Annotated in this window: 92 protein-coding genes, 1 tRNA gene and 3 pseudogenes (2 of these 96 cut by a window edge); 56 read left to right on the top strand and 40 right to left on the bottom strand. The window is 37.8% G+C overall.

Annotated features, from left to right (window positions below; translation table 11 throughout):
- The 3 genes in view from CDL10_RS04370 to CDL10_RS04360 are tightly spaced (at most 7 nt apart) and all read right to left on the bottom strand, a layout consistent with a single transcriptional unit that may run on beyond the window.
- Positions 1-370, bottom strand: the 5' portion of a protein-coding gene (locus tag CDL10_RS04370; RefSeq protein ID WP_100677410.1) for a diacylglycerol kinase family protein. Its footprint begins 8 nt before the window's first position; only the first 370 of its 378 coding nucleotides appear in the window; it begins with the start codon at positions 368-370; its stop codon lies off the left edge, out of view.
- A 7-nt stretch (positions 371-377) separates the two neighbouring features.
- Entirely contained in the window at positions 378-1,196 is an 819-nt protein-coding gene (gene kdsA / locus CDL10_RS04365) for a 3-deoxy-8-phosphooctulonate synthase (protein ID WP_100677409.1), read from the bottom strand.
- Positions 1,193-1,735, bottom strand: coding sequence for a DUF4199 domain-containing protein (locus CDL10_RS04360; protein WP_100677408.1), 543 nt, complete (start codon positions 1,733-1,735; stop codon positions 1,193-1,195). The genes kdsA and CDL10_RS04360 overlap by 4 nt, the downstream gene beginning before the upstream one ends.
- A 269-nt stretch (positions 1,736-2,004) precedes the next feature.
- Between CDL10_RS04360 and ppk1 the strand changes: the two genes are divergently transcribed.
- The 3 genes from ppk1 to CDL10_RS04345 all read left to right on the top strand — a co-directional run bounded on the left by ppk1 (position 2,005) and on the right by CDL10_RS04345 (position 6,134).
- Positions 2,005-4,095 carry a polyphosphate kinase 1 gene (gene ppk1, locus CDL10_RS04355; protein WP_100677407.1) on the top strand — a complete coding sequence of 697 codons (2,091 nt, stop codon included), beginning with the start codon at positions 2,005-2,007 and terminating at the stop codon, positions 4,093-4,095.
- Positions 4,089-5,000, top strand: a complete 912-nt coding sequence (locus CDL10_RS04350; protein WP_100677406.1) for a Ppx/GppA phosphatase family protein — start codon at positions 4,089-4,091, stop codon at positions 4,998-5,000. The genes ppk1 and CDL10_RS04350 overlap by 7 nt, the downstream gene beginning before the upstream one ends.
- Positions 5,001-5,063: 63 nt before the next feature.
- On the top strand, positions 5,064-6,134 hold the full coding sequence (locus CDL10_RS04345) for a hypothetical protein (RefSeq protein ID WP_100677405.1): 1,071 nt from the start codon (positions 5,064-5,066) through the stop codon (positions 6,132-6,134).
- Positions 6,135-6,140: 6 nt separating this feature from the next.
- Here CDL10_RS04345 and CDL10_RS04340 read toward each other — a convergent pair whose 3' ends face one another.
- Both CDL10_RS04340 and folP read right to left on the bottom strand, forming a co-directional pair.
- Positions 6,141-6,773 (bottom strand): hypothetical protein, encoded by a 633-nt coding sequence (locus tag CDL10_RS04340; protein ID WP_100677404.1) that lies wholly within the window; start codon positions 6,771-6,773, stop codon positions 6,141-6,143.
- Entirely contained in the window at positions 6,763-7,608 is an 846-nt protein-coding gene (gene folP, locus CDL10_RS04335) for a dihydropteroate synthase (RefSeq protein WP_243389287.1), read from the bottom strand. Before folP ends, CDL10_RS04340 begins: the two co-directional genes overlap by 11 nt.
- Before the next feature lie 81 nt (positions 7,609-7,689).
- Between folP and CDL10_RS04330 the strand changes: the two genes are divergently transcribed.
- The 14 genes and pseudogenes from CDL10_RS04330 (at position 7,690) to CDL10_RS04270 (ending at position 18,205) form a co-directional block, all read left to right on the top strand.
- Entirely contained in the window at positions 7,690-8,238 is a 549-nt protein-coding gene (locus CDL10_RS04330; protein ID WP_100677403.1) for a DUF1599 domain-containing protein, read from the top strand.
- Between the two features lie 6 nt (positions 8,239-8,244).
- Positions 8,245-9,342 (top strand): BT_3928 family protein, encoded by a 1,098-nt coding sequence (locus tag CDL10_RS04325; RefSeq protein WP_100677402.1) that lies wholly within the window; start codon positions 8,245-8,247, stop codon positions 9,340-9,342.
- 3 nt (positions 9,343-9,345) lie between these two features.
- Positions 9,346-10,419, top strand: coding sequence for an ABC transporter permease (locus tag CDL10_RS04320; RefSeq protein WP_100677401.1), 1,074 nt, complete (start codon positions 9,346-9,348; stop codon positions 10,417-10,419).
- Positions 10,420-10,421: 2 nt separating this feature from the next.
- Positions 10,422-10,985 carry a TlpA family protein disulfide reductase gene (locus CDL10_RS04315; RefSeq protein WP_243389286.1) on the top strand — a complete coding sequence of 188 codons (564 nt, stop codon included), beginning with the start codon at positions 10,422-10,424 and terminating at the stop codon, positions 10,983-10,985.
- Between the two features lie 7 nt (positions 10,986-10,992).
- A complete protein-coding gene (gene tpiA, locus CDL10_RS04310; protein WP_100677400.1) occupies positions 10,993-11,745 on the top strand; it encodes a triose-phosphate isomerase in 753 nt (250 codons plus the stop codon).
- Entirely contained in the window at positions 11,745-12,194 is a 450-nt protein-coding gene (locus CDL10_RS04305) for a hypothetical protein (RefSeq protein WP_100677399.1), read from the top strand. Before tpiA ends, CDL10_RS04305 begins: the two co-directional genes overlap by 1 nt.
- Positions 12,195-12,374: 180 nt before the next feature.
- The gene (locus tag CDL10_RS11490) at positions 12,375-12,647 is read left to right on the top strand and encodes an ATP-binding cassette domain-containing protein (RefSeq protein ID WP_243389285.1); all 273 of its coding nucleotides are present in this window, start codon (positions 12,375-12,377) and stop codon (positions 12,645-12,647) included.
- A pseudogene (locus CDL10_RS11485) lies at positions 12,623-13,099 on the top strand (ATP-binding cassette domain-containing protein); the annotation flags it as partial. The gene CDL10_RS11490 and the pseudogene CDL10_RS11485, both read left to right, overlap by 25 nt.
- A gap of 66 nt (positions 13,100-13,165) precedes the next feature.
- The gene (locus CDL10_RS04295) at positions 13,166-13,705 is read left to right on the top strand and encodes a YceI family protein (RefSeq protein ID WP_100677398.1); all 540 of its coding nucleotides are present in this window, start codon (positions 13,166-13,168) and stop codon (positions 13,703-13,705) included.
- A gap of 42 nt (positions 13,706-13,747) precedes the next feature.
- Entirely contained in the window at positions 13,748-14,467 is a 720-nt protein-coding gene (locus tag CDL10_RS04290; protein ID WP_100677397.1) for a pirin family protein, read from the top strand.
- Between the two features lie 140 nt (positions 14,468-14,607).
- The gene (locus CDL10_RS04285; RefSeq protein WP_100677396.1) at positions 14,608-15,876 is read left to right on the top strand and encodes a chloride channel protein; all 1,269 of its coding nucleotides are present in this window, start codon (positions 14,608-14,610) and stop codon (positions 15,874-15,876) included.
- A gap of 86 nt (positions 15,877-15,962) precedes the next feature.
- Positions 15,963-17,378 (top strand): alkaline phosphatase, encoded by a 1,416-nt coding sequence (locus CDL10_RS04280; RefSeq protein WP_100677395.1) that lies wholly within the window; start codon positions 15,963-15,965, stop codon positions 17,376-17,378.
- Positions 17,379-17,469: 91 nt separating this feature from the next.
- A tRNA-Ser gene (locus tag CDL10_RS04275) sits at positions 17,470-17,556 on the top strand.
- Positions 17,557-17,653: 97 nt separating this feature from the next.
- Complete coding sequence (locus CDL10_RS04270) at positions 17,654-18,205, top strand: hypothetical protein (protein WP_100677394.1); 552 nt, start codon at positions 17,654-17,656, stop codon at positions 18,203-18,205.
- 67 nt (positions 18,206-18,272) lie between these two features.
- On the opposite strand, the gene CDL10_RS04265 is transcribed toward CDL10_RS04270, so the two are convergent.
- The 3 genes from CDL10_RS04265 to CDL10_RS04255 are packed head-to-tail and all read right to left on the bottom strand — an operon-like array spanning position 18,273 to position 20,673.
- Positions 18,273-19,319: an o-succinylbenzoate synthase gene (locus CDL10_RS04265; protein WP_100677393.1), complete on the bottom strand. Its 1,047-nt coding sequence runs from the start codon at positions 19,317-19,319 to the stop codon at positions 18,273-18,275.
- Between the two features lie 32 nt (positions 19,320-19,351).
- On the bottom strand, positions 19,352-19,903 hold the full coding sequence (gene rsmD, locus CDL10_RS04260; RefSeq protein WP_100677392.1) for a 16S rRNA (guanine(966)-N(2))-methyltransferase RsmD: 552 nt from the start codon (positions 19,901-19,903) through the stop codon (positions 19,352-19,354).
- Positions 19,900-20,673: a DUF3822 family protein gene (locus CDL10_RS04255; RefSeq protein WP_100677391.1), complete on the bottom strand. Its 774-nt coding sequence runs from the start codon at positions 20,671-20,673 to the stop codon at positions 19,900-19,902. Before CDL10_RS04255 ends, rsmD begins: the two co-directional genes overlap by 4 nt.
- Positions 20,674-20,744: 71 nt before the next feature.
- On the opposite strand from CDL10_RS04255, the gene CDL10_RS04250 reads away from it, so the two are divergent.
- Both CDL10_RS04250 and kdsB read left to right on the top strand, forming a co-directional pair.
- Positions 20,745-22,154, top strand: a complete 1,410-nt coding sequence (locus CDL10_RS04250) for an ATP-dependent DNA helicase (RefSeq protein WP_100678635.1) — start codon at positions 20,745-20,747, stop codon at positions 22,152-22,154.
- 149 nt (positions 22,155-22,303) lie between these two features.
- Positions 22,304-23,038, top strand: a complete 735-nt coding sequence (kdsB, locus tag CDL10_RS04245; protein WP_100677390.1) for a 3-deoxy-manno-octulosonate cytidylyltransferase — start codon at positions 22,304-22,306, stop codon at positions 23,036-23,038.
- A 90-nt stretch (positions 23,039-23,128) separates the two neighbouring features.
- Here the strand turns inward: kdsB and CDL10_RS04240 are convergent, their stop codons facing one another.
- Positions 23,129-24,319, bottom strand: coding sequence for an aminotransferase class I/II-fold pyridoxal phosphate-dependent enzyme (locus CDL10_RS04240; RefSeq protein WP_100677389.1), 1,191 nt, complete (start codon positions 24,317-24,319; stop codon positions 23,129-23,131).
- Positions 24,320-24,434: 115 nt separating this feature from the next.
- Between CDL10_RS04240 and CDL10_RS04235 the strand changes: the two genes are divergently transcribed.
- The gene (locus CDL10_RS04235) at positions 24,435-24,893 is read left to right on the top strand and encodes an Lrp/AsnC family transcriptional regulator (RefSeq protein WP_100678634.1); all 459 of its coding nucleotides are present in this window, start codon (positions 24,435-24,437) and stop codon (positions 24,891-24,893) included.
- Positions 24,894-24,905: 12 nt separating this feature from the next.
- Here CDL10_RS04235 and CDL10_RS04230 read toward each other — a convergent pair whose 3' ends face one another.
- The 8 genes from CDL10_RS04230 to CDL10_RS04195 all read right to left on the bottom strand — a co-directional run bounded on the left by CDL10_RS04230 (position 24,906) and on the right by CDL10_RS04195 (position 31,348).
- Positions 24,906-25,250 carry an SdpI family protein gene (locus CDL10_RS04230; protein WP_100677388.1) on the bottom strand — a complete coding sequence of 115 codons (345 nt, stop codon included), beginning with the start codon at positions 25,248-25,250 and terminating at the stop codon, positions 24,906-24,908.
- A gap of 3 nt (positions 25,251-25,253) precedes the next feature.
- A complete protein-coding gene (locus CDL10_RS04225) occupies positions 25,254-25,679 on the bottom strand; it encodes a DUF3784 domain-containing protein (RefSeq protein ID WP_100677387.1) in 426 nt (141 codons plus the stop codon).
- Entirely contained in the window at positions 25,680-26,150 is a 471-nt protein-coding gene (locus CDL10_RS04220) for a hypothetical protein (protein WP_100677386.1), read from the bottom strand.
- Between the two features lies 1 nt (position 26,151).
- Positions 26,152-27,471, bottom strand: a complete 1,320-nt coding sequence (locus tag CDL10_RS04215) for a serine hydrolase domain-containing protein (protein ID WP_243389283.1) — start codon at positions 27,469-27,471, stop codon at positions 26,152-26,154.
- 90 nt (positions 27,472-27,561) lie between these two features.
- On the bottom strand, positions 27,562-28,920 hold the full coding sequence (locus CDL10_RS04210) for an alpha/beta hydrolase family protein (protein WP_100677384.1): 1,359 nt from the start codon (positions 28,918-28,920) through the stop codon (positions 27,562-27,564).
- Positions 28,920-29,501 (bottom strand): hypothetical protein, encoded by a 582-nt coding sequence (locus CDL10_RS04205; protein ID WP_133119453.1) that lies wholly within the window; start codon positions 29,499-29,501, stop codon positions 28,920-28,922. Before CDL10_RS04205 ends, CDL10_RS04210 begins: the two co-directional genes overlap by 1 nt.
- Positions 29,467-29,781, bottom strand: coding sequence for a DUF2089 family protein (locus CDL10_RS04200; RefSeq protein ID WP_100677382.1), 315 nt, complete (start codon positions 29,779-29,781; stop codon positions 29,467-29,469). The genes CDL10_RS04205 and CDL10_RS04200 overlap by 35 nt, the downstream gene beginning before the upstream one ends.
- Before the next feature lie 61 nt (positions 29,782-29,842).
- Positions 29,843-31,348 carry a sodium:solute symporter gene (locus CDL10_RS04195; RefSeq protein WP_100677381.1) on the bottom strand — a complete coding sequence of 502 codons (1,506 nt, stop codon included), beginning with the start codon at positions 31,346-31,348 and terminating at the stop codon, positions 29,843-29,845.
- Positions 31,349-31,438: 90 nt separating this feature from the next.
- Between CDL10_RS04195 and recR the strand changes: the two genes are divergently transcribed.
- The gene (recR, locus tag CDL10_RS04190; protein WP_100677380.1) at positions 31,439-32,056 is read left to right on the top strand and encodes a recombination mediator RecR; all 618 of its coding nucleotides are present in this window, start codon (positions 31,439-31,441) and stop codon (positions 32,054-32,056) included.
- Positions 32,057-32,124: 68 nt separating this feature from the next.
- On the opposite strand, the gene CDL10_RS04185 is transcribed toward recR, so the two are convergent.
- The 3 genes from CDL10_RS04185 to meaB all read right to left on the bottom strand — a co-directional run bounded on the left by CDL10_RS04185 (position 32,125) and on the right by meaB (position 37,219).
- Entirely contained in the window at positions 32,125-33,084 is a 960-nt protein-coding gene (locus CDL10_RS04185; RefSeq protein WP_100677379.1) for a Gfo/Idh/MocA family protein, read from the bottom strand.
- Between the two features lie 148 nt (positions 33,085-33,232).
- Positions 33,233-36,043 (bottom strand): M16 family metallopeptidase, encoded by a 2,811-nt coding sequence (locus CDL10_RS04180; RefSeq protein WP_100677378.1) that lies wholly within the window; start codon positions 36,041-36,043, stop codon positions 33,233-33,235.
- Between the two features lie 87 nt (positions 36,044-36,130).
- Complete coding sequence (meaB, locus tag CDL10_RS04175) at positions 36,131-37,219, bottom strand: methylmalonyl Co-A mutase-associated GTPase MeaB (protein ID WP_100677377.1); 1,089 nt, start codon at positions 37,217-37,219, stop codon at positions 36,131-36,133.
- Between the two features lie 138 nt (positions 37,220-37,357).
- Between meaB and CDL10_RS04170 the strand changes: the two genes are divergently transcribed.
- The 5 genes from CDL10_RS04170 to secDF all read left to right on the top strand — a co-directional run bounded on the left by CDL10_RS04170 (position 37,358) and on the right by secDF (position 46,122).
- Positions 37,358-38,575, top strand: a complete 1,218-nt coding sequence (locus CDL10_RS04170; RefSeq protein ID WP_100677376.1) for an MFS transporter — start codon at positions 37,358-37,360, stop codon at positions 38,573-38,575.
- Positions 38,568-39,974 (top strand): FAD-binding oxidoreductase, encoded by a 1,407-nt coding sequence (locus CDL10_RS04165; protein ID WP_100677375.1) that lies wholly within the window; start codon positions 38,568-38,570, stop codon positions 39,972-39,974. The genes CDL10_RS04170 and CDL10_RS04165 overlap by 8 nt, the downstream gene beginning before the upstream one ends.
- A 12-nt stretch (positions 39,975-39,986) precedes the next feature.
- Entirely contained in the window at positions 39,987-40,991 is a 1,005-nt protein-coding gene (locus CDL10_RS04160; protein WP_100678633.1) for a cation diffusion facilitator family transporter, read from the top strand.
- An 86-nt stretch (positions 40,992-41,077) separates the two neighbouring features.
- Positions 41,078-43,018, top strand: a complete 1,941-nt coding sequence (gyrB, locus tag CDL10_RS04155; protein ID WP_100677374.1) for a DNA topoisomerase (ATP-hydrolyzing) subunit B — start codon at positions 41,078-41,080, stop codon at positions 43,016-43,018.
- 110 nt (positions 43,019-43,128) lie between these two features.
- Positions 43,129-46,122: a protein translocase subunit SecDF gene (gene secDF / locus CDL10_RS04150; RefSeq protein ID WP_100677373.1), complete on the top strand. Its 2,994-nt coding sequence runs from the start codon at positions 43,129-43,131 to the stop codon at positions 46,120-46,122.
- A gap of 132 nt (positions 46,123-46,254) precedes the next feature.
- Here the strand turns inward: secDF and CDL10_RS04145 are convergent, their stop codons facing one another.
- Both CDL10_RS04145 and CDL10_RS04140 read right to left on the bottom strand, forming a co-directional pair.
- The gene (locus tag CDL10_RS04145; RefSeq protein WP_100677372.1) at positions 46,255-47,313 is read right to left on the bottom strand and encodes a 3-oxoacyl-ACP synthase III family protein; all 1,059 of its coding nucleotides are present in this window, start codon (positions 47,311-47,313) and stop codon (positions 46,255-46,257) included.
- 376 nt (positions 47,314-47,689) lie between these two features.
- The gene (locus CDL10_RS04140) at positions 47,690-48,910 is read right to left on the bottom strand and encodes a glycosyltransferase (protein ID WP_100677371.1); all 1,221 of its coding nucleotides are present in this window, start codon (positions 48,908-48,910) and stop codon (positions 47,690-47,692) included.
- 66 nt (positions 48,911-48,976) lie between these two features.
- Between CDL10_RS04140 and miaE the strand changes: the two genes are divergently transcribed.
- The 4 genes from miaE (at position 48,977) to CDL10_RS04120 (ending at position 52,954) form a co-directional block, all read left to right on the top strand.
- A complete protein-coding gene (gene miaE / locus CDL10_RS04135; protein ID WP_100677370.1) occupies positions 48,977-49,558 on the top strand; it encodes a tRNA-(ms[2]io[6]A)-hydroxylase in 582 nt (193 codons plus the stop codon).
- A 14-nt stretch (positions 49,559-49,572) separates the two neighbouring features.
- Positions 49,573-50,037 carry a GAF domain-containing protein gene (locus CDL10_RS04130; RefSeq protein ID WP_100677369.1) on the top strand — a complete coding sequence of 155 codons (465 nt, stop codon included), beginning with the start codon at positions 49,573-49,575 and terminating at the stop codon, positions 50,035-50,037.
- 120 nt (positions 50,038-50,157) lie between these two features.
- On the top strand, positions 50,158-52,104 hold the full coding sequence (locus tag CDL10_RS04125) for a T9SS type A sorting domain-containing protein (protein ID WP_100677368.1): 1,947 nt from the start codon (positions 50,158-50,160) through the stop codon (positions 52,102-52,104).
- Between the two features lie 94 nt (positions 52,105-52,198).
- Positions 52,199-52,954 carry a T9SS type A sorting domain-containing protein gene (locus CDL10_RS04120; protein ID WP_100677367.1) on the top strand — a complete coding sequence of 252 codons (756 nt, stop codon included), beginning with the start codon at positions 52,199-52,201 and terminating at the stop codon, positions 52,952-52,954.
- A gap of 116 nt (positions 52,955-53,070) precedes the next feature.
- On the opposite strand, the gene CDL10_RS04115 is transcribed toward CDL10_RS04120, so the two are convergent.
- Positions 53,071-54,609 (bottom strand): YifB family Mg chelatase-like AAA ATPase, encoded by a 1,539-nt coding sequence (locus CDL10_RS04115; RefSeq protein WP_100677366.1) that lies wholly within the window; start codon positions 54,607-54,609, stop codon positions 53,071-53,073.
- 233 nt (positions 54,610-54,842) lie between these two features.
- Between CDL10_RS04115 and CDL10_RS04110 the strand changes: the two genes are divergently transcribed.
- The 6 genes from CDL10_RS04110 to CDL10_RS04085 all read left to right on the top strand — a co-directional run bounded on the left by CDL10_RS04110 (position 54,843) and on the right by CDL10_RS04085 (position 64,471).
- Positions 54,843-57,854: a tetratricopeptide repeat protein gene (locus CDL10_RS04110; RefSeq protein WP_100678632.1), complete on the top strand. Its 3,012-nt coding sequence runs from the start codon at positions 54,843-54,845 to the stop codon at positions 57,852-57,854.
- Between the two features lie 7 nt (positions 57,855-57,861).
- Positions 57,862-59,589, top strand: a complete 1,728-nt coding sequence (locus CDL10_RS04105) for a TonB-dependent receptor (protein ID WP_100677365.1) — start codon at positions 57,862-57,864, stop codon at positions 59,587-59,589.
- Positions 59,590-59,661: 72 nt separating this feature from the next.
- Positions 59,662-60,318, top strand: a complete 657-nt coding sequence (locus CDL10_RS04100) for a DUF2461 domain-containing protein (RefSeq protein ID WP_100677364.1) — start codon at positions 59,662-59,664, stop codon at positions 60,316-60,318.
- 132 nt (positions 60,319-60,450) lie between these two features.
- Positions 60,451-62,652, top strand: coding sequence for a RelA/SpoT family protein (locus tag CDL10_RS04095; RefSeq protein WP_100678631.1), 2,202 nt, complete (start codon positions 60,451-60,453; stop codon positions 62,650-62,652).
- 64 nt (positions 62,653-62,716) lie between these two features.
- On the top strand, positions 62,717-63,175 hold the full coding sequence (locus CDL10_RS04090) for a Fur family transcriptional regulator (protein ID WP_100677363.1): 459 nt from the start codon (positions 62,717-62,719) through the stop codon (positions 63,173-63,175).
- 21 nt (positions 63,176-63,196) lie between these two features.
- Positions 63,197-64,471 (top strand): adenylosuccinate synthase, encoded by a 1,275-nt coding sequence (locus tag CDL10_RS04085; RefSeq protein WP_100677362.1) that lies wholly within the window; start codon positions 63,197-63,199, stop codon positions 64,469-64,471.
- Positions 64,472-64,512: 41 nt separating this feature from the next.
- On the opposite strand, the gene CDL10_RS04080 is transcribed toward CDL10_RS04085, so the two are convergent.
- Complete coding sequence (locus CDL10_RS04080; RefSeq protein ID WP_100677361.1) at positions 64,513-64,839, bottom strand: DUF6787 family protein; 327 nt, start codon at positions 64,837-64,839, stop codon at positions 64,513-64,515.
- A gap of 137 nt (positions 64,840-64,976) precedes the next feature.
- Here CDL10_RS04080 and udk point away from each other — a divergent pair, with 137 nt between their 5' ends.
- The 9 genes from udk to CDL10_RS04035 all read left to right on the top strand — a co-directional run bounded on the left by udk (position 64,977) and on the right by CDL10_RS04035 (position 73,595).
- Positions 64,977-65,585 (top strand): uridine kinase, encoded by a 609-nt coding sequence (gene udk, locus CDL10_RS04075; protein ID WP_100677360.1) that lies wholly within the window; start codon positions 64,977-64,979, stop codon positions 65,583-65,585.
- 5 nt (positions 65,586-65,590) lie between these two features.
- Positions 65,591-65,920 carry an FtsB family cell division protein gene (locus CDL10_RS04070; protein ID WP_100677359.1) on the top strand — a complete coding sequence of 110 codons (330 nt, stop codon included), beginning with the start codon at positions 65,591-65,593 and terminating at the stop codon, positions 65,918-65,920.
- Positions 65,921-65,931: 11 nt separating this feature from the next.
- Positions 65,932-67,287, top strand: a complete 1,356-nt coding sequence (locus CDL10_RS04065) for a methylmalonyl-CoA mutase subunit beta (RefSeq protein WP_100677358.1) — start codon at positions 65,932-65,934, stop codon at positions 67,285-67,287.
- A 27-nt stretch (positions 67,288-67,314) separates the two neighbouring features.
- Positions 67,315-67,545: a hypothetical protein gene (locus CDL10_RS04060; protein ID WP_100677357.1), complete on the top strand. Its 231-nt coding sequence runs from the start codon at positions 67,315-67,317 to the stop codon at positions 67,543-67,545.
- Positions 67,535-67,828, top strand: a complete 294-nt coding sequence (locus CDL10_RS04055) for a type II toxin-antitoxin system RelE/ParE family toxin (RefSeq protein WP_100677356.1) — start codon at positions 67,535-67,537, stop codon at positions 67,826-67,828. The genes CDL10_RS04060 and CDL10_RS04055 overlap by 11 nt, the downstream gene beginning before the upstream one ends.
- Before the next feature lie 10 nt (positions 67,829-67,838).
- The gene (locus tag CDL10_RS04050; RefSeq protein ID WP_207760136.1) at positions 67,839-68,117 is read left to right on the top strand and encodes a hypothetical protein; all 279 of its coding nucleotides are present in this window, start codon (positions 67,839-67,841) and stop codon (positions 68,115-68,117) included.
- A 281-nt stretch (positions 68,118-68,398) separates the two neighbouring features.
- Positions 68,399-70,558 carry a methylmalonyl-CoA mutase gene (scpA, locus tag CDL10_RS04045; RefSeq protein WP_100677355.1) on the top strand — a complete coding sequence of 720 codons (2,160 nt, stop codon included), beginning with the start codon at positions 68,399-68,401 and terminating at the stop codon, positions 70,556-70,558.
- 145 nt (positions 70,559-70,703) lie between these two features.
- Entirely contained in the window at positions 70,704-71,066 is a 363-nt protein-coding gene (locus CDL10_RS04040; protein ID WP_100677354.1) for a BlaI/MecI/CopY family transcriptional regulator, read from the top strand.
- A 3-nt stretch (positions 71,067-71,069) separates the two neighbouring features.
- A complete protein-coding gene (locus tag CDL10_RS04035; protein WP_100677353.1) occupies positions 71,070-73,595 on the top strand; it encodes a M56 family metallopeptidase in 2,526 nt (841 codons plus the stop codon).
- 85 nt (positions 73,596-73,680) lie between these two features.
- On the opposite strand, the gene gldD is transcribed toward CDL10_RS04035, so the two are convergent.
- Genes gldD through mutY form a run of 4 tightly spaced genes read right to left on the bottom strand, consistent with a single transcriptional unit; the run spans position 73,681 to position 77,111 of the window.
- On the bottom strand, positions 73,681-74,244 hold the full coding sequence (gldD, locus tag CDL10_RS04030; protein WP_100678630.1) for a gliding motility lipoprotein GldD: 564 nt from the start codon (positions 74,242-74,244) through the stop codon (positions 73,681-73,683).
- Complete coding sequence (gene gldE, locus CDL10_RS04025; protein WP_165772979.1) at positions 74,237-75,559, bottom strand: gliding motility-associated protein GldE; 1,323 nt, start codon at positions 75,557-75,559, stop codon at positions 74,237-74,239. Before gldE ends, gldD begins: the two co-directional genes overlap by 8 nt.
- 28 nt (positions 75,560-75,587) lie before the next feature.
- On the bottom strand, positions 75,588-76,028 hold the full coding sequence (locus CDL10_RS04020) for a single-stranded DNA-binding protein (protein ID WP_100677351.1): 441 nt from the start codon (positions 76,026-76,028) through the stop codon (positions 75,588-75,590).
- Positions 76,029-76,064: 36 nt separating this feature from the next.
- Positions 76,065-77,111 carry an A/G-specific adenine glycosylase gene (gene mutY / locus CDL10_RS04015; protein ID WP_100677350.1) on the bottom strand — a complete coding sequence of 349 codons (1,047 nt, stop codon included), beginning with the start codon at positions 77,109-77,111 and terminating at the stop codon, positions 76,065-76,067.
- Between the two features lie 145 nt (positions 77,112-77,256).
- On the opposite strand from mutY, the gene CDL10_RS04010 reads away from it, so the two are divergent.
- Both CDL10_RS04010 and CDL10_RS04005 read left to right on the top strand, forming a co-directional pair.
- The gene (locus CDL10_RS04010) at positions 77,257-77,547 is read left to right on the top strand and encodes an HU family DNA-binding protein (protein ID WP_100677349.1); all 291 of its coding nucleotides are present in this window, start codon (positions 77,257-77,259) and stop codon (positions 77,545-77,547) included.
- A 271-nt stretch (positions 77,548-77,818) separates the two neighbouring features.
- A complete protein-coding gene (locus CDL10_RS04005; protein WP_100677348.1) occupies positions 77,819-79,363 on the top strand; it encodes an Rne/Rng family ribonuclease in 1,545 nt (514 codons plus the stop codon).
- 117 nt (positions 79,364-79,480) lie between these two features.
- On the opposite strand, the gene CDL10_RS04000 is transcribed toward CDL10_RS04005, so the two are convergent.
- Positions 79,481-81,883 carry an alpha-ketoacid dehydrogenase subunit alpha/beta gene (locus CDL10_RS04000; protein ID WP_100678629.1) on the bottom strand — a complete coding sequence of 801 codons (2,403 nt, stop codon included), beginning with the start codon at positions 81,881-81,883 and terminating at the stop codon, positions 79,481-79,483.
- A 99-nt stretch (positions 81,884-81,982) separates the two neighbouring features.
- Complete coding sequence (locus CDL10_RS03995; protein WP_100677347.1) at positions 81,983-83,446, bottom strand: nicotinate-nucleotide adenylyltransferase; 1,464 nt, start codon at positions 83,444-83,446, stop codon at positions 81,983-81,985.
- Positions 83,447-83,529: 83 nt separating this feature from the next.
- On the opposite strand from CDL10_RS03995, the gene CDL10_RS03990 reads away from it, so the two are divergent.
- From CDL10_RS03990 to CDL10_RS03980, 3 genes are all read left to right on the top strand, one after another.
- Positions 83,530-84,297, top strand: coding sequence for an MBL fold metallo-hydrolase (locus CDL10_RS03990; RefSeq protein ID WP_100677346.1), 768 nt, complete (start codon positions 83,530-83,532; stop codon positions 84,295-84,297).
- A 123-nt stretch (positions 84,298-84,420) separates the two neighbouring features.
- Entirely contained in the window at positions 84,421-85,029 is a 609-nt protein-coding gene (locus CDL10_RS03985) for a GrpB family protein (RefSeq protein WP_100677345.1), read from the top strand.
- The gene (locus tag CDL10_RS03980) at positions 85,029-85,937 is read left to right on the top strand and encodes a helix-turn-helix domain-containing protein (RefSeq protein WP_100677344.1); all 909 of its coding nucleotides are present in this window, start codon (positions 85,029-85,031) and stop codon (positions 85,935-85,937) included. The genes CDL10_RS03985 and CDL10_RS03980 overlap by 1 nt, the downstream gene beginning before the upstream one ends.
- Here the strand turns inward: CDL10_RS03980 and CDL10_RS03975 are convergent.
- Complete coding sequence (locus CDL10_RS03975) at positions 85,934-86,293, bottom strand: DUF983 domain-containing protein (RefSeq protein WP_100677343.1); 360 nt, start codon at positions 86,291-86,293, stop codon at positions 85,934-85,936. The two genes, CDL10_RS03980 and CDL10_RS03975, sit on opposite strands and share 4 nt — an antisense overlap.
- Positions 86,294-86,362: 69 nt before the next feature.
- Here CDL10_RS03975 and CDL10_RS03970 point away from each other — a divergent pair, with 69 nt between their 5' ends.
- From CDL10_RS03970 to CDL10_RS03955, 4 genes are all read left to right on the top strand, one after another.
- On the top strand, positions 86,363-88,000 hold the full coding sequence (locus CDL10_RS03970) for an RluA family pseudouridine synthase (RefSeq protein WP_100677342.1): 1,638 nt from the start codon (positions 86,363-86,365) through the stop codon (positions 87,998-88,000).
- Between the two features lie 360 nt (positions 88,001-88,360).
- Positions 88,361-89,122 carry a DUF3108 domain-containing protein gene (locus CDL10_RS03965; RefSeq protein ID WP_100677341.1) on the top strand — a complete coding sequence of 254 codons (762 nt, stop codon included), beginning with the start codon at positions 88,361-88,363 and terminating at the stop codon, positions 89,120-89,122.
- The gene (locus CDL10_RS03960; protein WP_100677340.1) at positions 89,122-90,066 is read left to right on the top strand and encodes a tryptophan 2,3-dioxygenase family protein; all 945 of its coding nucleotides are present in this window, start codon (positions 89,122-89,124) and stop codon (positions 90,064-90,066) included. The genes CDL10_RS03965 and CDL10_RS03960 overlap by 1 nt, the downstream gene beginning before the upstream one ends.
- A complete protein-coding gene (locus CDL10_RS03955) occupies positions 90,059-91,321 on the top strand; it encodes a M23 family metallopeptidase (RefSeq protein ID WP_100677339.1) in 1,263 nt (420 codons plus the stop codon). The genes CDL10_RS03960 and CDL10_RS03955 overlap by 8 nt, the downstream gene beginning before the upstream one ends.
- A 54-nt stretch (positions 91,322-91,375) precedes the next feature.
- On the opposite strand, the gene CDL10_RS03950 is transcribed toward CDL10_RS03955, so the two are convergent.
- The 6 genes from CDL10_RS03950 to CDL10_RS03925 all read right to left on the bottom strand — a co-directional run bounded on the left by CDL10_RS03950 (position 91,376) and on the right by CDL10_RS03925 (position 98,831).
- Complete coding sequence (locus tag CDL10_RS03950; protein WP_100677338.1) at positions 91,376-91,834, bottom strand: energy transducer TonB; 459 nt, start codon at positions 91,832-91,834, stop codon at positions 91,376-91,378.
- Positions 91,835-91,836: 2 nt separating this feature from the next.
- Entirely contained in the window at positions 91,837-95,184 is a 3,348-nt protein-coding gene (mfd, locus tag CDL10_RS03945) for a transcription-repair coupling factor (RefSeq protein ID WP_100677337.1), read from the bottom strand.
- A 4-nt stretch (positions 95,185-95,188) separates the two neighbouring features.
- Entirely contained in the window at positions 95,189-95,764 is a 576-nt protein-coding gene (locus CDL10_RS03940) for a hypothetical protein (RefSeq protein ID WP_100677336.1), read from the bottom strand.
- A 298-nt stretch (positions 95,765-96,062) separates the two neighbouring features.
- Entirely contained in the window at positions 96,063-97,115 is a 1,053-nt protein-coding gene (locus tag CDL10_RS03935) for a sensor histidine kinase (protein ID WP_100677335.1), read from the bottom strand.
- On the bottom strand, positions 97,115-97,798 hold the full coding sequence (locus CDL10_RS03930; RefSeq protein ID WP_100677334.1) for a response regulator transcription factor: 684 nt from the start codon (positions 97,796-97,798) through the stop codon (positions 97,115-97,117). Before CDL10_RS03930 ends, CDL10_RS03935 begins: the two co-directional genes overlap by 1 nt.
- 169 nt (positions 97,799-97,967) lie before the next feature.
- A complete protein-coding gene (locus CDL10_RS03925; RefSeq protein WP_100677333.1) occupies positions 97,968-98,831 on the bottom strand; it encodes a sigma-70 family RNA polymerase sigma factor in 864 nt (287 codons plus the stop codon).
- A 255-nt stretch (positions 98,832-99,086) separates the two neighbouring features.
- Here CDL10_RS03925 and CDL10_RS03920 point away from each other — a divergent pair.
- A pseudogene (locus tag CDL10_RS03920) lies at positions 99,087-99,272 on the top strand (uL13 family ribosomal protein); the annotation flags it as partial.
- 4 nt (positions 99,273-99,276) lie between these two features.
- A pseudogene (locus CDL10_RS03915) lies at positions 99,277-99,528 on the top strand (translation elongation factor Ts); the annotation flags it as partial.
- A gap of 447 nt (positions 99,529-99,975) precedes the next feature.
- On the opposite strand, the gene CDL10_RS03910 reads toward CDL10_RS03915, so the two are convergent.
- The 3 genes from CDL10_RS03910 to CDL10_RS03900 form a co-directional block, all read right to left on the bottom strand.
- Complete coding sequence (locus CDL10_RS03910; protein ID WP_100677331.1) at positions 99,976-108,528, bottom strand: fibronectin type III domain-containing protein; 8,553 nt, start codon at positions 108,526-108,528, stop codon at positions 99,976-99,978.
- A gap of 220 nt (positions 108,529-108,748) precedes the next feature.
- The gene (locus CDL10_RS03905) at positions 108,749-113,539 is read right to left on the bottom strand and encodes an Ig-like domain-containing protein (protein WP_165772978.1); all 4,791 of its coding nucleotides are present in this window, start codon (positions 113,537-113,539) and stop codon (positions 108,749-108,751) included.
- Between the two features lie 252 nt (positions 113,540-113,791).
- A protein-coding gene (locus tag CDL10_RS03900) for an aconitate hydratase (RefSeq protein WP_100677329.1) crosses the window boundary here: on the bottom strand, positions 113,792-115,343 show its 3' portion. Its footprint extends 707 nt past the window's final position; only the last 1,552 of its 2,259 coding nucleotides appear in the window; its start codon lies off the right edge, out of view — the gene reads right to left on this strand; the stop codon is at positions 113,792-113,794.

The following is a 115,343-nucleotide window of genomic DNA, read 5'->3' as shown; positions in this document are numbered from 1 at the left end:
TAAAAATTTTCGGCAGATAAATAAACAAACCGATAGCCACAGCGGTTAATGCTGCAAAAGTAACTGCTCCGGCGGAAATATCTTTGATAAAACCTATTTTTTTATGGTAATCGGGGTGAATGAAATCTGCTGTTTTTTCCACAGCTGTGTTGAGTCCTTCTACTGCCAGCACCAAGCCTAAAGCCATGATTTGAAACAACCATTCTGTCCGGGATATGTCGAAATACCAGCCGGCAATCATGACCAATGCACCGATTGACAACTGAGAAATAATGCTGTCTTCGGTTGTACACAGTTTGTACAAACCGACCATAGCGTATTTCAGACTTCTTAACCGACCAACAAAAAATGAGACTTTCTTTTGCTCCATTACCTGATTATAAATTTACAATAGTTTGTCTGATTTTGACTAATTTTTCCATAAGTGCATCAAACTGGTCTAACGGCAGCATATTCGCACCATCGCTTTTTGCCTGACTTGGGTCAAAATGCGTTTCCACAAAAATTCCGTCCACACCGCAGGCAATTCCGGCTTTGGCAATGGTTTCAATCAACTCCGGACGACCACCTGTGACGCCGCTGTTTTGATTAGGCTGCTGTAATGAATGAGTGATGTCTAAAACAGTTGTAGCGAACTTTTTCATTATCGGAATACTGCGGTAATCCACGATTAAATCCTGGTAACCGAACATGGTTCCACGGTCGGTAACCATTATTTTTTCGTTGTGTGAATCCTGCACTTTTTTTACAGCGTGTTGCATACTTTCCGGACTCATAAACTGTCCTTTTTTCAGGTTGATTACTTTGCCGGTTTCAGCTGCAGCAACCACCAAATCGGTTTGCCGAACCAGAAAAGCCGGAATCTGTAAAACATCTACATATTCGGCTGCCAGTGCCGCTTCGTGGCTTTCATGTATATCGGTAACAGTAGGTAATCCGAAATGTTTGCCAACTTCCTGCAAAATTTTCAACGCTTTTTCATCACCGATTCCGGTAAAAGAATCGATGCGTGAGCGATTGGCTTTCCGGTAAGAACCTTTAAAAATCAACGGAATTTGATAGCGATTGGTAATTTCAACCAGTTTTTCTGCAATTTTATATGCCATGTCTTCGCCTTCGATAGCACATGGACCAGCCAGCAAAAAGAAATTATTGCTGTCGGTATGTTTGATATGAGGTATTTCGTTCAGGTTCATTTTCTCTTTTTGTTTTTTGATTTTTTGTTCGTTTCAACCACAACCGGCGGGGTATAATCTTTGGTTTTCATTAGATAAGACAGCCCGATAGTGAATATTATTCCGTATGAAAATGTATCGATAATTCCATTTCGGATATAGCCTGTCAGGTTGATATTTTCGATTAGCATTTCTGCATTAATATGATTTTCAGTTAAATGAGATTTAAGCTGTTCAAAATAATCCGGAGCGATAGATTCATACATAATGTACTGAGCAATCGGGTTGAGCATTGCCACCATACTGGTCAACAGCAATCCGAATTTGAATGCTTCTTTGATGCTCCAGTTATTTTGGTAAATAACTTTTTTCTTTTCCCTATAAGCAAAATAATAACAGGCAAAAACCAAGGCGTAAAACCCGATAATTCCAAATACTACCACCGAAACAGATCGGTTTGCGTTGTCGTGAAAACCTAATAGTTTTTCCCCTACAAACCACAACACTGTCAGGCAGGTAATGAGGGCAGCCCATTTGATTTCTATTCCTAATTTCTTCATTAAAAAAACATTCGAAATTTAGCTGTAAAAATACTTCATTTTTCTGTAACCTGAAAAAGAAAGACTTTTAAAATCATCACAAAGTGACGGAATGACAAAGTGACGGAGTAAAGAAGTAACAAAGTGACGGAGTAACGACTGAGACTACTAATGGCTTTTGGCTCTTGCCTAATCAACTAATCACAGAATTAAAATCTTTTTGAAAATCTTCATTAAAATCCTATAATTGTTGGTAAATTTGGGAACAGTAATTTTAAGGATATTTTTCTATGAAAGATACAAATGTGGCTCGTAATCATTATATAGACAGAGAGATAAGCTGGTTGAATTTCAATGAACGTGTTTTGCAGGAAGCTGCCGACAGCGAGGTGGCTTTGCTGGACAGAATTCGTTTTCTGGGAATATTTTCCAATAATCTTGATGAGTTTTTCCGGGTGCGTTATGCTTCTATCCGCAGGCTGGCAATGGATAAAAAAGGCAAACGTATTCTGGAAAGCGGTATGGAAGCTCATGAATTATTGAGCCGAATCACACAAATTGTTATCGAACAGCAAAGCAAAAGTTTGTATGTGCTTGAGCAAATACAAAATCAGCTGGCAGCAGAAAATATCCATATCATCAACGAAAAACAGCTGGATAAGGAGCAGGAAATTTTTGTAAAAGAATTTTTTACACATAAATTAAGTGCAGATTTGATAACGATTATTCTCAACGATTTGGCAGAATTTCCGTTATTGGGCGATACGCACGGTTATCTTGCCATAAAGCTGAAAATGGCTGGCAGCAAACCCGAAGCGAAGAAAAAAGTTCGGTATGCACTTATCGAAATTCCAAACCACGTCAGCCGGTTTGTTGTTTTACCGCAAAGAGGTAACAAGCAGTTTGTGATGCACTTAGATGATGTGATCCGTTACAATCTGCATCAGATATTTTCCATTTTCAACTATGAAAGTATCTCTGCCCACATGATTAAGGTAACCCGCGATGCCGAGCTTGATTTTGATTCGGATTTGCACAAAAGTTTCCTCGAAAAAATATCATCAAGCGTGAGAGACCGCAGGATAGGCGAGGTGGTTCGGTTTGTGTATGACAAAGATATTGAGCAGGATACGTTAGAATTCTTCTTGGATAAAATGGAAATCGAATCTATCGACAGTATCATTCCGGGCGGAAGATACCACAACCGCCGTGATTATATGAGTTTTCCGACTTTGGGCAGAAAAGATTTGATATTTCAAAAAGCCAATCCGTTGCCGGTTGAAGGTTTAGGGTTTGAAAACAGCATCATCAGTCAGTTAAAGAAAAAAGATTATCTGATACATACGCCATACCAATCATTCAGCTATATTGTCCGGTTTTTGAGAGAGGCAGCTTTGGACCCGAAAGTAACGACAATTAAAATTACTTTGTATCGTCTGGCAAGAAATTCTCAAATCATCAGTTCGTTGATTAATGCGGCAAAAAACGGCAAAAAAGTAGTAGCACAAATTGAATTACAGGCACGTTTTGACGAACGAAGTAATATCAATTATGCGGAACAACTGCAAACCGAAGGCGTACAGCTTATTTTTGGAGTAAAAGGACTCAAAGTGCATAGCAAAATATGTGTGGTAGAACGGATTGAGAGCAAAAAAGTAAAATATTACGGCATTATATCGACCGGAAATTTCAACGAATCTACTGCCAATATTTACACCGATGTGGCGTTGATGACTTCTCATCAAAAAATCATGAAAGAAGTCAATAAAGTGTTTGATTTTTTTGAAGTCAATTACAAAATTCAGCGATATAAGCATTTGATAACGTCGCCACACTACACCCGAAGTCGTTTTAACAAATTGATAGATAGGGAAATACAAAATGCAATGAACGGAAAGCCGGCGTATATCAAACTGAAAATGAACAGCTTGTCCGATACCAGAATGATAGACCGCTTGTATCATGCTAGCCGGGCTGGAGTGAATATTCAGTTGATTGTCAGAGGAATATGCTGTTTGATTCCGGGAGTTCCGGGAATGAGCGATAATATTGAGGCGATTAGTATTGTAGATAATTTTCTGGAACATTCACGAATTTATATCTTTGGCAATAACGATAATCCCGAAGTATTCATTTCGTCTGCCGATTGGATGACCCGGAATATTGATGATAGAGTTGAAGTCAGCTGTCCGATTTATGATGAAGAAGTTAAACAGCAACTATTGGATATTTTTGAGAATTACTGGCATGGAAATGTGAAAGTCCGGATTCACGAGAAAACGTTGTCTAACCAATATCGACCGCTTATCGGCGAAAAATATCGGGCACAGTTTGAAATGTACAAATATTATGAAAATCAATTGGAAGTCGAATTATCATGAATATAAAAAAATATGCAGCTATAGATATTGGTTCAAATGCTATGAGGTTATTGATTACCAATATTTTAGAAGATAACAAGGAAGTGGTATTCAACAAAAGTGAGATTATCCGTGTACCCATTCGTTTGGGGCAGGACGCTTTCACCGTTGGCGAAATATCCGAAAAAAATATCGGGCGTATGCAGGACGCGATGCAGGCTTTTCGGCTGCTGATGCAGGTTTATGGTGTGGAACGTTACGCTGCCTGTGCCACGTCTGCGATGCGGGAAGCATACAATGGTTCTGATCTGGTTAAATATATTAAAGAGAAAACCGGCGTCGATATCGAAATTATCGACGGAAATAAAGAAGCAAGAATAATTGCCAATTCACAGTTGAAAAAACTGATTGCTACAGAAGGAAATTTTTTATTCGTCGATGTAGGCGGTGGAAGCACCGAGCTAACTATTTTTTCTGAAGGTGAGCAGGTTACTTCCAAATCATTTAAAAACGGAACTGTACGGTTGTTAAATAATATGGTTAATCAGCAGGTTTGGGATAGCATGGAAGATTGGGTTAAAACCCAAACCGATAAGCTGAAAGATGTGGTATTGATTGGTTCTGGCGGAAATATCAATAAAGTATTTAAAATGTCAGGAAAAGCTCAGGGAAAATCACTTAACTATACTTACTTAAATAAACAGTTTAATTATTTAAAAAAACTAAGTTACGACCAGCGTGTGAGTGATTTAGGGCTGAATCCCGACCGTGCCGATGTAATTGTTCCTGCATTGAACATATATCGGAGTGCTATGAAATGGAGCAACGCCAGTAAAATTTTTGTACCGAAAATCGGTTTGTCTGACGGGATTATTAAAGCATCTTACTATCAAAACAGCGGAATCAGAATACACGATTTGAAGTGAGAGATTTTAAAAAAAGGATAATTTTATATATTTGCTGAAAAGTTTATGTAAAATATCTTTGGTTTGAAAAGACAAAAAATTTGTTTGGTAGAGTTGGGAGGTTCGCATTTTGAGTGTATGGAAACACAAATCCATTTCTTAAAAGATGACTTTCATCTGACGTTGCTGACCAATTCCGACAAATTGGATAAAGTATCTGCATTAGTCCCTTTGGTCAATGAGGTCAAGGCTATGCCGTTTTCTGCCAATGAAAGTTTTACGTTTGCCAATTCCTTAAAGATTACCCGTTTACTGAAAAAATCGGATTACAATTTTGTAGTGCTCAATACCGCTCAGGGAGGAATCAAATGGATATGTTTGTTCTCTTTTTTTATCGGAGTCAAAGCTAAATTTCTTGGTATCTTGCACAATGTACACAAGCTGAAAAAAGGTTTTGGTCAACGGATAATTAGTGAAAGAGTGTCTCACTATTTTGTATTTGGTGACTTTTTAGAGAAATACACTCAAACCTTTTCCAAAAAAAGTATAAGTAGTTTCCTACCGATATTTGTCAGGCATGAAAATGTTGTTTCTGTCCGGAAACCTGCAGATGAATTTTGGATTTGTATTCCGGGAAATATTGAGTTCAAACGAAGAGATTACCCGAAATTGCTCGATGCGATAACAGCAACAAACTTATCCGATAAGGTCAGGTTTGTGCTTTTGGGAACAACAAAAAGCAAAGATGCTGAAGTGCTGAAAGAAAAAATCAATGAGCTTAAAATCAATGATTTTTTTATTCTTTTCGATGAATATATAGACACACAGATTTTCAATACCTATCTTTCGTTGTCTGACTGTGTTTTGCCGTTGTTGACTGCCGATTCGTCCGAAACTAAACTGTATCAAACCTGTAAGGTTTCCGGTTCGTGGCTCAACGTGTTGACGTTTCACAAGCCGTTGCTTTGCCACAATATTTTTAACCACCTCGATGATTTACAAAAACGAAGTATTTTTTATTCAGATTTAAAAGAATTGTTTCATACTTATTTGCAAAATCCTACCCATGAAATGTTCTCTGGGCTGGTAACCACTGATGTAAAACAGGATTTTGAATACCAAAAACAGGTGTTTTTAAAGCATTTTCAATCTTAAGATAAATCAATAAATATGAGTATACTCATTTACTTTATCAGAAATATTCAGCTTGTCAAATTCAATTAAAATATTTACAAATTCTTCTACCGTTATTTTTTCAGAGAAATCAATAAGAATACCTTCATAATCACCTTCATTAATAGATTTCCATATTTCTATTCTTGTTGAAAGCTTGTGTTTAAAATATTGTAAACCATTTACTTGGTGTAAATCTACTAATCGAAAATATTCTTCTGTAGGCTCAATCATTGGAGGTGCTTCGACAAAAACTCCCTTAAAAGGCAACTTCACAAAAGCATTTTGTTTGTTCAGTGTGTCACTATACACAAAATAGATATCTTTGGTATCTTCATGATTGCTTTCTTTCTGGAATTTACGGTAGGTCAGTTCCTGTAACGCCGGTGCGATTTCTTCCAGCGAAAGCTCGCGATTGACAGTCAAAATCCAGTGTGTATTTCCAATACGACCACCTTGATTGACAATAACTTCGCCATTTTCGTCTTTGTCGATATACACCGGACTAAAATCATTTATCTCTGTTGTTACGGAATAATCCGACCGGCTGATTTTCATTTCTTTTTGGCAGGACGCAAACAGCAATCCGCCCAAAATCATTACAAATAATCTATTTTTCATACGTTTTGATATATAATTTCACACATTCTGTTGCTTCTTTCACATCATGAACCCGAAGTATGTTTGCACCACTCATCAATGCCAGCGTATTCAAAACCGTTGTACCATTCAGGGCTTCCTGTGGAGTGGTTTCTAAAAATTTATAAATCATTGATTTTCGGGAAATTCCGGCTAAAATTGGAACATCTAAATGCTGAAATAAATTGAGTTTGCTGAGTAATTCATAATTCTGATCCAAAGTTTTGGAAAAACCAAATCCTGGGTCAATAATCACATCTTTGATGCCGGCTTCGTAAGCTTGGGCTAACCTTTCGGAAAAATAATGAATAATTTCTTTAGTTACATCTTCATAATCAGTGAATTGTTGCATATTTTGTGGAGTTCCTCTCATGTGCATCATAATATAAGGTGCTCGTTGCCGGGCGGCTACATGTAGCATATTTTTATCCAGATTTCCGCCCGAAATATCGTTGATGATTGCGGCTCCTTCGTCAATGGCTTTGTCAGCGACATTGGCACGGAAAGTATCTACCGAAATCAGTATATCCGGAAATTCTTTCAGCAAAGTTTTGATAACAGGTAACAATCTTTCTGTTTCCATTTCCTCCGATACAAATTCGGCGTTCGGTTGCGAAGAATAAGCTCCGATATCGATGATGTCAGCACCTTCGTTGAGCATCTTTTCGGTCTGAAAAACAGCTTGTTTAACTGAGTTGTGTTTTCCGCCGTCAAAAAAAGAATTGGGTGTAATATTCAGGATTCCCATGACCAAAGGACGGGAAAGAGAAAGCAGTTTTCCTTTGCAATTTATGCTGTGCGGCGAGGACATTTTCATCTGAAAAAGGTTTTTTACTGTTTTTGGTATGGTAAACCGTTAGTTTTTGCTAAATTTGGACTTTGTGCAAAGATAAAAGATATGTCAACACCAGAGCAATTCGATGAAATAATTTCTGCTTGCAGAGCATTATATATAAAAAAATTTCAGGATTATGGCAGTGCCTGGCGGATATTGAGATTGCCGTCGCTGACCGACCAGATTTTCATCAAAGCCCAGCGAATCCGCAGTTTGCAGGAAAATGAAATCCGCAAGGTCGATGAAGATGAAACCGCTGAATTTATTGGCATTATCAATTATTCTGTAATGGCATTGATTCAGATAGAAAAAGGCATCGTTCAACAGCCCGATTTGGCTGAGGAAGAAGCTATTAGTTTGTATGATGAACAAATTGCATTAACCAAACAGCTGATGCTCGACAAAAACCACGATTATGGCGAAGCCTGGCGTGAAATGCGTGTGAGTTCACTGACCGACTTGATTTTGCAAAAACTTTTACGTGTTAAGCAAATCGAAGACAATGCCGGAAAAACCATAGTTTCTGAAGGTGTAGATGCCAATTACAGAGATATGATTAATTATGCCGTTTTTGCTTTGATATTACTTCAATTTACCCAAAACCATAACTAAAATAATATGAGAATTATCACACAAATTGCCCGATTGATTGTAGGGATATTGTTTATTATCTCTGGATTAATCAAACTGAATGACCCGCTGGGTTTTTCTTTTAAGCTGGACGAATATTTTTCGGAAATGGTGTTTAATATGCCTTTTCTTCAACCTTTTGCTCTTTCGATAGCCTTGTTTGTGGTTATTGCAGAAGTGCTTTTAGGCGTGATGTTACTTATCGGTTACAAACGGAAATTTACGCTTTGGTCGCTTTTTGCGATGATTGTATTTTTCACATTTCTCACATTTTACTCGGCTTATTTCAACAAAGTAACCGACTGCGGTTGTTTTGGCGATGCCATTCCGCTCACGCCCTGGCAATCATTTTATAAAGATATAGCCTTATTGGTACTTATCTTAATATTGCTTGCCGGACGCAAGTATATCAAACCGATTTTCAATGCCACCAAAGGGCTGGTCACGGTAATTGTCAGTTTAATATTGTGTGCGGGGCTAGGCTATCACGTGCTTAATCATTTACCGGTTATTGATTTCAGACCGTACAAAATTGGGGTAGATATTAAAAAAGGAATGGAATTTCCGGAAGGTGCCCAAAAAGATGAATTTGATATTAAATTTATTTACGAAGTAAACGGCAGGGAAGAAGCATTTTCTATGGATAATTTAGGGAATATTCCGGAGGGAGCCAAGTTTATCCGACGAGATGAAAAGCTGATTTCTAAAGGTTATGAACCGCCGATTCACGATTTTACCATAGAAAAATACGGAGATGATTATTTAGATGATTATCTGGAAGAACCAAAAGTAGTAATGGTTATTGCTTACGATTTAAATATTACTGATGAAAAAGGTTTGCAGAAATTAGCTCAGTTGGAGCAAGATGCTTACGATAATGGTTATGAAATTATTGGATTGACTTCTTCATCTGATGATATGATAGAAAAAGTAAAAAGTCAAAATAAAGTTGATTTTGAATTTTATTTCTGTGACGCCACCACGCTGAAAACTATTATTCGTGCTAATCCGGGAGCGGTTGTGATGGAGTATGGTGTTATCAAAGATAAAAAACACTGGAATGATTTAGATAAACTAAAATTATAATAGTTGGTTCGGTATATCATTCATAAAATAGGTTATGCCCTGCTCACGATGTTTGGCGTGGTCACGGTGGTGTTTTTCCTTTTTAATGTTTTGCCGGGTGACCCGGCACGAATGATGCTTGACCAAAATGAAAATTCTGAACAGCTCGCAATTATCAAAAAGAAATACGGATTTGACCAACCGGTTTATAAACAATATCTGTTTTATCTCAATGATATTTCGCCGGTGTCTGTACATAGTAAAAATTCGGTTAATTATACCTTTTTTTCGGAAAAATATACCGGAAAAGTGTTGTTTGATATAGGAAATAACCAGATTGCGGTTAAAACACCTTATCTCCGAGAAAGTTTTCAGAAAAACGGCAAACCTGTCACAGATATTATTGCCGATACGTTACCCAACACCATTTTTCTCGCGTGTTTTGCTATCGGCATAGCTGTTGCGGTAGGATTGGTTTTGGGCGTTTTTTCTGCTTTATATGCCAACAGTTGGTTTGATAAATTGATAGCTGTTATCAGCACTTTGGGAATGAGTTTGCCCTCGTTTTTCAGTGCGATTTTGTTTGCTTGGATATTCGGGTTTGTACTCCACGAATACACCAATCTGAACATGACCGGAAGTTTGTATGAAGTAGATGATTTCGGGAATGGTGTTTATATGAATTTAAGAAACAGCATACTGCCTGCATTTGTTTTAGGTATCCGACCATTGGCGGTAGTTATACAATTGATGCGTAATTCGTTGCTGGAAGTATTTAATGAAGATTATATCCGAACGGCAAGAGCCAAAGGGTTAGGTACTTTTCGTGTAGTTTACAAACATGCTTTGAAAAACGCATTGAACCCAGTCGTAACCGCTTTGTCCGGGTGGTTTGCCTCGTTGCTTGCCGGAGCGGTTTTTGTAGAATACATTTTCGGCTGGAATGGTTTGGGGAAAGAAATCGTGGACGCACTCAATAACCTTGATTTACCTATTATTATGGGAGCAGTTTTAGTTATTGCGACCACTTTTGTGCTGATTACTATTTTGGTTGATTTTGTTTATGCGTATCTCGACCCGAGAATTAAATTAAAATAAAGATGATGAAAAAAATATGGATTTTATTACCGGCATTACTCAGTGTTTCACTGATAGCCTGCGATGCTAAAAAAGAAGAAAAAGAAGCTATGCCAAAAACAGAAAAAACAATCGATGAAAGTAAAGATTCTTTCAGTGAAGTGGCATTAAAAAAACAATTTGAAACACCAAATGGAGACTTTGTCAGTTTGGAAAACATTTTGACTCAGCATCAGGGAAAACCTGTTGTGATTGACGTTTGGGCATCTTGGTGTCCTGATTGTATCAAAGGTTTTCCTGAGTTGAAAAGTCTTCAGCAAAAATACCCGGAAGCGGTTTACGTTTTTTTGTCTTTAGACAGAGCCGTTGAGAAATGGAAAGAAGCCATTGAAAAATATGAATTAAGCGGCGAACATTATTACTTAAACGAAACCATGAAAGGCGAATTTGGACAATCGATTGAGTTGGATTGGATTCCGCGTTACATCGTGGTTGATGCTGAAGGAAATATTGCACTGAAAAAAGCCATTGTGGCAAACGACCCGATTTTAATCAATACTTTAGAAAGTTTACAAACTACAAAATAATTGACTCATGAGACATAAAATAGTTGCCGGAAACTGGAAAATGCACAAAGATTTGAATGAAACCACTTCATTTCTTAACGAATTAATCGAAAAGCTACCAAGTGATAAAGAAGTAGAAATCATGGTGGCGCCGCCGTTCACAAATCTGCTGATTGCAAGCAAACATCTGGAAGATACCAACATAAGCGTGGTGGCTCAGAATATGCACCAGGCAGAGGGCGGAGCTTTTACCGGGGAAATTTCTGCCAATATGCTGGAAAGTGTTGGTGTACAAATTGTTATTCTCGGACATTCGGAAAGAAGACATTATTTCGGCGAAAATTCGTCGGTGCTGGCAAGCAAGGTAGATACGGCTATCAGACACAATATGCGAATTATTTTCTGTATCGGCGAAGAACTCAAAGACCGACAGAATAAGCAATATAAAAACGTGATTTTTTATCAGCTTAAAGATGCTTTGTATCATCTGCCAAAATCGGCTTGGAAACACATTGTGCTGGCGTATGAACCGGTTTGGGCGATTGGCACGGGCGAAACAGCAACACCTCAGCAGGCACAGGAAATGCATCAATACATCAGAGAACAACTGGCTTATCAATATGATGATGAGCTGGCTCAGACGGTGCAGATTTTGTACGGAGGAAGTGTGAAACCGTCAAATGCTGAAGAAATTTTCTCTCAACCAGATGTTGATGGCGGATTAATTGGTGGTGCGGCACTGGTTGCCGATGATTTTGTTAAAATCATTGAAGCAGTATAATGAAATATTTTTGGTTATTCATATTATTCGGTTCTATGCAGGGGTTTTCACAAACTTCCCTGTACGGACCGACTATTTCCTATCAGTCGCAAAGTGGCAGTATGGGAAAAATAGGCGGTTATTATTTGCATTATTCCGAGAAAACAAACATGGGTATAAAGCTTGATGCGACAGCTAATTTCGCCTATTTCAGAAATCAATTTTTAGTCATTCCCGAAGCTGGTCTGACATTTTATCCCAATGTGGATTTATTGATAGAACCTTTTCTGGAAACAGAAATTAATCCTTATACGGTTACGCCCAAAGTCGGTTTTAGCATAGTTACTATACTCGATTTTAGTTTCGGTTACGGCTTTGACCTGAAAACCAAACAGGATTTAAAACCATTGCAAGGTTTCACTTTTTCAATAGGAATTAATATTCCGTTGAATTTTGAACTGAAATATTAGTATTTGTCAGTAAACAATGAATTTTACAAGATTTCATTGAATATATTAATGTTTTTCATACTTTTGTAGGTGTAGAATTTAAAGTAAGCAGAAAATGTAAAAAAATAATTTCTTTCAAACAAATAAAAGTAACAATCATTTATGATTGTTCTATTGTTGAATTCATAAAAGAAAGAAATTATGCTTACTATCCAAAATTTAACCTATACACATCTTAACAAGGATTTACTGTTTAGTGACATTAATCTTACAGTAAATAATCACGACAAAATAGCTTTAATCGGAAACAATGGCGTAGGGAAATCTACGTTGTTGAAAATTATTACCAAAGAACTTCAACCATCTGACGGACAAATAAATATTGATACAGAACCGTATTATATTCCGCAGATTTTCGGACAGTTCAATCATTTGACGATTGCACAAGCCATGGCTCGGGAAAAACAACTTTGATAAAAGTAATTTTGGGAAATCTCATACCACAAATCGGAAATGTTTTTATTGCAGAAAACAAGACCGTTTATATTGATCAGGATTATTCTTTGATAGAAAACAATCTGAAAATTTACGAACAGGTACAACAATTTAATATTTCTGCATTGCAGGAACACGAAATCAAAATGAGATTAAACCGATTTTTATTTACCAAAGATGATTGGGACAAACCTTGTAGTTCTTTGAGTGGGGGAGAAAGAATGCGTTTAATTTTGTGCTGTTTGAGTATAGGCAATCAGTCACCTGATATGATTATTCTGGACGAGCCGACCAATAATCTCGATATTCAGAATATAGAAATACTAACCAATGCCATTAACGAGTATCAGGGAACATTGCTTGTGATTTCTCACGATGAAACATTTTTAGAGCAAATCGGTATTGAAAGGGAAATCAGCATCATTTCTTAACATACATCAATGCCCTTGGTTTTCAGGTAGCTTACCTTTGTAATAGAATTTAAAAATATATCAAACATGGAAAATCAAACAACAGTAAAATGGGTAGCAGATCTTACTCACAGTGAACTTTTTTTCAAAGTAAAACATTTGATGATTTCAAATGTCAGAGGCGAATTTAAAAACTTCGAAGCCGAGATTGATGGAGAAGATTTCAGAACAGCATCTATCAAAGCGAGTGTTGATAGTTCATCAATTTTCACTAATAATGATGAACGCGATAACCATTTGAGAAGTGCAGATTTCTTCGATGCAGAAAATCATAAGGAAATTACATTTCAATCTACAGCTTTAAAAGCAAAAGATGATGAAAATTATGAGCTCACAGGAATACTCACCATCAAAGGAATAAGTAAAGAAATTACGCTTAACGTGGAGTATGGAGGAGTTAATAAAGATCCTTGGGGAAATGATAAAGCAGGTTTCTCTATTAATGGAAAAATCAACAGAAAAGACTGGGGATTGAACTGGAATTCTGCATTAGAAACAGGCGGCGTATTAGTCAGTGATGAAGTGAGAATAAGTGCAGAGATTCAGTTTATAAAACAACTGTCATAAAAACAGGTTGTTTTATATTTCACACACAAATTCAAGAAAACTATGACAAATATAGTATTGCACAAAGCAGCAACAAGAGGTCACGCCAACCACGGTTGGCTTGACTCTTATCACACTTTTAGCTTCGCAGGTTATCATAATCCTGACCGAATGAATTTTGGTGTACTTCGTGTTTTAAATGACGATAAGATTGATCCTGCAATGGGGTTTGGTATGCATCGGCATGATAATATGGAAATCATCAGTATTCCATTAAAAGGTGATTTGGAACACAAAGACAGTATGGGAAATACGGGAATCATCAAACGTGGCGATATCCAGGTGATGAGTGCAGGGTCGGGGATTCAGCATAGTGAATATAATCATAGCCAAAACAACGTTACTGAATTTCTGCAAATATGGGTTTTTCCGAACAAAAGAAATGTAGAACCACGTTATGACCAAATTATTTTAAACGAGAATGATAGACAAAATAAATTTCAACAGATACTATCACCCGACCCTGATGATGAGGGAGTTTGGATTCACCAGAATGCCTGGTTTCATATAGGACAATTCGATAAAGATGTTTCGTCTGAATATCAAATCAAAGAAAGAGGAAATGGTGTGTATGTATTTATCATCAGCGGAAGCGCCACGGTTGAAGGGCAAGAACTTGATCGCAGAGATGGTATGGGAATTTGGGATATAAATGAATTAAAAGTTACGTCAAACGCTCCACAAACTGAAATACTTTTAATGGAAGTACCAATGAATCTCTAAATAATAAAGTTACTGGTTGCTATAATATAATTGAATTTTGCAGTGTTAGCTTTCTTTTCTAAATGCAAAGATTTAAAAAAACGACAGAAAAGTATCAAACGGATAGGTTTTAAATATGTAGGTTTTTTTACCTTTGCCCCATGAAAAGAAAAAAGATAACTTATCAGAACTATCTTAAACTTATTTTGACTTCAATAGTAGTAAGCTTGTGCAGTGTGTTACTTGTATATGCGACAAAACATTTAACTGAGCATATAGAGCATCTAATATACCAGAAGGCAGAGTCTAACCTGAAGTTTTTATATATCTTTTTGCCAACAATTGGTATTACCTCTATTTATTTTCTCAGAAAATATCTTTTTAAAGGAAAGAAGAATAAGGGAATTACCGAAATCTACAAAACACTCGACCACAGAAAAGACCATCTTCCGGCATTCAAAATTCCTTCGCATCTTATTAATGGATTTTTAACCGTGATTTTTGGCGGTTCTACAGGAATTGAAGTATCTTCCGTTGTGGCTTCAGCCACAGCAGGAAATATAGTTTATAAACAAAAATTGTCGGCACAGTTATTTAAACGTGAACTGATTTGTGCAGGCGTGACAGCAGCTGTTGCGGTATTGTTTACCAGTCCGTTAGCGGGTTTTTTATTTTCGATTGAAGTCATTTCCGGAAAAGTAAGAAAATCCCTGATTGTCAGTTGTGCAGTAGCTGCCTTAGTGTCGTGGATTTTTATTGTCAAGTTTGACAATATTTCAATACTTCCATTTTCCGTTCAGCAATGGAATTGGTACGCCTTGCCTTTATTTGCTGCTTTGAGCATAATGGGAGGAGGAGTTTCAGTATATTTTACACTGCTGGTAACACGAATGAAAAAAATATTTGGTAACATCAACAACAATTTTTTAAGAGTCAATCTCGGAGCCATTTCTGTTGGTGTATTAATTTTTTTGTTTCCGGTTTTGTACGGCGACAGTTATCACGGCTTAAAAGAAGTCATAGAGTCTCCTACAATTCCGTTATTCACATTAGCTTGTCTTTTTATCCTCAAACCTATTGCCGCTTCATTGACCTTGGGAGCAGGTGGCGACGGAGGTGTTTTTGCTCCGAGCATTGTAGCCGGTGCTGTTTTAGGGCTGTTTTTTGCTCAATTTTGTAATGTACATTTCGGTATGAACCTGATACCGCTCAATTTTGCTTTGGTAGGAGCTTGTGCCACATTATCAGCTTCTATATATGCACCTTTTACAGCTTTGATTTTGACCTGCAATCTGGTCCCGAATGGATATCAATTATTTTTTCCGCTATTGATAGGTTGTTTCTCGGCAAAATATTTTTCTAAGATGATTTTACCATACAATTTATATACCTACGATTTTTACTTACTTAACAAGCAATCAGTAAAATAATTTAACAGACTCTAAGTTAAAAAAAATAACTTTGCCATAACGTAATAATTGGAAAAAAACATCAACTTGCCCAAAATATTCATCACATGAACAGAAGAAAGTTTTTAAAAAGCGGAGGTATTGCCGCTTTAGGGACAACGCTTTATACATCAGCTACCGGACAGGCAGCGAATTGGTTTGCTACAGATGAAGGACTGACTAATCAGGTAAAAAATATCATTTTTTTGGTCAGCGACGGCATGAGTATCGGAACGCTCAATATGGCAAATTTGTATTCAGAGCGTATTTTGGGCAAAACAACCAAATGGATTGAACTATATCAGCAAAACAAAGTATCCCGCGGATTGATGGATATGGCTTCTGCCTCTTCAATAGTAACAGATTCCGCTGCGGCAAGTTCATCTTGGGGGAGTGGTTATCGGGTAAAAAACGGCTCGATAAATGTTTCGGTTGATAATGAAAACCTGAGTCCTATTTGGGATAAGTTTAAAAAAGCCGGAAAAAAAGTTGGTTGTGTAACTACCGTACCGATTACGCATGCCACGCCGGCAGGTTTTACTGTGAGCATCAAAAGCCGAAACGACCAGTCAAAAATTGCAGAAGAATATCTTCGGTATGGATATGATGTGCTGTTGGGTGGTGGAGATAAATATTTTAATGCATCGCACCGGAAAGATAAAAAAGATATGTATCAATCATTCCGAAATGCCAGTTATAATGTCGTTCGCAGCAAAAATGAATTAATGAAAATAAGTGGTTCGCAGAAGTTGTTGGGGGTGTTCGATTATGATGCTTTGCCATATCAGATAGACAGGGAAAATGATACTGATTTACAGAAAACTATCCCCAGTTTGGCAGATATGACCCAAAAAGCTATTGAAAACCTTAGTCAGCACCCGGGTGGTTTTGTGTTGCAGGTAGAATCCGGAAAAGTTGATTGGGCAGCTCACGCCAATGATATTGCAGGGTTGATTCATGAGCAGTTGCAGTTTGACAAAGCAGTGGAAGTAGCCATTAATTATGCAGAACAACGCAACGATACTCTGGTTATCATTACAACCGACCACGGAAATGCCAATCCGGGAGTGATTTACGGGAAATATGCTGATTCTAATTTTGATTCTATAGCTCATTACAAAAAATCTAACGAGTTGTTTCTTAATAGTATAACGTCAGATTGGAATGAGAAAAAACTATCGGAATATACACAACATCAATTAGGTATTGATTTGAATCACGAAGATGCGTCTCACGTTTTGCGTTACTATCAGGGACTCGAAAAAGAGGAGGACGGCTTGTATAATTACAGAAAATTACCTTACAAAACCTTTGCAGATATTCAGCAAAAAACTGATTCGGTAGGCTGGATTTCCATGGATCATTCCGCTGATTATGTAGAAATAGCTATGTTTGGTGCAGGAAAAGAAAAACTGGCACCGTTTATTAAAAATACTGATTTGCATTGGTTTATGCTACATGTAACCGGACTGAAACAAGATTGATTCTGTAAAAGAAAAAATAAATCAAAACCGAATAAAAAATCTGTTGGTTTTGTGCGAAAAAGTCAATAAATTTGCACCCGATTCTTTATATAGAAAGGTGCTCGAGTGGTTGAAGAGGCTACCCTGGAAAGGTAGTATACGGGTAACCGTATCGAGGGTTCGAATCCCTTCCTTTCTGCAGTAATAAACCGTAATTAGCATTGCTAATTACGGTTTTTCTATTTTACAAATTGAAGTAACATTCTAAAATTTCCTATCTTAGCAAAAAAATTATAATGAGAAAAAGTGTATTACTTGGTTTAGCGTGTATTTGTTCGTCGCTAAGTTACGGACAATGGTATCCTGAAGAAAAAGACAGCGGTTTCAGTGACCGCAGTTTTTGGGAAAATGTACGATTTGGAGGAGGTGTCGGCTTAGGTTTTGGCGATGGTTTTACTAATTTCGGTATCGCACCAAGTGCTTTGTATCAGATAAATAACCAGTTTGGTGTTGGTACAGGTTTGCAATATAATTACACCCGATTGAAAAACGATTATACGTCTTCGTCTTACGGAGTGAATTTGCTGGGTACTTATAATCCTATCCCGGAATTTCAGTTCTCTTTGGAGTTGGAACAGTTGCGGGTAAATAATACGATAGATGCTTATACTTTCGAGGGCAGAAGTTACCCTGAAGTGAAAGATTCTTTCTGGAATACTGCGTTGTTTGTCGGTGCCGGATTCAGTTCAGGGAATGCCACGATAGGAGTGAAGTACAACATTCTTTTTAATAAAAATGACCGGGTTTATGCCGATTCATGGATGCCTTTCGTTCGGTTCTATTTTTAGTGAATGAATTTCATAAATATAAAACCTGTAAGCGACTACTTACAGGTTTTTCTTTTGGTGTATAAAACTAAAAACCCAATACTGAATTTGATTTCCAATCTAAATTATTCTTATACCATAAATGTCCGTTTTGTACTATTAAAGGTGAGTCTATATTATTGGTGTATAAAGAACCTGTTCCTAAGCCCTGAGGCATCGGGTTGTTGAGTGTAAATGTCCATTGAGCAATCGCGTTTAGCCCGATATTGCTTTCCAAAGCAGAGGTAATCCACCAGCCGATATTTAGCTTTTCGGCAATTTCAATCCATTCTTGCGTGCCTTTAAATCCACCTACCAAACTTGGCTTTAAAATGATGTATTGTGGTTGAATTTTCTGTAATAGATTTTCTTTATCATTGTAATTTGTCACGCCAATCAGTTCTTCGTCTAAAGCAATGGGTAATGGTGTCTTTTTACATAGCTCTGACATACTGTCAGGTTGTTTTTGTTTGATTGGTTGTTCTATACTATGTAATTTTAATTCAGATAGTTGATTTAATTTATATAAAGCATTACTTTTATCAAAACCACCATTAGCATCAACCCGTATTTCTACTTTTTCAGGCGGAAAATGTGTGCGGATATACCGTATTAAACGTAACTCTTCGTCAAAATCAATAGCACCAATTTTGAGTTTGATACAGTCAAAACCTTGTGCTATTTTTTCGTCAATCTGCTCTTTCATAAATTCGGGCGTTCCCATCCAGATTAACCCGTTTATCGGTATAGATTTTTGCCCTTCGGCAAACGCACTTGGGAATAAAATCATCGGGTCGTTGCTTTCCAAAGAAAGAAATGCCTGTTCAATGCCAAACTGTATGGACGGATATTCTCGAAGGGCTTCCCAAAGTGTATTTTTACCTAAGTGTATGTTGTTGCATGCCCATTGTAATTTGTCCGAATAGTCTGGTCTGTCGTCAAGAGATAATCCTCTGAGAATACCGCATTCTCCAATACCTTTTTTTCCGTCTTTTTCAAGAATAATAAACCAGGTTTCTTTTTCGGTCATCACACCCCGTGAAGTCCCCGAAGGTCGTTTGAAATCTAAAATATATTTTATCAAAGTAGCTTTCATGGTTTGGGAATTTCTGTTTATTCGCTAATTGACTAATTCGTTTCAGTCTCTAACTCAAAAAAACTGAACACGGTTGAGCCGTAATTCCGTTCGGCAGTAAAGTTTTCAAGATGAGATAAAGAAGTCCTGTCAGAATGTTCGATAATCAACATACCATTGTCTTCCAACAGTTTTTTTTCAAAAATAAGCTTGACGATTTCTTCAAATTTTTCCTGTGTAAAATCATAAGGAGGGTCGGCAAAAATTAAATCAAACTGCTGTTTGGCTTTTTCTAAAAACTTGTAAACGTCTGACTTATATGCGACGATAGGCATCTCAAATTCCTGTGCCGTTTTTTTGATAAATTGTACGCAAGGATAATGAACGTCCACCGAAAGTACATTTTCTGCACCTCGTGAAGCAAATTCATAGCTCATATTACCTGTTCCTGCAAACAAATCCAGCACATTCAGTCCTCCGAAATGCACGTGATGATTAAGAATGTTAAACAATGCTTCTTTGCTCAAATCGGTTGTCGGACGCACTGGTAATTTTTTTGGCGGATTGATGCGTCGCCCTTTATATTTTCCGGAAATAATTCTCATATTTGCAAGGTTAAAAAATGCGAACGAACAACATCGGAAACCGTATCAACCTCTTTTTGTAGTGGCAATACTAATGGTTTTTGAATAAATTCGCTGATGAGCTGATAGTAATCATCATCATTGGTAATATCGCCCATTAACAGTAACGGTATTTCGAGCCGATCGAGGTTGAGCTGTTCATAAACAAACAATGTATAATAAGCAAAATCCTCTTTGGACTGTACAGAAAAACGGTTATACAATTTGAATTTACCGTTTTGAACGACACAAATTAACAGGCTTTTCTGGTTTATGCAGACGAAAACACCGTCTTTTATATCGGTTTGATTATCCAGAACATAATCCAGAAAAACAGTGGAAATATGCCGGTAACTAAACGTTCCGAGCTTGTCTATCAGGTAGTTATTGAAGTTAACATAAGGTACATACACATTTCTCATGTCGTGGCATTCATCAAAATCAAAAAAATCAGTAGAATAGATTTTTACGGTATATTGCAGATAATTTCCCATCAAGGTTTCATCAAATAAAATCTGAGGTACGAAAGTATTCAAATCGTTATTGTGAATAACCAGAATATCCCGATAAGTCGCCAACAACCAGTTGTTTTCCGAAAAAATCTGGTCGAGCTGTGCGTCCAAAGGAGCCAAGCTATCAATGTCGCAACTCTGAAAACGGGTAAATTTATCAGTCGGCAAATCTTTCAACCCAAAAGCAAAAAAATCTTTCCCGACTTCGATAACCAATTGATGATGCAGTGATGTACTCATAAAATCTGTTGTAATAAGCAACAAAATTACAATTTTTTAATTGGATAGAGATACATATCTTTGTGGTTATGATGAACGTGCAGAATTTTTATCAAAACTTGTTAGAGCAGTTTCCGTTTGAAACGACAACCAAGCAAAACGAACTATTTTTTAAGCTCAGCCATTTTATTTTGGAAAGCGATAACGATAAGATTTTTGTGCTGAAAGGATTTGCAGGAACAGGAAAAACGACTGTTTTGTCCACGTTAATCAATGAGTTACACCGAATCAAGCGAAAGTACGTGATGCTTGCCCCGACGGGCAGGGCGTCGAAAGTGGTGGCAAATTATTCAGGGAAATCAGCATTCACGATTCATAAACATATTTATTATACCAAAGACATTGCCCACGGCGGATTCACGCTCAAGGCGAATAAATACAAGAACACGGTTTTTATTGTTGATGAAGCCTCAATGCTGTCTGATAATGCGACCGAAGGCTCTACTTACGGCTCGCTTTTAGACGATTTGATTTACTATGTTTATTCGGGTGAAAACTGCCGGTTGATATTAGTTGGCGATACCGCTCAGTTGCCGCCGGTGGGGCAGGATAGGAGTATTGCTCTGGACGAAAATCAGCTGTCACTCAGGTATCGGCTTTCAGCAGATTCTATCGAATTGGACGAAGTGATGCGTCAGGCGGAAGACTCCGGGATATTGTACAACGCAACATTGCTTCGAGAAACCATTCAGTCTGATTTTCCGGACGCTTTTTCATTTGATATTCAGGATTATAAGGATATTGTCCGCTTGCAGGACAGCTACGATACGCTTGACGCTATACAAGATGCTTACAGCCGTGACGGAGCAGAAGACACGATATTTATCGTTCGCAGTAATAAGCGGGCTAATTTGTATAATCAGCATATCCGGCAACGGATTTTAGACAGAGAAGGCGAGTTGAATGCCGGCGATTATCTGATGGTGGTCAAGAATAATTATTACTGGCTCAAAGACAAAAAGATGTTCATTGCCAACGGCGATATTCTGGAAGTAATGCGGATTTATCATTTTCAGGAATTATACGGATTCCGGTTTGCCGAGGTACAGGCACGATTGATTGACTATCCTGATGTTCCGCCGTTTGATACTATTATTCTGCTCGACACGCTCACTTCGGAAAGTCCGTCACTGACTTACGAAGAATATCAACGATTTTTTCAGCAAGTGGCATTGGATTATGAAGAGGTGATTTCGCATCGGAAAAAGCAGGAAAAAATCCATGAAAATGAATATTTCAACGCTTTGCAGGTCAAATTCGGTTATGCTGTAACCTGTCACAAATCGCAGGGCGGACAATGGAAAAAAGTGTTTGTTGAGCAACCTTATTTGCCAGATGGTTTCCAGACAGAAGATATGAAATGGCTGTACACCGCAGTAACCCGTGCCACCGAAAAGCTATATTTACTCGGGTTTGAAGACCGGTTTTTTATTGAGGAGTAACGAAGTGATGGAGTGACGGAGTGACGAAGTAACAAAGCAGTGATGACTGAAAACCGCTAATGGCTCTTGGTTAATCAACCAATTCACTAATTGACTAACGACTTTTGCCTAATCAACTATTTCGTATAAATTTGTATAAAACTAAACATATGAAAATTATAGCAGTTATTCCTGCCCGATATAATTCTACTCGTTTTCCGGCTAAATTGATGCAGGATTTGTGTGGAAAGCCGGTTATTTTGCGTACCTATGAAGCAACGGTAAACACCGGGATTTTCGATGAAGTTATTGTAGCGACCGATTCTTCTGAAATTTTTGATGTAATCCGGAAGAATGGAGGAAAAGCCGTTATGAGCCAAAAACAACATGAAAGTGGAAGTGACCGTATCGCGGAAGCTGTAGCGGATATTGATGCCGACATTGTGGTAAATGTGCAGGGCGACGAACCGTTTATTAGTGTAGAAAATCTAATTAAATTAGTAGATATTTTCAAACAAGATACCAAGCAGAAAGTCGATGTGGCTTCTCTGATGTTTCGTATTACAGAACGCGATGCAGAAAAAAATCCGAATCACGTGAAAGTGGTTACGGATAACGATAATTTTGCCCTATATTTTTCCCGCAGTCCGATACCATTTAACCGCGACGGAATTTTACCTGTAGATTATTACCAGCATATCGGTGTGTATGCTTTCCGAAAATCAGCGTTGATGGCTTTTACACAATGGAAAACCTCTACTTTGGAAAATATTGAAAAACTCGAACAGTTACGTTATCTCGAAAACGGAAAACGTATCAGAATGGCTTTGGTGGAAAAACCATCGATAGGTATAGACACGCCGGAAGATTTAGAAAAAGCGATTGAATTCTTAAAAGCGAATTAGCAAATATGCAGATATGAGAATGTGCGAATTAGCAAATATGCGAATTAGCGAATATACGGAATGTGCATATTCGCTAATTAATCTGCTAAATTACATGTTTGCTTTTAAACATTCCATCATCGTTTGAAATGTACGTTCGATATCAGCGTCAAGTCCGATAGAAAAACGGATTAAACCATCGGTAAGTCCCATTTCTTTTTGTTCGTCTTCAGGAATTTCTGATGAGGTAGAAGTGCCCGGAGCACTGAATAATGTTTTGTAAAAACCAAGACTTACTGCAAGATACCCCACATTTTTCTGTTGCATCATTTCCATAGTTGCGTTGGCTTTTTCCAGTGAACCGGCATCAATAGTCAGCATTCCGCCAAATCCGTATTTTTCGTTATACATCTGTTTGTACAATTCATGTCCAGGGTGGCTTTTCAGTCCCGGATAGACTGTTTTTATGCCGGCTTCCTCAAATTTTTCTGCTAAATATTGTGCATTTCGGCTATGTTGCTGAATGCGAATCGGCAAGGTGCGTAAGTTTTTTAATACGCTCGAAGCACGAAGACTGTCCATCGTTGGACCAAGTAGCATACACGCCCCGTTATTCACATCTTTTAGTGCATTGATAAAATCGGTTTCACCACAGATTACGCCGCCAACCGTATCGCTACTTCCGTTGATGTATTTTGTTAAACTGTGGATAACGATATCGGCACCCAACTGTTTTGGCGAAACAGATAATGGCGAAAATGTATTATCAACAATAACCTTGATATTATTTTTCTTTGCCAAAGTTGAAATTCCTTTGATGTCAGCTACTTCAAGTAGCGGGTTACTCACTGTTTCCAGGTAAATAACTTTGGTGTTGGGTTGAATCAATTGTTCGATTAAATCCAATTTGGTAATATCCACAAAGTCGATTTTTACACCAAAATCCGGTAGAAAATTTTTCAAGAAAGCATAAGTTCCACCGTAAATGGTTCGGCTCGAAATAATATGGTCGCCCGATTTGCAAAGTTGCATCAAAGCAGATGTGATTGCACCCATACCTGATGCCGTTACATTGGCAGATTCGGTGTTTTCCATTTTTGCCAACGCTTCCGATAAATATAAATTACTTGGCGAAGAGTGTCGGCTGTACAAATAGCAACCATCGGTATTGCCTTCAAAAGTATCAAACATGCTTTTTGCTGACATAAATGTGTAGGTAGAAGAATCTGAAATAGAAGGATTTACGCCTCCAAATTCTCCAAAAAATTGTAGGTCTTGGATTTCATTTCCCGGATCGAACATATTTTTGTATAATTTTAATTATGATTAATATAAAACTGTTTTGGTGCAAATTAGTAAAAATATTTTTTGTGATACAATTATTATTGTTAATTTTATCCAAGCTAAAAATATTCCAATGAAATTAGACCAAACAGATTTATCACTGCTTAATTTGTTGCAGGAAGACAGCAAGCAAACGACCAAAGAACTATCGGCACAGCTCGGTTTATCCGTCACGGCTGTATTTGAACGGATTAAAAAGCTGGAAAGAAACGAAGTTATCCGGAAATATGTAGCGATTCTGGATAAAAATAAAATTGAGCGGGCGTTTATCGTGATTACTTTGGTAAAGATAAAAACGCATTCCAAAGAGGCGATTTTGGATTTTGAAAGAAAAATCAGCGAGATGCCTGAGGTATTAGAATGTTTTCATGTGAGTGGCGAATATGATTATGTGTTGAAAATCAGCTTAAAAGATATGGAGAGTTATCGTGATTTTATGATTTCCAAGCTCACTTCGTTAGATGAAGTGTCGAGTACGCAAAGTATGTTTTCCATTGAAGAAGTGAAAAATTCTACGGTGTACAGGCTATAAATTATAGCATGGCTACTCATTTTTCTTAATTCCTTTTTCCACAATAGGAATCATAGCAAAAGCACCAATAATGAGAATGAACATTCCCAATGCAATATCGACTTCTTCGGAAGTGTTGAAAATTCCTTTTATCGGAGAAAGAACTGTCATTATCAAACCGAAAATCATCATTACTTTCGCTCCGTATTTTTGGGCAAAATCCCAATTCTTTTGATTTTTCATTGAACCTCCCGTCCGGTAACCATACCAGCCATTGATTTTTTTGGGTGGAAAAAAATACATAATCGCTCCGAAAATCAAGAAAATTATTCCGGACAAGCACAACATTGGGTTGATTATTTCTGCTATTTCAAACATAATTTATTCAATTAAATTACCTTCTGACATATAAACCATTACAGCCGCAAACAATCCGCCGAAAATCAGCAAGGCTAAAATAAAATAGTTGAGTATTTTTTGCCATTTTGGATAGCTATTAGGGTCATATTTTTTTCCCAGAAAAAACAAAGGTGTCATTCCCCAGCAAAAAACCAAAATAAGCAATGCGACACTCAGATTTTCATTTTTAGTAAAGAAATAACCTGAAATTCCGACCAAAGCACAGCCTAATGCCACACCGTAAAAAACTTTTTTGTAGATTTTAGTGATTCCCTTAAAATCAACATTCTTTTTCTTTTCGTCACTCATGGTGTTGTAACCGCTCAACAAACTTGAGGCATTTTCTTCATTGAGAATGCCTCCCCAGAACGCCATAATGAATGCACAAACCAAACAAGCTGTCAGCATTTAATTTCTTTTTAGTTGTTCTACCACTTTTTCCAGTTCTTCAGGTTTTTGTGTACCGATGATAAACGTTTTTCCGTCTTTTAGGTGTACGTACAAACCTTTATTTCCTTTGATGTTGTAAACTGTTCCGTATTTGGTGGTAAACCGAATTCCCCAGCCGCCGACAAATCCATAATTAATGACTTTAACGGATTGGATTTCAGACAAAAAATAGTTGCGTTTCACAAACGGAACAAACTGAAAAGAAATACTTTCGCGGGTAATTTCCGTTTTTAGTTGTGTGATGTAAATCAGGTATATACAGGCAATCGGAATGATCAAAGAGAAAATTATTGCCAGGTTGTCTGCGATAGCTTCGCCTGAAATAATCAATTGAAAAAATACGATAAACGGGACACCAAGGGTAAGTATGATAAGTAACCAAACCCACCATTGGTTGAAACGTTGCTTCTCAGTGAATAATGGTGTCATTTTATTTTTCTTTTTTAAATAATATTTCGCCGCCTTGATTGAGAATCATCGTGTTATCGTCTGGATTAAAAGTCATTTTTAGCATTGCCATATCAAATTTAAAAATATGCTCTTCCACGGCTTCTAACGGAAATGACGGTTGGCTTGTGGCTTGTGCTATCAAAACGCCATTTTCGGTGGTAATAGTAATTTTCATTGGAATGAGCGGGGAAGAATATGTGCCAATGTATTTTTGCAGATTTTCTTCAGTAGGTTGGTAGCCCGGAGTGAAAACAGGTATTTCAAAATCTTTCCCGTAAACAGTACTAAGAATGGCAATATACACATCGTTGTTATCAAAATTTGTACCATTGTTCAGCACTGCATAAGACAAATTATCTTCACGAATGTGGCTAAAAATTGAGCTAAAACCGTCTATACCGCCTGTGTGACCCAAACATACTTTCTCATAAAAAGGAAACCGTGTCATTCCTAATCCGAAATTATTTTCCATGTCTAACATTTTTTTCAGGCTTTCTTCTGAAATTATTTTCCCGGAAAATAAAGCATCTGAAAACTTAACAAGTTCTTCTGCTGTAGAAACAATAGCACCAGCACCCAATGTTACTGAAGAATGCGTTTCTGTTTCTTTGACCCATTTACCAATAAATTGATAGGAGTGAGCTTCGTGATTTTTGGGATTAATTTCGTAGCCGATATACGTGTTTTTTAGCCCTAAAGGTTGAGTGATTTTGCCTTGTAATATTTCGTCAAAAGTTTGGTTATAAACTTTTTCCAAGATAAGAGTAAGCAACATATAGTTGGAGTTGCTATATTCTGTCTGGCTGCCAGGTTCAAAAACAGTACCATTTCGTTTGATGATGTCAAGAATTTCGGTTGGTGTATGGGCATTTGTATGCCAATCAAAAAAAGTAGGGTCACTCGTGAGGTTAAATATTCCGCTTTGGTGGTTGAGCAGGTTTTTTAGCGTTATTTTCTCGGCATTTTCAACATCCGGAAAAAAATCAGACAAAGCTTGGTCTAAGCTTAATTTGCTTTCTTCCACAGCTTTCATCACCAATGTAGCGGTAAAAGTTTTGCTGATCGACCCTATTTTGTAAATCGTTCGATGGTCAGCACGAATTTGATTTTCTACATCGGCGAAGCCAATAGAATTTTGATAAATAATCTCTCCATTTTTAGAAATAGCAATACTTGTCATGAATTTGTCATTTTTTTCTAAATTCTCCAAGTATTTGTCAAGCTTATCAAAATTGATTTCTTGAGCGAAAAGTGTTGTTCCTGAGAACAATACAGTAAGTAAAAATAATTTTTTCATCATCAAAAGTTAAAAGAGTTAATAATATAAGAAGCAGCCAGGTCGGCAATAATTATAAATATTATCATTAACTGAATCCATTAGAAGGTTTCATTAGTATTTCACTTTTTCATTTAACCATTTTACAATATCTTCCAAAACTTTAGGTTCTATCGTAGTTTCAATAGTTCCATATTCATCAGGTAAGCCTGTTTGGGCTGGTTGAAACATGTGGTTTAAGCCGTCATAAGAAATAATGTCCAAGTTACCTTTCACTCCTAATTCTTTGGTAATCCCTGCAAGATTTTCTACACTTGGAACTTGTATATCTTTAGTTCCATTTATGGCTAAAACATTGCAATCTATTTTTGCTAAATAATTTTGCGGATTAAACTGGATAAATTCTTTCATCCAGTTTGTCGATAATGAAGCTGATTTTTCATTTATCTGCTCATCACTTAGAGTACTATAGTTTGGATTAGATTTGAAGTAAGATATTAATTCTAGTTTAATTTTTTCGATGTCATTATTTCTTTTAATAATCTCATATATTGACTGGTTTTCATCTAATATCTCTTTCGTTTCTGATTGGGAAAGGTTAGAAGCTTCCGCAAGAATTTTGGTTTGGTATAGCAATATTTCATCACCGGTAGTTCCTGGAGCTGCCATCAATATAATAAAATTCAGTGATTTGTCTTCTGAAGCAATAATTTGAGCTACCTGTCCACCTTCACTATGCCCCAGAACACCAATTTTCTTAGAATCAATTTCTTTTCTGTTTTTTAAGTATTCAATAGCGGCTTTGGTATCATTGGCAAAATCAAAAACTGTAGCCAATGAGTAATTGCCTCCAGATTCAGCTATACCACGTTTATCATATCTTAAAACAGCATAACCGTGGGTGGTAAAATAATCAGAAAGAACCAAAAATGGCTTATGCCCACGTATCTCTTCATTTCTGTCTTGTGGACCACTACCGGAAACCAAAACAACTGCTGGAAATTTCCCGTTTCCTTTAGGTAGTGTCAATGTCCCTGCCAAATTGATACCATCTTCTTTATTTTCAAATGTAATATCTTCGGAATGATAATCAAACGGAGATTGTGGTTCTTGCGGGCGGTTGCGTTTAAACTTCCCTTTCGTTAAATTTAGAGTAAATGACTGACTACCTTGGGTAAACGTACCATTGATAACATCGTTTTCGAGTTTTCCCTCATAATTCATCATCATTTGAGGGTGTTTTAAATAAAGTGTATTATCTTCAAACCGAATTTCGGGTATTTCAAGACCAAAACCACCTTGGTTGGGGCTATCAAAAGTAGCTTTCAACCCATTATTTTTGTTAGAAATGTGTAAAACAAAAGGAAGTTTATTCATTGGAATTTCAATGTTTCCGTTCCATGTTCCTTCGATTTGAGCAAACAAAGAAGTACTCAATAGTAAACTGAAAATTAAAATAATGTTTTTCATCATCAAAAGTTAAAAGAGTTAATAATGTAAGAAGCAACCAGGTCGGCAATAATCAACGCCAGGACAAAAGTCACATAATGCCCGACTTTTTTGCTGTGTGTCGCTGTTCTGAATCCGATTACAAAAAGATAGATATAGTAAACAATAAACACCAGAGAAACAATAGCCAAAACTATAAACAAAGGTGAGGGCAGATAGGAATAAATTCCGCCGTCTTGCACAGCTTGTTCTAAAGCGTTTATTTCTCGGATCTGGAAATGATTGATATTTTGAAAACCGAGTATATAAAAAGGAATGAAACCTATAATTACCGTATTAAAAATATCGATAAACCGTGTTTTCCCATTGACAATTTTACCGGCAATAAAGAAAAATAAAGACAAAACAGAAACAATAACCAGTTGATTAAACAAGGCTTTCCAGACAGTAACTTTGTTCAGTGGATTTATCCGTAAAATCTGAAATTCAACATGGCAGAAATGGGAAACAAACACGCTGAGTGCCAAAGCGGTCAAACCGACAATCAGCAAGGTTCGTTCCTGCGACCATTTAAACGGGTTGAGTAGGAGCGGAGTTATTTTCATCGTCATATTGTTTTTTGAGTTGTATCGTTTTTTCAATCATATCGTCTAACTGGTTACGAAGCGTCGGGTAGCTCACGCCAATTTGCTTTGCCATTTCTTTCAGGCTACCGCTGTGCAGAAAGAATTGCAACACAAATTCCTGTTCTTTAGGCGATAATTGCATAAAAACAGGCAATGGAAAATTACCGGAAACTTTGGTCTGACATTCGTCACAAACCAATTCCGATACTTTGAGCCGGCTTTCGCAACTTGGACAAGTATTTGGTATTTTTAAATTCAATTTTAATTTTATTAAAAAATGTTTTTACAAAATTAAAATTATTTTTTAAAAAAGAAATATTTTAAATGCTTTTTTTGCCAGAATATTTTTTGCTCGCACAAAACATCAGCAGAACGGTAATGAGAGCGTTTAGAATAATTAACTCATTATCAAATACATAATTCCCGAAAAACAAAGTAGAATTATCTACAATCCACCATGTAATCAACGGGGAAACCATGCAGATAAACGGTATCCACTTGTCCCGGATTTGCCGGTTTTTGAACAATAAAGTGTAAATAAACAATCCTAAAAGCGGTCCGTAAGTGTAGGAAGCAATCCGAAAAATCATACTTACCACCGATTTATCGTTGATAGAATTAAAGACGATTATGACCAGAAACATCAGAAAAGCGAAAGACAAATGAACAGCATAACGGGTTCGGATTTTTTTCTTTTCAGATGATTTTACATCTTTATCCATACCCAAAAAGTCCACGCAAAAAGAAGTTGTTAAAGCAGTCAGAGCCGAATCGGTGGTGGCAAAAGTAGCGGCGACAATCCCCAAAACAAAAACCACAGCCGGAACACCTGCCATATAATTAATCGCGATTTCAGGGAAAAGATAATCCGTTCTGGCATGCCCCAATTCATCTACCGGAATAGCAATACCGTTCTTTTCTGCGTAAATGTAAAGCAATGCTCCGACAGAAAGGAAAAATAAATTAATCAGCACAAAAACCCCTGTGAAGGCAAACATATTTTTCTGTGCGTCTTTAATATTGGCACAACTCAGGTTTTTCTGCATCAAATCCTGGTCTAAACCGACCATTGCTAAGGTAACGAAAACACCACCCAGAAATTGCTTGACGAAATGATAGCGGTTTCCGATGAAATCTTCAAAAAAGAATATTTTGGAATAATTAGATTGTTTAACCGATTCAAAAGCCTCAATGGCAGAAAAGTCTAAAGAAAGGCAGATAAAAATAATTGTGGACACCACAGCCGAAACCAGAAAAAATGTCTGCAAAGTGTCGGTAACGATGATAGTTTTGAGTCCGGCTTTGTAGGTATAGGCAAATATAAACAGCAAACTTAGTATAACCGTCATGGCAAACGGAATGTTGTATGCGTCAAAAACATAGCGTTGCAGCACAATAACTACCAAATATAACCGGAATGCCGACCCGACGGTACGACTCAGCAAAAAGATTGTTGCGGCTGATTTATAGCTGTAAATCCCTAATTTTTTTTCAAAATAGGTGTAAATAGAAACTAGATTCAACCGATAATATAACGGTAATAAAACCGTGGCTGTCAACAGAAAACCGACAGCATTACCCAGCACAAACTGGAAATATTTGAATTGCTCGCCGTTGGGCGAACCGACCTCACCGGGAACGGATATAAATGTTACGCCCGACAAAGCCGTGCCAATCATTCCGAAAGCAACCAGATACCATTTTGCATTTTTGTTTGCCTGAAAAAAAGCACTGTTACTGTTGTCTTTCCGGCTCATGAACCACGAAATGGTCAGTAACATTAAAAAGTAAACAATGATGATAGTGAGTATCGTATTTGCTGACATAAATTACGGTTTGAATGTCAAAAGTAAATAATAATCTCAATAATACGGTTAATCGTGTTCAATTTAATATAAAAACGTAATTTTGCAACTATGGAATATCCGTCTAAATTGTTAGAAAAGGCAGTCGACCAAATGTCGCAATTACCCGGCGTTGGCAAACGTACAGCTTTGCGTTTGATGCTTCATCTGCTTAGGCAGCCTGAACACCAGACCTTTGAATTGGCAAAAGCTTTGCATCAGTTGAGAGAAAATATCAATTATTGCCCGAAATGTTACACGATTTGTGATGAGGGATTGTGTGATATTTGCCGGAACCCTTCCAGAGACAGGTCAATCATTTGCGTGGTGGAAGATGTACGTGATGTGATGGCTATCGAAAATACCCAGCAATTTCGCGGATTATATCACGTTCTCGGCGGAAAAATTTCGCCTATGGACGGCATTGGTCCGCACCAGTTACATATCAAACCGTTGGTAGAACGCATCAAGGAAGGCAATGTACAGGAAATTATATTTGCACTGAGTTCAACGATGGAAGGTGATACGACCAATTATTATATCTACAAGCAAATCAAGGATTTCGATGTAAAAACTTCGACTATCGCAAGAGGAATTGCAGTAGGCGACGAAATCGAATTTGCCGATGAAATTACTTTAGGGCGAAGTCTTATACACAGAATTCCGTTTGAAAATTCAATTGGAGGCTGAGATGAAGTTTTAAGTTTAAAAGTTTCAAGTTTTTGACTTTAGGACATTAAGACTTTCGACATTAATGATTAAAAACAAGCAATAATCCGATGAGCGATTCGTAATGCTTCTGTGCCGTCTTCTAGCGGAACAATCGGTGTTGAATTGTTGTTAATCGCTTCGGCAAAACTTTCGAGTTCTTCCAGAATAGCATTGGACGGTGACACTTCCGGGTTGTCAAAATAGATTTGTTTTTTTACCCCTTCGGCATTTTGCAGAATCAAATCGAAATCGCCCGGCACTTCAGGAGCGTCTTTCATTTTGACTACTTCACAGATTTTGTCCAGATAATCTACCGAAATATAAGCGTCTTTCTGAAAAAAACGGGCTTTTCGCATATTTTTCATTGAAATACGACTCGAAGTAACATTAGCGACGCAACCGTTTTCAAATTCAATCCGGGCATTGGCAATATCCGGTGAATCGCTGATTACTGCTGTTCCGGTGGCGTGAACTTCTTTTACCGGCGATTTGACCACGCTGAGAATAGCGTCAATGTCGTGAATCATCAAGTCTAACACCACAGGAACGTCTGTTCCACGCGGATTAAACTCAGCCAAACGGTGCGTTTCGATAAACATCGGGTTGTTGATTTTATCTTTAACTGATTTAAAAGCCGGGTTAAACCGCTCAACATGACCGACTTGTCCTTTAACGTCGTATTCTTTTGCTAAACGTATGATTTCTTCGGCTTCTTCAACAGAATTGGCAATAGGTTTTTCTAAGAAAATATGTTTTTTATTCCGGATTGCTTTAACGGCACATTCATAATGCGACAGGGTAGGGGTCACAATATCAACAACATCAACAGCATCAATGAGTTCGTCGATGGTTGTGAATCGTTGATAACCAAATTCCTGACTTACATTATTTGCATAATCTTCATTTGCATCATAAAACCCAACCAGTTCATACATCGGGGATTGTTCTAATAGCCGTAAATGTATTTTGCCTAAATGTCCGGCACCTAAAACACCAACTTTTAACATGAAAAAAATTTTTACAAAGTTAAATAATTATGATTGGATATTTATAAAAAAAATCCCGACATCTTTCGACATCGGGATTTTTGGGTTTAAAGTTTTTGAGATTCTTCGACAAGCTCAGAATGACAACAAAAACTTTTGACATTAAGACTTACTTACTTGTCTCTGGTTTTAAAACAGCTATTACGCGGTTTTTGTTCAGATATTTATTAGCAACGTTTTGTACGTCTTTAGCAGTAAGTGCATTAAGGTTTTTCTCGAAATCCAAAGCTTTTGTCGGGTCTTCCTGGTTGTTAAACGCACTGATTAACACATTCAACCAATAACGGTTTTCTTTCAGTGATTTGGTATAATCGGTCATTTCGCCTTCTTTGAATTTCTCTAAATCTTTGGCATCAGGACCGTTTTGCTGAATTTTTTCAATTTCTTTCAAAGTCAATTCAATCAATTTATCAGCATCAGCCGGATTTGTTGGGAACCCAACAGAGAAGTTGTATGAACCATAAGGCAATTTGTCTAAACTTCCGCTGGCACTTGCTCCGTAAACACCACCTTCTTTTTCACGTAATTCTTCGATTAATTTAATCGTAAGAATTTCGCCCAAAGCCTGCATTGCCAAATCTTCTTTTTTAGAATAAGTTGTTTCTCCGTCATAAGAAATTCTTACGCTGGCTTTGTCGTCGTTTCCTTTGAAAACCTCTTTTTTGTGAACACCCGATTTAGTACGGAAACCGGTATCTTTATAGGTTTCGTTTCTGTTTAAAGCTGGTAACGATGCCAGATATTGCTCAGAAAGTGTTTTCATTTGTTCGTCGGTTACGTTTCCTACAAAGAAGAACTCAAAATCGCTGGCATCAGCAAAACGTTCTTTGAAGATTTCGTATGCTTTCTGATAGCTGGTGTTGTCCCAATCTTCACTTTTTGGGATAGGCGAGGTGTAACGTTCGTTGTGTCCATACATGAAGTCTGCCAATTCGATTTGGAAAAATACTTCCGGCATTGCCATCAGGTTGGAAAGGTAAGATTTCATCTTGTTTTTCTCTGATTCAAATGCTTTTTCGTCATAATTCAAATCTGTGAAATACGCATAAACCGATTGGAACAAATATTCCAAATCTTTTGGTGTGGCATTTCCTGAGAAACCTTCTGTGATTCCGCCTATAAACGGAGAAGCACTGTATAACTTCCCTGAATTAAATTTCGTCAACGCATTTTGATCCATACCTGCGATTCCTGCCTGCGATACAGAACCTGTTGCCAAATGAATTTGCTTGTAAGTGTCTGTATCAACCAAGTTCAATCCGCCGAAACTTCTCGCTCCGAATAAGATTTCGTCATTTTTGAAATCGGTTTTCTTGTAGGTTACTTTTGCTCCGTTAGATAATTCCAAAGTGGTGGTTCCTAATTTTTCGTTGTGCGTAGTATTGACTACTTTGCCCGGCGTAATTTCCGTACGGATTAATGATTCTGCTACTGATGCGTCTTCATACGGTGTGATTTCTACTTTGGAAACGTCTAATGCTTCCAAAACATCTTTTTCTGTCGGAACAGCCACACCTTCTTTTTCCGGTCCGGTCAAAACAATCACACGATTTTCTTCCTTAATATAAGAATGGATTAATTTGTTTACTTCTTCCAAAGTAATAGACGGAAGTAATTCCTGTACAAGGTTGTAGGTATATTCCGTAGAAGGAATCGCTTCGCCTTCTAAGAAATGTGTCTGATATCTGCCTAAATAAGCCGATGAGTTGTTTTTGTCTCTGTCGTTATAGGCTTTTTCATAATATGCCAAAGTTTCGGTTTTCGTACGGTCTAATTCTGATTGTGTAAATCCGAATCTTCTCGCACGTTCGTTTTCAATAGCCAATACTTTTAATGCTTCCAGCTGTTTGTCTTCGGCGGTCATGGCAAACGATTGGAATGCGTCTTTGGTACGTCCTAACAAACTTCCGTGAAAGCTGTAACCATACACAAATGGGGGTGTAGCCTCATTGGTGTATTCTTCCAAGCGATTATTCAGCATAGACGAAAACAAACTGTTAATCAAATCATCTCTGTAATCCCCGATAGTTGTTGTCGGTTCGCTGTTTTTGTCGTCTTTATAAATAATCTGAACGTTGGCAGAAGTAGCCTCTTTGTCTGTACTCACGGAAACGAAAGTTTCTTTATGATTAGGAATATCGAAAGATTTGCGTTCTTTTTCGTTCGCAGGATTTTGATATTTGCCGAAATGAGCTTTGATTTTGGCCTCCATTTCGTCCACATTAATATCTCCGACAACAATTACTGCCATCAAATTCGGACGATACCAATCTTTATAAAACTGACGAAGTTCTTCGTGCTTAAATGTTTCCAGATTTTCTTTTGTTCCGATGGGCAAACGGTTGGCGTATAATGAATTGTGAAGTAATTTTGGAAGATATTGTTCCATCATTCGGGTACTTGCTCCCAAACGTGTCCGATATTCTTCGATAACCACTCCGCGTTCGTCGTCAATATCCTGACCGTCCAACGTAGCGTTAAATGCCCAATCTTCCAGAATCTGAAAACCTTTGTCTAATTTTTCCGCATCATCAGATGGTAGAGGTAAGAAATAAACCGTTTCGTCAAAGCTGGTATAAGCATTCAGATGCTGACCGAATTTCACTCCAATGCTTTGCAGATAGTCAATCAAATCGTTTTTAGGGAAATTTTTGGTTCCGTTAAAAACCATATGCTCCATAAAGTGAGCCAAACCAACCTGTTTGTCAGTTTCCAGGATAGAACCCGCATTGAGTACCAGGCGTAAATCAACTTTCTTTTCGGGTTTTGCATTGTGGCGAATGTAATACTTCAAACCATTGTCCAACTCTCCGATTCGAACGTCTGGGTCATCTGGTAGTTTTTGGCTTAAATCTGCCACCTGTGCCCATAAAGATGCTGGTAACACAAGTAGTGCAAGTGTAATTTTCTTAAAATTCATGGTAAATATTTTTTAAAATAATTGGGTAAAAATAACCGTTTTTTCTATTTAACATTAACAAAAAAATGTTAAAACAGGCTCTCAACTTTATAAGGAAATCGTTCTTTTATATAGTGCCAGTAATTCATTCGCCACGGCAAACGGCGATTTGGTATTGTTTTGTATTTCATTTTCTGCGATTTCCAATCTTTTTTTTATTTCTTCATTTTGATAGAAAGAATTGAGTAAATGCTCCTGTACGGTTTCTTTGAGCCAGTACAAATTCTGGTTGGTACGGTTTTGTTCAAAATAATCATTGCTTTTTGTAAGTTCAAAATAACTTTGAATCATATCCCATATTTTGTCAATTCCCTGATTGTAATAAGCACTTGCAGTTCTCACTTTAGGCTGCCAACCCGATTCTTTGAGCGGAAAAAGATGTAAAGCCCGGTTCACGTCTAACTTGGCTGTTCTGGCACGATCTATATTATCGCCGTCGGCTTTGTTGATAATTACAGCATCAGCCATTTCCATCACGCCTCTTTTGATACCTTGTAGCTCATCGCCGGCACCGGCAAGATTCAATAAAAGGAAAAAATCTGTCATACTGTGAACAGCTGTTTCAGATTGCCCCACACCAACAGTTTCTATTAATATGGTGTCAAAACCACAGGCTTCGCAAAGGATAATCGCTTCACGGGTTTTTCTCGACACACCGCCCAAACTCTCGCCCGAAGCCGATGGACGAATAAAGGCATTTTCTTCCTTGACCAAATCTTCCATACGGGTTTTATCGCCCAAAATACTTCCTTTAGATATGGAACTACTTGGGTCGATAGCTAAAACCGCAATTTTCTTCCCTTGTTTAAGGAGATATAATCCGAATGTTTCGATAAATGTACTTTTACCCACGCCCGGAACACCGGTTATGCCAATTCGAACAGATTGGTTGGCGTGTGGCAGGCAGGCTTTGATAATGTCGTCTGCTTGTTGCTGATGTTTCGGATTTTGACTTTCTATCAAAGTAATCGCCTGGCTGAGGGCGGTTTTATCGCCTTGGAGAATACCGTCAATCAGTTGCAGATGATTTTTTTTCTTTTTTCTGAATTGCTGAATCCTTTTAACTGCCTCTTTCCCGACATGCTCGGGCTGACTGATTCCTTCGTTTTCAAACAATGCTGACTGATTCTCTGACATCTTAAATGTTTTGTAGGATACTGAAGACGTAAATATACGAAAAGATAGAGAAAAAATCGGATAATATTGAGATAAACTTTCCTCCGCTGACCAATCCGTATTCCCATAAATATTTGATAACTTTGCAGGAAAAATAGTATGTCAGTTTCAGGTTTGTCCGCTCAATCAACCAAACCGGTTTATTCTATATTAGTAGCGATTAGTTTGGCCCATCTTATCAACGATTTGTTACAAGCGGTAATTCCGGCAATATACCCTCGGCTCGAAGCTCAATTTGACTTATCAATGACTCAGGTCGGAATGATTACTTTGTGTTATCAGCTGTCGGCATCAATTTTTCAGCCGGTCGTCGGGGCATATACAGACAAAAAACCTAAACCTTTTTCGCAGGTTATCGGAATGTGTTTTACTATTCTGGGAATTATTACATTGGCTTATGCACCCAGTTATGGATTTGTGTTGATGGCTGTAATTTTGGTCGGAATCGGCTCATCGATTTTCCACCCCGAATCATCACGGGTGGCTTATCTGGCATCGGGCGGACGAAGGAGTTTTGCCCAGTCTGTTTTTCAGATAGGCGGAAATGCAGGAACAGCTATGGCCCCGTTACTGATTGCTTGGATTGTACTGCCAAACGGGCAGCATTATATTTTGTGGTTTGTTTTATTTGCTTTCGTGGCACAATTATTTTTAGGATATATTGGTCGATGGTATAAAAACAATCTGAAGGATAAAACCAATAAAAACGGCAAACTGATTAAACTGCCGAATTTGTCAAGTTCGAGAATTACTTTTTCAGTTGTTATTCTATTGATTTTGATATTTTCTAAGTATTTTTACGTGGCGGGCATAACGAGCTATTTCCAGTTTTATACGATGGATAAATTCGGACTAACCGAAGTTCAGGCACAGGTTTATCTGTTTTATTTTCTGATAGCAGTAGCCATCGGCACATTGCTTGGCGGAATTTTCGGGGATAAATTCGGTAGAAAATATGTGATTTGGTTTTCTGTTCTCGGGGCAGCACCTTTTACGTTGATGTTACCTTATGCAAATTTAGAACAGACAGCTATACTCATCGTATTAGTCGGGCTGATAATATCATCTGCATTTCCTGCTATTTTGGTTTATGCACAGGAATTATTACCTAAAAAAATCGGAATGGTATCCGGGTTGTTTTACGGTTTTGCCTTCGGAATGGGCGGATTAGGCTCTGCGATATTAGGGTGGTGGGCAGACCAGACTTCGATAGAGTATATTTATCTGGTATGTTCCTATTTACCGCTAATTGGTGTGATAGCTTACTTTTTGCCGAATATGAAGAAAATAACTTATACAATCGTCGAAAATGAATAAAGAAATCAATTTTCTTACTGCGGAGTTGTCCCGGTTGATAGGACAGTCAAAAGTAATTGCCGATTTGGAGGAGCGAAAAAAGTATGGTAGTGACCATACTGAAGATTTCTGCTTTCCACCGACCGTTGTGGTTAAACCGGAAAGTACCGAAGATGTTTCCGTTGTCATGAAATGGGCAAATCAGCATGAAATTCCGGTTATCCCGATTGGTGCGAGAACCGGTTTGAGCGGAGGAATTCTGGCAACGAAGGGTGGAATCGGATTGTCTTTAGAACGATTAAATAAAATTATTCATATCGATGAAAATAATTTGCAAGTGATTACCGAACCCGGTGTGATTACAGAGATTTTGCAAAATGCCGTTGCCGAAAAAGGGTTGTTTTATCCGGTTGACCCGTCAAGCAAAGGCAGTTGTTTTATTGGTGGAAATGTGGCAGAAAATGCGGGCGGAGCGAGAGCAGTTAAATATGGTGTTACCAAAGATTATGTGCTGAATCTGGAAGTGGTTTTGCCTAATGGCGAAATTATCTGGACGGGAGCCAATACCCTCAAAAACGCCACCGGATATAACCTGACTCAACTCATGGTTGGTAGCGAAGGAACATTGGGTGTGATTACCAAAATCGTACTGAAACTAATTCCGCAAAAGCAATACACCAATCTTTTACTCGTGCCGTTTTACTACATGGACGAAGCAACTTCGGCGGTGGCGGAAATTTTTAAGGCGGGTATTGTGCCGAGTGCGATGGAATTTATGGAAATTGAAGCCATTAACTGGACGGCCAAATTCATGGACATACCTGATTTGAATTTGCCTGAAAATACTGAAGCCTTGTTATTGATAGAAATTGATGGAAACAATACCGAAGTGATGTTCAGCGAAGCCGAAAAACTGATGCAGATTTTGGAAAATTTTACTATTGGCGAAATCATGTTTGCCGAAACGGAAGAACACAAAAGTGCTTTCTGGAAAATGAGAAGAAATATCGCCGAAGCGGTCAAAACTTTTTCGGTGTACAAGGAAGAAGATACGGTAGTTCCGCGTTATGAGCTGACCCGGTTGCTGAAAGGTGTGAAAGAAATTGGGGCGAAATATGGTTTTAATTCCATCTGTTACGGGCACGCTGGCGATGGTAATTTGCATATTAATATCATCAAAGAAAATATGCCTGACGAACAATGGAAAAATGTTGTTCCGAAAGGCGTGAAAGAAATTTTTGAATTAACGGTCAGTTTGGGCGGAACATTATCCGGAGAACATGGAATTGGCTGGGTGCAACGGAATTTTATGCCGATTGCATTCAACAAAGTTCAGTTACAATTAATGAAAGGAATCAAAACGTTGTTTGACCCGAAAAATATAATGAATCCCGGGAAAATATTTCCGGATAATAACTAGCAAGTGTCTGAAATTCATACGATAAATAACGAAAACTATCGGTTCCAAAAGATTATTACCGCTGCCGGAATAATGCTTTTGGTAATCAAGTTTGTTGCTTGGTATATGACCGGTTCTGTTGCTATACTGACCGATGCAATGGAAAGTATTGTAAATGTAATCAGCGGATTTATCGGATTGTATAGCCTGTATTTATCAGCATTACCCAGAGATAAAAACCACCCTTACGGACACGGAAAAGTGGAGTTTATTTCAGCTTTTATAGAAGGTGGTTTGATTACCGTTGCCGGAATTATTATTATTTATGAAGCAGTCGGAAACCTGAGAAATAACACAGAAATCATACAAATTGATTTCGGAATTTATCTGGTGGCTTTCACAGCTTTGATTAATTATTTATTGGGTTATTTTGCTATAAAAAAAGGAAGAAAAAACCATTCTCTGGCGTTGATTGCCAGCGGAAAACATCTGCAAACCGATACATATTCCACCTTAGGGATTATTTTAGGGCTAATCATTATCCAGTTTACCCGGATTTATTGGCTCGACGCTGTTATTGCATTAATATTTTCGGGGATTATCATTTACACGGGTTATAAAATTATCCGTACCGCCATATCCGGAATTATGGACGAAACTGATGATAAATTACTGAATGAAGTGGTTGATTTATTAAATAAAGAACGGAGTATTAACTGGATAGATTTACACAATCTTCGCATTATCAAATACGGAAGCACTTTGCATTTCGATTGCCACATGACCGTGCCATGGTACTTTAATATCAAGGAAGGACACAATGAAGTGGATAAGCTGGAAGATATTGTAAAAGAATACTTTGGCGACAGAGTAGAGTTTTTCGTCCATTTAGACGCCTGCAAGGATTATTCCTGTCGTATCTGTGCTAAAACAGATTGTCCGGTTCGTCAGCACTCGTTTATCAAAAAGATAGACTGGACACCGGAAAATATCTGTAAAAACGAGAAACATATTGTAAATGGCTCTGAATCAGAATAATATACCGGTTTTAAATAAGCTTGTATAAGTCCGAAAAAATCACTATATTTGTCTGTTACTTTTTATAGAAAATTTCAATACATATTATGAGTGAAGAATTAAATAAAAAATCGTATTCCGCCGATAGTATTCAGGCTCTCGAAGGTATGGAACACGTAAGAATGCGTCCGTCCATGTACATCGGAGATGTGGGAGTGCGAGGATTACACCATTTGGTTTATGAAGTAGTAGATAACTCGATTGATGAGGCATTAGCCGGGCATTGTGACAAAATTGATGTTGTCATCAACGAAGACAACTCTGTTAGTGTAGAAGATAACGGGCGTGGAATTCCGGTCGGCATACACAAAAAAGAGGGCGTTTCGGCACTCGAAGTTGTAATGACAAAAATTGGTGCGGGAGGAAAATTCGATAAAGACTCATATAAAGTTTCCGGAGGATTACACGGAGTAGGTGTATCATGTGTGAACGCACTTTCTGAGAAACTTGTTGCCGAAGTACACACAGAAGGAAAAATCTGGATACAGGAATATTCACGGGGTAAAGCTCTGGCACCGGTAAAATCCATAGGCGATGCCACTTCAACGGGTACAAAAGTTACTTTTAAACCCGATTATGAAATATTTACACAAACGTTAGTTTATTCCTACGATACGCTGGCAGGACGCTTGAGAGAACTGGCATACTTAAATAAAGGAGTAACCATTACCCTGACTGATTTAAGAGAAACAGATGAAGAAGGAAAACCGAAAACCGAAATTTTCTTTTCTGAAGAAGGGTTGAAGGAATACGTTAAATTCCTGGACGGAAGTCGTACACCTATTATTTCAGGAGTAATCAGCATGGAAACTGAAAAAGGAGATATTCCGGTTGAAGTAGCCTTGATTTATAACGACAGTTATTCCGAAAATATTTATTCGTATGTAAATAATATCAATACACACGAAGGAGGAACGCATTTGCAAGGATTCCGTATGGGATTGACCCGTACTTTGAAAAAATATGCCGATGCTTCCGGATTACTGGATAAACTGAAATTTGAAATTTCCGGAGATGATTTCCGGGAAGGTTTGACCGCGATTATTTCTGTTAAGGTAATGGAACCTCAGTTTGAAGGACAAACCAAAACCAAATTAGGAAACCGTGAAGTAGTTTCGCCCGTTTCTCAGGCTGTTGCTGATATGTTGGAGGCATATCTGGAAGAAAATCCGATAGATGCTAAAACCATTGTACAAAAGGTAATTTTAGCAGCACAGGCACGTCATGCAGCGAAAAAAGCCCGTGAAATGGTACAGCGTAAAACCGTGATGAGCGGAGGAGGACTTCCAGGAAAACTGTCTGACTGTTCGGAACAAGACCCTGAAAAATGTGAGATTTTCTTTGTCGAGGGAGACTCGGCAGGAGGAACCGCCAAACAAGGTCGCGACCGTAATTTTCAGGCGATTATGCCATTGCGTGGAAAAATCCTGAATGTGGAAAAAGCAATGGGACACAAAGTGTTTGAAAATGAAGAAATCCGTAATATTTTTACCGCTTTGGGCGTAACCATTGGAACAGAAGAAGATAGTAAAGCACTAAACCTTTCTAAGCTGCGTTACCATAAAGTAGTGATTATGTGTGATGCCGATGTGGACGGAAGCCATATTGCCACATTAATTCTGACATTCTTTTTCCGATATATGCGTGAACTAATTGAAAAAGGATATGTTTATATCGCTACACCACCATTATATATGGTTAAGAAAGGAAATAAAAAAGAATATGCGTGGAACGACGAAGAACGATTGTCGTTAATGGAGCAAATGGGGCAGGGAGCAGGCATACAGCGATATAAAGGTCTTGGAGAGATGAACGCAGAGCAGTTGTGGGAAACCACTATGAATCCGGAACACCGTATTTTGAGACAAATCACGATTGAAGATTTAGCATTGGCAGATAACACCTTCTCTATGCTGATGGGAGATGAAGTACCGCCACGTCGCGAATTTATAGAGAAAAACGCCACTTATGCGAATATTGACGTATAAGCGTTTTAAGATTTTTTATTAACAACAAAGCATTCTTATCAAATATATTTGGTAAGAATGCTTTGTATATTATATATTTGTTCGTTCAAAAAAATTAATAACTATAAATAATGCAAAACAAAGGACTCGTTAAATTCATTGCGATTATTTTTACGTTGGTATGTCTATACCAGCTTTCGTTTACTTTTGTAAGTAAACATTACGAAAAGAAAGCAAAAGAATTTGCACAGGGAGATTTGACCAAAGAATCACGATTTTTAGATTCTATCGGTAACCAGGTGGTTTATCTTGGTAACACCTACAAAGAAGTCAGAGACAAGCAACTTCAAAGAGGTTTGGATCTAGAAGGTGGTATCAATGTGACACTACAAATCTCAATCGGAGACATCTTAAAAGGATTGTCAAACAATTCCCACAATGCCGTTTTTAACCAGGCATTGGAAGAGGCAAAAACCAACCGGAGAGGAAACCAAACCTATCTGAATGCTTTTTATGAAGCTTTTGACAGAATTTCAAACGGTACTGTAAAATTATCATCGCCAGAAATTTTTGCCAACAGAAGTTTACCTGAAATCAACTCAAGTATGAGTAACGATGAGGTAAAATCAATTCTTAATCAAAAAGTACAGGAATCTATCGAAAGTGCCTATAAGGTATTTGGTGAGCGTATCGACAAATTTGGTGTAGTATCGCCAACTATCCAGATGATTGGAAATACCGGAAGGATTCTGGTTGAATTACCGGGAGCTAAAGATATTGACCGAGTACAATCATTGTTGCAAAGTACGGCTCAGTTAGAATTCTGGGAAACCTATAAAGTAGAAGAGGCGTGGGGAGCTTTCATGGCTGCCAACGAATATTTGAGAACAGCTAAATCGGCTGAGAAAACCAACGATACACTTGCTGATGTTACTGCCGAATCGGACGTGGATAAAATGCTGGGTGTATCTGATAACAAAGATGACAACCCGGGACCATTGGTAAGCCTAATGGCACAACAAGGATTTCAAGGTTCGCCGATAATTGCCTATTACAGAGCTGTTGATAAAAATATTGTAGATGAATACCTGAATCAGGCCGAAGTTCAAAATATATTTTCAAGAAACCTTCGACATGCAAGACTTGTTTGGGGAAAACCTGAAAAAAGTCAGGAATCTCATGAAGAGCTTGTAGCTTTGTATGCTATTAAAGGAAACGCTCAAAACGAGCCACCACTTTCAGGAAGTGTGATTACCGGAGCAAGCCAAGAGTATGATAACCTTAATCGTGCGATGGTGTCTATGAGTATGAATGCTAAAGGAGCCAAAGAATGGGAAGCATTAACCGGAAAGGCATACACGCAAGGTACGAATATTGCTATTGTATTAGATAACGTAGTTTATTCGGCACCGGGAGTTACGACCGGACCGATTTCCGGAGGAAACTCAACAATTTCCGGAAACTTTACCGTTGCTGAGGCTAAAGATTTGGCAAACATATTACAAGCCGGAAAATTACCTGCATCAGCAGATATTATTGCCTCAGAAATTGTAGGGCCGTCATTAGGGGAACAAGCCGTGAACAGCGGATTGTTATCAGCTGTCGTGGCATTGGTTGTTGTCGGAATGTGGATGGTATTCTACTACGGCAGAGCAGGTTGGTATGCTGATATTGCTTTGTTGGTAAACTTATTGTTCTTGTTTGGTGTAATGACCAGTTTTGGATTCGTTCTGACGCTGCCGGGTATTGCCGGTATCGTTCTGACGCTCGGTACGGCGGTCGATGCCAACATTTTGATATACGAAACCGTCAAGGACGAAATGAGGAGAGGAAAAACATTTCCTCAAGCAGTAGCCGCTGCTTATGGTTGGGGTGGTTCAGCTATGCGCCCGATTATCGATGCGAATGTTACGCATATCATTACCGGGGTAATTCTCTTTATTTTCGGAACAGGTCCGATTAAAGGTTTTGCTACTACTTTATTGGTAGGTATTTTTACCTCTTTGTTTACAGCATTATTCATTGCACGTATATTCATTGATATGGATATTAAGAAAAACAAAGTGCTTGCATTCTCAACAAATATCACGAAAAACTGGTTTACCAAGTTTAATTATAATTTCTTAGGAAAACGAAAATGGACTTATGCATTTTCTTCCCTTGTATTGATAATTTCCGTAGTTTCTTTATCAACAAACGGATTAGACCAGGGAGTTGAATTTGTCGGAGGACGAACTTTTCAGGTTAGATTTGACCAGCCGGCAGACCATGCCGCAATCAGTTCTAAGTTGAGTGAAGATTTTGGTGTGAATGTGGAAGTAAAACAATTCGGACCGGTGGAACAAGTTCGGATTATTACCAAATTCATGATTGAAGACGAAAGCTCGGAAGTAGATGAACAGGTAAACAAAATGTTGCATGAAAGTTTGCAGGGTTTTTATAAAAAACCACTTGACTATCAAGAGTTTATCAATACGTCTGATGAGGCAGCTACTTTAGGCGTTGTACAAGCAACGAAGGTTAATCCAACGATGTCTAATGACATTAAAACTGATGCCTTCTGGGCAGTAATCGGAGCGATTGGAGCGATATTTATCTATTTGGTTATATCTTTCAAAAAGTGGCAATATTCATTCGGAACTGTGGTTGCTATTGTGCATGACGTGGTTTTCGTATTGGGAATATATTCGTTATTATACAAGTATATGCCTTTCCACATGGAAATTGATCAGCACTTTATTGCAGCGATATTAACAGTAATCAGTTATTCGGTTAACGATACCGTTGTGGTATTTGACCGGGTAAGAGAATATCTGACCGGAAATTCAGAAAAAGGGAAATCTGTAGAATCAATTGTAAACAAAGCAGTTAATACAACGATTGCTCGTACAATTAATACGTCTTTAACCCTAATATTCGTATTATTGGTAATGTTTATTTTCGGTGGCGATTCTATCCGAGGATTTATGTTTGCCATGTTAGTTGGTATTATTGTGGGAACCTATTCATCACTTTTCTTGGCAACGCCAATATTGGTGGATACCTTGTCGAAGAAAGAAAAACAAGCGATTGAAGAAAGACATAATAATCCGGAGGAGGGCGAATTGGATATTATTAAAGAATAAAAATTTTTCCATATAATTTAAAACCCCCGGTTTGTTTACGCAAATCGGGGGTTTTTCTTATGCTGTAATCACAAGACCTTCCAGGTTTTTGAAAAGATAGAAGGTTTTAAATAAAAAGTCAATATTTTAATTTTAAAACCGGTAAACAATCGCATTCACATTCATTCCCGCACCAACGGAGGCAAACAGAACTACATTTCCTTTTTTGATAGTATGCTGAGGCAATTCATTATTTAAAATCATTGTCAGCAAAGAAGGAATCGTAGCTACGCTGCTGTTTCCCAATTTATGAATAACCATGGGCATGATATTTTCAGGAACAGGTACATCATATAACTGATAGAATCGGTTGACAATCGCTTCGTCCATTTTTTCATTCGCCTGATGTATGATGATTTTATCTAACTGATGAATAGAATATCCGCTTTCGTCCAAACATTTTTTCATTGCACCGGGAACATTCGATAAAGCGAATTCGTAGATTTTTCTGCCGTTCATTTTGATGTATTTGATGTCCGGATTGCTATCATTGTTGTAAGATTTTCCGAAATACAAATAATCCTTTTCTTTTAGTGTAAATGAGCCTGAAATATGCGATTTTATTCCGGATTCATCGTTACTAAGTTTCAGAATCGCAGCTCCTGCACCGTCAGCATAAATCATACTGTCCCGGTCGTGAATATCGACTACACGGGAAAGCGTTTCCGCACCGATAACCAAACAGCGTTTGGCAATACCCGATTTGATAAAAGCATGAGCCTGAATCATTCCTTCAATCCAGCCCGGACAGCCGAACAATACATCATAAGCCACGCAGAAATTGTTTTTGATTTTCAATAGATTTTTGACCCTGGAAGCAATGCTTGGTACGGTATCAGACTGAACCGTCCCGAAATGTACATCGCCGAAATTGTGTGCAAAAATGATATAATCCAATGTCTCGGGGTCTATGTCTGCATTTTCAATGGCAGCTTGTGCTGCAAGAAAACCCAAATCAGAGGTTACCTGTGTTTTGTTGGCATAACGCCGTTCTTCAATTCCTGTGATTTCTTTCAGCTTTCCGGCAATGGTTGCATTATCTTGTTTCAACGCTTTTCCGCTTTCGTCCATAAACTCGTGCTGGTCGAAAAACAGATTGGTAATGGTTTGTGAAGGAATATAGTTTCCGACTCCTATAATTTTACTTGTCATTGGCAGTTTTCTGGTTAAAAATGATTAGGTAAATATAAGGATTTAACGGGAATATTGCTAAAAAAAGTAATGAAATTTACTGGTAATACATAATAAAAAGCCACAGATGCACGGATTTTTTTGTTTACTGATTATAAAATGACCATTAATTATCGAATGCAAAGCATTCTATATCCGTGAAAATTATTTTTTGCAGGTATTTGTGCTAAATAACACCTATCTATCTGTATATCTGTGGTATAAAATAATAGAAGCCATTACTTAAATTTGTAAATAAACACAGTTTATGCTGTAAGCATCTCTATTAGATTCCTACGGAAATCGAAGATTCGACGAAGTCAATGATAAACGTTGTGTTTAAAAGCTTTTACAAAACTTAATTTCGTTTATTCTTTTCTTCAATCCATTTCGACATATATTTCAATGCGTTATATTGATTGTCGTGTAGGATTTGCCCGATAAAATTTTGTTGTCTGTGCCAGCTCAGATTTGTTGAGATTTCATAAATTCGGTTAGACAATGATTGCAAATAATCTATGTTTTGATAACGTTTTTTGTACAATGCAAAACCGGTATTTTTTGCTTTTTCCCAAACCTGTTGGTTATGGTGTAAATCTATGGCATTTGTGACGAACAAATCATCTTGGTCGGCAATGAAACCACACCATTGACTGCCAATCTTCATATCTTCTGCTCCGATTGATGTGGTAACACTTGGCAGCCCGGCTTGCATGGCATCGACAAATTTCCCTTTGATTCCTGCACCGAATGGAATAGGAGCCAACAGCACTCGATAATTTTTCATCGTTTCGAGTACATTTTCTGTTCGCCCTTTGATGATAAAACCAGTTTCCGGATTGTGAAGCTGAAGCACTTTTTCGGTCATATAAGCCCCATAAATATGTAGTTCGGTTTCGGGAAGTTGCTTTTTTATCTTTGCCCAGATATCTTTCTTTAATTTCAGAATGGTTTGATAATTAGGCTCATGCAGACAATTTCCGATAAACATAAAATGCTGTCTGTCAGAAAATTTTATTTCGTTTTGGTCAATATCCTGTTGCTGAATAAATGGAATATACATCAGCAATTCTTTCTGAATATGAAAATCGTTGATGAGCAAATTCATTTCAAATTGAGAAATAATCAGTGACAAATCGCATCGCAGAATGCTGGCAATTTCTCTTTTCGCCTCAGACGAAAAGAAATTAACAGGAAGTTTTTTCTTATAAGCGATTTCGCGGGCTTTGCGTACAAAATGTAAATCTTCGGTATCCAGAATAGTCAGGGAATCCGGTAATATATTTCGCACTCGCCAACCAAATTGTTCTTCAGTAACGAAACGGTCAAACATGATCATATCGGGTTGTATTTCAGAAATATAATCATCAAAAGAAGAATCATTTAGCTGAATGCTTTTTTCTGTTACTCCTTTTTGGATTAGCGAATAGCTATGCTTAGATTTGCTTGCCGCTGAGGCAAAATACACGGTGTAATTTTGCTCCTGAAAAAAATCAATCAACTGTAATATTCGCCAGCCAGCCGCAGAAGACTTAGGCTCAGGCCAAACTAAACCGATGATAAGAATTTTTTTAGGCATACCATTAAATATAAACACAAATGTAGTTAATTTGATTAACTTTGTTTTGTATAAAAAAGACAAACTATGTTAGGACTCAAATTATTGACCGACCCGCGTTGGGCGAATATTGCCGAAGATAATATAGAAGAAATTTTAACCGACCACGCCTGGTGTGAACAAAAAGCGGCAACCAATGCAATTTCGCTTATTATGCTGAATTCTCAATATGAAGATTTGGTTACCACATTGACCGAAATTGCTATTGAGGAAATGGAACATTTTAAGATGGTACATGAAATCATCAAAGAACGCGGTTATAAATTAGGTATGCAACGCGAGGACGACTATGTGAGCAAACTCTATAAATTCATGAAAAAAGACGGCAGTCGGAATGATGCTTTTATTGACCGATTACTTTTCGCTGCCATGATTGAAGCTCGAAGCTGTGAGCGTTTCAGAGTTTTGTCCGAGAATATTAAAGATGGAGAGCTGGCGAAATTTTACCGTGATTTGATGATTAGTGAAGCTAATCACTACACGACTTTTTTGAAATTTGCCCGAAAATATACTGAACGTATTGATGTGGACAAACGTTGGAAAGAATGGCTGGATTTTGAAGGAAAACTCATTCAAAGCTATGGAAAGAAAGAATTTGTTCACGGATAATAAAAGAAATTAACATGTTTACTAATCTCAAAAATACAATCGAAAGTACAATCCTGCATTCAACGCTTTCGACAGAAGAAAAGCTACAAAGTATCTGTGATTTGCTTCGTAGCAAAGTTACTCATTACGATTGGGTGGGCTTTTATTTTCATAAAGAAGATGAGAAAGTGCTGGAGCTTGCCCAATATTCCGGCACTCCGACAGACCATACCATTATTCCTTTCGGTAAAGGAATTTGCGGACAGGTTGCTGTGTCCAATCAAAATTTTGTCGTTCCGGACGTGAAAGCACAAGATAACTATATCGCTTGCAGCCTGACTGTGAAATCCGAAATCGTAATTCCGGTTTTTGTAAACGGAAAAAATATCGGACAGATTGATATTGACTCAGAAACTTTAAATCCTTTCACAGAAAAAGACGAAAGATTCTTGGAGTGGGTTTGCAGTGAAGTAGGTAAAATACTGGTACTTAATTGTTAAAAAATATACTCGGAGGAAATTATTTTTAAGAAAAATTTGTGAGAGACAAAAAAATAAATTAATTTCATCGAAATTTATTATTAAACATTTTTTTATATAACATTTAAAAAGTATAGAAGTATGAAAAAAATTTTACTTAGCATTGCTGTTTTAGGGATTATTGGAACAGCTAATGCACAGAAGTTAGCCTTAATCGAGGAGTTTTCTGGGGAAAATTGTGGGCCGTGTGCCTCACAAAATCCCGGTTTTATGGCTTTAATAGAGACTCCCGGTAATGAAACGAAGGTTTTGCTGTTGAAATACCAAAGCCCTATTCCTTCTGCAGGACCAATTTATTATGAAAACACCGTTTTTACAGATGCAAGAATGGATTACTATCAGGTAGGATCAGCTCCTTATGCCCGTATTAATGGTGACCATGAAGTTGGAGAAAATAACCCACAAGCAATACAGTATGACCAAGTGGGAATGATAGCTCACGCTCAGCAATCTGATATTGATAATGCAGCGGCAGAAAGCACTAATTTTACGATGTCTATTTCTGACCCGGTTTATAGTGGTAATGGTCAATCTTTTACTGCTACGATTACTGTAACGGCTACTGCCGCAACTACAGAATCTAACACCAAGCTAAGAGTGGCTTTGGCGGAAGAATTACAGTATAGTACTGCTCCGGGGACTAATGGAGAAACACATTTTCAGAATGTAGTTAGACAAATGTACCCTAATGCTGACGGACAATCGATTGATACAAGCTGGACTGCAGGTCAAACGAGAACATATACCATTACAGGGGCGGTACCGAACTATGTAAATGACAATCCTCCTTCAGTTTTCTTAGCAGCTTTCTTACAAGATGATACTACTTTGGAAGTATTGCAAGCAACAAGAACTGATGGTAATATGGATATTGAAAAAGCAAATCTCGATGTTGCAGCAAGTAACTTGCAAGTTGAAGCAGGGTCTCTTGTTTGTGATTTACCGGCGTCTTTTGATGATGCTATAATAAATGTGACTAATACAGCGACAACGGAGATTACATCTTTCGATATTTTGTATAAATTTAGTAATGAAGATAATTGGAATACAGAATCTTGGACAGGGAACCTTGCAGCAGGGAGTTCTGTAGAAGTAACTTTACCTGCAATAACTTTAAATAGCTCTGGATTTGTTGGATTGGAAGTTAAAGTTGATAACCCTAATGGAACTGTAGATTATAATGATTATGATAATACAGTATCAAGAACATTTACTGTTTTAAACCCAGAGGCTGTCGAGCTACCGATTATGAATGATTTAGAAACTCCTCTTGAAGATTGGATTAGTTATACTGCTTCGTCAAATGGTTATCCTATTGTTAAAGTAAGTTCAGATGGTTTAGGTTATGACGGTTCAGATTTCTTATTATGGTACCCTTGTTATCAGCTTCCTACAGGGGTAGCTCCGGGATATTATATTACACCAAAAGCTAATTTAGCAGAAGAAAGTGCTTTGGATTTTTATTTGGCTTATGCTCAATATCAGTCAGGAAGTGCAGTATCAGGAGATAGATTGGAGATTGTGTATTCAACCGATTGTGGAAGTACATGGACAAGAATCTGGATGCAGGAAAATAGTGACTTAGCTACGGCTCCAAATACAGCAAATAATTTTATTCCTACAGCTAATCAATGGGAAATGAGATCTGTTGATTTGTCAGAAGTTCCGGAAGATGCACTTATCGCTTTCAGAGCAACAACAGGTTATGGTAATAATATTTTTATTGATAATATCACAATCAGAACGGGGGCAGTTTCTATTGATAAAATAATGGATTTAAGCGGATTGAATTTATTCCCTAACCCTACTAACGATATCTTGAATGTATCATTAACAATGAAAATGAGTGAGAGCGTAAACTTTACAGTTATTAACTCTATCGGACAAGAAGTGATGAACGTTACTGAAACATTAAGCGAAGGAAACCAACAAACAACATTGAATGTATCTAACTTGGCTGCTGGCGTTTATATTTTGAATATCAACACAGAAGGAGGTTCTACACAGAGAAAATTTGTTAAAAATTAATTGTAAAAGTTAAAAATCAATGTAAAAATGGATTAATAAATTTTATTAATCCATTTTTTTATATATTTACCGAAACAAAAAATATTTCACGATTATGAAAAAATTTATATTTTCAATGGCAGCCATAGCTTTTGCATCAATAGTTTCTGCCCAGACTTTCTCTATTGAACATGAAATTATGGACGAAACCACGGAAGGAACTCCAGGTAACAATCCTACTGAGGAAGCGGTAACAATGTATAACCATGTGTTTAATGAAAGTGATGCTCCGATAGAGAATTTAAAATGGAAATTAGAAGAAGTAGATTTACCTGCAGGGTGGGCTTTGTTCACTTTTTGTGACAATCAAACTTGTTACACCCAAAGCCAGGTAAATCAATTTATTGCTAATGATAGTGAAGTACCGTTTTTTACAATAGCTGTTGGAGAAAGTTCTGAGCTTAAGCCACAAATTTATGTACCGGAATATGCAGATGATGGAGTAGGTACTGTAACGGTTAAAGTTTTCTTTTATACAGACGAAACTGAAACCGAAATTGCCGAAGAACAAACAGCAACATTTATCGTAAGGAAAGGCAATGTGGGTACAGAAATCATTGACATGAAAGACGAACGCGTGGCTGTTTTTCCAAATCCAGGTAATGGGCAATTATTCTTATACACAGATTTAAGTTTAGACGCCCGTAGCTTTCAGGTATTTGACTTGATGGGACGAATCGTATTAACAGGAAACATCAGTGACGAAACTACTTCTGTTGATGCTTTATCACTTCAAACAGGAAATTATTTGATAAAAGTAATTGATGGAAATGAAAATAGTATCACTACCAGAAAATGGATTAAAAAGTAATATGATTTTGAATAAGTTATTAAAAAAATCCGCTTCACAAACCGTGAAGCGGATTTTTGTTTAACTTTAAACTTCGTCACTTCCGGTCACTCGGTTACTCGGTCACTCTCAAACAATCAACCACTAATCCAATCTTCACGGTCTAAACTTCGGTATTGAATTGCTTCGGCAATGTGAACGGATTGTACATTTTCGGCATTGTCTAAATCAGCAATCGTACGTGATACTTTCAAAATTCTGTCATAAGCACGAGCAGATAAATTTAGTTTTTCCATAGCATTTTTGAGTAAATTCAATGACATTTCATCAGGATTGCAATGCTGTTTTATCAGTTTTGAACTCATTTGTGCATTGTAATGAATGCCTTCAAAATCTTTAAACCTTTCTGACTGAATTTTTCTGGCAGCAATCACTCTCTTTCTAATATCGTCACTTTTTTCTGCCGTTGAGCGGTCTGATAATTTTTCAAACGGTACCGGATTAACTTCAATGTGAATATCAATCCTGTCCAGCAATGGTCCGGATATTTTATTCAAGTATCTTGCCATTTCCTGCGGCGTGGAAGTAATCGGTGCCGAGCCATCGTTGAAATAACCGCTTGGCGACGGATTCATACTGGCAACCAGCATAAAAGATGACGGATAAGACACCGTGAATCTGGCTCTGGCAATCGTTACTTCTCTGTCTTCCAAAGGCTGCCGCATCACTTCCAGTACTTCGCGTTTAAATTCGGGTAATTCATCTAAGAATAAGACTCCATTATGTGCCAAAGAAATTTCGCCCGGTTGTGGATAACTCCCGCCTCCAACCAACGACACACTCGAAGCTGTGTGATGTGGGTTGCGAAATGGTCTTTTCCGGATTAGCCCTACATTGACAGCTTTGCCGACAACACTGTGTATTTTGGTGGTTTCCAAAGCTTCTTCCAAAGTCATTGGCGGCAAAATGCTTGGTAATCGCTTAGCGAGCATGGTTTTTCCTGAACCCGGAGGACCAATAAGCAAAATATTATGTCCGCCTGCTGCTGCAATTTCCATTGCACGTTTTATGCTTTCCTGACCTTTTACTTCAGAAAAATCAGCAGAAAAAACATCATTTTCTTCTGCAAAAAGCTCATTTTCATTTAATTTGGTGGGTTGCATATAATTTTGACCTTCAATATGGTCAATCAACTGTTTGATATTATCAATGCCGTATACATCAACGCCCTGAACAACAGCGGCTTCCTTTTCATTAACTTTGGGTACAAATAATGTTTTAAAACCTTCTTTTTTTGCTTCAATTGCCATAGGTAAAGCTCCTTTGACTGGCTGCACACTTCCGTCGAGAGAGAGTTCGCCCATAATTACGCAATCATCAAAATTTTGCTGTTTGATTTGTCCCGACGCAGCTAAAATCCCCATAGCAATAGGCAAATCATAAGCTGAACCTTCCTTTCGCATATCAGCGGGTGCCATATTAATGGTAATTCTTTTCCCGGGAAGATTAAAACCTGTGTTTGACAAGGCAGCAGCAATCCGGTAGCTACTTTCTTTAACAGCATTGTCGGGCAATCCTACTAAATGGTAACCAACGCCTTTGTCAATATTTACTTCAATGGTAATTGTGGTCGCATTAATGCCAAAAACGGCACTTCCGAATATTTTTACAAGCATAGCAATTATTTTCTTTTCTATAAAAATAGGAATATTTTTTGAAATGAAATAAAACGTTTGAAATAATATTTATAATTTAAACAGGCTCTTAGATTCCTCGTCGCTCGTTCCTTGCTATGCTCGGAATGATAATCGGAAATATTTTTTTGTGCACCAATAAACTTTTCTACTTTTATCAGCTTTATAACTTTTCTGCTTACATATATTTTATATATTTGAAACAAAAACTTTTTATGCGTAAAAGAAGCTTTCTATTATATACGCTGGCGGCTTTTGGCTGCGGACAAATGTTTGCCCAGCAATCAATCGGTTATACCCATTCCAATACAGATTTTGACAAAGCAGTTACTCTGTTCAGAGAAGAACAGTATGCGGCGGCTCAAAATCTATTTGACCAGATTAACGACCGGGAAATATCACAGGAAATGCAGGCCGATTGTGCCTATTATATCGCTTTTTGTGCCGTTTCTCTCAATCAGGACGGGGCTGAGGAAAAGGTCAATCAGTTTGTGAATAACTATCCGACCAGTGCCAAGCAACCTCAGGCATATATGGCTATCAGTAATTTTTATTTTAAACAAGGTGATTATCAGCAGGCACTTCGTTATGCAGAGCGTGTAAACGAAAATATGCTGTCGGAACAAAACCGGGAGAGATTGTACTTTAATAAAGCTTATGCTTATTTTGAAAACAAAAACTATAACCGGGCAAAAAATTATTTCGATAAAATTCAGGATTCGGAAGATTACGGCGAGCAAGCCAAATATTATACCGGATATATCGCTTATCTACAGGACGATTATCAAACGGCTCAGGATTTGTTTGGCGAAGTAGGCGAGCGGGATAAATATGCCGAAAAATTGGGTTATTACCAATCTGATATGAATTTTAAAGCAGGTGCATTTGAAAAAGCTATTGAAGAAGGGTTGTCCCAGTTAGACAAATCGACACCGGAAGAGCAATCTGAACTAAACAAAATTATTGGAGAAAGTTATTTTAACCTTAAACAATACGATGAGGCTCTACCTTATCTGTTGGCATATAAAGGCAAAGATGGTAAGTGGAGCAATACCGATTTTTACCAGTTGGGGTATGTTTATTACCAGCAAAAAAATTACCAAAAAGCCATTAATGAATTCAATAAAATCATTGGTGGAACAGATGCCGTAGCACAAAATGCCTACTATCATTTGGGTGAAAGTTATTTGATTTTAGAGCAAAAACCACAAGCACTGAATGCATTCAAAAATGCTTCGGAAATGTTGTTTAATCCACAGATTTCGGAAGATGCTTATTTGAATTATGCCAAATTGAGTTACGAAATCGGAAACCCGTACCAAAGTGTACCCGAAGTATTGACAAACTTTTTGTCGGCTTACCCGAACTCAGCGGGGAAATCGGAAATCAATGATTTGCTGATAGATTCTTATATTTCTTCAAAAAATTACAAAGAAGCCCTACGTTTGCTGGAAGAAAACAAAACACCGTCACATCGGGCAGCTTATCAGAAAGTTACTTTTTACAGAGGTTTGGAATTATATGGTGAAGGAAAATATACCGAGGCTTTAGGAATGTTGCAAAAATCTATCGCTGAGCGGTCAGACCACAAAATGCTGGCAAGGGCAACTTATTGGCGTGCCGAAACAGAATATGCCTTGAACAAATATCAGGACGCATATAAAAATTATACGTTGTTCAGAGACCAGCTGCATGCCGATAAAACCCCGGAATACAAAAATATTCAGTACAGTTTGGGCTATACGGCTTTTAAACTCAAAGAATTTGACAAAGCGGCGAAGCATTTTTCGGCTTATGTCGATCAGTCTGCAACGGGCGATAAAAAAACGGACGCTTACCTCAGGCTTGCTGACAGCGAATTTATGAACGGAAAATACTGGGCTGCTGCAGAAGCCTATAATCAGGTTATTTCAAGTAACTCATCTGACAAGGATTATGCTGAATTCCAGAAAGCTATCACGTATGGTTTGGTAGGAGAGCAAGCTAAAATGAATAAGGCTTTGCAAGATTTTTCAACGAATAACCCGCAGTCGAATTATGCCGATGATGCCTTGTATGAATTGGGAAGTTCTTATGCCAATACCAACCAAAATCAGTTGGCAATACAGACATTTGATAAGTTGATTACTCAATATTCTTCCAGTCCGTTTGTGCCTAAAGCGATTTTGAGACAAGGGCTTGTTTTTTATAATAATCAGCAAAATGGCGACGCTTTGCAGAAATATAAAAAAGTGGTCAGTGATTTTCCTGGAACGAATGATGCGGTGGAGGCTGTGCAAAATGCACGAATCATTTATCGGGAAACCGGGCGTACTGATGAATTTGCTGCCTGGGTACAAAATATTGATTTTGTGGATATTTCGCAAGCCGAATTGGATAATGACACTTATCAGGCAGCAGAGCAGAAACTGGCTCAGCAGGAAAATCAGCAGGCGATTACTTTCTTTAATAACTATTTGAAAAATTATCCGACCGGAATTCATTCTCTGAAAGCTCATTTCAATCTGGCTGAATTATATTTTGCTGAAAATAATCAGGATAAAGCCATTCCGCATTACAATAAAGTAACGGAGGCATCTCAGAATGAATATACAGAAACAGCCTGGACGAAACTGGCAACCATTTATTTACAGCAAAATAAAGACGATGATGCCGTTCGTGCTTTGACCAAACTAGAAAGTAGTGCCGGACATGAGCAAAATAAGATTTTCGCTCAGGCAAACCTGATGAAATTATACGAAAAGCAAAACAATGACGAAAAAGCAAGTGCTTATGCCGATAAAGTACTGAAAAACAAAAAATCAGACAAGCAAATGCTTTTAGATGCCCAAATAATATTGGCAAGACAGGCTTTCAGAAACAGCAATCATCAGGAAGCTCAGCGTTTGTTTGCCGAGATTCAGAAAGAAGCCCGCGGAGCTTTGGCAGCAGAGACTTTATATTACGATGCTTATTACAAAAACAAAGCCGGGCAATATGAAAGCTCTAATCAGGTAGTGCAAAAATTAGCCAAAGATTACTCTGCCCATAAATATTACGGTGCCAAAGGATTGATTTTGATGGCGAAAAATTATTACGGACTGAAAGACAGCTATCAGGCTACTTATATTTTGGAAAACGTTATTACGAACTTTAAACAGTATTCAGATGTTGTGAGCGAGGCTCAAACCGAGCTGAACAAAATTAAAGCCGAAGAAACCAAAAGAAATTCATCTATTCAAAACTAAGATTGTAATGAACAAACGAACATATATATCCTATTTTTTGTTATTGGCAGGTTTTACGCTATCTGCTCAGGAAAAAGATAATATCGGAACCGAAACGGTAACCGTCACTTCGGCATATCGGGCACAGGTCAATGACGCGTTTAAAATTCAGGAACGCCCCGAATTGAACGATGAAGATAACCAACAGAAAATCGATATTGATTATCAGATTAATTCCGTGCCGGTGGCTTCAACTTTCCTGCCCGAAAAAGGACAGGCAGCCAAGGTGGACGAAGACAGTTTGAAAACCATTTACAGCAATCATGTATGGTTCAGAGCAGGAAATTATTCCACTTTTGAAGGAGAGTTGTCTATAACAGAACAAGTGAGTCCGAATCTGTATTTGGGAGGAAACATCTCGCATTTGTCTTCTTACGGAGATATTGACGGTGTAGCGTATGACAACGAAATGAGTCGTTCTAATCTTAATTTCTATCTCGGAAATCAAGGAGCAAAAAATGCGTGGAAACTTGGTTTCGGAACATACAGAAATATGCAAAACTGGTATGGAATTCCGGAGGAAGTAAATGGTTTTTATCCACATGACCAAGCACAATCTCTTGATTTAAAGCAAATTCATACCGGCGTTTATGCCGATGGGAAATTTGAAAGTTATCACGGAATTTTAGAATCTGCACAGGTCAAATATCAGTATTTTACAGATGATTTTGATAGTAAAGAACACCATTTAAAATTTCGCCCTGATTTGCGTTTTAATGTTATTGATGTTAATGCAAAACTCGGACTTTTTGCAGATTATTTAAGTACAGAATTTAATGATTTCGATGCAAAAACCGATTATCAATATACCGTATTGGGTGCCGAACCAGGCATCAGGCTACATGACGATACTTATTCCCTCGAATTAGGTTTGGGATTTGGTTCAATTAACAGTACGGTAAATGACGAATCGGATAGTCGTTTTGTGATTTACCCCAATGTAGCTTTACATGTAGATGTTGTTAAAGATATTGTCATGTTTTACGGAGGAGTTGATGGCGGAATCCATCAAAATACTTATGCTAATCTGGCAAAGGAAAATCCTTTTGTGGCGCCGGTACTCGACATCAAACCTACGTTTACGCAATACAACGCCTATGCCGGAATGAAAGGTAAACTCTATCACAATGTGGCTTACAACATCAGAGCGTCGTATAAAACCGAAGATGACAAACAGCTGTTTGTCAATAATCCATTAGCTTCCTCAGTAACTAACAATCTTTCTTATGAATATGGTAATTCATTCGGAATGGCTTACGATATTGTTTCTACTTTCACGGCTTATGGCGAGTTGAATCTGGAGTTTTCTGACAATGTAAGCATTAATCTATCCGGGGAATACAACAGCTATCAAACTAAAAATCTGAGATATGCTTATAACATGCCCGAAACCAAATTGGGGGCAGATGTTCGTATGGATTTTACCCCGAAATGGTTTGCCGGTATTCAGGGATATTGGATAGGGAAACGCTATGACAGATTCGTGAACAGTTTCACTTTTCCTGTAGAAGAAACCGACGTTGAATTGGATTCTTTCGTAGATTTAAATGCTTATCTGGGCTATCGCCCAACAGAGAAATGGACGGTTTTTGCCAGAGCCAATAACATTTTTAATAACGATTATAACTATTGGCAAAATTATCCCGTGCAAGGTTTTCAGGTATCGGCAGGAGCCATGTATAAATTCAATTTTTAATATTATATAATGATAAAAAGCCATGCAAATCAACAACTTTTGTGTGGCTTTTCATTTTAAAATCAGATAAAAATGGAAAAGCAGGTTTTAGATTTCTTAAAGAATCTGGCAAAAAACAATAACCGTGAATGGTTTGGAGAAAATAAAGCAACGTTTGAAAAAGCCAAAAATGATGCCTTGTTTGATTTTAATCTTATTCATGAAGAATTGCGGCAAACAGATTTTTTAGAACCGATGAAAATGTACCGGATTTATCGTGACATTCGGTTTTCTGGAGATAAAACGCCTTACAAAACACATTTTTCGATGTACATAGGAAGACAAAAACCAGATTACCGAGGAGGTTATTATCTTCATATCGAACCTGGAAATTCATTTATCGGAATCGGTTTTTTCAATCCGGAAAAAGAAGATTTACTGCGTATCAGAAAAGAAATTGAACTGGATAATGAGTTGGAGGGGATTCTGAACACAAAAGATATTAAAACAACATTCGGCAGTTTAACAGGCGACGAAGTAAAAACTGCACCCAAAGGTTTTGATAAAAATCATGAACGTATCCATTTGATTAAAAAAAAGCAGTTTCTGTTAATCCATAAATTAAAAGACGAAGAAGTTTTAAGTCAGGATTTTTCAAAGAAAGCAGTTGCGGTTTTCAAAAAATCACGACCTTTTGTTGATTATATGACCGATGTTTTGTTGACGAATTTAAACGGGGAAAGGATTTAATGTATTGAAAGGGAATATCCTTACAATAAATAAAACAATCAGTTTCTACCAGCAATATTTTTCAATCCAAATTATTGTTATTTCCGGGAAAAGAATTAACTTTAATGGTTATAAAAATACTTGCTTATGAATATGACTACTGAAGACATAGAAAAAGAAAACAAAGCCATTGCTCAAGAGTATAAAGAATTACTGAGAATCAGTTATCAAACATTGAATGATGACGAAAAAAAACTGATTCGAAAGGCTTTTGATGTAGCTGTCGAAGCCCATAAAGACCAACGAAGAAAATCAGGAGAAGCCTATATTTTCCACCCGATAGCGGTGGCAAAAATCGTGGCGTCAGAAATTGGATTGGGGGCAACGTCTATCGCTTCTGCACTTTTGCACGACGTGGTGGAAGACACTGATATTACCGTTGAACAAATAGAAGAAATGTTCAACCCGAAAATTGCTCAGATTGTAGCCGGATTAACCAAAATATCCAGAATGGAGCCCGACCCGGATATTTCACTTCAGGCTGAGAATTACCGGAAAATGCTACTGACATTGCATGATGATGTTCGTGTAATCCTGATTAAAATTGCTGATCGCTTGCATAATATGCAGACAATGGAAGGCATGGTTCCTTACAAACAGGCGAAAATAGCTTCAGAAACCTTGTACATCTATGCACCGCTGGCTCACAGATTGGGTTTATTCAACATAAAAATTAAGTTGGAAGATTTAGGGCTTAAATATACCGAGCCGGAAGTGTATCAGGATATTTTGAGCAAAATTAAAGAATCCAAAGAAGAACAAGATGCTTATATTAAGCTGATTTCAGATGTTTTGAGCGAGTCGTTGGATAAAGAAAATATCAAATATAGTATTAAAGGAAGGTCGAAATCGATTTATTCCATTTATCGTAAAATGAAAATGCAGGGCGTTACTTTCGATGAAGTTTACGATAAATTTGCTTTGCGGATTGTTTACGAATCTGAACAGCAGAATGAAAAGTTTCTGGCATGGAAAATTTATTCGGTTGTCACAGACCATTACCGTCCATCGCCAAACCGATTGAGAGATTGGATATCTTCTCCAAAATCAACAGGTTATGAAGCGTTGCATATTACCGTTATGGGACCAAAAGGTCGTTGGGTGGAGGTACAGGTGCGTAGTGAACGAATGGACGAAATTGCCGAAAAAGGTTACGCGGCTCATTATAAATATAAGCAAGGTGTCAGTGAAGAAAACAGTTTGGATATCTGGTTGAATCACTTGCGGGAGGCTTTGGAAAATTCTTCGGAAAATGCAGTAGATTTTGTTGAAGATTTTAAACTGAATTTCTATGCCAAAGAGATCTATGTTTTTACACCCAAGGGCGAAATCAAATCGCTACCGAAAGGTGCAACAGCATTAGATTTCGCATTTAGTGTACATTCCGAAGTCGGCATTAAAACCAGAGGAGCGAAAGTGAATGGGAAACTGGTTCCGTTAAATTATGTGCTGAACAGCGGCGACCAGGTAGAAATTATTACATCATCTAATCAAAAACCAAGCGTGCATTGGTTAGAATTTGTTTCAACAGCCAGAGCCAGAAACAAGATTAAAAATGTTCTCAATGAAGATATCAAATCTCGGGCTGAAGAAGGTAAAGAGATTTTACAACGTAAACTGAAACACCTGAAAATTGACTGGTCTGAGAAAACTGTGAATGATTTGGTCAATTATTTCAAAGAAAAAACAAGTCAGGACGTTTTTTACAAAGCAGGAACAGGAGCTATTGATAACCAACAACTTAAAGAATTTGCTAATCATAAGAACAGCAATACGTTCTTCAATTTATTCCGAAAATCTATTCGGAAAACCGAACCGCCTGTTAAGACCGACAGCAATCTGGATTTGATTGTGTTTGGCGATGGAGAAGAAAAACTGGATTATAAACTGGCGAATTGCTGTAACCCAATTCCGGGAGATGATGTATTTGGTTTTGTGACGATTAACGAAGGGATAAAGGTGCATAAGAAGAACTGTCCGAATGCTATCAGTCTGCGTTCCAATTATGCTTACAGAATTATGTCAGCAAAATGGATAGATTCAACTAATCAGGAATTTGATGTTACATTAAAAATATTCGGCATTGATGAATTAGGGTTAACAAATGAACTTACTAAAGTGATTTCTAATAATATGGCTATTAATATAAGAAGTATTTCTTTAAGTAGCGATGCCGGAATTTTCACAGGAGAAATAAAAGTGAGTGTACCTAATAATCATGTTCTGCAAAAGCTGATTAACAATATTAAATCAGTAAACGGAGTAGAAAAAGTAACCAGAATGCAGACATCTTAATTTAATAAACTGTCTGATAAAACAATATTTTGCGTTATATTTGCAACGCTCATAGCTCATTATTATGGAAGTAAATAAAAATCAGGAAATTGTAAAAAATGTTTTTACCAAATATCTGGAAGAAAAAGGGCATCGAAAAACACCCGAGCGATACGCCATTCTGCAGGAAATTTATGAAAACAACGAGCATTTTGATATCGAATCTTTGTATATCAAAATGAAGAATAAGAACTATCGTGTGAGCAGGGCTACGTTGTACAACACGATTGAGCTTTTGCTCGAATGTGGTTTGGTGCGGCGTCATCAGTTCGGGCAAAATCAGGCTCACTATGAAAAATCATATTTTGACAAACAGCACGACCACCTTATTCTTACTGATACTGGCGAGGTAATTGAGTTTTGCGACCCGCGGATACAAACCATTAAAAAAACGATTGAAGAAATATTCGGGGTGAGTATTCACAATCATTCGCTGTACTTTTATGGTTCAAAAACAACAGACAATAATACAGAAGCAAACTAAAAAACGACTAATAATTTAATTATGACAGTAGATTTACTGCTCGGTCTTCAATGGGGAGACGAAGGCAAAGGAAAAATTGTTGATGTACTTACTTCCAAATATGATATTATCGCACGATTCCAGGGTGGACCAAATGCAGGTCACACACTTGAATTTGATGGTATTAAGCATGTATTGAGAACCATTCCGTCCGGTATATTTCACAAGAATGCTATCAACATCATCGGTAACGGCGTTGTGATGGATCCGGTGGTTTTTCAAAGTGAAATACAAGGTCTTGAAAAGTTTTCAATAAATATTAAAGATAAATTACTCATTTCCCGAAAAGCCCATTTGATATTGCCAACACACCGTTTGCTGGACGCAGCTTCGGAGGCAGCGAAAGGTAAAGCCAAAATCGGTTCTACACTCAAAGGAATCGGGCCGACTTATATGGATAAAACCGGTAGAAACGGATTGAGAGTGGGAGATATCGAACTGAGCGATTTCAGAGAAAAATACAGAGCTTTGGCAGATAAGCATATCGAAATGATTGACTTCTACAAAGTGGATATTCAATATGATTTAGCAGAGTTGGAAACCGAATTTTTCGCAGCAATCGAAGAATTAAAACAACTAACATTTATTGATTCAGAAGATTATTTGAACCAAGCACTGAAAGACGGAAAAAGTATTCTGGCAGAAGGAGCTCAAGGTTCTTTGTTGGATATCGATTTCGGAACTTATCCGTTTGTAACTTCATCGACAACCACTGCGGCGGGAGCCTGCACGGGATTGGGCATTGCACCGAACAAGGTCAAAGAAGTATTCGGGATTTTCAAAGCCTACACTACTCGTGTGGGTTCAGGACCTTTCCCGACCGAACTCAATGATGAAATCGGAACGAGAATGGCTAAATTAGGTAACGAATTCGGTTCAGTAACCGGTCGTGCCAGAAGATGCGGCTGGCTGGATTTGGTTGCATTGAAATATGCCGTTCAAATAAACGGAGTTACCGAATTATATATGATGAAAGGCGATGTGCTTTCTGGATTTGAAAACCTGAAAGTGTGTACCGCATACAATTACAAAGGCGAAAAAATCGACCATTTGCCTTTTAATATTGAGGAAGAAAATGTTATACCAATTTATGAAGAACTCAAAGGCTGGAATGCTGATTTAACCGGTATGCAATCGTATGAGCAATTTCCGGAAGAACTGAAAGCGTATATCAGTTTCATTGAAAAAGAAGTTGGTGTGCCGATTAAAATTGTTTCAGTCGGTCCTGACAGGAAACAGACCATAACAATTCAATAAATAAAAGCTGTCCATTCGGGCAGCTTTTTTGTATTTAAAAGTTATTTTGATAAATCTTCCATCTGCCAGCCAAATAAAAATCCGAGTCGCATTCTGATAAGCATCTTTTTTACAAATTGAGAAAAAAACTTGTACTGACCGAAAACAGTTCCGATAATAATCAAAAGAATTTTATAAACCGGTAAAATCAATAATATCGACAAAGGCCAGTAGATAAACGGATTCATTGTAGCTTTTTCAATACCGATATAAGCCAGAATCGGTCGTGTAATCCATGCCGATGTACTTCCTGTGATAGCGAAAACAATAAATATGATAACTAATTGAAAATTAGACTGAACGCCCCATCTCTGTTTTAAACCTGCCATTTTATACACCGTTTGATTATAAGTGCCAAAGTTAATGAAAAATAAAGAGAAACAAATTATATTTATAAATGAGGTAAATAGGGCAAAAATTAGCCTGAAAACTTTTTTATTTCTTATTTTTGTAGAAAATCGCTATTATGCTAATATTAGGAATTGCAGGTGGTACAGGTTGTGGCAAAACAACGGTTGTCAATCAGATTATCAAAGAGTTGCCTGAAGATGAAATTGGTATTATTTCACAGGATTCATATTATAAAGCCAATGACCATTTGAGTTTTGAAGAGCGGGAATTGATTAATTTCGACCACCCGCGTTCGATTGATTTTGAATTGTTAACCCAACATTTGAAAGACCTCAAAGCAGGGAAAAGCATTAATCAGCCAGTGTATTCGTTTGTACATCACAACCGAACGGGCGATTTTATTCTGACGAAACCGCGAAAAGTAATGATTGTGGAAGGTATATTGATTTTTACTAATCCTGAACTTCGGGAAATGTTTGACATTAAAATATTTGTCCATGCCGATGTTGACGAACGACTTATCCGCCGGCTGCGTAGAGATATTGCCGAACGAGGGCGTGATATGGAAGAAGTTTTGGCAAGATATCAAAACACATTAAAACCGATGCACGAGCAATTTATTGAGCCGACAAAATCATTTGCAGATATCATTATTCCAAACGACCGGTACAATACGGTGGCAACGGATATTGTACGAACCGTGATTAAACAAACTATAAAATAAGAGAGATGAAAGAAAAATTTGCCCGATTAATTCAGAAATATCCTTTTGTTAAATGGTTTACTAATCGGTTTGTTCTGGTTACCATATTTTTTGCGGTTTGGCTGATATTTTTTGATACTTATTCTTTTTTTGACCATAGAGAAATTAATCAGGAAATCAATAAGTTAGAAAAAAACAAAGAGTTTTATCAGTCTGAAATTGAGAAAGATAAAAAATCAATTACCAAATTGAATCAAAAAGAAGAATTAGAAAAATTTGCCAGAGAACAATATTATATGAAACGTGAAAACGAAGATGTTTTTATCATTGAAATAGACTCGGCAAAAACTAAATAATATATATTTCTATGAAAAATTTATTTCCGGATTTTGAAAAAATAAGTTCCAAACAATGGAAAAACCTTATTCAGTACGACCTGAAAGGTGCGGATTATAACGAAACATTAGTTTGGGAAAGCTTGGAAGGTATCAAAGTGAAGCCATTTTATCACAACGATGAAGATTTTGTTACCAATAATGTAACAACGCAGAATACTCATTTTGCTGTTTTACAGGCAATTTATGTTCACGATTTAAATAAATCAGCAGACAAAGCCAACGAATTATTAAAACGCGGGGCAGAAAGCATTCGTTTTATTGTTCCGACCAAAGAAACAGACGTTGTTTCATTGTTAAACAATTTAGAGAACCCCAAAGCGGTTTATTTTCAATTGTTGTTTTTGGACAAGGAAACGATGTTGAAAATTGATAATGAAGCGTCAAAACTTGGGTTTGAAGTTTATGTTTTAATCGACCCGGTTCATCAATTGGGATTTGACGGAAATTTTTTCAAAGACGGAAATTCGGATTTTGAAACCCTCAATGAAATCAACCAACAAGCGAATAACATCAATTGGCTGACAGTGAATGCGACAACCTATCAGAACGCAGGAGCTAATATGATTCAACAGTTGGCTTACACTTTGGCACATACCAATGAATACCTCAACCGTATTAAGGATTTTAACAAAAATATTACTGTTGAAATTACCGTGGGCGGAAATTATTTCTTTGAAATTGCCAAGCTTCGTGCTTTACGAATGCTTTTAAATGCATTGGCAGATGAATATTCGTCCGATATCACATTTCACATTATTGCAAAACCTACACGCCGAAACAAAACGCTGTATGATTACAACGTGAATATGTTGCGAACCACTACCGAATGTATGAGTGCTGTGATTGGCGGAGCTGATGCTGTGGAAAATATGGCTTACGATGCTATTTATCACAAAACCAATGAATTTGGCGACCGAATTGCCCGAAATCAATTATTAATTTTAAAGCAAGAAAGTTATTTTGACCAAGTGAATAATCCTGCCGACGGTGCGTATTATATCGAAAACCTGACCACGCAATTAGCCGAAAAAGCATTGGAATTGTTTAAACACATCGAAAAAAACGGCGGTTTGATTACGCAGTTAATCGAAGGAACAATTCAACGGAAAATTTCTGAAAGTGCCGAAAAAGAACAGCAGTTATTCGATGAAGGAAAAGAAGTTTTATTAGGAACCAACAAATATCCAAACAAAGAAGACCGAATGAAACACGATTTGGAATTGTATCCGTTTGTAAAACAAAATCCAAGAAAAACCCTGATTATTCCAATTATTGAAAAACGTTTGGCTGAAAAATTGGAGCAGGAGCGATTGGAAACAGAATAATTTTGTAACTTTCAGAAAAAGAAGATTATGAAAGCAATCAGAGAAATAGTGAAAGTAAAAAATCGTCAGATAGTTATAAATTTACCCGATGATTTTGATGCGGAAGAAGTTGAAGTAATTGTATTAAAGACAATTGAAAATGAAATTCCGCAATGGCACATTAATGAAGTTCGCGAAAGAACTTCAGAATATTTAAAAAATCCTGATATCGCTTTAGATTTTGACGAAGCAATCAAAGATATTGAGAATGAATTATAAATTGAAAATTCTTCCAAGAGCTAAATTTGATTTAAAAGAAATTGCTGTATGGTATGATGAAGAAGTTCAAAAAGGACTTGGAAAAAGATTTCTATCTTCTGTAAAAAGAGAAATGGCTCTTGTACAAAAGAATCCGCTTTTTTTTCAAACAAAATACGACAATAACAAAACGGTTTTAGTGAGAAATTTTCCATATTTAATTCATTACGAAATAATCAATAGTCATATTGTTGTAAAAGCTGTTTTACACACCGCAAGAAGTCCGAAGAATTATCCAAAATAAAAAGTTGGTTATGAAAAAGAAAAACAAAATAAAATTATTTGAGGAAAAGAAAGTACGTACACTTTGGGACGAAGAACAGGAAAAGTGGTATATTTCTGTGATTGATGTGATTGAGGTATTGACAGGAACAGACCGACCAAGAAAATATTGGAGCGACTTAAAAGCAAAACTCAAAAAAGAAGGAAGTCAGTTGTCCGAAAAAATCGGACAACTGAAAATGCAATCTTCTGATGGTAAATTTTACAAAACCGATGTTGCCGATACCGAACAGATTTTTCGTTTAATATGAAATATCTTTGAATGAATATTGTGAATATATTGAATAAATGAGTTAATCTCGAACTTGTATGGTTTAGTAAGTTTAGATAATAAAAAAATAAAGATGGGATTCATTGTCATAATTTTAATTGTTATAAGTACTTACGGTTATTATATAAGTCTAAAAAATCAAAATACAACTATTAAAACTCTTTCTATAATTGGTTTAATTTTAGGTATTTTGCTCTTTATAGTATTAGCTGTATTTTATACAATATTATTTGCATAAAAATAATTTAATATGAAAATAAAATGAGAAAAAACATACAACATATCACATTAGAAGGTAAAAACCTTAAACCTGAAACAAATTCAAACCTTAAAAACTCCCCTCCTTTGGAGGGGGTGGGGGAGGAATTCCTAACCGCCGAAGGAATTGAGGTAAAACCGACCTATTCCGAAGCGGATTTAGAAGGTTTGGAACAAATTGGCTTTGCCGCAGGTTTTGCACCGAATTTACGCGGTCCATATAGCACAATGTATGTTCGTCGTCCGTGGACAATTCGTCAGTATGCGGGATTTTCAACTGCCGAAGAATCCAATGCTTTTTACAGACGAAACTTGGAAGCAGGACAAAAAGGACTTTCAGTTGCTTTTGATTTGGCTACGCACCGCGGTTACGACAGTGACCACGAAAGAGTTGTCGGCGATGTTGGAAAAGCCGGAGTTGCTATTGATTCGGTAGAGGATATGAAAATCCTTTTTGACCAAATCCCTTTGGACGAAATGTCGGTTTCGATGACAATGAACGGAGCTGTGCTTCCGATTCTGGCGTTTTATATCGTAGCAGCAAAAGAGCAAGGTGTCGATAAAAAATTACTTTCGGGAACTATTCAGAATGATATTCTGAAAGAGTTTATGGTACGGAACACTTACATTTATCCGCCAACGCCGTCAATGAAAATCATTGCCGATATTTTTGAATATACAAGTAAATATATGCCGAAATTTAACTCGATTTCGATTTCGGGCTATCATATTCAGGAAGCCGGAGGAACAAACGATATTGAACTGGCTTATACTTTGGCAGACGGATTGGAATATGTCCGCACGGGATTGGCAGCGGGAATGGATATTGATAAGTTTGCACCTCGTTTGTCGTTCTTTTGGGCAATCGGAATGAACCATTTTATGGAAATTGCCAAAATGCGTGCAGGGAGAATGTTGTGGGCAAAATTAATCAAACAATTTAACCCGAAAGACCAAAAATCATTGGCATTGCGTACGCACTGTCAGACTTCGGGTTGGAGTTTGACCGAGCAAGATCCGTTTAACAATGTGGCACGAACTGCAATTGAAGCCATGGGGGCTGCACTTGGAGGAACGCAATCGTTACATACAAATGCTTTGGACGAGGCGATTGCTTTGCCTACCGATTTCTCGGCTCGGATTGCGAGGAATACACAGATTTATATTCAGGAAGAAACCAAAATTACCAAAACGGTTGACCCTTGGGCTGGTAGTTATTATGTGGAAAATCTAACAGCTGAAATCGCTGAAAAAGCGTGGAAACTGATTGAAGAGGTAGAATCCTACGGCGGAATGACCAAAGCGATTGAAGCCGGGATTCCGAAAATGCGTATTGAAGAAGCTGCGGCTCGCAAACAAGCTCGTATCGATTCTGGTCAGGATATTATTGTAGGCGTAAACAAGTATCGTTTAGAAAAAGAAGACCCGTTGCAAATTTTGGAAGTTGATAATCAAGTCGTTCGTCAGCAACAGATTGAGCGGTTGAATAAAATCAAAGCAACCCGCAACAACGATAAAGTTCAGGAATGTTTAAACAAACTGACGGAATCGGCAAAAACAGGTCAGGGTAATTTATTGGAACTGGCTGTTGAAGCAGCGGAAAACCGAGCAACTTTAGGAGAAATTTCCGATGCTTTGGAAACGGTTTTCGGAAGATATAAAGCACAAATTAAAACCATTAGCGGCGTGTATAATAAAGAAATCAAAACAGATGAAAATTTTGCCAAAGCAAAACAGTTGGCAGATGAATTTGCAAAACAAGAAGGACGCCGTCCACGTATTATGATTGCAAAAATGGGACAGGACGGACACGACCGCGGTGCAAAAGTTGTAGCTACAGGTTATGCCGATGTCGGTTTCGACGTGGATATGGGACCATTGTTCCAAACACCTGCCGAGGCGGCAAAACAAGCCGTAGAAAACGACGTACACGTATTGGGCGTTTCTTCATTGGCAGCAGGACACAAAACGCTTGTTCCGCAAGTTATTGAAGAACTGAAAAAATACGGACGTGAAGATATTATGGTTATTGTAGGCGGCGTAATTCCTGCACAGGATTATCAGTATTTGTTTGATGCAGGAGCAGTAGCCGTTTTTGGACCAGGAACCAGAATTGCCGATGCAGCGATTACGATTTTGGATATTTTGTTGGATTCGGAATAAGTTATTTTCTATTCATAATAAATTAAAAGACAGTTTTTTAGCTGTCTTTTTTTGTTTTCAAAACTAACTAAATAGTTAATTAACTATGAAAATAGTTTTTAAACTAAATTTTTAGTTATATATTTGTTCATATAAAATCATCATCATGGAAAAATTGACCAACAAAGAAGAGCAGATAATGCAAATCCTCTGGCAGATAGAAGAGGGTTTTGTGAACGATATTATGGAGCAAATGCCTGAACCAAAGCCACATTACAATACACTTTCGACGATTGTTCGGTTGCTGGAAGAAAAAGGATTTGTTACTCACAAGAGCTATGGAAAATCACATCAGTATTTTCCGGTTATTTCATTGGAAGATTATCGTGGAGTGTATGTGACCGATTCGATTAAAAAATATTTTGGCAATTCGGTATCGAATCTCGTTAACTACTTTGTGAAAGAAGAAAAACTGTCGGAAGAAGAAATCCGGGAGTTGATGCATATTATCGAAAACAATAAAAAGTAAGCTATGAACCCATTAGTTATTTACTTGTTGAAATCCAATTTGCTATTGGTTTTCTTCTGGCTTTTTTACCGTTTGTTTTTGCGAAAAGAAACTTTCTATACGCCAATTCGCTGGTATTTCGTTGGAAGTGTGGTATTGTCACTGATTGTTCCGTTGTTGAACTATACCAGAACGGTAATAATCAAACAGGAATTAGTACCGGCAGAATTTGATTTTGTTCCCAATTTTCCGATCGAAGACATGTTTGTTCCGATGGCAGAACCTTCTTTTTGGGAAACGATTGACTGGCAGAATGTGCTTTTGTTTCTAATAGGTGCTATCAGTTTAATTTTATTGCTGAAGTCTGGATATCAGATTTTTAAATTGTACATGAGCGTTAAAAATTTACCTTCTTCAGGAAAGAATCCATTAATAAAAATAACACAAAATCAGCAAAATATTTACTCATTTTATCGGTGGATTGTTGTTCCGGAAAACAAAGTTTCCTGCCCGGATTTAAATATTATTCTGGCACATGAAAAAATCCATCTCAACCAAAAACACACTTTGGATTTGATTTTTATTGAATTAGTTTCTGCTGTTTTCTGGTTCAATCCATTGATAAAATGGTTGCAAAAAGATATCAATACCAATCTGGAATTTATTGTTGATGAAAAAATGGTTACTGAATATGAGCGTGTTGCCTATCAGAAAAGTCTTTTGCAGGAACAAAATGCCCATTCGCCGGCATATATCAACGCGTTTAGCACCAACGATTTGAAAAAACGAATTATTCAACTTAATACACAAAAATCTAAAAGTATGAAAAAATTAAAATTTTTACTGACAGCTCCCGTACTTGTTGCTTTTTTTGCTTTTTTCCAGGTGGAAACAGTAGCACAGATTCAAACGATTGAAATGGAGGAGACTACTACGAATGAAACTTCGTATATCGTGGAGAGTAACTTTTCTGAAAGAGAATTTAAGAAATTAACCAAAGAACTTAAAGATAAGTTTGATATTGAATTTATCATCAATAGAATTGAATATAAAGATGATAAAGTCAGTATTTTAGATTATATTATCCAAAAAGGGAAACACAAGGTATCTTCATCAACAACCATGTTAGAAGGAGGAATTGACCCGTTTCTGATAACCGTTAGTCCGAATGGGGAAAAACCTTTCCGAGTGGAAAAATATCCTGAAAACGAAAAATATTCTTATACTGTGGACGATAGGGTAGATGTTGATTTTGATATTTCTAAAGAGGAATGGAAAAACAAAAGTTGGATTGATAAAATAATGAAAAAGCAAAAAACTGTTTTTCTGATTGATGGCAAACAAGTTTCCGCATCGGAAGTCAGACAATTGGCTGATGATGAGGTTTTTACGATTAATATTTATAAAGATAAAGGAACCGTAAATAAATATGGTGAAAATACTGATTGTGTGGTGGTTATCAGAACAGAAAAACAAATAAGAAATGTAAATACGTTTTCTGTCAGTCCGGAAAGTTTAAAATCAAACCGAGAAAATTATGAGGAATTAATTGAAAAATTCCCGGTTGTGATTGACGATGTTCCGCAAACCAAAGAACAGTTGAAAAAGTTCGACAATACCAAAATTCAGTCGATGTATTTGGAAATAATACATGGGGCAAAAAATGAAACAATCTATCATCTTTCTACCAAACCGATTGATTATGATGTAGAACATGAGAAAAAAAGAGTAGAAGAACGAGCTGCAAAAGAAAATTATATAAAAAATAAAAATGGAGAAAGTGTAAATGGTAAATCTCTTGATAACCTCGAAATTCCTGAAGGTTTTGAAAAAATAAGCATTTACAACCGTTGGGGAAATTTGGTTTATGAATCAAAGGAAAACAAAAAGTTTGAAAAAAAGCAATTAGATAATCTTGTGGGCGGCACTTATTTTTATGTAATAAGAACCAAAGGAAAAGAAAAGTCGGGGTATATTCAAATTGAAACAGAGAAAAATATATCAACCACAACGATTGATAACAACGGAATATTTATCGAAAATCCGGAAGCAGGAATAAATATTAATGACGATGATAAAATATTGCTTATTGTTGACGGAAAAGAGGTTTCTGTGGGAGAATTTAAGAAAATTGACCCTAAAAATATTGAAAATATAACCATTCTCAGCCAGGCAGAGCAACTGAAACCTTATGGCGAAAAAGGAAAATACGGTGTGATGCTGATTAAAACTAAATCTCAGAAAAAGATAGACGGAGAAACAGCTATTGAAAAAAGAAGGGTAGAGGCGGAGAAAAAAAGAAAAGAGATGATAGAACGGCATCGGCAAGCAATGACACGTCACGAGCAAGCAACAGAAAGAAAAAAATCAGTCCAAAACCAGAAAGAAGATAATTTTGCAGATAATTTCAATTTGTTAAAATCAATCTTTAACGATATGAAATCTATAAAAGACGAGGTTGAAAACGAAAATGTTACAATTACTCATATTTCTGCAAAAATATCTTTTCCGGAAGAAGGAATAGAAATGGAAATGTTGGAAAATTATTAAAAAAGCCAGCCACGAATTATTTGTTTTTGTAATTCGTGGCTGTTTTTTTATAAAAGAATTACAGTCTCTTTCTTCTTAATTCTTTCTATTCTCTATCATTCCATTCCATCGTTTCAACTATTTTCAGCATATCATTTTTGATATATTGAGCTGCCGGAATAATAGAATCAAAATTAGGCTTGGCATAAAAATATAATGATCCGACAATGAAATGATTGGTACTGTCGGTTGCATAGAACTGCACATTAGTAGCAGTGTTTCCAATGAGTTCATAAAACATACCATAAACTTTTTTGTCGGCGTCAATGATGATATTTTCCTGAATTTCTTCTGCTTTTATCGTGTGTTCAAAAGTTAATCTTTGGGCATCTTTCAATAACTTCGTCAGATTATTTTTTCCCACAGCTTCGTAGTCCACAAAGATTTTTGCTTTCATTTCGGGATAATCAATCTGAAAACTACAATCTTTGACGTTTGTAATATTTGCGATTGTATTTTGCTCATATTTAAAAGCACACGGAGCATTTTCGGTTTGGTATTCCGGTTGTGGGTAACTCAGCCGTAAATAAGCGTCTGGTTTGGGTTTTACGTCGTTGTTACAAGCCCAAAAAAGTGTTGCTGTTAGTGCAAAAACGGCTATTTTATTCATTTGTTTTATAGTTTTCATCTTGATTAATAATGACTTTAACCTTAGATATTTTCCGGTTGTCTGATTCTGTAATAATAAACTGATATTCCTCAAAATCAATAATTTCGCCTACATTCGGAAACCTGTCACTCAGTTCAATAAGAAATCCTGCCAAACTTTCGGCTTCGTTCCGGCTGTTTTCAAAAATATCTCCGTCGGCATCAATTATTCTGTAAAAATCTTTGAGCGATATTTTTCCGTCAAACAAATATTCAGACGCATTAATTTGAGTGTATTCAATTTCTTCTTCGTCAAATTCATCAGAAATTTCGCCGATGATTTCTTCCAAAACATCTTCCAGCGTGATGATTCCGGAAGTGTCGCCGAATTCATTAACGACAATTGCCAAATGTTTCTTAGATGACTGAAAATCAATTAATAAATCGTCGAGTTTTTTACTTTCAGGAATAAAATAGGCTTCACGGATAACGGATTTCCAGGCAAACACTTTTTTATCCAGATAGGGAATTAAATCTTTCACAAACAAAATCCCGACAATATGGTCGATATTATCTTCATAAACCGGAATTCTCGAATAGCCCTGCTCGGTTATTTTGGGCAATATTTCATGAAAAGGTTCTGATTGTTCCAACGCAAAAACGTCGATTCGGGGTGTCATTACCTGATAAGCCTCGGTCGAGCCGAAATTAGCAATGCCTTCCAGTATTTTCTGTTCTTCTTCGGAAGTATGGCTGTAATCGGTCATTTCCAGTGCTTGGGAAAGTTCTTCGACAGAAAAACTGTTTTCTTCTTCGTCAAAGCTCACTTTCAACCATTTGCCTATTTGCCTGAACGGATAAGTAACCGGACTCAGAATAAGGTTAGAAATTTCTATAAACCAGATGGATTTTATAATAAAAACCTCATTCTTTTCATAGGCATAAAACCTGGAAATCAATTCGCCGAAGCATACTAAAATCAATATACCCGAAATCAGATAAATCAACCAGCTGATTTCCGGTATGAAAACCGTATCGAGCCATAGAAATTTTATTCCGGATAATGCCAGCAAAAACAATACTTTCCCGAGAATGATTCCGGTTGTGATAGTCGATTGTAATCGGATTGGCTGTGCCAGTATTTTTTGCAATGATTTTTTGACCTTTTGGAAACTGTCGATTTCTTCATAATCAGATTTAGAAATGGAAAAATATGCCACTTCCGCTGCGGAATATACAATGACTAACAATAAAGAAATCAGCAAAAGCGAAACGGCGATGACGATGCCGTAATTGCTGTGAAGTAATAAAAAATATTGACTGGGTTCAGGGTCCAAGTTATTGCAAATTTTAGTTTACGTTAATTTAAAAAGGAATGTCGTTATTACTGTCGATATCTTTTGTTCTCGGAATATCAAAATCATCGTCGTCGTCCACACTATGGCGTTTTTCAGTTTGGCTGTTGTCTTTTTTCAAAGACAAAAAGATGAACTCAGTAGCCTGAATTTCGTTGGTATGTTTGACAGTGCCGTCTTCTGTTTGCCAATGGCGGGTTCTGATTTTTCCTTCAATATATATTTTATCGCCTTTTGACAAATATTTTTCACAAAGCTCGGCGGCTTTGTTCCGCACAACGATATTGTGCCATTCGGTAGAGGTTATTTTTTCGTTGGTTGTTTTGTTGATATAGGTTTCATTGGTGGCAATAGAAAACCGACCGATGCAGTTTCCGCCTTCAAAATAGTGCATTTTCACATCATCGCCCAAATGACCTATGAGTATAACTTTGTTTAAGGTTCCTAACATATACATTAAAATTGTAAACCAAATATAGAAAAAACTTTAGGATTGATGATAGTATTTTTCCAAAAATTTCTTCAGTGGTACAGGGAAGGCATATTTTTGCACATCTTCCGGAACAATTGCATTTGCTGCACGATGATTAATTTGTGATTTAAAAAAACGAATGTGCAACTGCTGGTGCGTAAGTTGGTGCTTTATGGAATAATCTGTTAATTCTTGAAAATCAATAAGTTTTTGATTGTAAAATATTTCTTCAAATTGAGATTGAATTGTTGTTTCCATTGCTTCATTATCGGTTTCGATTATCGGAAACTGATAAAGATTTTTCCAGATATCATCAGATGAACGCTGTTCAATAATAATATTTTTTTTGACGTCTTCCAACAAGAGAAAATGGAAAAAACGTTTTTTTACTTTTACTTTCTTTGATTTTACAGGCAGGTTTTGGATTTCATTATTGCGGTAAGCAAAACATTCTTCCTGTATAAAACATTCCTGACATAATGGTTGTTTGGGCTTACATACCATCGAACCAAAATCCATCATTGCCTGGTTAAAAACATCAGGATTTTTGTCCGGAATCAGCTCATTGGCTAATGACTGAAATATCTTTTTGGCCTGATTGGTCGAAATATCATCTTTAATCCCGAAAATTCTCGACAAAACCCGATACACATTGCCGTCCACCGCAGCCACCGGTTCTTTGAAAGCAAACGAAGCAATCGCAGCGGCAGTATAATTACCGACACCTTTTAATTGTAATAAATCTGAATAGTTATCCGGAAAATTTCCGCCGAGTTCAGTAACAATATACCGGGCGGTAAAGTGCATATTCCTCGCTCTGGAATAATATCCCAAACCTTCCCACAGTTTCAATACTTCATCTTCAGAGGCTTGTGCCAAATCATATATGGTATGAAATTCGCTGATAAATCTTTCGTAATAAGGCATTCCCTGCTGTACTCTGGTTTGTTGCAGAATTATCTCAGAAAGCCAGATTTTATAGGCATTATCGGTAGCTCGCCACGGAAGATTCCGCTGATTGATATTGTACCATTTTAAGAGTTTCTGACTGAAGTTGACCATGATGTTTATTTGCAGGCACGAAGGTAAAATTTAATTTTGATATAAAAATAGCCTTAATGAGTTGATTTTTTAGAATTTAAATTAATATATTTGCACTCGCTTTGAAACTACAAGTTAAATTAAAATTAATAAATATACAATTAAGATGACTAAAGCAGATATCGTAGCCAAAATTTCAGACAAATTGGGGCTTCCAAAAGGAGACGTGCAAGCGGCAGTAGAAACTTTTATGGACGAAGTAAAAACTTCGTTGGAAACAGGCGAGAATGTTTACCTTAGAGGTTTCGGAAGTTTTATCGTGAAAACACGTGCAGAAAAAACAGGGAGAAATATTTCCAAAAACACAACTATCAAAATACCGGCTCACAACATTCCGGCTTTTAAACCGGCTAAAGTATTCGTTGAGTCTGTAAAGACAAAAAATAAAGTAAAATAAACGAATTATTAACATAAAAATTTAGACCTATGCCAAGTGGTAAAAAAAGAAAAAGACATAAGGTAGCTACGCATAAACGTAAAAAAAGAGCGAGAGCTAACCGTCATAAGAAGAAAAAGTAGTTTAATACTACTTTTTCAACTTTTTTATAAAGTTCTTTGAAATAAGTTTGATTTATCAAACGTTCGGGTAAAATTAATATATACCTGTAATTTAGTTGTTTAATCCCTTTGCCATATGCTGATATGTGTAAAGGAAAAAAATTTACAGTGTGAACAAAGAGTTAATTATAAGGTCTGGTTCAGATACAGTAGATTTTGCCTTACTAAAAGACGGGAAATTAGTAGAACTGCACAGAGAAAACATTGATACAAAAAGTTTTGAAGTCGGGGATATTTTTATTGCAAAAATCAGAAAACCTGTTCAGGGGCTGAATGCGGCTTTCATCAATGCCGGTCACGAAAAAGACGGCTTTTTGCATTATCACGATTTGGGGGCTAACCTGAAATCACTGATGAAATTCATCAAAGGAATAACCACCGGGAAAACAAAAGACTATTCCCTTAAAAACTTCAAATTTGAACCACAGATAGACAAAGGAGGCTCAATTACAGATGTGTTGAGTGCCAATCAGTCTGTTTTGGTACAAGTCGTTAAAGAACCAATTTCTACCAAAGGGCCTCGTATGAGTTCCGAGCTGTCGATAGCCGGCAGATATGTGGTTTTGGTTCCGTTCTCTGACCGCATTTCCATTTCTCAGAAAATTCGTTCAAAAGACGAAAAAGCAAGACTAAAAAAATTAGTACAAGCCATTAAGCCAGAAGGTTTTGGCGTGATTGTACGAACCGTTGCAGAAGGCAAACAAGTATCCGAATTAGAAAAAGACTTAGAGCAACTGTTTAACCGATGGTTAACCATGTGCAAAAGACTAAGCAAGGCACAACACCCATCAAAAGTTTTGGGCGAAGTTGGCAAAACTTCAAGCATATTAAGAGATTTATTTGATGACCGTTTTACAGGAATTTACATAGATGACAAAGACCTGTATGACGAAACGAAGGATTATTTGCAAGAGATAGCCCCTTCAAAATCTTCCATTGTGAAGCTCTATAATAATAAGAGTCTGCCGCTATTTGAAAAATTCAATATCGAGAGGCAGATTAAAACTTCTTTTGGAAAAACAGTATCTATGAGCAAAGGAGCCTATTTGGTTATCGAACATACCGAAGCCCTCCATGTGATAGATGTCAATAGCGGAAATCGTTCAAACAAAGCAACATCACAGGAAGACACAGCCCTCGAAGTCAATATGATTGCTGCCGCAGAAGTAGCAAGGCAGCTGCGACTGAGAGATATGGGCGGAATTATCGTTGTCGATTTTATAGATATGCGTAATGCCGAACATCGCAAACAGCTGTTCGACTTTCTGAAAGAAGAAATGAGTGACGACAAAGCTAAACACAAAATCTTGCCCCCTAGTAAATTTGGCTTGATACAAATTACTAGACAAAGAGTCAGACCTGAAATATCAATTAAAACAAGAGAAGAAGACCCCAATAATGAAAATGGGGAAATCGAGGCTCCGATTGTTGTCGTTGATAAAATAACAGCTGACCTTGAAAACATTATCAAAACAAAGAAAAAAGTGGTTTTAAACGCCCACCCGTTTGTAGCGGCATTTTTAACAAAAGGATTTCCGTCTGTGAGGTTCAAATGGCTGTTCAAATACAAACGATGGGTTAAAATTATCTCGAGAGATGCCTATACTTATTTAGAATATCACTTCTTTGACCAGGAAGGAAATCGAATCAATTAATATGTTTTAACCGTCTAATGATTTTTCGTTAGGCGGTTTTTCTATGAACAAATTTTAAAATCAAAAAAGCATTGTAAAAATTTTTACAATGCTTTTTTTGTATAAGTAACCAGCTTTTTACAAAGCCGGATATTTACCCGGATTACTTTCGTGCATAATTGCATAAACCTTTTCAAACACATCTTCTTCAGACGGTTTGGAGAAATAATCTCCGTCTGTCCCGTAAGCCGGTCTATGAGCTTTTGCAGTAAGTGTTTGTGGTTGACTGTCTAGATATTTATATCCTCCTTGATTTTCTACAATATGTTGCAGAATATACGCCGATGCTCCGCCCGGAACATCTTCATCAACGACCAATAAACGATTGGTTTTTTGTAAAGATTTCACACAATCGTGATTAAGGTCAAACGGCAACAATGATTGAGCGTCAATAATTTCTACATTGATATTTACTTCTGCCAATTCCTTCGCAGCTTGTTCAACGATTCGCAATGTTGAACCATAAGAAACGATAGTAATATCGCTACCTTCTTTAATCGTTTCAACCACTCCGATAGCTGTAGTAAACTCACCTAAATTAGTAGGCATTTTTTCTTTTAATCGGTAACCATTCAGGCATTCAACAATCAATGCCGGTTCATCTGATTTGAGCAAAGTATTATAGAAACCAGCAGCTTTGGTCATGTTTCTCGGTACCAATACGTGCATACCTCGAATGGCATTAATAATCATACCCATTGGCGAACCTGAATGCCAGATTCCTTCCAATCGGTGTCCGCGTGTACGTACAATCAATGGTGCTTTCTGACGACCGGCTGTTCTGTATTCCAATGTTGCCAAATCGTCACTCATAATCTGAATGGCATACAACAAATAATCCAGATATTGGATTTCAGCGATTGGTCTTAAACCTCTCATTGCCATACCAATTCCTTGACCCAAAATAGTCGCCTCCCGAATACCGGTATCAGACACACGCAATTCTCCGTATTTTTCCTGCAAACCTTCCAAACCTTGGTTTACATCTCCGATATGTCCGGAATCTTCTCCGAAAATTAACGTTTCCGGATAAGTGGCAAAAATGTGGTCAAAGTTATCTCTCAGTACAATCCTTGCATCTACTTCGGTCGAATTATCGTCATATTGCGGTTGAATTTCCTCAGCCAAAGTAGCTTTCTGATTCGATTCAGACATCAAATGACTGCTGTATTTTGGCTGAACTTTGCTAAAGTATTGTTCAATCCATTGGTTCAGTTCCTGATTACCATTTTGTTGAACAAAATATCTTTTGGCAATCCTTGCTGTGGACAAAATATCTTTTCGGATAGGCTCTTTGATTGCAGACAAATCTTTAACCATTTGAGCGATTTTATCCGGATTTGATGAGCTTGCCCCAATTTTGTTTAAAATAGTGATTAATTCTTCACGTTCTTCTTTGATAGGATTAAGGTAAGCCTCCCAGGCAGTACGTTTGCTTTCACGAACGATTTTTTTAGCTTCCTCGTCGAGTTGCTGTAATTCTTCATCAGTTGCCATATTGTTGGCAATCAGCCATTCACGCATTTTTTCTATACAGTCATATTCTGTTTCCCAAGCCAGTCTTTCTTTGGTTTTATATCTTTCGTGCGAACCGGAAGTGGAATGTCCCTGAGGTTGTGTAAGTTCCTGTACGTGAATCAGCACCGGAATGTGATTTTCTCTTGCGATTTGTCCGGCTTTCTGATAAGTTTCTACCAAGGAAGGGTAATCCCAGCCATTTACGGTAAGAATTTCGTAACCGTTGGTATCGTTTTCTCTTTGAAAACCTTTTAATATTTCTGATATATTTTCCTTAGTGGTTTGATGCCGGGCATGAACGGAAATTCCATACATATCGTCCCAAACACTCATTACCATTGGTACTTGTAAAACACCAGCCGCGTTGATAGTTTCGAAAAACAATCCTTCAGATGTAGAGGCATTACCGATTGTTCCCCAAGCAACTTCATTTCCTTCGTTTGAAAACTGGTTGTTTTTGTCGGCATCAGCATTTGCCCGGTAATATTTAGAAGCTTGTGCCAGACCTAATAATCTCGGCATTTGCCCGGCAGTAGGCGAGATATCGGCACTGGAATTTTTTTGTTCAGTCAGGTTTTTCCATTGTCCGTTTTCGTCCAAACTATGTGTGGCAAAATGTCCGCCCATTTGTCGTCCGGCAGACATCGGTTCTTGCTCAGCATCGGCATGACCGTACAATCCGGCAAAAAATTCCTGCGGAGTCATTGCTCCGATAGCCATCATAAAGGTTTGGTCACGGTAATATCCTGAACGGAAATCCCCGTTTTTGAAAGCTTTTGCCATCGCCAGTTGCGGAACCTCTTTTCCGTCGCCGAAAATACCGAATTTTGCTTTTCCAGTTAATACTTCCCGTCGTCCGAGCAAACTGCATTCGCGACTGATGCGAGCTGTTTTATAATCGTTTATTACTTCTGTTTTGAAGTCGTCAAATGTTATCGAATCTTTGGTTTTTACTTCACTCATGTCTGTCATAATCTTTATTTCGCCCACGAAATTATTAAAAAAAAAGCAATTTTGGTAAAAAAAAATATAACCAATACTTCGAAATCGGGCTTGTCGTTATTAATTCTCTAATTTCTCAGGCTTCGTGGAAAAAAGTTTTTTCTCTTTTATCAGCTTTGCAATTTTTTCCGGGAGATATTGTTCCCAATCGTTCTCATTCCGGTAAATCTTTTGGATGACTTCCCGGGCGTGAATGTTCAAATCTTTCGGGTCATAATCAGTAATATCGAATATCTGTTTTTTATGAACAAAATATTCAACAATAGGCTGTAAATCAGCATCGTTCAGCTGAATGTTTTTTGAAGTAACGATATTGCCGTTCTTGTCCAGCATCGGGTACAGATACAGCTGAATATTGCTTTTAAACAATTTGCCCAGACCTTCAAAAGCACCGCCACCAAGATGTTGGTAATATTTAGAATCAAAAATATTTTCCAGGTTATTGGCTCCGAGTGCCAGACCGATTTTTTCAGAAGTATATTGAGAACAATATTCGGTTACTTTGTAATATTTTTTAAAGTTAGAAATCATCACATAATGCCCCAGAGAACATAGCAATTCGGCACGGTCAATAAAATCCTGTTCATCGATTTCACCTTCCATCAGCAAGTTGTTCAAGGTAATTTCAAACATCACTGTGGTTTGTTCTTTGGTAATTTTATTATATTCGAGAAAAAGTTCAAGTGATTTTTCTAACATATTTATATTTACCGAAGTAACTGGTCTGAAACTTCCTCTTAAAAGTAATAAATTTTTGCGGTAAAGAATATTTGCCGGTAACAAACTATTTCCTTTCGGGCCAAAAACAATAGCGTTAGAAAAGCCCTTTTTGACCAGATACATGCTCATCAAACGATTGTCTATTCCTGGAAAACATGAACCGGAAAAGTTAATACTGTCTATCTCAATCTGGTCTTTGTCTATGTGGTCATACAGGCTGTCAATCAATCTTTTGGGATTGTTACGTTTGTAAAAAGCTCCGTATATCAGATTCACGCCCAAAACGCCCAAAGTGTGCTGCTGTAAACGTGCGTCGGTTTCTTTAAACTGAATATGCAGGATAATTTCGTTGTATTCGCCTTTCGGTTCCACCTGAAAACGGATACCGACCCAACCATGACCTTTGAATTTCTTAGCAAAATCAATAGTAGCAACGGTATTTGCATAGCTGAAATACAACCGGTTCGGAAATTCATCATTGTGCAAACGCTCCTCCATCAGGCTCGATTCGTGCATCAGCATTTTTCTCAGCCGGTTTTCGGTTACATATCTGCCATCAGGCTCAACAGTATAAATTGCGTCGCTGAATTGCTTGTCATAGGCAGACATCGCCTTGGCAATAGTACGTGACGAACCGCCCGCTCTGAAAAAATGGCGGACTGTTTCCTGTCCGGCACCGATTTCGGAAAAACTTCCGTAAATGTTTTTGTTTAAATTCAGTCTCAGAGCTTTGTCTGAGATAGCAGGTTGATGCTTGATAATCCTGTCTCCGTCAATAATTAAGTCGTTTTCAAAGGCTTTCATAAAACTAAAAATATTTGTCGTATTTTTACAGCATAAAGATACTTCAATAAAACCGAAGATATTGTAATTTTGTAAAAAAAAGTATGAAAATATATTTTCTCGGAACAGGCACTTCACAAGGTATTCCGGTTATCGGGTGCAATGACGAAGTGTGCAAAAGCAATGATATTCGCGACAAAAGGTTGCGGACATCTGTTTTTGTTGATTGGGATAATGTGATTTTCCAGATTGATTGCGGTCCTGATTTCAGACAGCAAATGCTTCGCTCGGAATGCCCGCATATTGACGCATTATTGTTTACGCACGAACACGCCGACCATACCGCCGGGATTGATGACATCAGGCCTTTTTGTTTTATGAAAAAAGGATTTATGGACGTGTACGGATTGCCGAGGGTATTGCAAAATTTACAAAAACGGTTTGATTATGCTTTTGCCACCGAAAACCGTTATCCGGGTGCACCGGCATTGGCACCGCATGAAATTGAGGCAGAAAAACTATTTTGCATTAAAGGAAAAACAGTGGTGCCGATTAATGTAATGCACGGAAACCTGCCTATACTTGGTTATCGATTTGATAAACTGGCTTATCTGACCGATGTAAAAACCTTGTCAGATGAAGCATTAAATAATTTGCAGGGACTTGATATTCTTGTTATTAACGCCTTACGGATAAAAGAGCACCCTACGCATAATAATTTATCTGCTGCATTGGAATATATCCAAAAAATCAATCCGAAAAAAGCCTATCTTACTCATATCGGTCATGAACTGGGTTTGCATCAAAAAGTAGAAAAAGAATTGCCTGAAAATGTTTTTTTAGCCTATGATAATTTACAGATTGAATTGTAGTTATACTTTTCAGTACACGGCAAAAAAGATTTTTAAAAATTTAATTCACTATGTAACAAGCATTTAATTGTTTTTATCGTGTACTAAAGTTATATTCAGTTATTTAAACAATAAAATTAATTAATGAAAATAGCGTTTGAAAAATACAATCCGAAGTGGGCAATAGATTTTAAAATCATAAAAGAAGAATTGTTACAGCTCATCGGATTTCTCAATCCTCGAATTGAACATATAGGAAGTACGTCTGTAGAAGGTTTGTCTGCCAAACCCATTATTGATATTCTCGTTGGTGTGAATGATGAAACGGACTTGGAAAAAACTATTTCCCCGTTGCTAAACAATAATCATAATTATATTTATTATGAGTGCTTTAATGAAATTATGCCGTATCGCAGACTTTTTACAAAATTTAAAATTAATCCGGAAGAATTGTCCATTTCGAAGATAATCACGGACAGAAATAAAATTCCCGCAAGCACAGAAGAATTTAAATGCCGTTTGTCTAACATTCACATTTTGCCTTATGATTCCGAACACTGGATTAGGCATATTGCTTTCAGGGATTATCTGAGAGTACACCCCGATATTAAAAATCAATATCAATCATTGAAAGAGGAATTAATCAAACAAGAATGGCGTGATGTGCCTGAATATAACGGCGGGAAAGATAAATTTATCAAAACAGAAGAAAAGAAAGCGATTGATTGGTATAAAAATTTGAACAAGCACTAATGAAAAGGAAAACTAAACAATTACCGGAAATAAAATTGTTGAAAATAGACGATTTGAATCAGGAAGATTCCAATGCTCATTTTTATGCCAATTTGATTTCTAAACATTTGATTAGTAATCATTCACGCATAGAATCACATCATAAACACAATTTTTATGCAGTTTTTTTGTTTACCCGAGGAACCGGTATGCACGAAATTGATTTCAATCGGTATGAAGTCAAGCCGGGTGCGGTGTTTTTCCTGACGCCGGGCCAAACACATTGCTGGGATTTGTCGCCTGATACCGAAGGTTATTTGTTTTTTCACAGTCGTGAATTTTATGAAACTTACCACGTCAAAACCCTGTTGAAAGATTTTGTGTTTTTTGAATCGTTCCAGACAGAAAAATGTTTTTATCTGAAAGATAATGAGTTAGAAAAAGTAAAACCATTTTTTGCAGATATTTTAAATGAATATCAATCTAATCAATGGAAGAAAATTCAACTGATTAACAGCTATTTGGCACAGCTTTACATCTGGCTAAACAGATTTGTTTCAACCAAAAGTCTGCTCAATTTTGATGAACTAAAAAGATATCAAACGATTTATACCGGTTTTGAAGATGTACTCGAATCCAATTTCCTGAAAATGCGAAATGCCGGAGAATATGCTGATATACTGAATATTACACAAAAACACTTGAACCGTGTTGTCAAATCCATTACCGGAAAAACGACTACTTCGGTTATTGCCGAAAGGATTGTTCTGGAAGCCAAACGCGAACTGATTTTCTCGCAAAAATCTGTTGGGGAAATTGCCGACGATTTGAATTTTTCGGACGTGTCTTATTTTATCAAGTTTTTCAAAAAATATACGCAGGAAACACCGGCAGAATTTGCCAGACGAAACCTCACTACAAACAGTTAATCGCTGTCTTTATCCAAAAAGATATTTAGCCACATCAGGCGGGACAGCTTGTAATTAATCATCGAAAACAAGAAAGCAATCACGATCACAATAGAAAAAATCGTGATAAAAGACCAGTCAAAAATAAGCCCCAAAACAATCACGGCAATCATTTCAGCACACGTAATTCCGTAGCTGATATACATTGCACCGAAATAAAAACCTGTTTCACGATGAAAAGAATACCCGCAAACATCGCATTGTTTTTTCATTTTAGGCATTTTGAACAAAAAAGGATTGCCGTTAGAGGCAAATACTTTTGTTTTTTCACAATTCGGGCAGGTTCCTTTAGCTACTCTGTTTAAATATGATGACATAATGCATGTAAAATTTGGTACAAAGTTACTACTTTTACCACTTGTTTTGTAGAATAATAAAGCCTAATAATGGTACGAATCGGACATTTTAAAAATAATTTTCATTCTGTTTCTTTTTTATCAGACAAAGAAAAATTACCAGAAAAGTTTAATTTTCCTACCAATTACGAACCACATTCGATAGCGATTCAGGCAAGTGAAGAAGTACAGAAATATTTGCAAAAAATACATCGTCCGGACGAAAAAGGAAGAATGTATGGTGTATTGATTGTCGAAAATTCGCTGGGAGAATTAGGTTTTTTAGCAGCGTATTCCGGACAAGATAAAGAACATGACTCTTATTTTGTTCCGCCGATTTATGACCGTTTGAATCCGAACGAATTTTTTGTCAAAAATGAGGAAGAATTAACCCAAATCAATCAGGAAATAGAGCAGAGGTTAAATGATGATAAATATCTGAAAATCATTCAAGAAAAAAAATATTTTATCAGTCAATTACAAAAAGAAATTGATGAAAAAATCCAAGCAAACCAAACCGCTAAAAAGGAAAGAGAACAACAACGGAAAAATCTTTCAGGAAATAATCAGGAAGAATTAAACCAATTAATCCGTCAAAGCCAAACCCAGAAAAGTGAGTTGAACCGACTGAAAAAATTCTGGAAAAACCGTATTTCGGAAATTGAGGCATCTTTGAAAGAATTTGAAGAAAAAATCAACCAGCTGAAAGTCAGACGGCAACAGCTTTCACAACAAACGCAGCAACAGTTGTTCAAAAGCTATCATTGTTTGAATGCTTTAGGCGAAAATAAAGACATTTTGACGATTTTTGACGAGCAGTTGTCGCAAGAACCACCAGCAGGAACAGGCGATTGCTGTGCCCCGAAACTGTTGAATTATGCCTATCAAAACCAGTTGAAACCGATTACTATGGCTGAATTCTGGTGGGGAAAATCGCCTAAAACAGAAGTCAGAAAACATCTACATTATTATCCGGCTTGTCGCGGAAAATGTGAACCTTTACTCAATCACATGCTCAGAGGTTTGGAAGTGGAAGAAAATCCGCTGGACAAACAAATGAAAAACGGCAAACGTATCAAAATAATCTATGAAGACGAAGACATTGCGGTTATCGAAAAGCCGCATCAGCTGTTGTCTGTTCCTGGAATAAAAACACAAAATTCGGTTCTGGAACAAGCCAGGAAAATGATTCCGGGTATTAGCGGAGCCATTATTGTACACCGTTTAGATTGGGCAACGTCTGGATTAATGGTTTTGGGAAAGAATGAAAATGCTTACCGGAATTTACAAAATCAATTTTTAAAAAGAACGGTTTTCAAGCGATATTCAGCTCTTTTAGACGGAAAAATTAACGTTCAATCGGGCGAAATCAATTTACCTTTGCGGGTCGATTTGAATGACCGTCCAAGACAAATGGTTTGCGAAAAATTCGGCAAAAAAGCCATGACCACATACGAAATCCAGGAAATAATTAATGAAAAAACCCGCATTTACCTTTATCCTGTAACCGGACGAACCCACCAACTCAGAGTACACATGGCACATTTTTCGGGCATGAATTGTGCGATTGCTGGCGATTCGTTGTACGGAAAACCGGCAGAACGATTATATTTGCAAGCAGACCAGCTCGGTTTCCATCACCCCGTAACAAACGAATGGCTGTTTTTTGAGATGAAGCCCGAATTTTAAAATGATTTCGAATATTTTTTTGGACGAACTAATAAAATTAAATTGCCTTAACACGTGTAATTCTTGGTTAAAAAATAACACAGTTTCTAAGAGCCTGTTTAAATTTGTATTGTAAAAATGTTTATAGGTTATTTTTGAGATAGAACAAGGCAAATTTTCAAAGGATAGCAGAGCTATCGTTTTAAAATTTAACGCAGTTATAGCCAAAAAGAAGCATAAACAAATTATTAGATAAATTTTAAACAGGCTCTAAACAACAATTCCAAAAACCATCTTAAAAACTCAGCTTTATCGGCTGAGTTTTTTTAATTTTATGCTTTGGTACGCAATTTGTACCATCAACAGAAAAAGAAACCAGTTATGAAAAAAATATTTTTAACATTTTTAATCCTTACAAGTGCAGCAACCATCTATGCACAGAACGTTTTTCAATCAGGCGAATATTTCAAATTCAAAATATCGTATGGTTTGTTTAGTGCCGGATATGCTACACTGGAACTGAATGAAACTACCTATGACGGTAAAAAAGTTTTCCACGCCAAAGGTTTTGGGCAAACTACCGGAGTAACCAAAGCGTTTTTCAAAGTACGCGACGATTACCAAAGCTATTTTGACGTACAAACAGGACGTCCTTATCGCTCAATCAGGAATATTTACGAAGGTGGTTACACCCGAAATCAGGAAAGTTTGTTCAATTACAGCAACAACACCGTTAAAGTAATCGACCATAAAAACTCCAAAAGCAGTTCCTACTCCATCAGTAATAATATACAGGACGTCATTTCGGCTTTCTATGCATTGAGAAATAATCCGAAAATATCCAACATGAAAAAGAACGAATCTATCCAGATAGATATGTTTTTTGATGACGAAATTTATAAATTTAAATTAAAGTTCCTTGGTAAGGAAAAAATAAAAACTAAATTTGGGGAACAAACTGCATTAAAGTTCAGACCATACGTGCAAGCCGGTCGTGTGTTTAAGGAACAAGAGAGTTTAACAATCTGGGTTTCAGACGATTCATCTAAAGTTCCACTACGCGTTGAGGCGAGTTTATTGGTTGGTTCGTTAAAAGCAGAATTGGTTGAACACAAAGGATTAAAACAAAAACTCGGAAACTGATGACAGATACCATGCAAAAATATCAGGAAAACATTGAAAAACTCGAAGAAAAATTTCGTGCCATTGACCAAAAAACCGAAACCCACCTGGAAGGTTTATTGTGGCAAAAACCAATCACTTATTGGGATTATATACAGACAGATGCTTTGCTGAGCCTGCAAACGCAACGTTCTGTTTTCCCTGACGAAATGGTATTTATTATGTACCACCAAATCAATGAATTACTATTCAAAATGATTCTATGGGAAATCAAACAAGTGTCTTATGCCGAAAATCTGACGACACAGTTTTTCACGGAAAGGCTATATAGAATCAGTCGTTACTTTGACATGCTTACCACCTCTTTCGACATTATGGGCGACGGCATGGAAACTAAGCAATATCTTAAATTTCGTCACACACTTACTCCGGCGAGCGGTTTCCAAAGTGCTCAATATCGTTTAATTGAATTCGCATCTACCGATTTAATCAATCTGATTGATGCACGTCACAGAGCAACCATTGACCGGAACACGCCATACGAGCACGCCCTGGAACACCTTTATTGGCAAGCAGCAGGCAAAGATTATAAAACAGGCAAAAAATCTTATTTAATCAATGAATTCGAAAAGAAATACAAAAAAGAATTCCTTGATTTTATGGAAGAATACAATACCATCAACCTTTGGCAGAGATTCAAACAACTGCCGGAAGAAGACCAGAAAAATGAAAATTTGGTCAATGCGATGCGTCACTATGACAAAACGGTAAACATTACTTGGGTTATCGGACATTTCAAAGCAGCCAAAAAATATATCGAAAGCGAATCGGGGCCGCAGGAAGCAACTGGAGGAAGTGATTGGAAAAAATATATGCTGCCGGAATATCAAAGAAGGATATTTTTCCCTGAATTATGGTCTGAAGAAGAATTAGCCAACTGGGGAAAAAATGCTTTGAATGAGTAATATACGCAGTACATATTTATTTTCTTTAGCATTAGCAATCGCAGTATTATTAGGCTGTTTTGGCTGTGATAACAACAAGAATCTGCCAACTGATGGCAACAACAATGATTCTGTTGATTCGTTGCCGGAAGAAAACATCTTTGGTTTCCCGCTGAATGACTACATCATTGAACGCGATACAATCAAACGAGGCGATAATCTCAGTAAAATTCTGGCCCGGCACGATTTCGACGCAGTAGAAATTGCCAAAACTGCCGAAAAAGTCCGGGATTCTTTTGATTACAAAAAGCTTCGTCCCGGAAAAGTGCTTACTTTACTCAAAAGCAAAACAACTCCTTCCACGCTGGATATATTAGTCTATGAACCTGACAATATGGGGTTTAATGTGATTAATTTCAAAGATTCCACTTATGCTTATACCGTCAATTATCCGGTAACTTATACAGAGAAAACCGTTGCCGGAGAAATTTCCGGTTCGTTGTCCGAATCTTTACAAAGAGAAGGCTTAGACCCCGGATTGGGAACACACTTATCGAACGCTTTTGCCTGGTCGGTCGATTTCTTTAAATTCAGAAGAGGCGACCGATTTGCGGTAACTGTCCGTGAAAAATATATCAATGACACTATCTATGTTGGAATTGATGAAATTTTAGGAGCTTATTTTAATTATCAGGGGAAAGAAGTTTATGGATTTTCTCATTCCAAACCCGATAGCAAAACCACAGAATTTTTTGATGAAAACGGCAAGCAGATGAAAACCATGTTTCTGAAAGCCCCACTAAAATACTTCCGGATTACGTCTAAATTTACCAAGAGTCGGTTTCATCCGGTACAAAAACGTTGGAAAGCTCATAATGGCACCGACTATGCTGCACCGCACGGAACACCGATTATGGCAACGGCAGCAGGCAAAGTAATAGAAGCCGGATATACCGCCGGAAACGGGAATTATGTTAAAATTAGACATAACGCCACCTACACAACACAATACCTGCATATGAGCAAAATATTGGTAAAAAGAGGACAAACCGTTCAGCAAGGACAAACTATCGGGCGGGTAGGCAGCACCGGTTTGGCAACAGGGCCTCATGTGTGTTATCGTTTCTGGAAAAATGGCGTACAGGTTGACCCGTTAAAACAAAATCTGCCGACCTCTCAGGCAATGGATAAAAATGATTTACCGGCATATCTGGAAAAAATCAAGCCCATAAAACAGCATATCGACGAGGCTTTGATGGATAAATTTCCGAATTAGATTTAATTTAGATGTTCAGCCGTCAACATCTAACAGGCAATATCTTTTCAATAATCATTTTCCCAACAAATCTTCCACATAAACCGAAACAGGTACAGAAAACGTTTGCGAAATCGGTTTGCCGTTTTGGGTGGCAGGAACCCAACGACTGGATTTTACTACTCTTACTGCCTCTTTGTACACGCTGTTTTCTTTCGTTGAATTGACAGGTTTGAAGTTTTGAGGGTTTCCGTTTTCATCAATATCAAATAGCAGATAAACCGTATAATAGGCTTGCTGCGGGTCGAGGTTCAGCTCTTCAATATTTACATTATGGAAGTTAAAATTCTCAGCAATATAATTTCTAAAAGCCCGCAAACCTTTGTCAAAACGGGCATTGGTTCGTATAGGCACATCAACACTGTCAGTAACTGTTTCAGGCACGATAACTTCTGTCTGAACATACACCGAATCCTGCTGTGCCGAAACATCAGTGCTCAAAATCAATAACAAAAAGGCAAATATCATTCTCATTTTTAGTTGATTTTATAGATTAACGACAACGCTTTGTCAATGCTTTTCACTTGTTCAAAGGTAAGCAATAATCGCAAACCTTTTTTGGTTTCTTTTTCTTTCAGCCTACACAACGTCGGATTGTTTTGTACAAACATGAGCACTTTTCTGAACTGGTCGGTTTGGTAAAAAGGTGAACTTTGGTCGGCAACAAAATAACCAATCATTTTTCCTTGTTTCAGCACAAGTTTTTCGATGCCTAACTCCACCGCTTTCCATTTGATTTTCACACTGTCCAGCAAATTTCTGGCAGTTGGCGGAATCTGTCCGAAAATATCGGTTATTTTCTCTTCAAATTTTGCCAGCTCCTGCTCATTTTTGACGGCATTCAACTCGTTGTAAAGATTCATTCTCTCAGTAATGTTATTCACATAATCATCAGGAAAAAGCACTTCGAAATCAGATTCCAGCACAAAATCTCTGACGTATTTCTTCGGTTTTTCCGGTTCGTTTTCGTCATATAATTCCTTGAATTCATCTTCTTTCAGTTCCTCAATTGCCTCATTCATGATTTTCTGGTAAGTTTCAAAACCGATTTCGTTGATAAAACCGCTTTGTTCGCCACCGAGCAAATCCCCTGCCCCTCTGATTTCCAAATCTTTCATAGCAATGTTGAAACCACTTCCCAGATCCGAAAACTGTTCCAAAGCCTCGAGGCGTTTTCGGGCTTCTTCGGTCATCAAACTATAAGGCGGACAAATAAAATAACAAAACGCTTTTTTGTTGCTTCGCCCAACACGACCTCTCATCTGGTGCAAATCAGACAGTCCGAAATTGTTGGCATTATTGATAAAAATAGTGTTGGCATTCGGTACGTCCAACCCGCTTTCGATAATCGTGGTGGCAACCAACACATCATATTTCCCATCGATAAAATCGAGTAATGTTCGTTCCAATTGTTTGCCGTCCATTTGCCCGTGACCGACAGCCACTCTGGCATCAGGTACCAGTCGCTGAATCATTCCGGCAATTTCCCTGATATTTTCGATTCGGTTATTGATAAAAAACACTTGTCCGCCACGTTCAAGCTCCATGCTGATGGCATCGCGGATAGTTTCTTCATTAAAACCAACTACCGATGTTTCAATCGGATAACGGTTAGGCGGTGGTGTCGAAATTATGGACAAATCACGTGCCGCCATCAGCGAAAACTGTAAAGTTCTCGGTATCGGCGTGGCAGTTAAAGTCAATGTGTCAATGTTTTCGCCCAATGTTTTGAGCTTATCCTTTACGGCAACGCCAAATTTTTGTTCTTCATCAACAATCAGCAAGCCCAAATCCTTGAATTGAATGCTTTTTCCGACCAACTGATGTGTACCAATGATGATGTCGATTTTTCCGTTTGCCAAATCTTCCAGCGTCTGGGTTTTCTGCTTTCCGGTTTTGAAACGGTTGAGATATTCCACCCGAATCGGCAGATTTTTCAATCTTTCCCTGAAAGTCTGGTAATGCTGAAACGCCAAAACTGTAGTCGGAACCAACACAGCCACTTGCTTGCCGTTGTCCACCATCTTGAATGCAGCACGAATGGCAACTTCCGTTTTTCCGAACCCGACATCGCCACAAACCAATCTGTCCATCGGTCGTTCGTTTTCCATATCGGCTTTGACATCGTTGGTCGCTTTGTACTGGTCGGGCGTATCTTCATAAAGAAACGAGCTTTCCAATTCAGCCTGCAAATAACTGTCTGGGGCACAAGCAAAACCTCTTTCTGTCCGTCTTTTGGCATATAGTTTAATGAGGTTAAAAGCAATTTCCTTAACCCGGGCTTTGGTTTTTTTCTTCAGGTTTTTCCATGCTTGTGATCCCAATTTGTATATTTTCGGCTCGGCACCGTCTTTGCCGTTGTATTTGGCGATTTTATGTAAAGCATGTATGCCGACATATACAATATCATTGTCTGCATAAATCAACTTAATGGCTTCCTGTTTTTTGCCATCAACTTCTATTTTTTGTAACCCGCCGAATTTTCCGATTCCATGGTCGATATGCGTCACATAATCGCCTACCGACAAAGAAGTCAGCTCTTTAAGGGTAATATTTTGCTTTTTGTTTTTGGAATTTTTGATAGAAAAACGATGATACCGCTCAAAAATCTGATGGTCGGTGTAACAGGCTATCTGGTTTTCATCATCGATAAATCCCTGATATAACGGAAAAACTTTGGTTTCGTACGAAATAACCTGTTTCTGTCCGTTTTCTTTGAAATTCTCGAAAATATCGTAAAAACGAGTGGCTTGTGCCTCGCTCGTGCAATACAAATAATTGACATAACCGTTTTGATGATTGGTATTCAGGTTGTCAATCAACAAATCGAATTGCTTGTTGAAAGTCGGTTGCGGACGAAAGAGAAATTCAATTTTTTCATTCGGAACAAAATCCGGATTTTCGTTCAGGCAAACCGAAGTAAAATGGAATAATTGTTTGGTCAATTCCTTGCCGGAAACGAACATTTCTGCCGGGCTTAATCGTTTGATGGTTTGGTCTAACCGAGCAAAAGCATCTTCGGCTTTTTCAAAAAGATGTTGTAAACGGTCTTTTAAAAATTGTGTATTTTGCACAAAAACAATCGTTTCATTTTTGATGAAACTCAAAAAATTTTCCCGCTGTTCCTGTGTGGATTTGTTGGCAATATTTGGGATAATATCAATCTTTTTCAGATTTTCGACCGATAATTGTGTTTCGATATCAAACGTACGGATACTGTCAATTTCATCGCCGAAAAATTCAATACGATAAGGCAAATCATTAGAAAACGAAAATACGTCTAATATACCGCCGCGAACAGAAAATTCGCCGGGTTCGGTAACAAAATCAACGCGTTTGAAATCATATTCAAACAGCGTTTCATTGACTTTGTCGAGTGATATTTCTTCATTCAAAATCAGCCTGAGCGTATTTTGTTCCAATTGTTTTTTGGTTACTACTTTTTCGAGCAACGCATCGGCATAAGTTACAATAATCGCCGGTTTTTTGCGGGAATTGATGCGATTGAGCACCTCGGCCCGAAGTAAAACATTGGCGTTGTCTGTTGTTTCAATTTCGTAAGGTCGGCGATATGAACCGGGATAAAACAACACATCTTTTTTGTTCAGCAAATTCTCTAAATCGTTCAGATAATAAGCCGCTTCCTCCTTGTCGTTGAACACGAGCATAAACGGATTGTCAGCCTGGCGGAAAAGTTCCTGAACGACAAAAGACAAAGACGACCCGACAAAACCTTTGGCGAGAATTTGGTTTCTTTTTACAAGAATGCTTTTTAGTAATTGTTTGGTTTTACTGTTGTTAGCGTATATGTCTGATAAATTCATAGGATTAAGGCAACACTTTTGAAGTAGCTCGTCTGACAGTATCTATGTTTTGGTATAAGTTTTCTTCCCCTTCTTCACGTGGGATACTTTTCTTCAGAAGAATTTCTTCCATTTGATTGACAATCGACTGGGTGCTTTTGTTGATGTTTGCTAATATTTCACTGATTTTTTTATCCGGAATCAAGTCTAACTGCATGTACATATCCAGATTTTGAAGATGTGTGTTCAGCAAAGCGATTCTGCTCTGAACAGCTTGATTATTAAATTCTTCCGGAACCGAAACGGATAGTTTTTCGCCCAGTGCAGTGAGGTTTTCCGCTTCCTGCCTGAAAGCCGAAAGTGATGATAAAGGTTTGGACGAGATTTCCTCCAGCAAATCGTGCCATTCTTTCCATTCGTTGATTTTAACCTGGACATTTTTTGGTGTTTCCGGTCGTTCGAAAATCCACTTTTGATTCACGTTATTGAACAAAGAATCCTGCCTTCTGACTTGCTCTTCGTTGAGTGAATAGGTGTCGGAAGTTGTTTTTTTGCAGCCGAATAACACGACCAATACTATCAAAGTTAAATAGAATTTCATATCAAAAATCAAACTCCCGCAAAGTTACGAATGTTCGGTTGAAAAAGTAAGAGCCTGTTTAAAATTTATCTAATAATTTGATAGAAGTACTATTTAAATTCATACATAATATTTAATAAAACGTTATAAATCAAACGGTGTTTTGAACTTAACGTCGTATTTGTCATGCTGGAAGCATCTTTTACAGACGCTCTTAGAGATTCCTACGGAATGACAAACGTTGTGTTTAAAGACTTTTACTGAGTTTGGTAATATGTAATTATCTTACGACCTCAATAATTTGACATACAAAAATAATCTATTCCTCCCTGCCCTTTTGCATGGTAAAAGAAAATGTAGAACCTTTTTCGGGTTCACTTTCCACATAAATATGTTCGTCGTGAGCTTCAATAATGTGTTTGACAATGGATAATCCCAAACCGGAACCGCCCACTTTTCGCTGACGACTGGAATCTATCCGGTAAAAACGCTCAAACAACCTCGGAAGATGTTTAGGCTCAATACCTTTTCCGTCGTCGGTAATACGGATTAGAATTTTGTTGTCGGTCAAATCTTCAAAGGCAACTTCGGTAGTACCGTTTTTTCTGCCGTATTTAATGGAATTTTCCATAAGATTAATCGCTACCCGATAGATTTTTTCTTCATCGCCATACACGAATATCTTGCGGTAATGGTCTTTGTCGAATAGCAAAACAATATCTTTTTCATCAGCTTTGAGTTCCAGCAAATCAAACACTCGCTGAAAAACAGCTACAATGTCAAAGTTTGTTTTCTCTATATGCAATTCGTTGGTTTCCAACTTGGTAATCATATCCAGACTTTCCACCACGTCTATTAATCTTTCTACACCGTTTTCGGCTCTTTTAAGGTATTTTTTCTTGAGTGTTTTGTCGAGTTTAATATTTTTATCCAGCAAAGTTTCCAGATAACCCTGAACCGTAAACAGTGGTGTTTTGAGTTCATGAGCTACATTTCCGATAAATTCACGACGATATTCTTCCTGAATTTTGAGCGTTTCGACTTCCACTTTCTTTTTTCTGGCAAAAGTGTTCAACTCCTGCATCAGCGTTTTCATGTCGGTGGTAACTGGCTGGCTCCGCAAATCGGATTCGTCCAGCAAAGAAACCTGTTTATACAATTTCTGAATGCGTTTGTAAATGAAATGTTCAACGCGAAACTGAAGAACGATAAAGCAAAAAACAAAAAATAATACGGCAAATGCCAGCGTAAACCACAAGTGAAAAGCACCAAAAAGATACTCCAATGCAGAGAGTAAAATTACCGCAAAAACGGTAATCAACAAGGTCGATTTGAAGGCAAATTTATATGATTTTTTATACCGTACGCTCATTAAATTTCAAACTTGTATCCGACTCCTTTAATGGTTTTAAAATAATTATCGCCGATTTTTTCCCGCAATTTCCGGATATGAACGTCGATAGTTCGTCCACCGACAACAACTTCGTTACCCCACACTTTGTCCAGAATTTCTTCGCGGTTAAACACTTTTCCGGGTTTGGAAGCCAAAAGATACAGCAATTCAAACTCTTTTTTAGGCAACACCATTTCCTCGTCGGCTTTCACAACTTTATATTCCTCCCGATTGATTTCGATATCGGCAACCTGTATCGTTCCTGATTTTTGTTCCTTATTTTTCAACCGTCTGAGCAATGCATTCACTTTGCTAACCAGTACTTTCGGCTTGATAGGCTTGGTAATATAATCGTCGGCACCAACTTCAAAACCTGCCAATTGGGAATAATCTTCGCCCCGGGCAGTCAGAAAGGTAATAATGGTTTGTTCGAGTTTTTTATTTCTTCGGATATTTTCACATGCTTCGATACCGTCCATTTCGGGCATCATCACGTCCATAATTATCAAATGGGGTTCTTTTTTGTTGGCTTTTTCTATGGCTTCAATACCGTTTTTTGCTTTAAAAACCTGATATTTTTCAGCTTCGAGATGAATACTTAATATTTCCAGAATATCCGGTTCGTCATCGACCAATAATATTTTAATATCCTTATTTTTCATTGTTCAAGGGTTTATTTGAGTGTAAAATTAATGATAATTAATCATAAATATTATTGGTTTACAATTATTTAATAACGCCGTTTTTTTGGTAATAATTTATTAACACAAAAAACTGTCCGGAAAGCATTTACTTTCCGGACAGTTTTTTATTTTTATTTAGCTAATATGATTAGCCTAAATAAGTTTTTAATATCTTACTTCGTGAAGTATGTTTCAATCTGCGGATAGCTTTTTCCTTGATTTGACGAACTCTTTCACGGGTCAAATCGAAAGTTTCTCCGATTTCTTCCAAAGTCATCGGATGCTGATTACCCAATCCGAAATACAACCTTACCACGTCAGCCTCTCTCGGAGTCAGTGTTTCCAAGGCTCTTTCTATCTCTGTACTCAAAGACTCATGGATTAATTCTTTGTCCGGATTTGGCGATTCGCCCGAACGCAAAACGTCGTACAGGTTAGAATCTTCCCCTTCTACCAACGGTGCGTCCATAGACAAGTGACGACCTGAATTTTTCATGGATTCCTTCACATCGTTCACGGTCATATCTAATTCTTTCGCAATTTCTTCTGCGGAAGGCGGACGTTCGTTAGCTTGCTCCAATAAAGCAAAAGTTTTGTTGATTTTGTTGATAGAACCAATCTTATTGAGTGGTAAACGCACAATTCTGGATTGCTCTGCCAATGCAGACAATATCGACTGACGAATCCACCAAACGGCATAGGAAATAAATTTAAATCCTCTCGTTTCATCAAATCTTTTGGCAGCTTTAATCAATCCGAGGTTTCCTTCGTTGATTAAATCCGGTAATGTCAAGCCTTGGTTTTGATATTGTTTTGCCACAGAAACCACAAATCGCAAATTGGCTTTGGTCAGTTTTTCCAAAGCAACCTGATCGCCGGCTTTGATTCTTTGTGCCAACTCCACCTCTTCATCTGCCGTAATCAAATCGACTTTTCCAATCTCCTGAAGGTACTTATCCAAAGAAGCTGTTTCACGATTGGTTACCTGCTTTGTAATCTTTAATTGTCTCATATTGCTGTTTAGTCCTCTTTATTTTTATTTGTGTTGTTAGGTATATCAGTTATACGAACGAGGTGGTCAAAATGTTACAAAATAGTTTCAGTTTTTTTGTTAAAGAAGTAATTCAGGCGGATTTACACCCAAAAAAACACGTTATCTTATTCATAAACAAAGAATTTGCCTTGCCACCTCAAAAAAGTTATTTATTTTTGCAAGCCCTAAGAAATGTCTTAGGACAGGAATGTTTAATTAAATTATTAGTAAAAAGTGGAAAGTTTAAGTTACAAGACACAATCTTTGAACAGCCAGACTGCTGACAAGCAATGGGTGCTCATCGACGCTGAGGGTCAGACTTTGGGTAGATTGTCTTCCGAAATAGCTAAGCTACTTCGTGGAAAACACAAACCAGGGTTCACGCCTCACGTGGACTGCGGAGATAACGTAGTGGTTATCAANGACTGACGAAGTAATCAAACAAGCTGAAGAAGATGCTAAAGCAGAATTGAAAGCCGAAGGTAAACCTGAGCAAATATGGGATAAAATCATTCCCGGAAAAATTCAGCGGTTTATCTCCGACAATACTACTTTAGACCAGGAAAAAGCACTGCTTGACCAAAACTTCATCAAAGATGAAAGCAAAAAAGTAGGCGAATACGTAAAAGAATTTAACGTGGAAGTCACAGGTTTTAAACGCGTTAGCTTAGGATAAACCTTGTTCCTTCTTTTATATAAAAAACACCCCCGGAAGAAATTCTTCCGGGGGTGTTTTTTATAGAGTTTGTTCAAGGTTTAAAGTTGTCATCGCTATAACCAAAATTGGAATTTCAAGTTATTCAATGTTCCTCAGCCTTTATCAGCCCAACTTTGAACTTTTCTAACTTGTAAACAATCATATAATCAAATTGCAAAGATTTAATATGCGGGAAGTTTAAGTTAAAAGTTCTCTGTCATTCCGATACAGCAAGAAATGAGCAATGAGGACTTGAGAGTTTTGTTCAAACAGGCGAAGCAATTTCAAATAAGTTAGAGGCTTCTCCTCACTCTTCGTCGAAATGACAATTTACTTTTTACTTTTCTATAGCGATTTGACTATGTATTAAAAAAAGGAGCTGCGAATGCAGCTCCTTTTATATTCAATCTGTAATCAATATTGTGATTAGTTTTTCACTACTTTGATTAACTGTTGATATCCGTCAATATGCAATTTCAACAAGTATGTTCCGTTGCTCAGTCCGCTCATATCTACCGTAATCTGGTTGTTGTTGAACTCCTGAGTTCCTACCAACTGACCAACCGCATTGTAGATTTCTACACTTTCAATCGTGTCAGTATACTGGATAGTCAACATGCCTTGTGTCGGGTTAGGATAGTAAACCAACTTGGCTCTGTCAAACTTCGCATTGCCTAACGTTACGGTTACAGTTACTGCAAACGGTTCGCTAATACAACCATTGTCGCTCACAAGCACAGCATAGTATGTCGTGTTGTTTGCTAATGGCATATCTGACTGAAGCGGGTTAGTAAGCGTGGCTGCATCATCTGCATGGGCAAACCATAATACGCCTTCTTCATTTACAACCAAATCTGCAATAGTTATTTCATCAATGCTTATGTTGTAAACAAACGCTTGTTCTGCTTCGCCTGTCGGTGCGTCAGGAACAGGAGCAATTTCAATATCTACTACCACTCTTTCTGATTCGCAGCCGCTATACACGCTACTGATATAGTACACACCATTTGTGAGTGTTGTACTTTCAGGTAATGCTGTGATAGCTGTCGGGCTTACATACCATTTGTAAGTAACTCCTGTTGTTGCAGGTATTTCTACCTCGCCAATAGTTGTTCCCTCACAAAGGCTCATATTAGCAATTTGCGGAGCAACAGTGTTCACAATCTGTACAGAAATTGCTTTTCTGTTTGATTCACATCCGTTCAACTCTTGTGATACATAGTAAGTGCCATTGCTCAAAGCTGCATCGCCTGCAAGCGGTGTGGTTGAAGTTGCACTGTCAAACCATCTGAACATCGCTCCTTCTGCTCCGGTCACTACCAAGTCAGAAACTACGGCAGATCCACAGAATGTTTGTGAACTCGCTGTTGGCTGAGGCAATGTTTCATTTACTATAAATGTAATGGCTGTTCTTGCTGATTCGCAAATACCTATTCTCTGACTTGCATAGTATGTACCTGCATAAACCTGAGAGTTGGCATTCATCGGTTGAGAAGTTGTCTCATTAGCATACCAAACCAATTCTGCATCGGGTTGCTGACCAATTTCTACGTTGGCTAACACTTCAAATCCACAAATTGTTACAGTCTGTTGACCTACTGCCGGCGGAGTTTGAGTTACCGTTATCTGAACTGCTAATCTGTCCGACTCACAATCTCCAATTTGCTCTGCGATATAGAATGTACCTGTGTACAACGCTGTTCCTGTGTCCAATGCTGTTCCACCTGTTGCGGTTTCATATACATTTAAGTTAGTACCAGTCGTGTGATTCACTATAATATCCTCAATAGTAGCACTGTCACAGAATTGTTGTGTTGTTTCTCCTGTTGGGATAGAAATATCCTCCACGACAACTTCTACTTCAATTCTGCTTGACTCACAAGTTCCATTGATAGATGAAACATAATATGTTCCTGAGCTTTCAATTGTTTGAACTGCATCTGTGGCATCTTCACTTACATACCATCTTGTTTCCCAACCTAAAGGAAGGTTTGCTTCAACATCTGCTGTCACTAATTGTGCACAAGCATATTGAGCTGTGATTACAGGAAGCAATTCTTCTATGGTCATCACTGCTGTAAGCTCAAAGTTTTCGTAGTTATTACCTCCGTCTATATGAGCTGTAACGGTGTGCTCACCTAGTGATAGTTGGTTATTACCTGTATAAGAAACTGTTGCTCCTGCTGGTAAATCTCCATCAATTGTTAATGAATGCTCTGTACAATCATAGGTGAATGTATCATCCTCGAAAGTGATTCCTGTGATTGTTGCTTTATTGATAGTAAGTGTAGCGGTTAGTTCTAAATCTGAGTAGAACTCTCCTCCTTCTATATTTGCAACAACTTCATATTCACCAGCCTCAGTTTGTACATTGCCCGTATAAGTAACAGTTACACCGTCCGGTAAGTCTCCTGTCACTTCGATAGTCTTTTCAGTACCATCATAAGTGAATTCGGCATCATCAAGTGTAATGTCTGTCAAGACCCCACGGATAAACATAACAGCCTCTAACTCCATATCTTCATAGTTTGTTCCACCATCGATATGAGCTGTTACATCATAGTCTCCTACTTCTGTTTCCTCATTTCCTGTATAGGTAACGGTTACGCCATCTGGTAAATCTCCTGTAATAAAGATAGATTTCTCTTCTCCATCATAAGTTACCGTTTGGTCTTCAAAAGTGATACCGGTTAACTCAGCTTTAGTAATCGTCAATGTACCGGTTACATAAGTGATTTCGTAATTAGCAGCTACTAATCCACTAATTTCTATATCATATTCACCACCATCAACGGCTGTAACTGCGTCTCCTGCATAAGTCAATTCACCTGAAAGGTCGCTTGCCTGGTCTTCATATACAAAACCTTCATATGCTACTGTCCAGTCTTCAAACACCTCACCATCGTAAACTTTGGTTTGGTCATCGGCAGTAACTGTAAGGTCTGCTTTGGTTACAGTTAACGTAAAGGTAACATCTTCAGCTGGTAAATAATCGGCGTTACCTGCTTGTTTGGCTGTAACTTCTGTTTCACCTGCACCTTGGATAACAAGTTGTCCACTTACAAAAGTTGCTACTGTTTCGTCTGCAACTACATAAGTTAATGCTAAACCACTATCAGATTCACCATTTACAAATGGCTCATCACCATATACTTTTGTGATATCCTCTGCAGTGATTACCTGTGGTTCAGAAGGCTCTACTGCTATAAAAGTAATTGGTCCAAACCATTCTCCACAAGTACCAGTTACACGAACATATACATCGTACTCATCGCCTTCTGTCAATCCTTCGATTGTGTATGGGCTTGCTTCAGCTGTTACAAGTGATATATAATCATCACCTTGTGTATAGCCGGTTTCACCATACTCGATATCAAATTCAGTGGCATCACCTTCTGCTGTTATTTCTAACGTTGCAGTTGGCCCAGTAATAGCTATTATCTCTGCAGTAACAACATCAATAACTGGTGTTACTGTTACTACTACTTCTTCACGTGGGGATTTGCAATCTCCAGAATACGTTAAATCATAAAAAAAGTAATATGTTCCAGTCGTTGTTCCTCCCCATTCAGAAGCAGTTATTGTAACCTTTCCGTCTTCTGATTCAAAAGGGAAGTTATTTGGGCTACTTATTGTATGTCTATACAAATCAATCCCTGAATACTGTTTCACCAACATTCTATATCCTGTGCCTTCAGATATTTCAAAATTAAGAGGAATCACATTCGCATTGTCTATACCTGTATTTGTTACAGCAACAGTTCCTGTTTCAAAAATTTCTGTTCCTGATGAATCTTGTATTTTAATGTTAATTGTTCCTGTTGAAATAGAGAAAATACTTACCGATGTTAGAGTAACTGTTTCATCAACATCAAAAACCACACCCCAATTTGAATTAACATAAGTTGAAGAACCTGCTGGAGGCGCTCCCATTCCAACACTACTTTCTCCACCACCTTCAGCTACAGATTCCACCCAAAACGAAGTTGTTTCAGTAAGTTCGTCTGTTTCAAAAGTTGTACCTGTAAATATTGGCTCGGTTGCATCTGCTGCATCGTACCAATTTACTGTACCTTCCGAATCCACTTCCAAACTGATGCTTCCTGTGTCACAGATATTAAAATCTTCTGTTACCAACTCCATATCCGGATACTCACACAACGTTGTAAAAGTTACGCCCTCACTCCAATAGCTTTCATCAGTATCTTCTGTACACAATGATTTGATGTAAATTGTATAAGTTGTACTGGCTTCTAATCCAGACAATGTAGCAGACAAATCTGTAGTTTCAATTGTATCTATTACCACTTCTTCATCCTCTTCATTTTCAGTTCGGATTTCAACTACATAACCATCTTCTGGCGTATTTCCTAAGTCAGGAGTTTGCCAAGTTGCCTCAGCCGAGTTTTTGGTAATGTTACCTACCTCGATATTTAACGGAGGAAAACAAGTTGGCGCCGCCAAAATACTCACTGCATAATCCTCTATTTCAGTATATCCAGTTGATGTGGAACATGGATCCAAATCGGCACCGCTTGAATCCCAACGATATTGTACTCTTAGTCTGTAAATTCCTGGTTCTGTACCATAAGGAACTGTAAATTCAGGAAAACTAACAGTAGAACTACCAGAAATCGTATTTGGTATAAAAGCTACCATTTCGTCTTCATCAAAAACCAAGTTGTTATTGTAATCAATCCAAATGGCTGCTCCGTGACTTCCTGAACCAGAGCCACTGGTTAACGAAGCTACATAAGAAAAGCTTGCCTGTAATTCAGCCGCATCAACAGTAGCTGTATAATCGCTATAACCGTTAGTTCCTTCTGAAGCTGCCGAACTGTTATCTAAATTACTTAACTTAAAGTTTCGGATTTCATCACTATTATTAGCTGAACCTGTAGGGATACAATGCCCTGTATAGATTGCATACGGCCCAGCCCAAGTGCTTACCCCATCAGTTCCACAGTCCTGACGAACATAATATTCGTAAGAAGTTTCTGCATCTAAACCACTAAGCGTTCCGCCGTTTGCAAAACCTGTTACCAAGGTACCTTCTGTAGCTACATCAAATCCTGGAATACCCCATTTGATATCAAATGTAGTCCCAGTACTTGTCCAACTCAAATCTACACTTTCCAACGTTACACCTGACATTGCTAAATCTGTAGGTTTTGAACAATCCGGAATAGTAATTTCAATATTATCAATAGCTGCTGCATCTTCTGAACCAGAATTTCCATCATTTTTCCATTCAAAAATTAGGCGCATGGTTTGCCCTGCAAAGCTTGACAAATCAACGTCTGTATTTTCATAAGTAGTCCAATCCGACTCGCCCATAAAGTCACCTCCGACCCGGATTCGTCCCGAGCCAGATGAAATTTGAGAAGTACCTGCACTTGGCAAATAAGAAGCTGGTGCCAACCACACTCTAAAGTAATCCCAGTTAGTAGTAGAGGATCCTGGTTCTCCTTCACCTTTCCAATCAAAAGAGATAGTCGCATCAGACGTTCCTGCAGGAACAGCAATATCTCTATATGCATGTACGACACGTGTACCCGAAGTATTATATTCATTACTTACTCCACCATCTTTTGAAATATACAAAGAGCTTCCTGGATTACCTGCTGCGTTTCCTACATACCAATTATTCTCATGCGAATCGTTATTGGTAAATGCCCAACCATGTGTTCCTTCAAAATCTTGTTCATAATTAAGCGTTGCAGGAACTTGGGTAGTGGTAAAATTACCTGTTAGATACCCACTGTCGTGATAAGTATTATTTGCTTTTATTCTAAAGAAATACTGTGTACTTACCGCCAAACCTGTTAAATCCTGAGACACATCCGCTCCCATTTCAAATGGTGAGCCTGTAATCGGATTTTCATATTCACTGTCAGTATATACTTCCAATGTGTAAGTAATTGCTCCAACTTCTCCTCCAGCATTAGATGCTGTCCAAGAAACAGTTGCTGAAGTATCTGCATGATTGCTTACTACTGCCACTGTTGGTGTTGCTGGTGCAGTTACCTCACTATCTGTTAATGATAATTCAGAATACCATGGTGCACCAAAACAATCATTCTCCGCACTTCTTGAGAATACATAGTAATAATATTCTGTGTTAGACGTTAAGCTTGTTGCGTTTCCTTCCAAATTCGCTCCGTTATATACACAGAAATACGTATTATCACCGTCTGTTAATGAGGCAATAGCCGTTGTTTGACTTGTTGAGTAAGTTGTTCCGTCAACTAACACTGGCGGTACATCACTTGTACTTCTGAAAATAACATAGCCTGTCGGTACTGCGGCCGGCGCTTCATAATTTAATTTTGTAGCCGTCGCAGTTATATCTGTAAAAGTGATATTTGCTGGTGCATCCGGTAATTCACAAGCGGTCGCAAAGCTAATACTTTCCCAAACACTTTCGTCGGTATCTTGTGTACATAAGGTCTTGATATAAACTGTGTAAGCTGTACCTGGATCCAAATCAGCCAATGTAGCTGTTAAATCAGTAGCAGACATAGTCGCTACAAAACCTTCCGTTTCGCCCGGTTCACCTGCTGTTCTGATTTCGATTTCGTAACCATCATCAGGATCATTACCCATACCAGAATCAGGCACTTCCCATGTTACTACCGCTGAATCTGTGGTAATATTATCCACTTCAAGATTAAGTGGTGGGAAACAAGTTGGGATTTCATCTACTACAAAATCGTCTACCCAATAATACCAGTTTTGTGCATCTGAATTCTGTCTTATTGCAATATAATTATTTCCACCTGTAAGTTCTGTAGTATTGAAATATACCGTATACTCTTCAAAAACATCCTCTTCTTCTTGGTCAATTGTTTGTACAAGCTCAAACGTACTGATATCTGTAGGATCACTCATCACGCCAACATCTATAGTTCCAGAATTATCTCCTTCTCTTTGTAAATAAAATCTAACTCGGAGATTATGTATATCTTCGGCAAATGCCGGCGAAACCGCATAAGTAGGCTCATCTATAGCCGCTCTAAACTTTAAACTATTGGAACTAACAGACGGAGACGATACAATCGAAGGAAAACCCTCGTAAATTACAGGACGTGACCAGCAATTAGGATATGAATCCGTACCTGTTCCATACGTATCAAAATTTTCAGTATATGGAAGAGTAGTTACTGCATTACATAAGGTTGTGAAACTAAATGGACCTGTCCAATCACTCAAATCACCGTCGCCACAATCCTGGCGCACATAATACTCATACGCCGTATTAGGGTCTAAATCTTCGGCAATATAAGGGTTAGACACTCCTATTTCTGTTGGCTCCCCTGTAGATTCTTCACCTGCTGCCACAATTTCTATATCGAACAAATCTCCATCGGCTACCCAACTCAAATCTGCACTATCAGAAATAACATTGGTAGCTGTAAGGGCCGAAGGAGGTAAACAAGTTGGTGGTGTTCCTTCTTCAAAAGAGAATCTGATTTGTGGTCTGTTACTATTTGTTGAACTTGTATTAGTATCACAACGACTCTCAGACGTATCACTTCTTACAAACCTAGACCCAGCTGTCATAGAATGTGTTCTTACTCCCCCGTATGGAGACGAAAAAGGGTTGCTTCCTCCTGTACAAATATCTATTACAATATTATCTATACCATTCCAAACGAAATTAGTATCGAAAGCAATCATATCAAATTCTCCTGCAGAAACTACTGTCGGAAGATAATCAGCAGCCTCTCTTACTGTAACCAAATCCGTAGAAGTAATATGCGAGGAGGCATTACTCGCTGACGTATGACCTATTTTTATTGTATAATTTAACAAAGCCGTATTGGTTCCTTCTGACACAGAAAATCCCAGTTCCGTTAATTCATTATAGGCAATAAGTCCGGCAGCAGTTAATTCTGCTGCGGTATATACAGTCTGGTAATGCATTGAACTATAATAATCATCAATAGGGTCACTACTTGATCCATTGGTATTTCCACCTCCATCTCCAATAGTAACCTGATTAGCTGCAGTGAATGTTATCGGTCCTGTCCAGTTACTGAAACCATCTACATCACAATCTCTTCTTACATATACGTCATACGTTTGCCCTTCTGTTACATCTATCAGGTTATAACTAAAAGTAGTCAGATCAACAGAAGTTCCCGCTGTTTCTACATCAAAGCCTGTCTGTCCATATTTGAATTCAAAATCCTCACCTACCTCTGCCCAAGAGAAAGTAGCTCCTCCGACAGAAACACCACTCATTGCAAAGTCTGTTGGTTTCGGACAATCAGGAGTTATCTCTGCTGAAACACCAAATATATTCAGAAACCCACTATCCGAGCTTGTTTTAGTAAATGAAATTGATTCAATTAACTTTGTTTGATTTGCTGTTTCAATTGCAATTGGCACTTGAAACAACTTAGGATTTGACGAATTGTTATCGGGACTCCCTCCTCCACGAGAGACTCTCCCTATTCCCTGAATAGCAGCAGGGTTTGTCCCGGTTTGATACCAATCTGGTATTGTTTGACTACTGATTGCTTGGGTAGAGTTGTCTGTAAAGGTTATAACCCCAGTAAAATTGGAAGATGCACTTCCTGAAGTAGCCAAGACGAAAATTTGAAGTGCACTCTGTGGGTTTGCAAAAACCAAAGTACCTTCACCTCCGTTTTCATTAATTCTTAAAACATTGTCGTCATCGTAGGGTGCCAGTTGAAAAGATAACCCTGGAGTGGTTGTTGCAATAGAATTAATTAATCCATTTGCGGGTAATCCTACTGTAGCTCCCGGATAATCAATACTCATAAAAGCATTGTTGGCTCCAGATCCTGTCGCATCTACCGCCGTAGATGTAAAAGTTGCCGCAGGACTATCCTCAGCAATAACATCTTCGTTAAATCCGGAAGAAACCGTTAAAGGGACATATTCCTGTCCCATCATGTGTATGGGCAAAAAGAGCAATGCCATACAACATAAGTAAATAATTCTTCTCATAATAATTAAAAATTTAGTTTGGCTACTAATTTAGTATTTTTTCTTTACATTAAGAATCTTTAACGTTAAAGTTTTTTTAACAAGCAATATATAACTATATGATTTCGTTGGTCGGACACTAAGAAAATCCTATTCGAAAGATTTTTAATATCAGGTGTAGAAATAAAAAATCCGTCCGGTATAACGTCCGAACGGATTAATTTTTAAAGGGTTAAATAAATTATTTTTTCATTACTTTGATGAGTTGTTGGTATCCGTTAATTTGTAGTTTTAACAGATAAGTTCCACTGCTTAGACTACTCATATCTACTGCAATATAGTTGCTGTCAAATGCTTGAGTTTTTACCAACTGACCAACTGTGTTGTAAATTTCTACATTTTCAATAACATCAGTATATTCAATATTCAAGACATCTTGTGCCGGGTTCGGGTAGTAATTCAATTTGGTTCTGTCAAACCTTTCGTTACCCAACGTAACAGTAACTGTTACGGTAAATATTTCGCTCACACAGTCATTGTCGCTGACAATCACGCCATAATATGTTGTGTTGTTCGTTAACGGCATATCAGACTGTAATGGGTTGGTAAGCGTGACAGCATCATCCGCATGGGCAAACCACAATACACCTTCTTCGTTCACTACCAAGTCGGCAACGGTTACCTCGTTGATACTTACACTGTAAACAAACGATTGGAACGGCTCTCCGGTCGGAGCATTCGGAACGGGAGTGGTTTCGATATCTACAACCACTCTCTCAGATTCACAACCCGCATACACTTTACTGATATAATAGGTGTTGTTTGTCACTACGGTGCTTGCCGGTAATGCCGTGATAGCTGTCGGGCTGATGTACCATTTGTAGGTAACTCCGGTTGTTGCCGGTATGTCTATTTCTGCAATAGTTGTTCCTTCACAAAGGCTCATATTGGCAATTTGCGGAGCGGCTGTATTTACAATCTGTACAGAAATCGCTTTTCTGTTTGACTCACAACCATTCATTGTTTGTGACACATAGTAAGTACCATTACTCAACGTTTCATTGTCATCAAGTGGTGTAGTTGATGTTGCACTGGCAAACCATTGCAATACCGCTCCCGGCTCTCCGGTTGCCGCTAAATCGGCAACGATTGCAGAACTACAAAAAGTTTGAGAACTTGCTGATGGTTGTGGTAAAACTTGGTTTACAACGAAAGTAATAGCAGCTCTTGCTGATTCACAAATACCTGTTTTTTGGCTTACATAATATGTGCCGGCATAAATCTGTACATTAGTGTCCATCACCTGTGACGCGGTTGAGTTGGCGTACCATAATAATTCCGTACCGTCTTGTTGCCCCACTTCCACGTTGGCTAATGTTTGGTAGCCGCAAATAGTTATTGTTTGTGAGACAATTGCCGGTGGTGTTTGTGTTATTGTTACCTGAACAGCCAACCTGTCTGATTCACAGACATCACCAATCTGCTCAGAGATGTAGAAAGTACCAGTAAATAAATCTGTTCCTGGACTCAAAGCTGTTCCTCCAGTCGCATTTTCATACACATTCAATATGCTTCCTGTAGTATGATTAACCATCAGGTCTTCAATAGTAGCACTATCACAGAATTGCTGTATTAACTCGCCGGTTGGTGTGGTCACACCTTCTACGGTTACATCTACGGCAATTCTTTCTGACTGACAATTTCCTACTTCGTTTAATACATAGTAAATGCCAGATTCATTAAACTCGCCAATCGCGTCTTCTGCATCAATACTATCAAACCACATCAGGTTTAGCGGGGAGCTAACAGCATCTTGAACAGATGTTGGCACACACAAATAAATTTCAGTAATATCTGGTGTAGCTACTTCCGGCACTGTTACTGCTGTTTCAAACATAGCTTCACACCCTCCATCAGATGTTACTACCACTTCATACATTGTTTCTCCGGCATTCTCAGAGTAGAAATATACCTGTTCGGCACTTTCTCCGTTATAAGCTGTCGTAGCTCCTGCATCGAGGAACAAGTTGTCGAATGGGGTCCACACAACGTCATATCCATCAGCTGTTCCGGTGCTTATTAATTGTGCCGTTCCCGGACAAACCAAATAATCTTCTTCAAGATTTGTTGCTTCCGGAAGAGAATTCACTACAACTACCACCTCTACAGATTCTGAGCAAGGGTCGTCAGATTGAGAAGCTGTAAGCGTATAGGTTGTTGTTTCAGAAGGACTGAAAACCCAGCCTGTTGTTTCATTCCCGGATACTCCGGTTTCCGGATACCAGTTGAATGTGTCAAAGTCATCTTCTCCGGACGTTATCGTTATCGGTTGAGAAGAACTTGCTACACATATCTCTGTTTCTGTTTCGGAAAGAGTTAAATCCGGTGCTTCTGTTATAGTTACAAGAACCGCCTCTCGTGGCGAAACGCAACCGTCAGCTGTTCTTGCCTCTGCATAAAAAGTGGTTTCGGTACTTATTACCGGAGTAGTGAAACTGTCGCCTTCATATAAATGAGTTGTTGCTTCTTCGGAATCATACCAACGTATAATTGCATCAGTACCGAAATCTGCAGAAATGGTAGCTGTACCTATTCCGCATACTTCGCCTGGCGTTGCAGAAACAAATTCCGGATATTCACATAAAGTAGTAAATGTTACTGCCGTAGTCCATGAACTCTCGTCGTCAGTGTCACAAACCGATTGTACATAAACCTGATAGGTAGTGTCCGGATCAAGTCCTGTGATAGTAACAGTTTGTGTGGTAGTTGTGCCTTCATCTACCGCCCCTGTTTCTTCTCCCGGATTTCCTGAAGTGCGAACCTCGTAGTTGTATCCATTTGCAGGTGCTGTCGCAGGTGCATCCCATGAGATAACAGCTCCTTCGATAGAAATATCTGAGATAGTGATCTCTTGAGGTTGAGGACAACCAATTCCAATTATAGGTACAAGGTAATCTGCCCAGGTTCCATAGCCATAGCTTCCGCAAGGGTCTTCTCCTGCTCCGCTATTTGCCTCTCTTTGCCAAACTCTCATTCTGTAATTACCACTGGATATATCTACCGGAATTTCTATAGTCATTGTATAAGTAACCGGGTCAGAGGCAGAATAGACAGGAAGTGCCAGCCTTTCGTCTTCTTCAAAACTTCCGTTTTGATTAAAGTCTATAGCTACACCTACACCTGTCCAGCCACTAACTGTGGCAGTAACAGTATATTCTTCTCCTGCATTCAAAGGTGGCACGTCCACACTTGTTCTGTCCCTGTCTGTATAAGAAGCCGGACTGTCCGAAAAACTTGTTTCTACAATCGAAACATTGGTTATTCTATGGCTAGAACTAGGATTACTATAACTCGGTGTACAATATTGAGGAGTAAAACTAAATGGCCCTGACCACATGCTTACGCCATCGGTTGCTCCACAATCTTGGCGTACATAGAATTCGTAGGTTGTGTCGGCAATAAGATTGGAAAGTGTTCCACCGTTTGTGAATCCTTCTTCTAAAGTACCTTCATTATCATCTATGTCAAAACCTTCTTCTCCCCAAATAATATCAAAATCGGTTCCGTCGCTTGTCCAACCTAAGTCTGCACTATTGGCAGTAATATTTGTCGCGTTCAATGAAGACATATGAGGTTCTAAACAAGCGGGGATATCTTCCAAGGCATAGAAAATTTTCCAAGTACCATCATCAACTTTGTTGTTATATTCGGAACAGTCCGTTGATTGCCCAAAAGATGTCCAAGTTCTGAAAGCTCTTAGTTCAAAAGTAATCGTTGCATTTGTAGCTCCAACAGCAAAATCCAAAGAACGGTTAGCATAAACCATAGTACCTCCAGTCCCTACTCCATTAACCACTGCACTTTCTCCTGCACTTAATTCGGGAGAATAGATATAAGAACGTTGTTCGCTCCGATAAGCTCCGTTTGCAGCTGTCATATCATACTCTGTTGAAATAGAAGCAATTCGTTTTCCTTCCGGAATCGTAAGCGTTAAAATTCCCGGGCAACTGGATTCACTACTATTGTTAACGTTAGTATTGTGTATAGTGCTAATATCCCCTTCGTTGTATATCAATACGTCTTCCGGAGTAAAAGTCAAAGGTCCTGCCCAATTACTAAAACCATCAGCATCACAATCTTGCCTTACATATACGTCATAGGTTTGCCCTTCTGTTACTTCAGTATTTGTGAAAACAAAAGACGTTGTAGTCAGAATTTCGGATATACCTTCGGTTTCTACATCAAAACCGGTAATGCCATATTTCAGTTCAAAACTGTCTCCAATACTTTCCCAGTTCACAGTTGCTCCCTGGGTAGTAATATCGCTTACACTCAAATTTGTAGGTTTTGGACAATCAGGTGTTATTTCTGCTGAAACACCGAAAATATTCAAAAATCTTCCTGTAATTGTTTGGGTATTAACAAAGTGAATACTTTCAATCTGTTTGGTTTGGTTAGCCGCATCTATAGCTATTTCGATTTGATAAACCCGAGGATTATTAAACGCAGATTCCCAGTTGTTGTTGCTCCGATTTACCCTCCCATTTAAATAATAAGCTACGGAACTCCCACCATACCAATCTGCTACGTTTTGAGTAGTAATAGCTTGCGTAGTATCATCAGTAAAAGTAATTGTTCCTGTGAAAGTACAAGCTCCACTTCCTCCGGTTGCTAATACATAAATCTTTAAAGCTTCTTCTTGATTCTGAAACGTTAATGTTCCGTTTTCTGTGCCACCACTTTCTAACCTTAGGGCATTGTTGTCCGCGTAATCTCCTAACTGAAATGTTACATCAGAAGAAGTGACAGAGGAAAAAACTCCACTCGCCGGAAAACCAGCTGTTCCTGCTCCCGGGAAACCAACTGACACAAAGCAAAAATTAGCTCCTGTCTCTACGGCATCTACTGCCGAGGTTGTGAAATCAACCGCAGGACTATCTTCTGCAATAACATCTACGTTAAAGCCAGAAGAAACCGTTAAAGGAACATACTCTTGCCCCACCAATATGTATGGCAAAAAGAGTAATGCCATACAACATAATTTTAAGTAAATAATTCTTCTCATAAGAATAGTATAGTTTAGGTTTTGGCTACTAATTTAGTTTTTTTTCTTTATATTAAGAAACTTTAACGTTAAAGTTTTTTTTGACAAGCAATATATAACAAAATAATTTCGTTGGTCGGACACTAAGAAAATCTCGTTTGAAGGCTTTTTAATATCCGCCCTCAACAAAAAAGAGCCACGAAAAATCGTGACTCTTTTTACTATTAAAATAAGATGAAATTAGCTTGCTGCAATCAGGTTTAGTGCAGAACCTGCTTTGAACCATGCAATCTGGCTTTCGTTATAGGTATGATTGGTTACAATCACATCTTTAGAACCGTCTTTGTGAACAAACTCTAGTGTTAGTGGCTTGCCCGGTGCGAATTCGGTCAAATCTAAGAAATTGATAGTATCGTCTTCCTGGATTTTGTCGTAATCTGCTTCGTTAGCAAATGTTAATCCTAACATTCCTTGTTTTTTCAGGTTGGTTTCGTGAATACGAGCAAATGATTTTACCAATACAGCCCTTACCCCCAAATGTCTTGGTTCCATCGCTGCGTGCTCACGGGAAGAACCCTCTCCGTAATTGTGGTCGCCCACAACAATAGTATCAATACCATTGGCTTTGTAATCTCTTTGCACAGCCGGCACTTCGCCATATTCTCCGGTAAGCTGATTTTTTACTGAATTGGTTTGCTTATTGAAATAATTTACTGCACCAATCAACATATTATTAGAAATATTATCTAAATGTCCTCTGAATCTCAACCATGGTCCTGCCATAGAAATGTGGTCGGTTGTACATTTACCTTCTGCTTTGATAAGCAATTTAGCGTTAGTAATATTTTTTCCGTCCCAAGGCTTGAAAGGTTGCAACAACTCCAATCGCTGAGAGCTCGGGTCAACAATAACCTCTACTCCTGCTCCATCGGCAGCCGGTGCCTGATAACCAGGATCTTCCACATCGAATCCTTTGGTTGGCAATTCTTCTCCTTTTGGCGGGTCTAACCTTACTTCTTCTCCATTATCGTTAATCAAAGCATCTGTAATCGGGTTGAAATCCAATCTTCCTGAAATTGCCAATGCAGCTACCATTTCCGGCGAAGTCACAAAAGCATGTGTATTCGGGTTACCGTCGGCACGTTTAGAGAAGTTACGGTTGAATGAATGTACAATCGTGTTTTTCTCTTGTTTGTCAGCACCTTCTCTGTCCCATTGTCCGATACAAGGTCCACAAGCGTTGGTAAACACTTTTGTTCCTAATTTTTCAAAAGTATCGATGATACCGTCTCTTTCAATGGTGTATCTGATTTGCTCAGACCCCGGATTGATTCCGAATTCTGCTTTTGGTGTAATGTTTTTATCCAATGCCTGTTGTACGATTGATACCGCACGTGACATATCTTCATAAGAAGAGTTGGTACAAGAACCTATCAATCCCCACTCTACTTTTATCGGCCAGCCGTTTTCGGCAGCTTCTGTTTTCATTTTAGAAACCGGCGTACCTCTATCCGGCGTAAATGGCCCGTTGATATGCGGCTCTAATTCTGATAAGTTGATTTCGATGAGTTGATCGAAATATTTTTCCGGCTCTGCATATACCTCAGGGTCAGCAGTCAGATAATCAGCCACTTTATCAGCAGCGTCCACTACGTCCTGACGACCTGTAGCTGCCAGATATCTTCTCATGGAATCATCATAACCAAAGGTTGAAGTCGTTGCCCCGATTTCCGCTCCCATGTTACAGATTGTTCCTTTTCCGGTTGCAGACATAGATTTTGCTCCTTCTCCG

It is taken from the genome of Avrilella dinanensis, assembly GCF_002807015.1.
Lineage (GTDB): Bacteria > Bacteroidota > Bacteroidia > Flavobacteriales > Flavobacteriaceae > Flavobacterium > Flavobacterium dinanensis.
This window is presented reverse-complemented; position numbering and strand designations above follow the sequence as displayed.

Bases quoted from the DNA above. Each gene is read 5' to 3' on its own strand.
- kdsA (WP_100677409.1), bottom strand. From the start codon at position 1,196: ATGAACCTGAACGAAATACCTCATATCAAACATACCGACAGCAATAAT.
- CDL10_RS04360 (WP_100677408.1), bottom strand. From the start codon at position 1,735: ATGAAGAAATTAGGAATAGAAATCAAATGGGCTGCCCTCATTACCTGC.
- ppk1 (WP_100677407.1), top strand. From the start codon at position 2,005: ATGAAAGATACAAATGTGGCTCGTAATCATTATATAGACAGAGAGATA.
- CDL10_RS04340 (WP_100677404.1), bottom strand. From the start codon at position 6,773: ATGAAAAATAGATTATTTGTAATGATTTTGGGCGGATTGCTGTTTGCG.
- folP (WP_243389287.1), bottom strand. From the start codon at position 7,608: ATGAAAATGTCCTCGCCGCACAGCATAAATTGCAAAGGAAAACTGCTT.
- CDL10_RS04330 (WP_100677403.1), top strand. From the start codon at position 7,690: ATGTCAACACCAGAGCAATTCGATGAAATAATTTCTGCTTGCAGAGCA.
- CDL10_RS04325 (WP_100677402.1), top strand. From the start codon at position 8,245: ATGAGAATTATCACACAAATTGCCCGATTGATTGTAGGGATATTGTTT.
- CDL10_RS04315 (WP_243389286.1), top strand. From the start codon at position 10,422: ATGATGAAAAAAATATGGATTTTATTACCGGCATTACTCAGTGTTTCA.
- tpiA (WP_100677400.1), top strand. From the start codon at position 10,993: ATGAGACATAAAATAGTTGCCGGAAACTGGAAAATGCACAAAGATTTG.
- CDL10_RS04305 (WP_100677399.1), top strand. From the start codon at position 11,745: ATGAAATATTTTTGGTTATTCATATTATTCGGTTCTATGCAGGGGTTT.
- CDL10_RS11490 (WP_243389285.1), top strand. From the start codon at position 12,375: ATGCTTACTATCCAAAATTTAACCTATACACATCTTAACAAGGATTTA.
- CDL10_RS04295 (WP_100677398.1), top strand. From the start codon at position 13,166: ATGGAAAATCAAACAACAGTAAAATGGGTAGCAGATCTTACTCACAGT.
- CDL10_RS04290 (WP_100677397.1), top strand. From the start codon at position 13,748: ATGACAAATATAGTATTGCACAAAGCAGCAACAAGAGGTCACGCCAAC.
- CDL10_RS04285 (WP_100677396.1), top strand. From the start codon at position 14,608: ATGAAAAGAAAAAAGATAACTTATCAGAACTATCTTAAACTTATTTTG.
- CDL10_RS04280 (WP_100677395.1), top strand. From the start codon at position 15,963: ATGAACAGAAGAAAGTTTTTAAAAAGCGGAGGTATTGCCGCTTTAGGG.
- CDL10_RS04270 (WP_100677394.1), top strand. From the start codon at position 17,654: ATGAGAAAAAGTGTATTACTTGGTTTAGCGTGTATTTGTTCGTCGCTA.
- CDL10_RS04265 (WP_100677393.1), bottom strand. From the start codon at position 19,319: ATGAAAGCTACTTTGATAAAATATATTTTAGATTTCAAACGACCTTCG.
- rsmD (WP_100677392.1), bottom strand. From the start codon at position 19,903: ATGAGAATTATTTCCGGAAAATATAAAGGGCGACGCATCAATCCGCCA.
- CDL10_RS04255 (WP_100677391.1), bottom strand. From the start codon at position 20,673: ATGAGTACATCACTGCATCATCAATTGGTTATCGAAGTCGGGAAAGAT.
- CDL10_RS04250 (WP_100678635.1), top strand. From the start codon at position 20,745: ATGAACGTGCAGAATTTTTATCAAAACTTGTTAGAGCAGTTTCCGTTT.
- kdsB (WP_100677390.1), top strand. From the start codon at position 22,304: ATGAAAATTATAGCAGTTATTCCTGCCCGATATAATTCTACTCGTTTT.
- CDL10_RS04240 (WP_100677389.1), bottom strand. From the start codon at position 24,319: ATGTTCGATCCGGGAAATGAAATCCAAGACCTACAATTTTTTGGAGAA.
- CDL10_RS04235 (WP_100678634.1), top strand. From the start codon at position 24,435: ATGAAATTAGACCAAACAGATTTATCACTGCTTAATTTGTTGCAGGAA.
- CDL10_RS04230 (WP_100677388.1), bottom strand. From the start codon at position 25,250: ATGTTTGAAATAGCAGAAATAATCAACCCAATGTTGTGCTTGTCCGGA.
- CDL10_RS04225 (WP_100677387.1), bottom strand. From the start codon at position 25,679: ATGCTGACAGCTTGTTTGGTTTGTGCATTCATTATGGCGTTCTGGGGA.
- CDL10_RS04220 (WP_100677386.1), bottom strand. From the start codon at position 26,150: ATGACACCATTATTCACTGAGAAGCAACGTTTCAACCAATGGTGGGTT.
- CDL10_RS04215 (WP_243389283.1), bottom strand. From the start codon at position 27,471: ATGATGAAAAAATTATTTTTACTTACTGTATTGTTCTCAGGAACAACA.
- CDL10_RS04210 (WP_100677384.1), bottom strand. From the start codon at position 28,920: ATGATGAAAAACATTATTTTAATTTTCAGTTTACTATTGAGTACTTCT.
- CDL10_RS04205 (WP_133119453.1), bottom strand. From the start codon at position 29,501: ATGAAAATAACTCCGCTCCTACTCAACCCGTTTAAATGGTCGCAGGAA.
- CDL10_RS04195 (WP_100677381.1), bottom strand. From the start codon at position 31,348: ATGTCAGCAAATACGATACTCACTATCATCATTGTTTACTTTTTAATG.
- recR (WP_100677380.1), top strand. From the start codon at position 31,439: ATGGAATATCCGTCTAAATTGTTAGAAAAGGCAGTCGACCAAATGTCG.
- CDL10_RS04185 (WP_100677379.1), bottom strand. From the start codon at position 33,084: ATGTTAAAAGTTGGTGTTTTAGGTGCCGGACATTTAGGCAAAATACAT.
- CDL10_RS04180 (WP_100677378.1), bottom strand. From the start codon at position 36,043: ATGAATTTTAAGAAAATTACACTTGCACTACTTGTGTTACCAGCATCT.
- meaB (WP_100677377.1), bottom strand. From the start codon at position 37,219: ATGTCAGAGAATCAGTCAGCATTGTTTGAAAACGAAGGAATCAGTCAG.
- CDL10_RS04170 (WP_100677376.1), top strand. From the start codon at position 37,358: ATGTCAGTTTCAGGTTTGTCCGCTCAATCAACCAAACCGGTTTATTCT.
- CDL10_RS04165 (WP_100677375.1), top strand. From the start codon at position 38,568: ATGAATAAAGAAATCAATTTTCTTACTGCGGAGTTGTCCCGGTTGATA.
- gyrB (WP_100677374.1), top strand. From the start codon at position 41,078: ATGAGTGAAGAATTAAATAAAAAATCGTATTCCGCCGATAGTATTCAG.
- secDF (WP_100677373.1), top strand. From the start codon at position 43,129: ATGCAAAACAAAGGACTCGTTAAATTCATTGCGATTATTTTTACGTTG.
- CDL10_RS04145 (WP_100677372.1), bottom strand. From the start codon at position 47,313: ATGACAAGTAAAATTATAGGAGTCGGAAACTATATTCCTTCACAAACC.
- CDL10_RS04140 (WP_100677371.1), bottom strand. From the start codon at position 48,910: ATGCCTAAAAAAATTCTTATCATCGGTTTAGTTTGGCCTGAGCCTAAG.
- miaE (WP_100677370.1), top strand. From the start codon at position 48,977: ATGTTAGGACTCAAATTATTGACCGACCCGCGTTGGGCGAATATTGCC.
- CDL10_RS04130 (WP_100677369.1), top strand. From the start codon at position 49,573: ATGTTTACTAATCTCAAAAATACAATCGAAAGTACAATCCTGCATTCA.
- CDL10_RS04125 (WP_100677368.1), top strand. From the start codon at position 50,158: ATGAAAAAAATTTTACTTAGCATTGCTGTTTTAGGGATTATTGGAACA.
- CDL10_RS04120 (WP_100677367.1), top strand. From the start codon at position 52,199: ATGAAAAAATTTATATTTTCAATGGCAGCCATAGCTTTTGCATCAATA.
- CDL10_RS04115 (WP_100677366.1), bottom strand. From the start codon at position 54,609: ATGCTTGTAAAAATATTCGGAAGTGCCGTTTTTGGCATTAATGCGACC.
- CDL10_RS04110 (WP_100678632.1), top strand. From the start codon at position 54,843: ATGCGTAAAAGAAGCTTTCTATTATATACGCTGGCGGCTTTTGGCTGC.
- CDL10_RS04105 (WP_100677365.1), top strand. From the start codon at position 57,862: ATGAACAAACGAACATATATATCCTATTTTTTGTTATTGGCAGGTTTT.
- CDL10_RS04100 (WP_100677364.1), top strand. From the start codon at position 59,662: ATGGAAAAGCAGGTTTTAGATTTCTTAAAGAATCTGGCAAAAAACAAT.
- CDL10_RS04095 (WP_100678631.1), top strand. From the start codon at position 60,451: ATGACTACTGAAGACATAGAAAAAGAAAACAAAGCCATTGCTCAAGAG.
- CDL10_RS04090 (WP_100677363.1), top strand. From the start codon at position 62,717: ATGGAAGTAAATAAAAATCAGGAAATTGTAAAAAATGTTTTTACCAAA.
- CDL10_RS04085 (WP_100677362.1), top strand. From the start codon at position 63,197: ATGACAGTAGATTTACTGCTCGGTCTTCAATGGGGAGACGAAGGCAAA.
- CDL10_RS04080 (WP_100677361.1), bottom strand. From the start codon at position 64,839: ATGGCAGGTTTAAAACAGAGATGGGGCGTTCAGTCTAATTTTCAATTA.
- udk (WP_100677360.1), top strand. From the start codon at position 64,977: ATGCTAATATTAGGAATTGCAGGTGGTACAGGTTGTGGCAAAACAACG.
- CDL10_RS04070 (WP_100677359.1), top strand. From the start codon at position 65,591: ATGAAAGAAAAATTTGCCCGATTAATTCAGAAATATCCTTTTGTTAAA.
- CDL10_RS04065 (WP_100677358.1), top strand. From the start codon at position 65,932: ATGAAAAATTTATTTCCGGATTTTGAAAAAATAAGTTCCAAACAATGG.
- CDL10_RS04060 (WP_100677357.1), top strand. From the start codon at position 67,315: ATGAAAGCAATCAGAGAAATAGTGAAAGTAAAAAATCGTCAGATAGTT.
- CDL10_RS04055 (WP_100677356.1), top strand. From the start codon at position 67,535: ATGAATTATAAATTGAAAATTCTTCCAAGAGCTAAATTTGATTTAAAA.
- CDL10_RS04050 (WP_207760136.1), top strand. From the start codon at position 67,839: ATGAAAAAGAAAAACAAAATAAAATTATTTGAGGAAAAGAAAGTACGT.
- scpA (WP_100677355.1), top strand. From the start codon at position 68,399: ATGAGAAAAAACATACAACATATCACATTAGAAGGTAAAAACCTTAAA.
- CDL10_RS04040 (WP_100677354.1), top strand. From the start codon at position 70,704: ATGGAAAAATTGACCAACAAAGAAGAGCAGATAATGCAAATCCTCTGG.
- CDL10_RS04035 (WP_100677353.1), top strand. From the start codon at position 71,070: ATGAACCCATTAGTTATTTACTTGTTGAAATCCAATTTGCTATTGGTT.
- gldD (WP_100678630.1), bottom strand. From the start codon at position 74,244: ATGAATAAAATAGCCGTTTTTGCACTAACAGCAACACTTTTTTGGGCT.
- CDL10_RS04020 (WP_100677351.1), bottom strand. From the start codon at position 76,028: ATGTTAGGAACCTTAAACAAAGTTATACTCATAGGTCATTTGGGCGAT.
- mutY (WP_100677350.1), bottom strand. From the start codon at position 77,111: ATGGTCAACTTCAGTCAGAAACTCTTAAAATGGTACAATATCAATCAG.
- CDL10_RS04010 (WP_100677349.1), top strand. From the start codon at position 77,257: ATGACTAAAGCAGATATCGTAGCCAAAATTTCAGACAAATTGGGGCTT.
- CDL10_RS04000 (WP_100678629.1), bottom strand. From the start codon at position 81,883: ATGAGTGAAGTAAAAACCAAAGATTCGATAACATTTGACGACTTCAAA.
- CDL10_RS03995 (WP_100677347.1), bottom strand. From the start codon at position 83,446: ATGAAAGCCTTTGAAAACGACTTAATTATTGACGGAGACAGGATTATC.
- CDL10_RS03990 (WP_100677346.1), top strand. From the start codon at position 83,530: ATGAAAATATATTTTCTCGGAACAGGCACTTCACAAGGTATTCCGGTT.
- CDL10_RS03985 (WP_100677345.1), top strand. From the start codon at position 84,421: ATGAAAATAGCGTTTGAAAAATACAATCCGAAGTGGGCAATAGATTTT.
- CDL10_RS03980 (WP_100677344.1), top strand. From the start codon at position 85,029: ATGAAAAGGAAAACTAAACAATTACCGGAAATAAAATTGTTGAAAATA.
- CDL10_RS03975 (WP_100677343.1), bottom strand. From the start codon at position 86,293: ATGTCATCATATTTAAACAGAGTAGCTAAAGGAACCTGCCCGAATTGT.
- CDL10_RS03970 (WP_100677342.1), top strand. From the start codon at position 86,363: ATGGTACGAATCGGACATTTTAAAAATAATTTTCATTCTGTTTCTTTT.
- CDL10_RS03965 (WP_100677341.1), top strand. From the start codon at position 88,361: ATGAAAAAAATATTTTTAACATTTTTAATCCTTACAAGTGCAGCAACC.
- CDL10_RS03960 (WP_100677340.1), top strand. From the start codon at position 89,122: ATGACAGATACCATGCAAAAATATCAGGAAAACATTGAAAAACTCGAA.
- CDL10_RS03955 (WP_100677339.1), top strand. From the start codon at position 90,059: ATGAGTAATATACGCAGTACATATTTATTTTCTTTAGCATTAGCAATC.
- CDL10_RS03950 (WP_100677338.1), bottom strand. From the start codon at position 91,834: ATGAGAATGATATTTGCCTTTTTGTTATTGATTTTGAGCACTGATGTT.
- mfd (WP_100677337.1), bottom strand. From the start codon at position 95,184: ATGAATTTATCAGACATATACGCTAACAACAGTAAAACCAAACAATTA.
- CDL10_RS03940 (WP_100677336.1), bottom strand. From the start codon at position 95,764: ATGAAATTCTATTTAACTTTGATAGTATTGGTCGTGTTATTCGGCTGC.
- CDL10_RS03935 (WP_100677335.1), bottom strand. From the start codon at position 97,115: ATGAGCGTACGGTATAAAAAATCATATAAATTTGCCTTCAAATCGACC.
- CDL10_RS03930 (WP_100677334.1), bottom strand. From the start codon at position 97,798: ATGAAAAATAAGGATATTAAAATATTATTGGTCGATGACGAACCGGAT.
- CDL10_RS03925 (WP_100677333.1), bottom strand. From the start codon at position 98,831: ATGAGACAATTAAAGATTACAAAGCAGGTAACCAATCGTGAAACAGCT.
- CDL10_RS03910 (WP_100677331.1), bottom strand. From the start codon at position 108,528: ATGAGAAGAATTATTTACTTATGTTGTATGGCATTGCTCTTTTTGCCC.
- CDL10_RS03905 (WP_165772978.1), bottom strand. From the start codon at position 113,539: ATGGCATTACTCTTTTTGCCATACATATTGGTGGGGCAAGAGTATGTT.